This is a genomic window from Bradyrhizobium sp. HKCCYLRH2015, assembly GCF_051168215.1.
Taxonomy (GTDB): Bacteria; Pseudomonadota; Alphaproteobacteria; order Rhizobiales; family Xanthobacteraceae; genus Bradyrhizobium.
The window spans coordinates 224,417-337,341 of sequence record NZ_JBNPUO010000002.1; the positions used below are offsets into that span (position 1 = coordinate 224,417).

Below are 112,925 nucleotides of genomic sequence, written 5' to 3' on the forward strand. Positions count from 1 at the left end.
GCTGGCAGGTGCGCTCATGGCGATTGTCGCCAAAGCAGGCATCGAGCAGCGTCTCGCGCGCCGGGACGTCGGAGGCACGCTCGGCACGGATCACGAACGGAGCGGCAGTCCGAAGCGGCGTGGTCGAAGGGATGCGAAAAGCGGTCATGGCACGTCAGTCCCCGGCCTGCGCGGCGGACCTTGGGCTCGCGCGCAAACACGTGATGTCAGGTTGAAGATGACGGTGGATCGCTCCCTCCCCCGCTTGCGGGGGAGGGTCGGGGTGGGGGCAGCCCCACCCGAGGCTCTTGCCCATCTCACCCGCGCAGGGGCGAGGGCAGCCAGATCAGATGTGATAGGTCTTCAGCGGGGGGATGCCGTTGAAGGCCACCGACGCGTAGGTCGAGGTATACGCCCCGGTCCCCTCGATCAGCACCTTGTCGCCGATCGAGAGCGTCACCGGCAGCGGATACGGCAGCTTCTCGTACATCACGTCGGCCGAATCGCAGGTCGGGCCGGCGAGCACGCACGGGGTCATCTCCGCGCCCTCATGCGGCGTGCGGATGGCGTAGCGGATCGACTCGTCCATCGTCTCGGCGAGACCGCCGAACTTGCCGATGTCGAGATAGACCCAGCGCAGCTCGTCCTCGTCGCTCTTCTTCGAGATCAGCACCACTTCCGACTCGATGATCCCGGCATTGCCGACCATGCCGCGGCCCGGCTCGATGATCGTCTCCGGGATCTGGTTGCCGAAATGCTTGCGCAGCGCACGGAAGATCGAGCGGCCGTACTGCACGACCGGCGGCACGTCCTTCAGGTACTTGGTCGGGAAGCCCCCGCCCATGTTCACCATGGTCAGGTTGATGCCGCGCTCGGCGCAGTCGCGGAACACCGTCGAGGCCATCGCCAGTGCGCGGTCCCACGCCTTCACCTTGCGCTGCTGCGAGCCGACATGGAACGAGATGCCGCACGGCTCCAGGCCCAGGCGCTTCGCCAGGTCCAGCACGTCGACCGCCATCTCCGGATCGCAGCCGAACTTGCGCGATAGCGGCCACTCGGCGCCGGCGCAATCGTACAGGATGCGGCAGAACACCTTGGCGCCCGGCGCTGCGCGCGCGATCTTCTCGACCTCGGCGGCGCAGTCGACGGCAAAGAGGCGGATGCCGAGCGCATAGGCGCGCGCGATGTCCCGCTCCTTCTTGATGGTGTTGCCATAGGAGATGCGGTCCGGCGTCGCACCGGCGGCCAGCGCCATCTCGATCTCGGCGACGGTCGCCGTGTCGAAGGAGGAGCCGAGCGAGGCGAGCAGCGACAGCACTTCCGGCGCCGGGTTGGCCTTGACCGCGTAGAACACGCGGCTGTCCGGCAACGCCCGAGCGAAGCTCATGTAGTTGTCGCGCACGATCTCGAGGTCGACGACGAGACAGGGCTCGTGGTCCAGACCTTCCTCGCGGCGGTTGCGCAGGAATTCCCGGATACGTTCGGTCATAGCACCCTCCAAACGGCCCCAGCGACGAGACCCGTTCAAAATGATCCCGACACGGGTGCCTTGGCGTTGCCGCCCGATGGAAAGGCGACAAAACCTCGAACCCGTAGCCGAATTGTGCTGCCGTGGATTGGTTGGGAATTTCCCGCCCGCACACCTGGCAATGAAGGACAAGCCTTTTCAGTAGCCCGCGCCGGCTTTGGACTGCCGGTAGAGACCAAAAAAGCCCGATCCGTCGTTGCTTTAAGTCGCGTCCCCCGTTGAGAGCGGGGTGCGCCGGTTCGCCTCCGGCTGCCAGTCACGGTTGCAAAAGATGGGGTGACCTTCAGCGGCATCTCTTGAGAGAGATGCTGGGCTCTGGAGCATGACGATCTCGATCATGATGATCTTGACCGCAACGATCCGAGGGCCCCTCGGTTCCTCATCCCTTGGCGGCTGTCCGGCCTCTTGTCCGGATACCTACCGACTGACACACGACCACAGGCACGTGCGAAATTGGGCAGAAGCGGAAATAAGCGTTTTGAATTTCGTTCGCAAGGCATTTTTGGACGCGGGGAAAGATTTCCCTCATCTGTGCTTGCGCGACACACAGAGCGGCGTCGATGTCTGAACGAACGTTAAGCGAGCTTAAACTTTCGTAACGCGTTCACGCTTGCAGGACAGTGTTTTTGCGCTGTTCACGCGCGCTTGGTGAAAGGCTCGATGCGCTGCGCGCCGCGGATGAAGCCGATCATCACGAACACGCCGATCGCGAACAGCACGGCCTGAACGATGTGCGCGCCGCTATCGCCGAGCCCGAACAGAATCGCCAGCGCCCAGCCGCCGGCGAAGGCCGCACCGAACACTTCGGCACCGATCAGGATCGCTGCCGAGATGACGGTGATCACGGTCGGCCAAGCGATCTGGCGGCCGGCTTTGGAGGGGGTCTCTGCGTTCATGGTCCAGGGTCCTGTTGCGGGCCGCAATCTCTCCGAAAAGGCCCGGCCCTTCAAGGGGAAATGACCCAAAAAGGGCCGGCTCCGTGATATGAGGGGCGCATCGAACTTCCGGGAGAGGACGGACCCCAGCCGATGTCAGACACCACCGCTGTGATCGACGCCCAGACCAACCCGCTGCTCGTGGCCTGGGAGACCCCCCACCAGACACCGCCCTTCGACGCGATCAGGCCCGAGCACTTCCTGCCGGCCTTCGAGCGCGCCTTCGCCGACCATTCCGCCGAAATCACCGCGATCACTCACGATCCGGCCGAGCCCGACTTCGCCAACACCATCACGGCGCTGGAGCGCTCGGGCAAGCTGCTGTCGAAGGTCGCGGCGGTGTTCTACGACTTGGTGTCGGCGCATTCGAACCCGGCGATTCTGGAGATCGACAAGGACGTGTCGCTGCGGATGGCGCGGCACTGGAACCCGATCATGATGAATGCCGTGCTGTTTGGCCGCATCGCGCTGCTCTACGACAACCGCAAGGACCTCAAGCTCACCGGTGAGGAGCAGCGGCTCCTGGAGCGCACCTACACCCGCTTCCGCCGTGCCGGCGCCGGCCTGTCCGATGACGACAAGGTGCGGATGGCCGAGATCAACGAGAAGCTCGCCCAGCTCGGCACCACCTTCAGCCACCACGTGCTCGGCGACGAGCAGGACTGGGTCCTCGAGCTCGGCGAGGACGACCGTGCCGGCCTGTCCGAGAGCTTCGTGGCTGCCGCCAAGGCTGCGGCGGAAGAGCGCGGCATGCCCGGCAAGGCGATCGTGACCCTGTCGCGCTCCTCGGTCGAGCCGTTCCTGCAGAGCTCCGCCCGCCGCGACCTCCGCGAGAAGGTGTTCAAGGCGTTCACCGCGCGCGGCGACAATGGCAATTCCAACGACAACAACGCCGTCATCGGCGAGATCCTGGCGTTGCGCGAGCAGGCCGCCAGGATCATGGGCTTTCCCAACTTCGCCGCCTATCGCCTCGAGGATTCCATGGCGAAGACGCCGGAGGCGGTGCGCGGCCTCTTGGAGCGGGTCTGGAAGCCGGCCCGCGCCAAGGCGCTGGCCGACCGCGACCAGTTGCAGGCGATGATCACGGCGGAGGGCGGCAACTTCAAGCTCGAGGCCTGGGATTGGCGTTACTATGCCGAGAAGCTGCGCCAGGCGAAGGCCAACTTCGACGACGCGGCGATCAAGCCGTATCTTTCGCTCGATAACATGATCGCGGCCGCCTTCGATTGCGCCACGCGGCTGTTCGGGATCACCTTCGCCGAGCGCAAGGACATCCCGGTCTGGCATCCGGACGTCCGGGTGTGGGAGATCAAGGCGGCCGATGGCAGCCACAAGGCGCTGTTCTATGGCGATTACTTTGCGCGCTCGTCGAAGCGCTCCGGCGCCTGGATGACCTCGCTGCGCGACCAGCAGAAGCTCGACGGCGACACCGCGCCCTTGATCATCAACGTCTGCAACTTCGCCAAGGGCGCGAACGGCCAGCCCTCGCTGCTGTCGCCGGACGACGCGCGCACGCTGTTCCACGAGTTCGGCCACGGCCTGCACGGTATCCTGTCCAACGTGACCTATCCGTCGCTGTCGGGCACTGCCGTGTTCACCGACTTCGTCGAGCTGCCGTCGCAGCTCTACGAGCACTGGCAGGAGCGCCCCGAGGTGCTGCAAACCTTCGCGCGTCACTACCAGACCGGCGAGCCGCTGCCGCAGGACCTGCTCGACCGCTTCCTGGCGGCGCGCCGCTTCAACCAGGGCTTTGCCACGGTCGAGTTCGTCTCCTCGGCGCTGATCGACCTCGAGTTCCACACCCAGCCGGCATCGGCTTCGAAGGATGTGCGCGCGTTCGAAAAGGCCGAGATGGAGAAGATCGGCATGCCGCAGGAGATCGCGCTGCGCCACCGGCCGACTCAATTCGGCCATATCTTCTCGGGAGACCATTATGCGGCGGGCTATTACAGCTACATGTGGTCGGAGGTGATGGATGCGGATGCCTTCGGCGCCTTCGAGGAAGCCGGCAACATCTTCGATCCCACCGTCGCCAAGCGGCTTCACGACAACGTCTATTCCTCGGGCGGCTCGCTCGATCCGGAAGCGGCGTATGTCGCGTTCCGGGGCCGCGAGCCCGAGCCCGACGCGCTGCTCCGCCGGCGTGGCCTGCTCGATGTCCCCGCGGCGGCTTGAGGTGAAGGGGATGGCGGTGGTTCGTTTCGTTCTCGGTGCGCTGATGCTCGTGCTCGGCGCGAGCGCGGCGAGCGCCCATCCGCATGTCTGGGTCACCGCGACCAGCGAGCTGCTCTACGCGGCCGACGGCTCGCTGACCGGCGTGCGGCACGCCTGGACCTTCGACGACATGTTCGCGACCTACGCACTGCAGGGCCTCGAGACCAAGCAGAAGGGCGTCTACACCCGCGAGGAGCTGGCGCCGCTGGCGCAGACCAACGCGGAGTCGCTGAAGGAATATGCCTATTTCACGTTCATCAAGTCCGACGGCCGCAAGCAGAAGCTCGAGGATCCCGTCGACTACTACCTCGAATACAAGGACACCAAGCTGACCTTGCACTTCACTCTGCCGCTGAAGGCGCCGGTGAAGCCCAGGGAGCTTCAGGTCGAGGTGTACGATCCCAGCTATTTCATCGATTTCCAGATGGCGGAGAAGGATCCCGTCAAGCTGGTCAGTGCTCCCGCGGGCTGCAAGTTCGGCCTGGTGAGACCGAGCGACGGCGGCTCCGTCGCGCAGACCATGAACGAACAGACATTCCTGAGCGGCGGGGCGAACGCCAATTTCGGAATGAATTTCGCCAACAAGATCTCAGTGGAATGTCCATGACACCTCGCCCCAACGCCGCCCGACCACTCCTGACTTGCGCTGCGATCCTCGCTGCGCTGGCTGCCGCCGACGCCGCCTCGCACGTGCTGCTCGCCAAGTCGCCATTCGGCGCGCCTGCGGGCGAGCCGCAGGTCGGCGGCATCGTCGGCTGGCTGCTCGCCAAGCAGTCGGAGTTCTACCGGCAGATGTCGGGCGCGATCCGCTCCGCCAAAGAGGACGGCTCGGCGGTGTGGTGGCTGCTCGCGATCTCGTTCGCCTACGGCATTTTCCATGCGGCTGGCCCCGGCCATGGCAAGGCCGTGATCGCGTCCTATCTCGTCGCCAACCAGGAGACGGCGAAGCGCGGCATCGTGCTGTCATTTGCTTCGGGCCTGATGCAGGCGCTGGTGGCAGTGGCGATCGTCGGCATCGGCGCGGTGCTGCTGAACGCGACGGCGGCCAGCATGTGCAGCGCCGAGAAGGTGGTGGAGATCGCGAGCTATGGCCTGATCGCGCTGCTCGGCGCGCGGCTGGTGTGGGTCAAGGGCGCGGCGTTCCTGCGGACGTGGCAGCCGGCGACTCCAGCGCTGGCGCTGGCTGGTGGGCCGGCGGCTGCGGTGGTGCCGTCAGGGCATGATCACGGCCACGCGCATGATCATCAGCATCGCGCGCCTCAAGATCACCATGGGCATGACCACCATCACGGCCACGACCATCATGGACATGATCATCACCACGGTCATGCTCACACGCATGCGGCCGCGGCCCATGGTCACGCCGCTCACGATCACGCCCATCATGATCATGTCCATCACGATCACGTGCATCATGATCACGTCCATGGCGACGATTGCGGCTGCGGCCATTCGCACGGACCCGCGCCGAGCGAGCTCGCCGGCCCCGGCGGCTGGCAGCGCGGCTTCCAGGCGATCTTCGCCGCCGGAATCCGTCCCTGCTCGGGTGCGATCCTGGTGCTGGTGTTCGCCCTGGCGCAGGGCATGTTCTGGGCCGGCGTCGCCGCCACCCTCGTGATGGGCATGGGCACCGCGATCACCGTCGCCACCATCGCCGTCATCGCGGTCGCCGCCAAGGACATCGCCCGCCGCCTCAGCGCCGGCCGCGACGGCGGCGGCGCCCTGATCATGCGGGGACTGGAGTTCGGCGCGGCCGGGCTGGTGCTGCTGTTCGGTGTCGGCCTGCTGTTCGGCTACATGGCGGCGGAACGCACGACCTGCTTCTGAGCGGGGTGCGGTCAGCTACTCCGCTCCTGCGCAACACGTCCGCCGCGGCGTACTGGATGCGCCTGCGCGGGGCATGACAGCGGTGGGGTGGGCCGAGATCGCGCAAAACTATTGGTGTCGTCCCGGCCTTGAGCCGGGACCCATACTCCGCGGCGGCTGTGATTGAGCGAGCCTTTAACTACACGCCTGCCTCAAACCGCTCCCTGTGGTTATGGGTCCCGGCTCAAGGCCGGGACGACAGCGAGGGTGCGGATGCGGTGTTGCCATGCCCCTGCGGCCGCAGCGCGCGGCCGAGCGCCATCAGCGGGAAGTAGTGGCGATACATGCCGTAGCGGAGCATGAAGGCGCGGGACAGCTCGGGGCCCTGCATCAGCCGCTCCTGCAACGAGGGATCGTTCAGCTTGATGGTCTGGCCGACGCCGTAGCCGGGGAAGCCGGTGCCGGTGAACTCCGGCTCGTCCCAGGTGCCGGCGGACTGGCGTTCGACCAGCCACAGGCAGCCGCGCTCGATGGCTTCCTTGTCCTGCGGACGGTTGGCGGCGAGCAGTGCCATCAGCGCCCAGGCGGTCTGCGACGCGGTGGTGGTGCCGCGCCCGACCGCGCTGACATCCATGTAGGACGCGCAGCTCTCGCCCCAGCCGCCGTCCGGCTGCTGATGGGCGACGAGCCAGTCGCAGGCGCGGCCGATATAGGGTTGCGTCATGTCCTCGCCGATCGCGGCCAGCGCCGGCAGCACGGCGCCGGTGCCGTAGACGTAGTTGACGCCCCAGCGGCCGAACCATGGACCGCTCGGCTCCTGCTCCCGTCGGATGTAGTCGAGCGCGCGCACCATGGCGGGATGGTTGCGCGAGATGCCGAGCTTGCCGAACGCCTCGACGATGTGCGCGGTGACGTCGACCGACGGCGGATCGAGCGCCTCGCCGTAGTCGCAGAACGGAATTTTGGTCAGGATCTGCTGGTTGTTGTCCTTGTCGAACGCGCCCCAGCCGCCGCCGTGGCTCTGCATGCCGATCAGCCAGTCGACGCCGAGTTGGATCGCCTCGTCGATGCCCTTGGTCTTCCACTTGGGATCATGCCGCAGCGGCGCCAATGCGATCAGCGCCACCGCGGTGTCGTCCGTGTCGGGATAGTAGTTGTTGGCGTATTCGAACGCCCAGCCGCCGGGCTTGACGTGCGGCAGCTTCATCGACCAGTCGCCGGGCACCCGCACCTGGCGCTCCAGCACCCAGTTCACCGCCTTGTCCACGGCTTCCGGATAATCGCCGAGCACGCCGGCATCGTCGAAGGCGAGCAAAGTGAGGATCGTGTCCCACACCGGGCTGTTGGTCGCCTGGATGTAGGTGGCATCGCCAACATCGACCCGCCAGCCGGGATCGTTCAGGGCATCGAGGCCCTTGGCGAGAACGGGGTGATTGAGCGGATAGCCCTCGGCATAGAGCGCCATCAGGCCGTAGATCCAGGGCGGCTGGATGCCGCCCCAGGCGCCGTCGAAATCCTGATGGCGGATCATCCATTCCAGCACGCGGCTGGTCGCCGCCGGGCGAAACAGGCCGAGATTGAGCTTGTTGCCGAAGTTCTGCAGGGCATGCAGCACCTTGTCGGCGCCGCGGAAGAACTTGTCCCAGCCGCCGGCATTGGCCTTGACCGGCAGGTCGTAGCCGAACGCGTTGCGCCCATGCGGAAACAGCGCGTCGAGCCGGTTCTCGGGCGGCAGCGGCCGGCTCGGGCGCCGCGCCGACAGCACGGCGATCGGCATCAGGGTGGCGCGTGCCCATTGCGCGAAATTGTAGATCGAGAACGGAAACCAGAGCGGAAACCAGATCACTTCGGGCGGGATGTTCGGCGTCTTCTCCCACGGCCATTCGCCGATCAGCGCCAGCCAGTAGCGCGTGAACACGCGGATGTTGCGCAAGCCGCCCTTGGCCTCGATCCATTCGCGGGCGCGGCGCACCGGCGGCTCATCGTCGCGGAAGCCGAGCGAGCGCAGCGCGGCATAGGCCTCTACGGTCGCGTTGATGTCGCCATTGGGCGCGCCGAAATAGACCTGCCAGGCGCCGTCCGGGCGCTGGCTGTCGAGCAGCGACTGGCCCAGGCGCTTGCGCAGCGGATGGTCCTCGAGCCCCATGAACCACAGCGCCAGGCACCATTGCGCCTCCATGCAGGCGTTGGATTCGGCGCGGCCGACCCAGTGGCCGTCCGGCTTCTGGTTGGCGATCAGCCAGTCCGAAGCCGCCCGCACCGTCGATTGCAGGGCGGTCTGGTAATTTCCCGGGTCGCGCGGCGCGCGCGCGGAAGCCGAGCTGGTCAAAGTCATCATCATCCCTCTGGCGGCCCGATAGCGCCGCTGCAGCCGTCGAATTCACCCCGCCCTATAGGGAATTTCGCCGTCAAATCCAATCAACTGGCCGTAGCAGGCCGGATCAAAGCGGAAACGAAAAGCGTACGGACCGAGGTCTTCAGCGCTCGTGGTTAGCACCTCGGCGGGGACAGGGATGTGACACCGCTCACGCGCGGGGACCGCGGCTTCCGCTCAAACCGGCAGGTAATTGCGCAGCAAAGGCAGGAAGAAAATCGCGACCGTGATCAGGAAGCCGATCGCCCACAGGATCGAGCGCAGCGACGGCCGGTCACCGACGTAGGTCAGGACGTAGGCGATGCGCACGATCAGGAACAGCACCGACAGCTCGTTGATCAGGTTCTGCGGCGCGCCGCGGAACTCGGCCAGCAGTACCGCCGCCGCAAAGAACGGGAACGCCTCGATGCCGTTCTGGTGGGCGCCCAGCGCCCGCTCGCGGATGCCGCCGGCGTAGAAGGCGGGATCTCGCGGCCGGGCGTTGTCATAGCGCCCGGCGCCGTCGACCTTGATCCATTTCGCCGGCACGATCGTTAAAAGGTAGAGCATTACGCTGGCGAAAATGCACCATTCTGCAATCGTCATGGCTCCTCCAGCCCGATGACATCGGTGAAATGGCCCTTATCTTGACAATGTCGAAACAAGCCGCCAAGCCACGCCCTTCACCAGTCACAGGCATCATGACCGCCGCCATCTCCCTCGACAATGCCAGGCCTGTCGATGCCAAGGCTCTTGATGCCAAGGCTCTTGATGCCAAACCGTTGCCGGCCGCGAGCACGTCACGCGTCGGCGTGCTGCTGGTCAATCTCGGGACGCCCGATACGGCCGACGCCGCTGGCGTGCGGGTGTATCTGAAAGAGTTCCTGTCCGACCGTCGCGTCATCGAGGACCAGGGCCTGCTGTGGAAGATCATCCTCAACGGGATCATCCTCAACGTCCGGCCGCGCAAGAAGGCCAAGGACTACCAGTCGATCTGGAACACCGAGAAGAACGAATCGCCGCTGAAGACGATCACCCGCGCGCAGAGCGAGAAGCTGGCCGCTGCGATCGCCGACCGCAGCCACGTCCTCGTCGACTGGGCGATGCGCTACGGCAATCCGTCGATCAAGGCCGGTGTCGATGGCCTGATGGCCAAAGGCTGTGACCGCATCCTGGTCGTGCCGCTGTATCCGCAATATTCGGCCGCGACCTCGGCCACCGTGTGCGACGAGGCGTTCCGCGTCCTGACCGAGCTGCGGGCGCAGCCGACCATCCGGGTGACGCCGCCCTATTACAACGACGATTTCTACATCGAGGCGCTGGCGGTCTCGATCGAGGATCATCTGAAGACGCTGCCGTACACGCCCGAGCTGATCGTGGCGTCGTTCCACGGCATGCCGAAGGAATATGTCGACAAGGGCGACCCCTATCGCGAGCAGTGCGTCGCCACCACCGAGCTGCTGCGCAAGCGGCTCGGCATGGACGACACCAAGCTGCTGCTGACCTTCCAGTCGCGTTTCGGCTTCTCGGAGTGGCTGCAGCCCTACACCGACAAGACCATCGAGAAGCTCGCCAAGGACGGCGTCAAGCGCATCGCCGTGGTGATGCCCGGCTTCGCCGCCGACTGCCTGGAGACGCTGGAGGAGATCTCCGGCGAGAACTGCGAGATCTTCAAGCACAATGGCGGCGAGGAATTCTCCGCCGTGCCGTGCCTGAACGACAGTGCCCCGGGCATGGAGGTACTGCGGCAGCTCGTGCTGCGCGAGCTGCAGGGTTGGCTGTAACGGGCTGGCTCTGAGCCGGCCCGCCGGCGCTTCTCTGCCTTCGGCTAGGTGAGCCGTGCGGCGGCGCAAGGTTAATGCCGCTGCAACCTTCGAAAATACTTTCCTGAACCGCGCCTGACGAATCCCCGACAAAATCATGCAGCAATCCCTAGATTGTGATGGCTGCAGAGGCTGGTGAGGGGACGACCGTCTCCTCCCTTGGAGGATACATGAGCGGTTTCGACATTTTCGCCATAGCGCTGGTGCTGCTGGTCATCTTCACGCTGTATTCCGGCGTGAAGACCGTGCCACAGGGGTTCGACTGGACCGTCGAGCGGTTCGGCAAATACACCCGCACCTTGTCGCCGGGCCTCAACATCATCGTGCCCTTCTTCGATCGCATCGGGCGCAAGATCAACATGATGGAGCAGGTGATCGACATCCCCGAGCAGGAGGTCATCACCAAGGACAACGCCACCGTGACGGTCGACGGCGTCGCCTTCTACCAGGTGTTCGACGCCGCCAAGGCGAGCTACGAGGTGTCGAACCTCAACCAGGCGATCGTCACGCTGACCATGACCAACATCCGCTCGGTGATGGGCGCGATGGATCTCGACCAGGTGCTGTCGCATCGCGACGAGATCAACGAGCGGCTGCTGCGGGTCGTCGACGCCGCGGTGTCGCCGTGGGGCCTCAAGGTGAACCGGATCGAGATCAAGGACATCGTGCCGCCGGCCGATCTGGTCGAGGCGATGGGCCGTCAGATGAAGGCCGAGCGCGTCAAGCGCGCCGACATCCTGCAGGCCGAGGGCCAGCGCCAGTCGGAGATTCTGCGCGCGGAAGGTGCGAAGCAGAGCCAGATCCTGCAGGCGGAGGGCCGCCGCGAATCGGCCTTTCTCGATGCCCAGGCGCGCGAGCGCGCGGCCGAAGCCGAGGCCAAGGCGACGCAGATGGTGTCGGACGCGATCGGTAAGGGCGATGTCGCCGCGCTCAACTACTTCATCGCCGACAAATACATCAAGGCGTTCGGCCAGCTCGCCGACTCGCCGAACCAGAAGGTGATCATGCTGCCGCTGGAGGCGACGGGCATGCTGGCCTCGCTCGCCGGCATCGGCGAGATCGCCAAGGCGACGTTCGGCGAGAGCGCGGCTTCGGCCGTGGCCGCCGCGCGCCGCGGCGGTTCGGTGCCGTCGGCGGGGACGCCGCCGGCGCCGCCCGTGCCGCCGCGGACGTAGAGCGAAGGAGGCGATCATGAGCGACATGTTCGTCACGCTCGGCACCTGGAACTGGCTGATCTTCGGCGTCCTGCTGATGGCGCTGGAGCTGCTGGCGCCCGGCATCTTCCTGTTCTGGCTAGGCCTCGCGGCGCTGCTGGTCGGCCTGATCTCGTTCGTCGTCGCGCCGGGATGGCAGCTGCAGATACTGCTGTTCGCGCTGTTCGCGATCGCGGCCGTGCCGCTGTGGCGGCGGCTGGCGCGCGCCAACGCGGCGCCATCGCAGGACAATCCGTTCCTCAACCGCCGCTCGGCCGCGCTGGTCGGCCGCGAGTTCACCCTGGAGAAGCCGATCGTCGGCGGCAACGGCACCGTGCGCATCGACGACACGGTGTGGCGCGTCGCCGGCCCGGACACGCCCGCCGGCAGCCGCGTGCGCATCGTGCAGGCGGACGGCGCACATCTGACGGTGACGGCGGCGTAAGCTCCGGGTGATGTCGCCTGATTGAAGCAACGCTCTCACCACGTCATTGCGAGCGCAGCGAAGCAATCCAGAGTCGTTTACACAGCCCTGGATTGCTTCGTCGCTTCGCTCCTCGCAATGACGGGGGCAGAGCGGGGCTCAGTTCTGCAGCCGGACGCCCAGCATCACCACCGTGCCCGACGATCCCGCGCCGGCGATGTTGGAGTCCAGCTTGTCATAGCGCAGCGTGCCCTTGACCCAGACGTTGCGCGACATCTTGTAGACGAGGTTGCCTTCGGCCGAATAGGTGCGGTCGCTGCGGCCGTAGCCCTGATAGTCGAGCGTGCCGAAGCTGAACTTGCCGATGCCGGTCAGCCAGCGGCGGAAATCGTGATCGACCTGCACCGTGTAGGTGCGCACCAGCACGCCGGAGGCGCCGGCCACCGTGGTCTCCGCGAGCTGCGTGTCGGAGAGAAAGCGCGCGGTGGTGAGCGGCGTCGCCGACCACACCAGCGAGGCCGTGGTCAGGAAGCCCTGCAGCCGGTTCAGCCGCGGGTCGACATAGCTGCGCGTGGCATAGCCGAGCGAGACCTCGCCGGTCAGCAGCCGGGTGAACTCGAACGAGGTGCCGGCCTTGGCGTAGCCGCCGGAGGAATCGCGCTGATAGCCGGAACGGTCGATCTTCTCGTCGTGCACGCGGCTGTCGCCCTGGATTTCCGTGAAGGGCTTCAGGCCGGGCATGACCTCATAGGACACCCGGCCGATGCCGCCGAACTGGTTGTAGTTGCGGTCATCGTTCGACGTCATCGTGCCGTCGGTCAGCTTGCTCTGCTGATAGCTGGTGCGATCGGCGGTGGCGCCGGCCGAGACCTGCAGCCGGTTGAAGCGCTGGTCGATGCCTAAGGTGGTGCCGAGCGTGGTGTAGACCGGATAGCGCGACAATCCGGCCTGCACGCTGGGGCTGCCGGGATTGTCGGTCGCCGCGCGCAGGCGGAGCTGGGCGCCGATCGAGGTGTCGCGCGTGATATCGAGGCGGCCGTCGACATGGCCGGTGAAGTCGGGGCGGTCGAGCGTGGTCGGCGCCGAATTGATGCCGCCGTCCATGATGGCCGGCAGGGTGCTGCCATAGCCGGTGAAGGATCCCCTAAGGTCGGCGACGAGGGCGTGACGCTCCCAGTTCGACACCGCCAGGAATTCCGGCGCGATCACCCAGGCCGGCATGCCGCGCGGCCTGGCGAGGCGGGCCGGGTTGCTGTCATAGCCGGCAGAGAGCTCGACCGCGCCCTTGATCAGGAACGGCCCGGCGTAGTCGCCGACCGCGCCGAACGGGTCGTCGTCGATCCTGAGGCGCTTGCGCGGCGGCTGGCCGGGGACGGTGCCCGCCATCGCGGGCGGCAGCGGTTGCCGGTTGGCGGAGGCCGAGGGCGGCAAGGTCGGGCGCAACTGGCCGGTGAGCTCGCCGGACGGCGGTGTGCCGGGGCCCGGCGCCGGCTTGGGCCGCGCCTGGGCGGGATAGTATTTCGGCTTCTTGCGGGTGCGATTCAGCGAATCATAGCCGACATCGGATGCGCCGCTGGCCGCGGGCACACCGGGCAGGGGGACCAGAGTTCGTCGTGCGGCCGAGCTGGCCGGCGCAGGCGTCGCGGGCAGCCCTGGCGTCGGGACGGCATCGGTCAGGCCGCTGACCACGGTCCGCCGCAACGGGGAGTCCTGCGGTGCCAGGAAGCCGTCGCGCACCGGCCGGAACACGTCGATGGTCTGGGAGCGGGCGGCCTCGGGGCCGAGCGCGGCGAGCAGCAGGCATGCGGCGGACGCACCGCGCCACACCGCGCGCCTTCGCGCGCGCCTCGCGCGGCCGCTGTCAGGCCTCCACCCCACGATGAAAATACTCCAACAAAATCAATTGCGTCGTCGGGACGCCCGCGCCGCCGGCCAACCGCGTCGTTAAGGGAGTAAAAACAAATATGGTTAATGGGCTGTTGATGGCGCCTTGCTGCCTTACCCATGCTAAAGAGCGGCGCCTGACTGTTCAGCCCTGGAAGTCCGCATGCCGAGATCGAAGCCGTTGCCCGACACCGCTCCCGCCAACGCAGATATCCAGTCGGCGCTGCGCACGCTCGACGCCGGCAGCAACGGCATTGCCGCGATCTCCGCGGCGCTATCCGGGCCCTTGGGAGCAGCCTTCGCCGCTGCCGTCGAGCTGATCCGCCAAGCCAAGGGCCGGGCGATCCTCACCGGCCTCGGCAAGTCCGGCCACGTCGCCCGCAAGATGGCCGCAACCCTCGCCTCGACCGGCACGCCCGCCTTCTTCGTCCATTCCGCCGAGGCCGGCCATGGCGATCTCGGCATGATCACCTCGGACGACGTCGTCATCGCGCTGTCGTGGTCCGGCGAGCAGCCGGAGATGAAGACGCTGGTCAACTATACCAAGCGCTTCGCCATCCCGCTGATCGCGGTCACCTCCAATGCGCAATCGTCGCTGGGGGAGGCGGCGCGTATCGTGCTGGAGCTGCCGAAGGCGCGCGAGGCCTGTCCGCACAATCTGGCGCCGACCACCTCGACCCTGATGCAGGCCGCGATCGGCGATGCGCTCGCGATCGCGCTGCTCGAAGGCCGCGGCTTCACCGCGCTCGAATTCGCCAATTTCCATCCGGGCGGCAAGCTCGGCGCCATGCTCAAACATATCTCCGATCTGATGCGCTCGGGCGACGCGGTGCCGCTGAAGCCGCTCGGCACCGGCATGGCCGATGCGCTTGCCGAGATGTCGGCCAAGGGTCTGGGCTGCGTCATCATCGTCGATGGCCGTGGCCATGTCGCCGGCATCATCACCGACGGCGACCTCCGCCGGAAGATGCGTGCCGACCTGCTGTCCGTCTCGGTCGACGAGATCATGACCGCGAACCCGCGCACCGTGCGCCGCGAGGCGCTGGCCTCCGAGGCGCTGGAGATCCTGAACTCCGCCAAGATCACGACCCTGATCGTGACCGACGGCGCCAAGCCGGTCGGCATCCTGCACATGCACGATCTGTTGCGGGCAGGGGTGGCGTGACCTTCCCACCATGACCGACCGTTTCGATCTCGACAGATATCTCGCCCGCATCGGCTATCGCGGCCCGCTGACGCCGACGTTCCAAACGCTCGCCGGATTGCAGGCCGCCCATGTCGATGCCATCGCTTTCGAAGGCATCGATCCGCTGCTCGGCCGGCCCGTGAACATCGATCTCGTCTCGGTGCAGGCCAAGATCGTCGACGGCCGTCGGGGCGGCTATTGCTTCGAGCAGAATGCGCTGTTGAAAGCGGCGCTGGAGGCGATCGGCTTTGCGGTGACGCCGCTCTCGGCACGGGTGCGCTGGCGGCTCGATGCCGATGCGCCGCTGACGCCGCGCACGCACATGATGCTGAAGGTGGACCTGCCGGAGGGGCCTTATCTCGCCGATGTCGGTTTCGGCTCCTGCCTGCTCGATACGCCGCTGCAGATGGTTGCCGACATCGAGCAGCCGACCGCGATGGGGACGTTCCGTCTGACGCTCTCCGATGGGCTGTATTGGCTCGCGGCGAGGCAGCCGGCCGGCTGGCGCACGATGTATGTGTTTGATCTGTTGCCGCAGATCCACGCCGACTATGTGCTCGGCAACTGGTTCACCTCGACCAGCCCGTTGACGCCATTCACCTCGATGCTGATCCTGGAGCGGTTGACCCGCGAGGCGCGCTACAAGCTGGTCAATCGCCGTCTGGTCGTCGAGGCGCGCGATGGCGAGGTGAGGAGCGAGCAGATCATCGAAACGCCCGAGACGCTGCGCAGCGTCATCGAGGAGGTGTTCGGGCTGACACCTCCGGTGTCCGTCGATGTGATCTGGGCGCGCATCGAGGGTTGACGGGAAGGCGTTGCGATGGCGGATGAGTTTCAGCTGGAGTCCTATCTCGCCCGCATCGCCTATCGCGGGCCGCTCGCGCCCGACCTGGCGACGCTCGCAGCGCTGCAGGCCGCGCATGTCGACGCGCTGCCGTTCGAGGCGCTCGATCCGCTGATGGGCCGTTCCGTCCATGTCGACCTGCCGTCCGTGCAGCAGAAGCTCGTGCTCGGCCGCCGCGGCGGCTACTGCTTCGAGCAGAACGTGCTGTTCCAGGCCGCGCTGGAAGCGATCGGATTCAAGGTCAACGGCCTGACGGGGCGCGTGCGCTGGCGCTCGGCGCCATCAGATCCGCTCGGGCCGCGCCAGCACATGATGCTGCTCGTCGAGGTCGACGGCCATCCGCATCTCGTCGATGTCGGCTTCGGCATCTGCATGATGGATGCGCCCATCCGTCTCGAGATCGGGCCCGAGCAGCAGACGCCGATGGGGACGTTTCGCATCGGCACGTGGGACGGACTCTACACGGTCAGCGCAAAGCAGCCGGCGGGCTGGCGCATGATGTACGCCTTCGATCTCGCGCCGCAGATCCATGCCGACTACGTGCTCGGCAACTGGTACACCTCGACCAGCCCGAACGTGCCGGCCACGCATACGCTGATGATGGAGCGTGTCGAGCCTCGTGTGCGGCACAAGCTGGTCAGCCGCCGCTATCAGCGGCAGGCGCGCGATGGCGAGGTGATCGAGGAGCGGATCATCGAGACCGCCGGCGAGCTTGGCCGTCTTATCGACGACATCTTCCGTGTGACGCCCCCGGTGCCGGTCGAAGACATCTGGGTGCGGACGTCGAGCTGATCGCGTTGCAGGTTGCACGCGATGTTCTGTGATCGAACGTGCGTTGCGGCCGCGCATGCGAGCACGAGTCGCTGCGGAACTTTTTCGCGTGTCGTGCGGAATTTGACGGGAATGCCGGCCCTCTCATTGTGTTTATGTTAAGGGTCGCACCCTTAGGTTGCGGGAACCTGAGGGGCTCGCGGCTGCCAGCCGTCGAACAATGGGGATCGTCCAGCATGACTGACATCGTGATGCACGCGACGCGATCAATCCTGCCGAGTGTGTCCGAGCAGGGCTGCCCTCACCGAACACGGCCGCATCCTTCCTGACATCGGAGCCGCGCGCCGCGGCTCATCCGAGCTGGCCTCACGGCCAGGACGGGTGGGGGCTTCACGGTTGCAACGTCGACCCTGACGCTTCGACGCTCATCCGATCGATCATGAGACCACGGCCTGACCTGCCACTTCAGGCCGAGCGGAGACTCTCGTCGAGGAAGCCCCCATCCCTTTTTTTGTTGTCCGTGCAATGAATGCTGCAAATTGGATTGGAGCTGCAAGCGACGCAATCGGTGCGCTCCCCTCCCCCTTGCGGGGAGGGATCGGGGGTGGGGGTCCCCGAGTCACGTTCGATCTGATGAGAGCTGAATTCTCTATCCGTGAGTAGGGCGCCTGCTGAGCTCGATAGTCTCACCGCGTCATTGCGAGCGCAGCGAAGCAATCCAGAGTCGGTTGCGCGGCTCTGGATTGCTTCGTCGCTTTGCTCCTCGCAATGACGGAAGCTCATAGCTGACTTCAGAAGAAGAGGGCGACGAAAGCGGTGACTGCCTTGGGCATGTTCTTCGGCATGTTCTTGGGCATGTTGAAGCGCCGGCGGATCCAACGCTGTTCGGCGCCCGGTGACCCCCACCCCCGACCCCTCCCCGCAAGGGGGAGGGGAGCGCACCGGCGTCGGGGTGGGCAGTCGGGCTAAGGCTGATCTACAGCACGTCCACTACACTCCGCGCTCAGCGCGGCAGCTCGGTCTTGCCCATCAGGAACTTGTCGACGGCCTGGGCGCACAAGCGGCCCTCGCGGATCGCCCAGACCACCAGCGACTGGCCGCGCCGCATGTCGCCGGCGGAGAAGACCTTCGGCAGCGAGGTCTGGTAGTCGGTCAGGTTGGCCTTGACGTTGCCGCGCGGGTCGAGGTCGACGCCAAGGCTCTTGAGCAGACCCTCGTGCACCGGATGCACGAAGCCCATCGCCAGCAGCACGAGGTCGGCTGCGAGCTCGAACTCGGTGCCCGGGATCGGCTTGAACTGGGCGTCGACGCGGACGCAGTGCATCTTCTTGACCGCGCCGTTCTCACCCTCGAACTTCTGCGTCAGCACCGCGAACTCGCGCATCGCGCCCTCGGCCTGGCTCGACGATGTCCGCATCTTCAGCGGCCAGTTCGGCCAGGTCAGCGCCTTGTCCTCGCGCTCCGGCGGGGCCGGCATGATCTCGAGCTGGGTCACGGAGAGCGCGCCCTGGCGCAGCGAGGTGCCGATGCAGTCGCTGCCGGTGTCGCCGCCGCCGATCACGACGACATGCTTGCCGCCGGCGAGGATCTCGGTCGCATTCACCGGCTCGTTGCCGACGCGGCGGTTCTGCTGCGGCAGGAAGTCCATCGCGTAATGAATGCCGGCGAGATCGCGGCCGGGGATCGGCAGGTCGCGCGGGGCTTCCGCGCCGCCGGTCAGCGCCACGGCGTCGTAGTCCTTCAGAAGGGTCTTGGCATCGAGGCCGTCCTTGCCGCCGACATTGACGCCGTAGTGGAAGACGACGCCTTCGCCTTCCATCTGCGCGATGCGGCGGTCGATGATGCCCTTCTCCATCTTGAAGTCGGGAATGCCGTAGCGCAGCAGACCGCCGGCCTTGGCGTGCTTCTCATAGACATGCACCTCGTGTCCGGCGCGCGCCAGCTGCTGCGCGGCTGCGAGACCGGCCGGACCCGCGCCGACGACCGCGACCTTCTTGCCGGTCTTGACGGAGGCCGGCTCCGGCTTCAGCCAGCCATTCTCCCAGGCCTTGTCGACGATGGCGCATTCGATCGTCTTGATGGTCACCGGGTTGTCGTCGATGTTCAAGGTGCACGACGCCTCGCACGGGGCAGGGCAGATGCGGCCGGTGAACTCCGGGAAGTTGTTGGTCGAGTGCAGGTTGCGCGACGCCTCTTCCCAGTTGCCGTTGTAGACGAGGTCGTTCCAGTCCGGGATCTGGTTGTTGACCGGGCAGCCGGTGGTGCCCGGCGCGGCCGAGCCCGTGCCGTGGCAGTAGGGGATGCCGCAATTCATGCAGCGCGCCGCCTGGTCGCGCAGCTCCTTCTCGGAGAGCGGCACCACGAACTCGTTGAAGTTCTTCAGACGCTCGGCAACCGGCGCGTACTTGCGATCGTGCCGCTCGATTTCGAGAAAACCTGTGACCTTGCCCATGACCTACGACGTCCCTGACTGCTCGGGCCTCATGGTTCGAGACGGCGCTTTCGCGCCTCCTCACCATGAGGGTTTGCTCCTACTTCTCCTCACCCTGAGGAGCGGCGTCTTCGCCGCGTCTCGAAGGGTGAGGCCCCGCTCTCGGCCTCATGGTTCGAGACGGTGCTGCGCACCTCCTCACCATGAGGGTTTGCTCCTATTTTCTCCTCACCGCTGAGGAGCGGCGTCTTCGCCGCGTCTCGAAGGGTGAGGCCCCGCTCTCGGCCTCATGGTTCGAGACGGCGCTACGCGCCTCCTCACCATGAGGAGAGATATCAAGCCCCGATCGCGATCTTCGGCTCGGCGTCGGCGTTGGCCGCCATTTCCTTCAGGGCGCGGCGGTACTCGACCGGCATGACCTTGCGGAACTTCGGCGCATAGTCCTTCCAGTTCGCCAGGATTTCTGCGGCGCGCTTCGAGCCGGTGGCCTTGGCGTGACGCGAGATCAGGATGTGCAGGCGCTCGATGTCGGACGCCAGCAGGTTCTTGAACACGTCGACCCGGCCATGCGCCTCGAGATCGCCCATCTGGTGATAGGAGGCTTCCGCGATCATCTCCTCCGACAGCACCGGCTCGAGCTCGACCATCGCCATGTTGCAATGCTTGTCGAAGTCGCCGGCCTCGTCGAGCACATAGGCGACGCCGCCGGACATGCCGGCCGCGAAGTTGCGCCCGGTCTTGCCAAGCACGACGACGATGCCGCCGGTCATGTACTCGCAGCAATGATCACCCGCGCCCTCGACGACGGCGACCGCGCCCGAGTTGCGCACCGCGAAGCGCTCGCCGGCGATGCCGCGGAAGAAGCACTCGCCGGAGATGGCGCCGTACATCACGGTGTTGCCGACGATGATCGACTCCTCCGGCACGATGCCGGAGTTGCGCGGCGGCTTGACGATGATGCGGCCGCCCGACAGGCCCTTGCCGACATAGTCGTTGCCTTCGCCTTCGAGCTCGAAGGTGACGCCGTTGGCGAGCCAGGCGCCGAACGCCTGGCCGGCGGTGCCCTTCAGGCTGACATGGATCGTATCCTGCGGCAGGCCGGCATGGCCGTAGATCTTCGCCACCGCGCCGGAGAGCATCGCGCCCGCCGAACGGTCGGTGTTGTTGATCTCGGCCTCGATCTTGACCGGCGCGCCGCGGTCGAGCGCGGGCTTGGCCTGCTCGATCAGCTTGCGGTCGAGCACGGCGTCGAGGTGATGGTCCTGCTTCTCGGCGTGATAGACCTTCTGGCCCGGCTCCGCCTTCTGCTTGACGAACAGCTTGGAGAAGTCGAGGCCCTTGGCCTTCCAATGCGCCACCAGCCTGGACTGGTCGAGCATCTGGGTCTGTCCAACCATCTCGTTGAACGAGCGGTAGCCCAGAGCGGCCATGATCTCGCGGACTTCCTCGGCGACGAAGAAGAAGAAGTTGATGACGTGCTCGGGCTGGCCTGTGAAGCGCTTGCGCAGCACCGGGTCCTGGGTGGCGACGCCCACGGGACAGGTGTTGAGGTGGCACTTGCGCATCATGATGCAACCGGCCGCGATCAACGGCGCGGTGGCGAAGCCGAACTCGTCGGCGCCAAGGAGTGCGCCGATGACGACGTCACGGCCGGTGCGGAAACCGCCGTCGACCTGGACCACGATGCGGCTGCGCAGCCGCTCGCGCACCAGCGTCTGATGCGTCTCGGCAAGGCCGATCTCCCACGGCGATCCCGCATGCTTGATCGAGGTGAGCGGGGAGGCACCGGTGCCGCCCTCGAAGCCCGCGATCGTGACGTGGTCGGCGCGCGCCTTGGCGACGCCGGCCGCAACCGTGCCGACGCCGACCTCCGAGACGAGCTTGACCGAGACCTGACCGTCGGGATTGACGTTCTTCAGGTCGTAGATCAGCTGCGCGAGATCCTCGATCGAGTAGATGTCGTGGTGCGGCGGCGGCGAGATCAGGCCGACGCCGGGCGTCGAGTGGCGCACCTTGGCGATGGTGGCGTCGACCTTGTGGCCGGGCAGCTGACCGCCTTCGCCGGGCTTGGCACCCTGCGCCATCTTGATCTGCATCATGTCGGAGTTGACGAGGTACTCCGTCGTCACGCCGAACCGGCCCGAGGCGACCTGCTTGATCGCCGAGCGCATGGAATCGCCGTTCGGCAGCGGCTTGAAGCGGTCGGCCTCCTCGCCGCCTTCGCCGGTGTTCGACTTGCCGCCGATCCGGTTCATGGCGATCGCGAGCGTCGTATGCGCCTCGCGCGAGATCGAGCCGAAGCTCATCGCGCCCGTGGCGAAGCGCTTGACGATCTCCTTCGCCGGCTCGACCTCGTCGAGCGGAACCGGCTTGCGCTTGTCGTCCTCGGCCGACTTGATCCGGAACAGGCCGCGCAGGGTCAGCAGCCGCTCCGACTGCTCGTTGAGCAGCTTGGCGAACGCCTGGTAGCGCTCCCTGGAGTTGCCGCGCACGGCGTGCTGCAAGGTCGCAACCGACTCTGCCGTCCACGCATGGTCCTCGCCGCGGGTGCGGTAGGCATATTCGCCGCCGACATCGAGCGCGCTCTTGTAGACCAGCGCATCGCCGAACGCGTCGCGGTGACGGCGCGTGGTCTCCTCGGCGATCTCGGCGAGGCCGACGCCCTCGATGCGGGTGTGGGTGCCGGCGAAGAACTTCTGCACGAACTCGGCGCGAAGGCCGACCGCGTCGAAGATCTGCGCGCCGCAGTAGGACTGATAGGTCGAGATGCCCATCTTCGACATGACCTTGAGCAGGCCCTTGCCGATCGACTTGATGTAGCGCTTGACGACCTCGTAGTCGCTCAGCGCGCCCGGCAGCTTGTCCTTGAGCGCGATGATGGTCTCGAAGGCGAGATACGGATTGATCGCCTCTGCGCCGTAGCCGGCGAGACAGGCGAAGTGATGCACCTCGCGCGGCTCACCCGACTCCACCACGAGGCCGACCGACGTGCGCAGGCCGGTGCGGATCAGGTGATGATGCACGGCGGCGCAGGCGAGCAGCGACGGGATCGGAATCCGGTCGGCCGAGACCATGCGGTCGGACAGGATGATGATGTTGACGCCCTCGCGCACCGCGGCTTCGGCGCGGCCGCAGAGATCGTCGAGCACCTGCTCGAAGCCGGCCGCGCCCAGGCTCGCATCGAAGGTGGTGTCGAGCGTGCGTGAGACGAAGTGGCTGTCGGAGACCTCAGAGATCGAGCGGATCTTCTCCAGGTCCGCATCGGTCAGGATCGGCTGATGCACCTCGAGCCGCTTGGTCGAGGCGACACCCTCGAGGTCGAACAGGTTCGGTCGCGGGCCGATGATCGAGACCAGGCTCATCACCAGCTCCTCGCGGATCGGATCGATCGGCGGGTTGGTGACCTGTGCGAAGTTCTGCTTGAAGTAGGTGAAGAGCAGCTTCGGCTTGTCCGACAGCGCCGAGATCGGCGTGTCGTTGCCCATCGAGCCCGTGGCCTCCTCGCCGGTCGCCGCCATCGGCGTCATCAGGATCGCGATGTCTTCCTGGCTGTAGCCGAACGCCTGCTGCCGGTCCAAGAGCGGCAGGTTGGTGCGCGCACCCGTGGTCGGCGCATCCGGCAGCTTCTCGACCTGAATCTGCGTGCGGCCGAGCCACTCGGTGTAGGGATGGCTGGCGGCGAGCTGCGCCTTGATCTCGTCGTCCGGGATCAGGCGGCCCTGCTCGAGATCGACGAGCAGCATCTTGCCGGGCTGCAGCCGCCACTTGGTGACGATCTGGTCCTCCGGGATCTTGAGCACGCCCATCTCGGACGCCATTACGATGCGGTCGTCCTTGGTGACGAGATAGCGCGCCGGCCGCAGGCCGTTGCGGTCGAGCGTGGCGCCGATCTGGCGGCCGTCGGTGAAGGCGATCGCGGCCGGGCCGTCCCACGGCTCCATCAGGGCGGCGTGATATTCGTAGAACGAGCGGCGCTCCTCGCTCATCAGCGGATTGCCGGCCCACGCCTCCGGGATCATCATCATGACCGCGTGCGGCAGCGAGTAGCCGCCCTGCACCAGGAACTCGAGCGCGTTGTCGAAGCAGGCGGTGTCGGACTGGCCCTCATAGGAGATCGGCCAGAGCCGGCTGATGTCCTTGCCGAACAGCTCGGACGACACCGACGCCTGCCGCGCCGCCATCCAGTTGACGTTGCCGCGCAGGGTGTTGATCTCGCCGTTGTGCGCGATCATCCGGTAGGGATGCGCCAGCGACCAGGTCGGGAAGGTGTTGGTCGAGAAGCGCTGATGCACCAGCGCCAGCGCGCTCTCGAAGTCCGGCTCATGCAAATCGGCGTAGTACTTGCCGAGCTGGTCGGCCAGGAACATGCCCTTGTAGATCACGGTCCGGCACGACATCGAGCACGGATAATAGCCCGACATGCCACGGTCGCGGCGCTGATAGATCGCCTGCGAGATCGACTTGCGCAGGATGTAGAGCTTGCGCTCGAACTCGTCCTCGGTCTTGGCGGCGCCGTTGCGGCCGATGAACACCTGCATGCTGCGCGGCTCGGTCGGCTTGACCGTCACGCCCAGCGAGGAGTTGTCGGTCGGCACGTCGCGCCAGCCGAGCAGGACCAAGCCTTCCTCCTCGATCTGGTCGGCGATGATGCTCTTGATGACGTTCCGCCAGGAATCGTCGCGCGGCATGAACAGCGCGCCGATGGCGTATTCGCCGGGGGCGGGCAAGGTGAAGCCGAGCTCCTTCGCCTTGCGCGAGAAGAAGGCGTGCGGGATCTGGACCAGGATGCCGGCGCCGTCGCCGAAGCGCGGGTCGGCGCCGACGGCGCCACGATGCTCGAGGTTGCACAGGATGTTCAGCGCGTCGGCGACGATCTGATGCGACTTCTGGCCCTTGATGTTGGCGATGAAGCCGACGCCGCAGGAATCCTTCTCCTGGCTCGGGTCATACAGACCTTCGGCCTCCGGACGCCAGGTGTGCAGCTCGCGGGTGATCTCGGCCGGTTTCTCGTGCGAATCCACAGCCAGCACCGCGCCGCCCAAAATTCCGTGCTCGACCTTCGATCCGCTCATATCCGTCCCCATCAGTTATTGGTCAGGGCCTTCACCACAGTCCGGTACACAGTCCGGCGCACCCCGGGCGCTGCGCGGCCCCTCTCCGGAGCCAACGCTCGTCCTTTTTCAGCGAGCCGCATTTGCAGAATTCAGGCCAGCCGCCGGGGGACCATGTCCCCGCTGGACGACCGCGGCCTGTTCATGTCGCAGCGCCCTCAGGCGCCGTAACATCATTGCAAAGTCTCGGTCACCTTTGCAACGAAATTTTAGACAGCATTTCTGTCCTAAACCGCAAGATGCCAAACTTTAACCTATCACACAAGCACTGCGGAGTCCTCGAGTTCGGGCGCCGCAACACGCTCATTCCCCGGCAAATCTTCCGTTTCTGCCGCTGACCGAACGATCCGGCCGGGCCGGCGATCACGCGCCGCGCTCGATTTTGAAACCTAACGCCCCGATCCCGCCCCTTCGCCGACCCAGGACCGCCGGAATCGCGGCAGAACTTCCGCCGCACTTGAGAAGAAGCGAACAGCTTCACGTGCGGGGGCATGCAGGAGCTTTGAACCATGAAGTTGCTAGTTGGAGTCGTCTCAGCCGCGCTGGTCGCGACGTTCGCCGCCGCGCAGGCCGAGCCGCTGCCACCGTCCGGCCTCCACGGGCCGTATACGGCAGTCTCCGATTTCGATGCGCCTTATTCGGACTTGCCGCCGCCGGCCGTCGTGCCTGCGCCACCGCCGCGCTACGGCTACCGGCCGGGCCCTGACTACGGCTACCGCGACGAGCGCTATGTGCCGCCGGCGCCGGTCTACCGTCAGGACAATTACAGAGAGGGCTATCAGCAGGACTATGGCTATGCGCCCGCGTTCCTGCCGGTGCATGAGGTCTATGCCATTCTGCGCGACAACGGTTTCTCGCCGCTCGGCGCGCCGCGCCAGCGCGGCAATGTCTGGATCGTGGCGGTGCTCGATCGCCAGGGCGAGGACGGTAAGCTCGTCGTCGATGCCCGCTCCGGCCGCATCATCCGCTTCGTGCCGGCGTTCCAATGGGGCGAGGAGTACGAGCGGATGCGCTATGAGCCCGCCCCGCGCGGTGGCCTCGACCGCCTGCCGCCGCCGAGCGTGATCCGGGCCGATCCGCGCCTGGTGCCGCCGATGCCGGCTGCGCCGCGCGTTGCCACCGCGGCGCCGATCCAGCCGAAAGTGCCGACGCCTGCCGCGCGGCCGAGTGCACCGGCACCGCAGACCGCAGCGCTCAATCCGAAACCGGCGGACGCACCCAAGGCCCTTCCGCCCAAGCCCGCGGACATCAAGCCGGCCGAGGCCAAGGCTTCGGACGCCAACACCTCTGACGCGAAGCCTTCAGACGCCAAGGCTTCAGAGGCCAAGGCTTCAGAGGCCAAGGCTTCAGACGCAAAACCCTCTGAGCCGAAGCCCGTGCAATCGGCCGCGGCTACGGCCACGCCGCAGACGACTGGCTCCGTCGCGGCGCCCGCGGCGAAGCCGGTGCCCCAGATCCTGCCGACGGCAAAGATGCCGGCTGTACAGGGTTTGGAATAGAGGCAGTCAGACGGTCTGCCCGGCCGCTTGCCACCCCCAACGCCGTCATCGCCCGGCTCGACCGGGCGATCCAGTCAACACCGGCATCTCGGTCATTCACGACCGCCGCCGCGGACTGGATGCCCGCTTTCGCGGGCATGACAGGTCGTTTGGAGCAGCCGATGAGACCCCAGCACCATCGGTCGCACTACTCGTGCTGACCGGCGGCCTTCAGGATCAGATCAGCGATCTCCTTCGGATGCGACACCAGCGACAGGTGTCCGGCGTCGAGCTCGATCGTGGTTGCCTTCATGCGGTGGGCCAGGAAGCGCTCGAAATCCGGATCGATGGTCTTGTCCTGCTTCGACACTGCATAGAATGACGGCTTGTCGTGCCACGCCGCCTGGGTGGTGCGGTTGCCGAAGATCGTCGCCGCGGTCGGCCACTGCACCGCATAGAGCTCCTTTGCCGTCGTCGCATCGACGCCGTTGGCGAAGTCCGTCAGGAAGGCGTCCTCGTTGAGCTTGGTCTCGCCGTCATGGTCGACGATGCCGGCGCGCGCCGGCGGCGTCGGATATTGGCCGGCGAGCTTGACGAAATCCTCGCCCGCATCGGGGGCGCGGGCGGCGACATAGACCAGCGCGCTGACCTTCGGATCGGTGCCGACCTCGCTCACGACCGTGCCGCCCCAGGAATGGCCGACCAGCACGGCTGGCCCATCCTGCTCGGCCAGGGCGCGGCGGGTGGCGGCGGCGGAGTCCGCCAGCGAGGTCAGCGGGTTCTGCACGGCCGTGACCTTGAGGCCGGCCGCCTGCAGATAGGGGATGACCTTGGCCCAGCTCGAGCCGTCGGCCCAGGCGCCGTGCACCAGCACGACGTTGTGGACCTTGGGCGGCGGCGCGGGCTGCGCCAGAGCAGGGCCGGCCAATGCCGTCAGCGCGGCAACGAGGGAGAGGGTGCGAACGACGTTCATCGTTGAGGCTCCAGTGGCTCGGGTGAGTGAGGTCATCACTGGCGTCTTCGCTGGCCGGGTGCAGGCCGTTACCGCCCGTCACGATCGTTTGATTGCACTGCAGCAACGCACAAAAAAACGCCCCGGCTGCCCGGGGCGTTCGCATTCTCAAGTCTGAGTGCCGGTTAAGCGGCGGCCTTCTCGGCCGATCCCTCGATCACCGGCTGCTCGGAGCCTTGCGCGCCGGTTGAGATCGGAATCGAGCGGGGCTTCTTCGCTTCCGGAATCTCGCGTACGAGGTCGACGTGGAGCAGGCCGTTTTCGAGGCTGGCGTTCTTCACCACCACGTGGTCGGCGAGCTGGAACGAGCGCTCGAACGCCCGGGCGGCGATGCCGCGATACAGCACCTCAGCCTTCTTGCCGTTCTCATTGGCGGCCTTCTCGCCCTTGATCGTCAGCGTGTTTTCCTTCGCGACGAGGGAGAGCTCATCCTTGCCAAAGCCGGAGACGGCGACGGTGATGCGGTAGGCGTTCTCACCGGTGCGCTCGATATTGTAGGGCGGATAGCCGGGGGTGGGCTCGGCGGTGGCCTGATCGAGCATCGAGAACAGACGGTCGAAACCGACGGTGGAACGATAGAAGGGGGTGAGGTCGTAGGTACGCATGGTCAAAGTCCTCCATTGAGCGACTATTGGGCAAACCCGCCCGCCATCGGGCCGGGCCGTCGTGCAGCCATCAGAGGCCTGCACGATCTCGATGTAGGGCAGGCGTTTCGACGTTCAAGGGCGTTCGGGACCTGCTCTTTTTGCCGTTCCACCCCTTGATTCCCGCTGCCTTTCACCTATTCGATGGGCGCCTCATGACGCTCGTCTCGATTCCCGCCAATCCCGTTCCCGAAAACGTCACAGCCGGCACCATCAAGACCCCTGATGGCGCCGAGCTGCGCTTTGCGCGCTGGGCGCCGCCGGCCGGGCGCAAGGGCACGGTGTGCGTGTTCACCGGCCGCAGCGAGATGATCGAGAAGTATTTCGAGACGGTGCGCGATCTGCGCGATCGCGGCTTTGCGGTCGCCATCATCGACTGGCGCGGCCAGGGCCATTCGTCGCGGCGCCTGCGCGATTCCCGCAAGGGCTATGTGCGCGCGTTCTCCGACTACGAGACCGACGTGGAGACCTTCGTCACGCAAGTCGTGCTGCCGGACTGTCCGCCGCCTTATTTCGCGCTGGCGCATTCGATGGGCGGCACGGTGCTGCTGCGGCTCGCCCATGCCGGCAAGCGCTGGTTCGATCGCATCGTGCTGTCGGCGCCGATGATCGACCTTCCGGGCAGCCGCACAGCGCTGCCGGCGCGGCTGTTGCTGCGGGCAATGCGCATCGCCGGGCAGGGCGGCCGCTACGTGCCGGGCGGCAACGACGAGATCAGCGGACTGGCGCCATTCGTCAACAATCCGCTGACCTCCGATCCGGTCCGCTATGCCCGCAACGCCGCGATCCTCGAAGAAGATCCGACGCTCGGCATCGCCTCGCCCACCGTCGCCTGGGCCGACGCCGCGTTCTCCGCGATGATGACCTTCCGCGGCATGAGCTATCCGTCGCAGATCCGCCAGCCGATCCTGATGCTGGCCGCGTCCAGCGACACCGTGGTGTCGACCGCTGCGATCGAGGAGTTCGCCTATCATCTGCGTGCCGGCTCGCATCTCGTGATCGCCGGCGCCAAGCACGAGATCCTGCAGGAGCAGGACCGCTACCGCTCGCAGTTCTGGGCCGCGTTCGATGCCTTCGTGCCGGGCACCCCGCTGTTCGGCTGAGCCGTCGCGCTCGTTTGCTGGACACCCCTGGGCGGGCGGGCTAGCTAGACTCGACGTCCTCCTCGGAGCTTGGCGGCAGACGTGAGTGAACGGCGGAAAAATCAGCAGGCGCAGGCGCTGCAGGAGGCGATCCACGCGCTGCGTGCGCGGCAGTTCGCCCGCGCCGAGCAGATCGCCGCCTCGATCCTGCGCACGGCCAGGACCGATCGTGCCGCGCTGCTCGTTCATGCCCATGCGCTGCTGGGCCAGCACCGCGCAAACGAGGCGATCGTGCCGCTGGAGAAGGCTGCGCTCCGCGGCAGCGATCCGGAACTCGAGACGCTGCTCGGCGCCGCCTTGTGCGAGTCCAGACGCGCCGCCGACGGCATCGCGCAGCTGCGCAAGACCGCGGCGCGGCGGCCGCCTTTTCTGCCGGCGTTCCAGGAGCTGGCGGGGCGGCTTGCCAAGTCGGGGCAGCTTGGTGAATCCATCGCCGTGATCGAGGAGGCGCTGACGCTGTCACCCGACAGCGTCGACCTCCAGCTCGATCTCGGACGCCTCTCTCTTCAGGCCAATGACCGCGTTCGTGCCCGCACGCACCTGCTGGCGGCGCGCGAGGCCGCGCCGGGACGGCCCGACATCCTGATCGAGCTCGCCTGGGTGCAGTTCCTCGACGGCGACTATGCCGAGGCCGCAGGCACCTACCGCCATGCGCTCGGGCTGCGGCCGGAGGACACGCAGACCCGCGCCAATCTCGCGATGTGTCTCGCCGAGATGGGGGATCGCGATGGCGCCCAGGCTGCGCTGCGCACGGCGGTGCGCGGCCGGCCGCATCTGCTGACCCGCGCGGCCTATACGCTCGCCGTCACCTCGCACGGCCGTTTCTTCTTCCGTCCGAGCGACGCTGCCAGATTCCTGCAGATCGACGGCGCTGCGACAGCTAAACCCTGAACCGCTTGCGATAGACGCCCGTCTCGCGCTTCAGCGCATCGCGCACCTCGTGGATCTCGGCGATCTCCTCTTCGGTGAAGGCCGAGGTCTGCATCGCCCATGCCTGCCGCTTCACCGGAATGCATTGCGCGACCGGCGTTCCTCTCGGGATCAGGCCACGGAACGCCGTGTCATGCCAGTGCGCCGGGAAGTGCACGAACGAGTCGTGAAAGCGGTCGCTGTCGACCAGTCCGGTCAAGGTGGTGAAGGGCAGGTCGAAGCGGTTGACGGGATGCGTGAACAGCAATGCCCAGCCCTCCGGCGACTCGATCGTCCACAGATTGTGAAACTTGAGCAGGAAGCGGTCGGCCTCGAACAGCGGCGAGCCCGTGACCTGGGCGACGTCGTGAAAGCTGATCGGCGAGCGCGGAAAATCGATCGCACCGCCGGGCGGCAGCTCGTTGTCCCAACTGATGCCGCCGTCCTCGACCGTGAGATCGCAGATCAGCGGAATGAGGAAGCCCGTGGTCATGGCGTCGATGAAGGGCGGGCAGCGCTTGACGGTCTGCTCCTCGGCCTGGTTGAGCGCGCTGAACGCGGTGGCCGGCATCGTCTTGACCCAGTCGGGAACGCCCATCGGCGCCGGCACCGGCTGCGGAATGAGGCCTTCGAGCTCCTTCGGACAGCGGAATTTCAGCGTGAGCGGTTCAGTCTCGGACATCGGCGCCGCGGTTCTCCTGGGGATGACGGCAGATGTCTACGCCTTCGCCGCCGAAAGTCCAACCGGCCGCCGCCGCTACTTGGTCGACAGCACCTCGCCGAACCGCTCCCACTGCTTGCCGGTGAAGCGCATGAACTGCACCTGCTCGACCGGGAGGTGGTCGCTCTCGCTGGTGCTGACCTTGATGCCCGGCAGCAGCATCGGCAGCTCCAGATCCTTGATCGACAGCGCTTGCCGCAAAATGTTCTCGCGCGACAGATCGTTGCCGGCGGCCTTCAGCACGTGCTCCAGCACCATGCCGTTGTTGTAGCCGTTGACGTAGTTGGAATCACGGATGTCGCCGTCGGGCACGTATTTGGCCATGTAGTCGCGCCAGCCCTTGACGCCGGCATCGTCCGCCCAGGCCGGATCGAGCGGGTCCTTCACGTAAGCCGTCGAGATGATGCCGGTGCCGGCCTCGAGGCCGGCCGGCTCCATCACCGACGACATCCACACCGAGACGTTGCTCAGGAACGTCAGCGGGCGCCAGTTGATCTCATGGGTCTTGCGGATCGCCTGCGCGGCGAATTTCGGCGTCGCGGCAATGATCAGCGCATCGGCGCCGGTCGATTTCAGCTTCACGATCTGCGAGTCGATGGTCGGATCGGTCGACTCGTAGCTTGCGACGGTCACCGCGCTGTCGAAGCGCTCGCCCAGCACGTCCTTCAGCCCGGCGAGATAGTCGCGGCCAAAATCGTCATTCTGCGCGAGAATGGCAAAGGTCGCATCCGGCTTCTTCTGCAGAGCGTAGCGCGCATACATCCGAGCCTCGTTGCGGAACGGCGCCATCACCCCCATCAAGGCCAGCGGAAATTGCTGGGGATCACCGAACTTCGAGGCGCCCGAGGCCACGAACAGCTGCGGCACCTTCTTGCCCTGGAGATACTTGGCGATCGCAGTGTTGTGCGCGGTGCCCATGGTCGAGAAGATGAACGACACCTCGTCGCTCTCGACCAGCCGTCGCGTCTGCTCCACGGTCTTGGGCGGCACGTAGCCGTCGTCCAGCGAGATCAGGTTGACCTTGCGGCCGTTAATGCCGCCGCGGTCGTTGACCATCTTGAAATAGGCCACCTCGCCTTTGCCGAGGATGCCGAAGGCGGACACGGGCCCGCTGTAGGGCATGGTCTGTCCAATGCGGATCTCGCCGGCGGTGATGCCCGGCTGATCCTCCGCCCGCACGGGCGCGGCGAGGACGGACGCGACGACGAACAATCCTGCCGCTGCGATGGCGCTTCGCATGGACACCTCCCTGGTGGCCGCGCTGCCGGCGGCGTTTTAGCGGTCAGCATAGGCGGAGGTTGGGGGGCTGCGCAATTAAAATATATTTTTTAATAAAAATGTACTTTCTGGCTTTGCTAGTGTGAATTGTCCCGCGAAAGTGAGTCGATGTCCGGCAGCGCCACCCAGACCGTCTACGAGCAGTTGCGTGCCAGCCTGCTCGCCGGCCTCTATCGTCCGGAGGAGAAGCTGAAGATCAGCGAACTCGGATCAGCCTTCTCGGTCAGCACGGGGGCGATCCGCGAGGCGTTGGCGCGGCTCACGGCGGAAGGGCTGGTGACGGCGACGCCGCAGCGCGGCTTCCGCGTGGCGCCGGTCTCGGTGGCCGATCTGCGCGATCTGACCGACATGCGCGTCGAGATCGAGACCAAGTGCCTGCGCCGCGCCATCGCCAACGGTGATCTCGCCTGGGAGACCACGGTCGTTGCCGCGCATCACCGTCTGGCCGCGACGCCGATCGCGGCTCATGACGGAAGCTTCTCGCCGGCCTGGATGCTGGCGCATGCCGATTTCCATGCCGCGTTGGCCCAGGCCTGTGGCAGCGCCTGGATGATGCGGGTGCGTGATCTCCTGTTTGCACACAACGAGCGCTATCTCGATCTCGCCCGCAAGACCGATCGTGGCAACCGCGATGCCGCGCGTGAGCATCGCGAACTGATGGAGGCGGCGCTGGCGCGCGACACCGAGCGCGCTGTGATGCTCATGACGGCGCATCTCGACAAGACCCGGGACACGATCGAGGCGGCGCTGCTCGCAGCGACGGCGATGAACGAGGCGAAGTAGGACCCTATCAGGACGCAGACGGCGAACGTCTTCGACGCGATCCGTCCCTAACCGGATGTCACCAGCCGAATGAATGAGGGTAGCCTGACGGCTGCGGACACTTCATTCGGGGGGGCGATGTACTTCCGCTGAGAAGCGTCGAACTAAGCGCGCCGCGCGTAGATGCGATCGCTCGGCGCGACGCGAACCACCATGCCTCGAGCGCGGTCGTAGTCCACCGTTGTCGTCGACATCATCCGTTAAACGAGAATTGTTGCGAAGGTTCAACCTTTTCGAGCGTCGACGCTTCCCTCATCCCGCTGCATTTGTAAATCCGCCGTCAGTGTTAATCGGGCTTCATGCCGGGCTTGCTGTGCATTCAAGCATGCATTCACCACGCGGCGATCTCTCCAAGTTTGGAAACGTCCCGGTAACGCGCCGTCCCGCTAGTGGCGTCCACTAACGACATTCCTGGAGGAAACATTGATGATGATGAAGATTGCGCGGAAGCTGGTTGGTCCCCATGCGCTCAATTCCGGCTTCGGTCTGGTGACCATGTTCTCATTGACCGGCGTGGTCGCTTCACTCGTGCTGGTCCAGCACGGGGTGAATGTCAGCCCGCCCGCGATGTTCTGATCGGACCGCTGCCGACCCGGCCCCAGTCGGTAGTTGGTCCGCAGGACTCACCCGTCCCGAGGTGGGCTGCCTGCAACCTCTATCGAGACAAGCTGTCACCGACAGTCATTCGGGCCGTGAACCGGTCTTCCTGGCGCGCGATCCGATCAGCTCGGCGACGAGCGGATTGGCGTAGCGGCGCTGCTGGCTCACGGCAAAGAACTGCTCCTTCAGCGCACTCAGCCGCGCGCGCTCGACGAGCGTGCCGGAGCGCAGCTCGTCGATCACGACGATCGACGGCACCAATGTGACGGTGCCGCTCTCGCGGGCCATCAGGCGCAGCATCGCCATGTCGTCGACCTCGGCGGCGATGATCGGGCGGATCCCGCCCGATCCGACTAGCGCATCGAAGGCCGAGCGCAGCGCGCTGCCTCGGCCGGGCAGGATCACGGGCGTCGTCGCGAGATCCTGCGGAAAGCGGAATCGCGCGGGCCTGGTCGGCTTGCGGCCGACGAGGCTGACGCGCTGTTCGTCGATCAGTGTGTTCTCGAAACTGCTGCGCATGTCCGGCGCTGCCGGATGGTTGGCGAGCACGAGGTCGAGCTTGTGGGAATCGAGCTGCTCCAGGAGCTCGGCGAACTGGCCGGTGCGGATGATCAGCTCAACGTCGACCCGCGCGATCAGCGGCTTCAGGAAGGCGATCTGGAAGTTGCGCGACAGGTTCGCCGCGGCGCCGACCCGCAGCAACTGTCGTCCCGGCCGTAGGCCCGACAGCGTCTCGATCAGCTCATGGCCGGACTTGAACACGCTGCCGGCATAGTCGAGCGCGATGCGCCCGGCCTCGGTGAGCTGCAGAGTGCGGCCGGTGCGCTCGAACAGCTTCTGCCCGAGCTGCGCCTCCAGCGCCTTGATCTGTACCGAGAGAGAGGAGGGCGAGACGTTGAGCCGCTGCGCGGCGCGGCTCATGCTGCCTTCGCTGGCGATGACCCAGAAATAGCGCAGGTGATGGTAGTTCAGGTGCGGCATGGCATCGTTCTATATTTTATAACGATCATGTTCAATCATTGAAATTTTAAGAAGCATCGTGGGCCGGTAAAGCAGGGGGCAGCCGTCTCATTTGATCAACCTGTCGAGCCGTCATGAACCCGCTCATTCCCTGCCTCGCGGCGCTTGCGCCGCTCACGCTGTGTGTCGCCGCACTTGCGGGCATCCACGCCAGCGCCCGTGACGTTGCTCGCCGCGCGATCCTCGCCGCGGCGATCGCCTTCGGCATCGCGACGGTCGCGAGCCTCGCTGCGGCCGTCGTCGGGGCAGGGCGGACGCCGCTGCTTGGCGGATACGGCCTCGGGCTGTCGCTTCAGCTCGACGCGCTCGGCGCCATCCTCTCGGTTCTCGTCAGCTTCATCGGCATGGTCGTGGTGCGCTACAGCCGCAACTATCTCGACGGCGATCCAGGTCAGGTCCGGTTCACGCGCTGGCTGCTGCTGACCCTCGCGGCGGTGCTGACACTGCTGATCGCAGGCAATCTGGTGCTTCTGCTCGCCGCCTGGGTCGCGACGAGCCTTTCGCTCGGCAAGCTGCTGTTGTTCTACGAGACCCGGCCGGCCGCGATCCGCGCCTCGCGCAAAAAGTTCGTCGCGAGCCGGCTCGGCGACGCCTGCCTCGCACTCGCTGCGCTGCTGCTCTACATCCGGTTCGGCACGCTGGAGATTGCCGGCCTCGTCGCCCACGCCCGGGCGGGCGAGGGGGTTGGCTCGGCGATCGTCACGATTGCAGCGCTCCTGATCGTCGCGACCGCCATGCTGAAATCCGCCCAGCTGCCGCTACATGGCTGGCTGATCGAGGTGATGGAGACGCCGACGCCGGTGTCGGCGCTGCTGCATGCCGGCATCATCAATGCCGGCGGCTTCCTAGTGCTTAGGCTCAGCGACGTGCTGCTGCTGGCCACGCCCGCGCTCGACGTCCTCGCGATCGTCGGCGGGGCCACCGCGCTGTTCGGCTCGCTGGCGATGCTGACGCAGACCTCGGTGAAGGTGCAGCTGGCCTATTCGACGGTGGCGCAGATGGGCTTCATGCTGCTGCAATGCGGGCTCGGCGCCTTCTCCGCGGCGCTGCTGCACATCGTGGCGCACTCGCTCTACAAGGCGCACGCCTTCCTGTCCTCGGGCAGCATCATCGATCTTGCCCGGGCGTCCTGGACACCGAGCCCCGGCGGCCAGCCGCACGCGGCACGGCTGATCCTGGCGCTGGTCGCCGTGATCGGGCTCGCGCTGCTCACCGGGTTCGCCTTCGGCATGACCTTGCGCACCAACCCGGCGCAGATCGCACTCGGCTCGGTGCTGCTGATGGGGCTCGTTCACCTGATGGCCAACGCCATCGACGAGCGGCCGAACGCCTTCGTCGTCGCTCGCGCCGCGGTAACCGCGGCCGGTGTCGCGATCGTCTACTTCGCGCTGCAGGCCGCGATGGCCTGGCTGGTCGGGGGCAGCATCCCGGCCTCGCGGCCGGTCGACGGCATCGTGCCGATGCTGATCGCGGCCGCCGTCGTCGTGTCGTTCGCGGCCGTCACCGTGTTCCAGAACCAGATGATGCGCCGCGCCGACGCGCCGTTCTGGATCGCGGCCTACGTCCACCTGCGCAACGGCCTCTATCTCAACACGCTCTCCAACCGTCTCGTGCTGACCTTAGGGCCGAGGCATTCGACCGCACGTCTCCCGTCCAACCCGTGATCCGAGATATCCGATGACCCAGGCCGCCCTCGCCATGTCCATGGCCGATCCGCTCGACACCCCCGCCGATGCCGGGCTCATGGCCCGCATCGACAGCGCCTGTCAGCGGGTCGCGCCGCTGTGGCCGCTGAAGCACTTCGTCGCGGTCAATCCGTTCCTCGGCTTCACCGGCCAAAGCTTCGCGGCGACCGCCGCCACCTTCGACCGCGTGGTGCGCACGCGCATGCTGATGCCGCGCGCCTATTACCGGCAGGCGCTCGATGACGGCCGGATCGACGATCCCGCGCTGACGCAGGCTCTCATGTCGCATCCATCCATCGGCCTCGACGTCGAACAGCTCAAGAGCAAGGCTCTTGCCGAGGCCGCGCAGTTGTCGCCGCCCGCCGTGGTCGCGACCGTCGCCGAGGTGCTCGACCGGCTCGCCGAGGGCGACCGCTACGTCTCGCTTGTCGCCTTCATGATCGACGAGATCTCGGCCTTCTGCGCCACCTATTTCGACGAGGGGCAGGCGAGCTGGCCGAGCCCAGTGCGCAAGCTCAAGCCCTACGCGGCCTGGCGCAAATTCGCGGCCTACGATCGCAATCCCGAGGCGATGGGCCTTGCGGGATTCCGCAAAGCCGTCGCGGAGCTGCCCGCCGATCCGGTGCAGGCGATCGGCCTGATCGTCGACCGGCTGGGAATCCCGGATCGCGCCGTCGAGGACTATCTGGTGCGGGCGCTGTTCGATCTCGGCGGCTGGTCGGCCTATGCGCGCTATATCGGCTGGAACGCGCAGCTCGACGGCGGGCGAGACGATACTCTGCTGGAACTGCTGGCCATTCGGCTCGCCTGGGGCTTTGCGCTGTTCCAGGCACGGACCGACGAGGCGTTCAAGAAGGCCTGGGCGCAGGCGATGGCCGAGGCGGCCAAGCTGCCGGCCGACCACCGGCTCGAGGAGACGCCCGAGCTTGCGATCGATCTCATTCTGCATGAAGCCTACGAGATCGGGTTCCGCGAGAGGCTCGTCGCGAAGCTCGCCATCCATGGTGCGCAGCGATCGATCACGCAGCTGCCGGCCCGGCCGCTGGTCCAGGCCGCGTTCTGCATCGACGTGCGCTCGGAGATCTTCCGCCGCGCGCTGGAGACCGCCTATCCGGAAACCGAGACAATTGGCTTCGCCGGTTTCTTCGGCTTCCCGATCGAATACGTGCCGATTGGCCACACCAGAGGCGGCGCGCAGTGCCCGGTGCTGCTGAAGCCCGCCTTCATCGTCTGCGAGGCCGTCAAGGGCGCCGACGATGTCGAGGAGGCCGAGGTGCTTGGCCTGCGTCTGCTGCGGCGGCGCGCCGCCAAGGCATGGAAGTCGTTCAAGGTCTCGGCCGTGTCGTCGTTCTCCTTCGTGGAGGCTGCGGGCCTCGGCTTCGCCGCCAAGATCGCGACCGATAGCGCCGGCGTCACACGGCCGGTGCCGTCGCCGGTCGTAGATGGTCTCGATCCGGAGGTCGCCTCGCGGGTGATGCCGCAACTGACGCCCGGCGAACTCGGCGGGCGCGTGACCGGCTTCGACGACGTGCAGCGCGTCGCGATGGCGGAGGCGGTGCTGAAGGCGATGTCGCTGACCGGGCCGTTCGCGCGGCTCGTGCTACTGGCCGGCCACGGCAGCACGACGGTCAACAATCCGCACGCCTCCGGGCTCGATTGCGGCGCCTGCGGCGGTCACACGGGCGAAGCCAACGCGCGTGTCGCGGCAGCCGTGCTCAACGACCGGCGCGTCCGCGAGGGCCTCCGTGCCAAGGACATCGACATTCCCGCCGACTGCTGGTTCATCGGCGCGCTGCACGACACCACCACCGATGCGGTCACGCTGTTCGATGAGGACGACGTTCCGGCGGCGCTCGCGCAGGACCTCGCGCGGCTGAGGGCGCGGCTGACCGAGGCCGGACGGCTGGCGCGGCTCGAGCGCAGCGCGCTGCTCGGCATCCGCGACGCCTCGGATGTCGACGAGGCCGTCGTCGCGCGCACCCGCGACTGGTCGCAGGTGCGGCCGGAATGGGGGCTCGCCGGCAACGCCGCCTTCATCGCCGCGCCGCGCAGCTTCACCCGCGGGCTTGACCTCGGCGGCCGCGTCTTCCTGCACTCCTACGAGGCGGGGCGCGACGAGGGACATCGGACGCTCGAACTGATCATGACGGCGCCGATGGTGGTCGCGAGCTGGATCAATCTGCAGTACTACGGCTCGACCGTGAACAATGCCGCCTTCGGCAGCGGCAACAAGGTGCTGCACAACATCGTCGGGCAACTCGGCGTGCTCGAGGGCAATGCCGGCGATCTCCGGGTCGGACTGCCCTGGCAGTCGGTGCATGACGGCACCCGCTTCATCCACGAGCCGGTTCGCCTGAACGTGTTCATCGCCGCGCCGGAGAGTGCGATGGACGAGATCATGCAACGCCACCAGGGCGTCCGCGATCTCGTCGCCAATGGCTGGGTGATGCTGCATTCCCTGAGCGAGCAGGGCACGACCATCCGGCGGTGCCTACGCCCCGGTCTCTGGAGGGCGGCATGACGCGCTGGCGCGCCTCGCCGTCGGCAAGGCGCGCCGCTTCACATCCTCACAACGTCTTCAGATACTCGATGAGGTCCCAGCGCTCGTCCTCCGAGAAGGCGCCGCCGATGATGCCGTTTGGATAATCCTTGTTGGGCTTCGTCGGGCCTTCGAAGGAATGACCGAGCGTGCTGTTGCCCTTGATGGGCTTGCCGCTCGAATCGCTGGCCATGAACAGCGTCTGTCCGACCTTGCACGCGCTCTCGCCGCCCTTCGGCACGGCGAAGCCGACCGCCTTCGGGTCATAGTCGCGCGCGCCCTGGCAGAACGACGTCGGCCGCTCGGCAGCCGGCGTCAGCAGCCAGTACAGCGATGGCACTGAGCCGTTGTGCAGATAGGGCGCGGTCGCCCAGACGCCGTTGAGCGGGCGGGCGCGATAGCTCTTGCCGGCCGGGTTGGGGCAGTTCCTGCGATCGCCCCACAATGCGGTCCGCTCTGCCTCGGAGAGCTTGCGGTCCTCCATCCATTTGTCACTGGCCTTCTGCACGACGGCCATCAGCGCCAGCGCATAGGGCATGTCCGTGGTCGAGTCCTGCGGCAGGTTGCAACCCTTCAGGTCCTTGGCCGGATCGACCTCGAGAAAGCCTGCCACCTTGACCTTGCGGTTGGCGAGAATGCTCGCCTGTCCAGGGTCGGTCTGCATCGCGTCGACCGGCTTCTGCACGAGGTCGAGGATCGGGCCCTTGGCATTCCAGCCCTTGCTCTCCCAGTCATCGGCCGGCTTGATCTTCCAGAAGCTCTTGTCCGGATAGGTCTTGTCGAACACGGTGTCGGCGACCGGCCCGAGATGGCACTCGACGCAGATCGTTGCATAGAGCTTCCGGCCGCGTTCGACGCGGGCCGGATCGATCTTCCAGGCGTCGTCGCCGGCGAACAGTTTCTCCGGCCATTTCGGCGAGGTCAGCCCGCCGAACGCGGGCGTCGTCGTCGCGAACGGATCGGGACCGCGCAGCATGTTCTCGATGTAGAGCAGATTTTCGATCGCCATCGACGAGCGCCACAGCTTGTCCCGTGCGGTCTCCGGCGAGAGGTTGATCTGTGCAAACACGCCGAGCGCCTCGCCGGCATTGCGGATCAAGGGCTGCGCGATCGAGCCGTCATACTGCGCCCAGGAGAACCACGGCACCGTCCAGATGGGCGGATACGACACCGGCGCGTCGATGGCCTCCTGGTTGCCGAGCATGTTCGGCAGGCCGCTCACGGCCATGTCGAGATAGAACACCTGGTTGCCGATGCGGTTGAGTGCATCGAGCCTGCCGAAGCCTTCCTCGGTCTCGATCTGCTTCTTGGCCTTGATCGTGTCCTTGTAGTTCTTGGCCTGCATGTTGAGCGCGAAGGAGGTCGCGTCCTTCAGCCCCTTCTTCAGGGCGTCGCGATCGGCATCGGTTGCATTGGGCCCAAGCACGCGATCGGCAAAGCGCGAGAAGCGTCCGGGCACGTATTGCGTGAAGATCATCGCAAAACCCATGGCTTCTTCCAGCTTGCGCAGGTCGACCATGCCGGGGCCGCCGTCGAAGCGCACGCTCACGCCTTTGTAGTGAATGCTGCCGGCGTGGCAGGCCGCGCAGGTGAGGCCGATCTTGTCGGATTGCGGCGCACCGGTGGTGGGATCGGCAGCGCCAGTGAGCCGCGCGAAGCCGACCGGCAGGCCGCCTTCATTGCCGGCCGGGGTCGGCTTGAGGCCGGCGGGCAGCGGCGCGGCGGGTTCGGTCTTGGCAGCCGTGGCGGCGTAGCCGAACGGCCGGAGGACGCTTGGGTCGCCGTCGACGCTCTTCGGGCTCGGGATGAAGCCGAAACGTTCGAGATAGGCGCTGTCGGAGATCAGGCCGGGCGCGCCGAACGGCGTCAGATAAGGCTGCTCCATCGCCATGAACCAGGCGTAGGGAATCGGGAAGGTCGCGGTGCCCTGCGTCACGTGGTGAAACCAGTGCCGGTCCTGCGTGCTCCAGCCCTGGTCGAGCCAGTAGGCCGCCTTGGTCGGCTCGGTCTCGGGCAGCGCGGGCGGCACCAGGGCCGCGGCATCGGACGGCAGGATGGAGCGTAGCTTGTCGCTCACCGCGTCCGGCGCGGCCACCCAGAGCAGCAGCAGCGCCAGCGCCGCGGCGACCGCGCCGCCGACGAGCGCCTTGCCGATGCGCCAGACGATGTTCGCGGGCTTGGGTTTGGCCATCAGCCGCGCGGCGATACGCTGCGGCAGGCGACGCTCGACGAACAGCGTGCGGACCTCGGCGACCGAGAGATAGCGGCCATCGCCGTCGCCCTTGCCGAGGATGTTCAGCAGCACCGGCCATTCGCCCTGCATCAGGATCGGGAAGTACCAGCGTGCCTGGTCGCCGTCGCGCGTCAGATTGGCCTTCATGAAGGTCTGGATCTGGGCCGCGTTGAGGCCGCGCTCGGTGCCCCCGTTGGGATCGGGATAGTCGCTGCCAAAGCTTGCGAAGCGGTCGATCTCCTCGGGATGGACCTTGGCCTCGGCGTCGAGGATGCGCGAGCCGCCGCCATGCTTGTCGAGTGGACCGTTGCGCAACTGGTCGAGATCGGCGCCGGACCACAGGCTCTTCAGGAGCCGCAGCGGCGACAGGCCGTTCGCGATCAGCGCCACGCCGAAGGTCTCGATGCCGACGAGCCGCTTCTTGAAGCCGGTCTCGCCGCTTGCCGCCTCGACCCGGTCGCCGATGGTCTTCAGCGGGACGCTGTGGCCGTCGACGAAGCCGCCGGCGACGAGCGCGCGCAGGAAGGGGCACGGGTTGTCGGACGAGACCGGAAGCTGTCCGGGCAGGGCGTCACGGGCGCGGGCGCTGTCTTCTTGCATCGAAGAACATCCTTGGAAAGCACCTGAGTGATGAAAACGAAATCACGCAAACAAACGAAGGCGGCGCCGAATTGCGCCGAGGAACGGGCGGGTCGGCCGCCGTCTGAACGCTACAATGCAATCGTGAATGATTGGAGTAACCCGCCCAAGTGTCAACCTCAAGTGTCAACCTCAAGTCGCGATCGCGCTATTCGCCCGCGAATTTGGCCTTGGTGTCCACGAGGGTGAGCTTGGTCAACGGGATGCCGGCCTTGGTGAGGCCGTCGCGATAATGCGCGATGTCAGCAGGATTGCGCCAGCGGATGTTGCTCAGGAGGCGCTCGATCGTCATCCACGGATGCTGGCTCAAAAGCGCCGCGACGGCCTCGCCGGCTTCGACCGAGCGTCCGAGCTGCGCCAGCGCGGCGGCGCGGATCGCGAGGCACTGAAGATGGTTCGGATTCTGATAGTGCGACTCCCGCGCCCAGGACAGCGAGGCGTCGTACTGGCCGAGCATGTAGTGGCTGAACGCGCTCAGCACCGACCATTGATAGCGCGGATCGCTGTTGCCGCGCTGGGCAGCGACCGAGAACAGCTCGATCGCCTGACGGTGCTCGCCGCCGACGAGATGGCAGACGCCAAGCACGCCGCGCGCACCCATGTCATAGGGATTGAGCTGCAGCGCCTTGCGCGCCGCCTCCATCCCGGCCTCGACCCGGCCCTGCATGGCATGGACATAGGCCAGCAGCGAATAGGAGAACGACGAGCGGGAATCGAGCCGGACGCCGGCCTCGGCCAGCGCCATTGCCTCGTCCCACAGCTCCCGTGAATTCCTGATCCAGCCGAAATGGATGCCCTGCAGCAGGATGGTGCCGAGATAGGTGTGGGCGATCGCGAGACCTGGGTCGATCCTGATCGCCTCGCGGAACAGCGCGATCGAGCTCTCGTAGTCGGCCTTGGTCGGTTGGTAGTAGTGCGACAGCCCGCGCAGGAAGCGGTCCCACGCCGTGAGGTCGGTCGTCTTGGACCGCACCGGCACCGCGGCCTCGGCGCGGTAGATCTCGGGGATCAGCGCGGTGCACAGGTTGGCGGTGATGTCGTCCTGCACGGCAAACAGGTCGCCGATGTCGCGGTCGTAGCGGCCGGCCCACAGCTGCTCGCCGTTCTCCGGCGCGACCAGCTCGGCGGTGACCCTGATCTTGTCGCCGGAGCGCCGCACCGAGCCCTGGATGAGATAGGTCGCATCGATCTCGCGTGCGATCAGGCGGGCGCTCATGCCGGCATGCTTGAAGGCGAAGGTGGAGTTGCGGCTGAGCACCCGGAAGAACGACTGCAGCGACAGCGCATGGATGAGGTCCTCCGCCAGGCCGTCCGAGAAGTACTCGTCGGTCTCGCCGCTGAGATTGGCGAATGGCAGCACGCCGACGATGGCGGTCCGGTATTGCGCCGGCAGGGCCGTGGCGGACCGCTGCTCGCGTCTCTTCTCCGGCGAGGACGGATCCCAGGTCCAGACGTTGATCGTGTCTTCGATGTTCTTGAAGCGGAACGGCCCGCGGTCGACGAAGGTGACCGTGAGGTGCTTGCTGGCTTCCTGGTAGGCCTTGTGGGAGACGGCAATTCCGCCAGGCGGTGCTGCGGCTTCAAGTCGCACCGCAGTATTGACGCCGTCGCCGAATACCTCGTCCTCATCGAAGATGACGTCGCCCATGTTGAGGCCGAGGCGAAACTGCATCACGCGGTCGGCCGGCAAATGAGCATTGCGCTCGGCCATCAGCTTCTGCACCTCGACCGAGGCCGCGATGGCGCCGACGACGCTCGGAAATTCCAGGAGAAACCCGTCCCCTGTGTATTTCACGATGCGGCCGCCGTGATTGAGGATGATCGGGTGGATGGCGCCGCGATGCGCCTTGAACGCGGCATGGGTTCCCGCCTCGTCGGCGCCCATCATCCGCGAGTAACCGACCACATCGGCACAGACAATCGCGGCCAGCCGTCTCTCCATTCCGTCTTTGCTCCCACACACGGCGATACCACGGCAACAGCGGTCGAATCCAATCAATTTGCGGAAGCAATGTGTAGGCCATGTGGCGGGCCGGCACCATGCGGCCCGATTGGCTCAAACCAGCCCGGCCCTGATCAGTCCGTCGCGGTAGTGATCGATATCCTCCCGGCGTTTCCATCGGATGTTCTTGATGTGGCGGTCGAGCGTCAGCCAGGGATATTGCGCGCGCAGCACGTCGACGGCGTCGCCCGCCTGATCGGTCGCGCCAAGCTGCGCCAGGGTCGCCGCGCGGATCGTCAGCGCCTGCAGATGGTTCGGGTAGAGAAACAGCTCCTCGCGGGCCCAGGACAACGCGGCCTCATAGCGGCCGAGCAGGTAGTGGCTGTAGGCGTTCAGCGCCGGCCATTGGTAGCGCGGATCGCTGTTGCCGCGCTGGGCCGCGATCGAGAACAGATCGATCGCCTGCTGGTGCTCGCCGTTGACCATATGGCAAAGCCCGAGCACTCCGCGCGCGCCCATGTCGTAGGCATTGAGCTCGGTCGCCTTGCGCGCCGCCTTCATGCCGTCCTCATGGTCGCCCTGCATGGCCTGCACGAAGGCAAGGATCGCATAGGCGAACGACGAGCGCCCGTCGAGCCGCACGCTGTCCAGCGCCAGATTTTTCGCCTCGTCCCAGAGCTCGCGCGAGCCCTTGATCCAGCCGAAATTGATACCCTGCATCAGAATGGTCGCAAGATAAGCGTGGGCGAGCCCGAGAGTGGGATCGAGCGCAATCGCCTGCCGAAACAGCGAGATGGAGATCTCGTAGTCGGCCTTGGTCGGTCGGTAGTAGTGCGACAGACCGCGCAGGAAGCGGTCCCAGGCGGTCGGGTCGGTCGCCGGCGCACGGACCGGAATCGAGGCTTCAACACGATAGATCTCCGGCATCAGCGCCGCGCATAGGCTGGTGGTGATCTCGTCCTGCATCGCGAAGAGATCACCGACGTCGCCGTCGTAGCGACCGGTCCACAATTGAGCGCCGGTCTCGGGCGCGATCAGCTCCGCCGTCACGCGGAGCTTGTGACGAGAGCGCCGCACCGTTCCCTGAATCAGGTAGGTCGCATCGATCTCGCGTGCGATCAGGCGGGGATTGAGGCCGCGGTCCCTGAAGCGAAACGTCGAGGTGCGGCTCAGGACGCGAAAGAACGATTGCAGCGACAGCGCATGGATCAGGTCGTCCGCGAGCCCGTCGGCGAGATACGCGTCGGCGCCGTCGGAGAGGTTGACGAATGGCAGCACGCCGACGATCGCGGAGCGATATTGCGGCGGCAGGCCGTTGACGCTCGTCCCGGCCCGGATCGCCGTCTCGCTATCCGGCTCCCATGTCCACGCCTGCACCGGCTCCTGAAGGTTCTTGAACTGAAAGCTTCCGGCGCTGGTCAGCTTGATGGGCAGTTGCGGGCCGGCCTCCTCATAAGCCTTGGCCGAGACGGCAACACCGCCCGGGACGGCGATCGATTCCAGATTGACGGCGACATTGATGCCGTCGCCGAAGGCCTCGCCGTCATCGACCGTGAACTCACCCTGATGGATTCCCAGCCGGAAGCGCATGTTGCGGTCGGACGGCAGATCGGCGTTGCGCTCCGCCATCAGGGACTGCATCTCGATCCCGAACTGGATGGCGCTGGCGGCGGTGGCGAATTCCAGCAGAAAGCCGTCGCCGGTGTGTTTGACGATGCGGCCGGCGTGGTTGAGGATGATCGGATGGATGGCGCCGCGATGAGCCTTGAAGGCGGCATGCGTGCCGTCCTCGTCGATCCCCATCATGCGTGAATAGCCGGCGACGTCGGCGCAAAGGATGGCAGCGAGGCGTCTTTCCATCACATCGTGCTCCCGCCTCGCGCATACCACGGCCGAGGCGGCCGAATCCAACGCTTTTCCCGCCGCCATCGGGGCACCTCGCCATGCGGCCCGCTCCGGCCTCCGCGGGACGAGACGGCAATGCCGGGGGCAGTTATGGTTAGACCAGTATTGTTAGGAAATGTTCAATCATGCTCGGCATTCACGATCTGCCTTTGTTTCTCGTCTCGGGGCTGCTGCTCAACATCACGCCGGGTCCCGACACCGCCTACATCGTCGGCCGCAGCGCGCAGATGGGCTGGCGCGGCGGGGCCGCTGCCGCCTTCGGCATCAGCACGGGCTGCCTGGTCCACGTGTTCGGAAGCGCGATCGGGTTGTCGGCGCTGCTCACGGCCTCTGCCACGGCCTTCGCGACGGTGAAATGGGCCGGTGCGGCCTATCTGGTCTATCTCGGCATCACGCAGCTCCTGGCGCGGCGGCCGCACGCCGCCAGGGCGAGTGATGCGACGTCGATGCCGGTGGTGACGCTGCGCCAGGCGTTCTGGCAGGGCGCGCTCACCAACATCCTCAATCCGAAGGTCGCGATGTTCTTCCTCGCCTTCCTGCCGCAATTCGTTGCAGCCGAGGCGCCGCACAAGGCGATCGCCTTCCTGCTGCTCGGCACGATCTTCATCGTCAACAGCACGATCTGGTGCCTCGGCGTCGCCATCGCCGCGGCCCGTGCTGCGCGCCGCTCGTCCGCCGCGCTGCTCTGGCTCAACCGCGCGATCGGCGGGCTGCTGATCTATCTCGGGGTCCGGATCGCGATGCTCGAGGCGCGCTGACTTTACCAGAGCAGCTCGATGACCGCCGTGCCGGCGAGATACAGGCCGAGCAGGATCATGGCGATCAGGAACACACGGCGGAAAGCCTCGGCCGGCAGCCGGGATCGCGCCGCCTGGCCGGCATACATGCCGAGAAAGGCGCCGGCCATCGCGACCGCGCCGGGCAGGGCGGTGGCCGTGCTGAGCAGGCCGGAGCTCGTCAGGTTGAAGGCCAGCGTGACCGTGGCGACCGTGAAGAACACGCCGAGGGCCTGGACCAACTCGTCCTTCTCGAGCCCGATCGCCTGCATGTACGGTACCGAGGGTACGACCTGCACGCCGGTGGCGGCCGAGATCAGCCCGGTGACGAGCCCGACGATGCCGCCGACCCATTTCTCGTGCGGCGGAGCGACCTTGAAGGCGAGCTTGGTGAGGCCGAGCAGGGCATAGAGCATCAGCAAGACGCCGAGCGCGACGTTGCCCCAGCGGGTCGAGGCATGGCTGAGCGCGCCGGCGTTGAGGCAGATGCCGATCGCGGTCCCCAGCATCAGCGGCCACAGGCGCCTGGCGATATCGCGCAGGTAAGGTCCGGCGAAGGTCTGCCAGATGTTGGTGATCACGGCCGGCACGATGACGATGGCGAGCGCGCGGCCCGGCGGCATGGCGACCGCGAGCAGTCCGACGGAGATGGTCGGCAGGCCGAGGCCGAGCGCGCCCTTGACGAAGCCGGCCAAGGTGAGCGCGAAGGCGATGAAGATGAGGATGGGGTCGATCATGGTTGTCACATTGACCAGACTGCGCCGGCGGCACAATGTGGAGGTTACGGAGCAAGCCTTCGTCCAGGACTGAGGCAGGATGACCATGCGTTTCGATCTGGTCGATCTCAGGCTGTTCATTGCCGTGGCCGAGGCCCGCAGCATCACCGGGGGCGCCGACCGGGCGCATCTGGCGCTGGCCTCGGCGAGCGCGCGGATCAAGGGTCTGGAGGACGCGTTCGGCGTCGAGCTGTTCAAGCGCGGCCGGCGTGGCGTGGATCTCACCGCGGCGGGCGAGAGCCTGCTCGATCACGCCCGCATCATCATGGCCAATGTCGAGGCCATGCAGGGTGAGCTCTCGGGCTTCGCATCCGGCCGTCGCGCCAACGTGCAGCTGCTCGCCAATACGGTCGGCCTCGCCGAGCATCTGCCGAAGGCGCTGGCGGCCTTTCTGCGCGAGCATCCCGACATCAACGTCGATGTCGAGGAGCGCGAGAGCACCGAGATCGCCGAGGCGATCGCGTCCGGCCGGGCGGATCTCGGCTTTGCGGCGGAGCACGCGCTGCCCGAGACGATCGAGCGCTTCGCCTTCGGCGAGGACCGGCTGATCCTGGTGGCCGGACGGCGCAGCCCGTTCGCGGCCCGCCGACAGATCGACTTCAGCGAGACCGCGGGGGAGGATTTCATCGGCCTCACGCAGGGGACGGCGCTCAACGTCCATATCGGCCGGCACGCCGCGCGGCTCGGCATCCGGCAGCACGTGCGGGCCAGGCTGCGCGATTTCGACGCGATCTGCCAGATGGTGGCGGCCGGGATCGGCATTGCCGTGGTGCCCGAAGCCGCGGCGCGACGTTGCGCGCGGTCGATGCCGATCAGCCTCGTCGCGCTGCGCGACGCCTGGGCCGATCGGCGGCTGGTGATCTGCGCCCGCAGCTTCAAGGCGCTGCCGCGTCCCGCGAAACTGCTCGTCGAGCATTTGCGCCGGGCCGCCGCGTGAAGCGCCCGACGACAGGCCGGATGTCCGTTCTGCACGAGGCGGGGCCAGGCCGGTGGAGGCGGGATCAGTCCGCGGCCAGCCGTTTCAGCGCCGCTTCGTGGACGCGCTTGTCGCCGGCGGCGACGATCCGGCCGCCGTTCTGCGCCGGGCCGCCTTCCCAGTTGGTGACGATGCCGCCGGCGCCGTTGATGATCGGGATCAGCGCCGCGATGTCGTAGGGCTTGAGCTCGGTCTCGATGACGAGATCGAGATGGCCCGCGGCCAGCATGCAATAGGAGTAGCAGTCGCCGCCATAGCGCGACAGCCGCGTCTCGGCCTCGACCCGGCTGAAGGTGGCGCGATCGGCCTCGTTCATCAGCAGCGGGCTCGTCGTATAGCACACCGCATCCCCGAGACGCTCGCAGCGCCGCACCGAGAGCCGGCGCTCGCCGCCGCCGTTCTTGTAGTTGGCGGAGCCGTTGTCGCCGGCGAAGCGCTCGCCGATGAAGGGCTGGTGCATCATGCCGAACACCGGCGCGCCCTTGTGCAGCAGCGCGATCAGCGTGCCCCAGGTCGGAAAACCGGCAATGAAGGACTTGGTGCCGTCGATCGGATCGAGCACCCAGACGTAGTCGGCGTCCTCGCGCTCGTTGCCGAATTCCTCGCCGACGATGCCGTGCTGAGGAAAGTTCGCCTTGATCAGGCGGCGCATCACCGCCTCGGCGGCGCGGTCGGCCTCGGTCACCGGGTCGAAATCCTGCCGGCTGCTCTTGTTGTCGACCAGCAGCGAGGTCCGGAAGAACGGCAGGATGGTTTCGCCAGACGCGGTCGCCAGACGACCGATGAAGGCGGAGAAATCGATGACCGTCACAGCGCGTCCTTGGGTGAGGGAATCGGGTGGCAATGAGCCGCTATGCCTAGCTCAAAGCGGTTCGGGGTGCATCCGGATATGGAACACCAGCGTGGCATCATGGATACCGTTTGGTGTCCTGCCGCGCTGACCGGGCGCGATTGAGCCGTCGCGGGCCTCTGATGTGAAAGTGAAAGCGAAACCGGCGTCCCTCTCCGATCGTTTGGAATCTCCAATCAAGCCATTGACTTTTATGATGAAAAGCAAAGCTGTTTCGCGCTGAACGCAACCCGGCCTATGTTTTTTTGCATGGAGAAAGGCGGAAAAACCCTTGCGCTTTGTGCAGCGCGATTGCATATTGTTGCGGTGCGGTAGCGCTTCGCGTTATCGCTGCCCTCCTTGGGCGTTTCCTCCCTAGACTTGGGCCGCTTGTCATTCAAGCGGCCCTTTTTTTTGCGCCGGCGCCACCGGCCGGAATCCCTCGGACCGAGGGCGCTGCCCTCTATTCGGCCGCCGCCTGGAAAGGCCCGAGGTCGCCGAGCGGCACCGTCGCCAGCACCTCCGCGAGCACGGCGAGATCGGAAGCGACCTGGGCGAAGCGAGGTCCGCGCTCCCTGCGGCGCTCATCCATGTAGATCGCGCGGTTGAGCTCGATCTGGATCGCATGCAAGCCCGTGGCCGGATTGCCGTAATGCTCGGTGATGAAGCCGCCGGCATAGGGCTTGTTGCGGCCGACCGAATAACCGAGCCGGCCGAGCACGTCCTCGACCAGATCCGGCAGCAGCGACGCGCAGCTCGTGCCGTAGCGGTCGCCGATCACCATGTCGGGCCGGCGCGGCTCGTCGCGCGAGACGCCGACCGACGGCATCGAATGACAGTCGACCAGCACCACGGTGCCGAACTGCTGGTGCACGCGGTTGATCAGCCGGCGCAGCGCGCGGTGATACGGCTTGTACAGCGTCTCGATCCGGTGCAGCGCCTCGTCGACGCTCAGCCGGTCGCGATAGATCTCCTGGCCGTCGCCGACCACGCGCGGGATCGTGCCGAGGCCGCCGGCCACCCGCATCGAGCGGGTGTTGGCAAAGCTCGGCAGCCGCCCGGTGAACATTCGCGGATCGAGCTCATAGGGCTCGCGATTGACGTCGACATAGCAGCGCGGGAAATGCACGCGAACGACCGGAAAGCCGCGCGACAGGAGATCGGCGATCAATTCGTCCATGAACGAATCTTCGGAGCGCCGCAGCGCCGGCAGATCGATTCGCGAGGCCCTCAGGAAATCGTCGGGGTAGGCCGATCCGGAGTGAGGGGAATTGAAGATGATGGGCGCGCGCCATTCGGTCGGCTCCATGATCTCGAACGGCGGCAATTCGCCATCAAAGTCCGTCATCTCTGGGCGCCGTCCCCTTGGTCACGTGCGTCGATGTCACGTCCGTTGATGCGCCGGTATCCTCCGGCCGATTCGCTCTGGACAACGCAGGTACTGCTCTCGCCAACGCGCATCTTCGATAATCCCAGCCGGTCTGCCAAGCGAAAAGCAATGAAAAAGTTCATCCCGCGTTTGGAACAACTCTGAGCTGGCATGCTGCTTCGATCGAAGACCGCGGCTTCAGCCCTCAAAATGCCTTGCCGATGTCGGATCAAAAGGCGCAATCTTTCACCCGAAATTTACCGCCCGTCAGGCTTAGTGGCGGCAACGCTCCGCCTCTCACCCGGACCAGACAACCCCTCGCCATGCACAAAATCCTGCTCGCCGAAGACGACAACGACATGCGCCGCTTCTTGGTCAAGGCATTGGAAAATGCCGGGTTCCAGGTCTCGCCCCACGACAACGGCATGTCGGCCTACCAGCGGTTGCGCGAGGAGCCGTTCGAGATGCTCTTGACCGACATTGTGATGCCGGAGATGGACGGAATCGAGCTGGCGCGCCGCGCCTCCGAGCTCGACCCGGACATCAAGATCATGTTCATCACCGGCTTCGCCGCGGTCGCCTTGAACTCCGATTCGGAGGCGCCCAAGAATGCCAAGGTGCTGTCCAAGCCGGTGCACCTGCGCGAGCTCGTCAGCGAGGTCAACAAGATGCTGGCGGCCTGAGCCGCCGGGGCCGGCGTCGCGAAGTTCAGGATTATTCCCATTTTCGCCTGTTTGCGTCCTTGCCTGCCTGCGTGGGAGCCGATATAGGGACCCCCACCCGACGAGACCTTTTGGGTTTAGGGCACGTAGCTCAGCGGGAGAGCACTACCTTGACATGGTAGGGGTCACAGGTTCGATCCCTGTCGTGCCCACCATCGGCCGAAGCGGCCGGTGACCCAGCTTGGTCTGGTTTTCCGATCGTTGAATATCCTCCCTTGTGAACGCGAGGCGCGCGTGACGATCGCGGGGCGACGCAACCGCGGGCTCCGCCGCCGGCGCGTCGTCGTGACGGCGGCAAGCCGGCTTGAACCGGCCATCCATGACGAGTCTCTTCGGTCAAGTTCTCCGTCATTGCGAGGAGCGTAGCGACGAAGCAATCCAGAGTCGCGCGCGCGACTCTGGATTGCTTCGCTTCGCTCGCAATGACGGCGGTTAGATTGTGATGAGGGCGCTGCGACATGGCTTCGCTGCCTCGCGGCGCATTCTCGCGTCCGAGCTTTGCTGATCGATGTCCCTCTCTTGGAAGAGGGCACGGGGAATGCCGGGCGCTGGCCGCACCCATGGCCCGCCTGCAGAAAAAAAGCAGGCGGCAGTCACCACAGGTTCAGCCGAGATCACCCGGCATTCCCCGCACGATGGTTTTGACGGCTGCTTCGCGATCTCCCCGGTGCGCCGGGCTTTCTGGCCACCGTTGCCCGCGCCGCGCGTGAGCGCCAACGCAAGCGTGACACCAGCGTCGGGGTGTCAGGACCACGCGACTTGACCGTGCGCATCGCCGCCGTTCGTCGGCGTGGAGAACCACGCTGCGACATCGACACGCCCACCGCATCCCGCCTCGACGTTCGTGACGACCGCGAAGCGCCCCTCTTGTGAGACGGGATGGAGAGAGAAGATCATGATTTCTGGAAAAAAGAAACAAAAATCTTCAGGCCGGGAGGGCTGGATAGAGAGATGTGTTTGAACCCGCAGGCGAATGAATTTTTCTGACGGAGGCGTTTTCTTAGAGCGTGGGCTCCGGGTGATGGGCGGATGTGCTGGGCGTACGCGAGTCTCGCAGCAGTGATTTGCCCGTCGGGTCGCGTGCGCTCCTCGCTTTTGCCGATGCGTCGTTTGAAGTTCGTGCCCGGAGAATAGATAGAACCTGGTCCGCCAGCCGAAGCTCGTCACGTGTGCGAAGGTTTCTCAGATCGACGGCGCCTTCATCACCAAGACAGCGAAGAGTCCAGCGGCACGGTGACGAACATGCCGGCTTGGATCTGCCCTTCTGCTATCTCGCCAGCCAGAACAAACAACCGAAGATGCAGGCAGTCGGGGGCCCAGATCACACCCGGCGGCGCCCTTGTAGAAGCTGGGATCGCCGTCGGCAGTCTCGTCGTCGATGGGGTGGGCCGGCCAGAATGATCGGGATCGAATTGGGCGATCGCGTCGGCCGCGATGTCTAAGATCGCGACCAGGGCAGTCGCTTCGTCCAAGGGAGTCCGGATCAGCGGCCGATGTCGTCCCAGGGTGATCATCGTATGGACTCCCGGGTGCTGTTCGTCGGTCGCGTCAAGCGGCAGGCCGCATCATCGGCAACGAGCCTATCCAAAAGCCTGCCGCCGGTACACCATCGGTCCTATCGGATGACGGTTCGAGACGATGCGCAAGGTCAGCAGGGAATGAACATGGACGAGACCCTTTCGATACGGCGCTACATCGCCGCGCCTCGGTCGGCGGTCTATCGAGCGCTGCTCGATCCACGCGCAATTGCAAAATGGAAAGTGCCGGACGGAATGACCTGCGAGGTGCATGCGTTCGACGCCCGTGAAGGCGGCTCGTTGCGGATTTCGCTCACCTATGACGTGCCGACCGGGGCGGGCAAGACGACCGCGCAAACGGACACATATCGCGGTCGCTTTGTGAAGATCGTCCCGAATGAGCAGGTTGTCGAAGTGGACGAGTTCGAGACCACGGATCCCGCGCTGCGCGGCGAGATGACGATCACCATCACGCTTGCCGACGCGGATGGCGGGACCGAACTTCACGCCACCCACGCTGGACTGCCACGCGCGGTATCGCCGACCGACAACGAGACTGGCTGGCGGATGGCACTCGCGAAACTCGCGGCGCTGGTCGAGGCGCGATAAGCCCGGTTTTCCGCTCATGCCCGAGGCAGACATGCGCATGCCGATCATAAGGACATGCCGTCGACGGCAACCGCTGTTCGCCGAAGCAGAGGAAGAAAAAGCCGCTCAGAAAAAGCCGGGGCTCAGATCTGTTCCGTAGGTCAGCGCCATCGCCCCCACCAGCAATATGGCGGCACCGAGCAGCAAGACGTGTTTGAGCAACGCGTGTTTGCTACCCTCGGATGTTTCAGAAAATGCCTTATAAAATACCTTGGTCAGAGCCGTCATTTGCGACCTCAATCTCCTCCCGCCCTGAGGTAGGTCAAGGCAGCAGGCAGAAGGTTCATCGCGGGACAGGCGCTGACCGACAGCAGGCGCGAGAATCCGGCTCTCCGAACGCCGCGCGATCCTTCAGGGCGCGGCAGCGGCAAGCCCGAGCAGGACGACGAATCCGCCGATCGGCGGCAGGTGCCGGACATCGCGATGGCGCAGAACGGTCACCGCTGCCGCGGCGATGATCGCCGATCCAAGCGCCAGGCCGACGATGCGAGCCTGGGGAAGCGCAATCAGAATGGCGGCGACGATCTCCAGCCCGCCGGTCAGTCTGCCCCACCAGGCGGGGTAGCCCCAACGGGCGAAATCGCGCCGTGTGTCGGCCGTACCGACCGCGTTGAAGACGCCGGCGCCGAAGAAGGCGGCGACCAGCAGCCAGATCGAAACAGCGTGCGCCATCTCAAGACACTCCGGTGACCAGGGGCAGGGCCGCCAGGACCATGATCGCGGCCGTGACGCCGTGCATGCCGAAGGCGCTCGTCTTCGAGCCGTTCGCGGCAAGGATGACCAGCATGTCGCCAACTGGAATGACGGCTTCGACCAGCAGGACGAGGCCAACCGCGCCGGAACTACCCCACATCATCAATGCAAGGACCGCCAGGCCCGAGACGATGTCCCTCACGCCCTTGAGCCGCAGCCACCACGCGACGTTGGCGCCGGTCTCGGGCAGTGGCAGCCCGAAACTGCGCATCGCAGTGAACGGGCGAGCAACGTATTGCACCCCAATCGCGATGATCGCGACCGCCAGCAGCAAGGCAAGCCCAAGCGAAAACCAGTGCATGCGACCCTCCGTTCTAACGGCCGTCGATAACCTAGCAACGCTAGGACAATAATCTAGCGTTGCTAGATCATCAAGCGGTGGTATGGTGAGTGCTGTCCGGCGGAGGGCGAGAATCTGGGCATCGCAGAGCGAAAGGGCAGGGCGCGCGCCGAGCGCGAGCAGCACATCGTCGCGGCCGCGCGCGCGATCGCGGAGCGCGAGGGATGGGGCGCGGTGACGATCCGGCGCCTGGCCGACGAGATCGAATACAGCCAGCCCGTGCTCTATTCGCATTTCGAGAACAGGGACGCGATCGTGTCCGCGGTTGCCCTCGAGGGCTTCAAGGAGATCACGGCCGCCCTCGAAGACGCGGCGAGGCAAGCGAGCGCTCGCGGCTCTGCGCTCAAGAATGTCGCTGCGGCCTATCTCGGCTTCGCGCTCGGCCGTCCTGCGCTCTACGATGCCATGTTCGTCCTGCCGACCGATCTGCGGTTCGCGGTGGCGGAGACGAGGCCGGAGCTGCGGGCTGCTTTCGATGCGCTGGCCGCGGTCATCGCGCCCTTCTGCAAGGATGCCGCGGTCGTCACCGAGACGTTCTGGGCGGCCCTTCATGGCCTCGCCGCGCTCGAACGGTCAGGACGTATCAGGCCCGCCGCGCGCGACGAACGTATCGCACGTGTCGTGCGGGCGATCGCGGGGGCTGGAAGCCGCGCACCAGCTCGCGGCTGACGCAGTCAATGTGCGTGAGATACGGTCACGCGCTGAGACCAGATGAACATCGCAGGACGCGTGAGAAAGACGTCGGCTCACGAGGTGTCGACCGGAGCACGCGCAGGCCGACAAATGTGCTTCAACTTCAGCTCAGCTGAGGCGGACTAACGGGCGCGCCGCGCTCGCTTCAGCTCGGCGACCTGAAACTTGCCGCCGGCCAAGAGGCTGCTGCAATGCAGCCAGACCTTATTGCGATCCCAGCCCAGGAACGCCTTGGTCTCCGCACAGTCCGCATAGTGCTTGTATCTGAGCGTGTCGCTGCAGGTCGTATCGAAATGTGAGAATTCCTGGCCCGACAGGCTGCATCCGACCCAAGGCGCGTTGCCGGACTTGAAGCTTGTCTCGCAGCCGCCGTTGCAACCAGTGGCAGCTCTCTCCAGCCTGGCGAACCTGGCTTCCACAGAGCCTGGCGCAGCCGACGGCGATTGCGTGGCCTGGGATGCGGCCTGAGCGACTGGCCGTGCCCGGCGCGACGTCACCGCGCCGGCTGCGTGCTGCGGCCGATAGGGCCGTACAGCCTGCTTGGGTGCATCGACCGTGATATCGGGAAGCGTGGAGCTTTTGGTGGGCTGCGCGACCGCCGGGCTGCAGAACAGCATCGTCGCCAACACAGCAACAAATGACGGCGCGACGACACAAGACGACAATCGCATGACAGCGTCCTTCCAGGGCGGGCCAGCCGCCAGATGCATCTACTTGACTGCCATTAGATACCTATCACGCGTTCGGGAACTTGGCTACTGATAATGAGAAAGATTCTCGCTCGCGGTTGCCGCCAGCATCGTTGCTGATCGCATGCGGACGAGTTGCTCGAGCGTCGGCCCATCAGCGGACCGGCAAGTTTCGGATTGCAATCATCGTTCTGAAATTGTGCGTTATCGATTTTCAATTTTAAATTGATCATTCTTCGACCGCTGTGTTCGTCGGCCAGCGCCGCCCGGCGGCCCGTCAGACCACAGGGAATCGGGTTGGAAGTTCCTATGGAGCGGCTGCGACCGAAGCTGCTAGAACCGGCGCATTCATGAGGACAGAACGATGACAAGCAAACGCGTGGTGTTCACCGGCGGAACAGGCAAGGCGGGCCGGCATGTGCTGCCACATCTGCAGGGCAAGGGCTACGAGCTCCTCAACGTCGATCTCAAGCCGTTCGATCACCCCGGGATCAACACCCTGATCGCGGATCTGACGGACAGCGGCCAGGCCTTCAACGCGCTGACCACGCATTACGGCTTCGGCGGCTTCAACGCCGGCCGGCCGCCACGGGCGCCGGATGCGGTGGTGCATTTCGCCGCGATCCCGCGCGTGCTGATCGAGCCCGACAATGAGACCTTTCGCGTCAACACTGTCAGCACCTACAACGTCATCGAGGCTGCGGCGAAGCTCGGCGTACGCAAGATCATCATCGCCTCCAGCGAGACAACCTATGGAGTCTGCTTCGCCGAGGGCGACAAGGACTTCAGGAGCTTTCCGCTCGAGGAGGACTACGACACCGACCCGATGGACTCCTACGGCCTGTCCAAGGTCGTGAACGAAAAGACCGCGCGCGCCTTCGCCATGCGCTACGGCATCGACATCTACGCACTCCGCATCGGCAATGTCATCGAGCCGCATGAATACGACATGTTCCCGCGTTTCCTCGCCGACCCGCCGTCGCGCAAGCGCAACGCCTGGTCGTATATCGACGCGCGCGACCTCGGCGAGATCGTGCATCTGGCGATCCAGAAGGATGGTCTCGGCTTCCAGGTCTTCAACGCGGTGAACGACACGGTGACGGCCAATATGCCGACGCGCGAATTGCTGCAGCGCTATTGCCCGAAGACTCCGATCACCCGCGACCTCGGCGAGCGCGAGGCGCCGCTGTCGAACAGGAAAGCGCGCGAAGTGCTCGGGTTCAAGGAAGAACATGATTGGCGGAAATATGTGAAGGCGGGATAGCTCATCGAGTAGGGCGGATTAGCGCAGCGTAATCCGCCTTCTTCCGCTTCGGCTGCTGCAATATGGACGGCCATTCGTGCGCGAGGCGGCGGATTACGCTGCGCTAATCCGCCCTACGGAACGTCACGCCATCCGCCGACGGATTGCCAGCATCGCAAGAGACAGCACGATGGTGCCGACGATGAACACGGCCGCGGCGGACACGATCGCCGGGCTGATGTTCTCGCGGATGGTGGCGAACATTTGCCGCGCCAGGGTGCGCTGGTTGGGGCCGGCGACGAACAAGGTCAGCACGACCTCGTCGAGCGACGTCGCGAAAGCGAACAGGGCGCCGGAGATGATACCGGGCAGCGCAATCGGAAACGTCACCGTACGCAGCACCACGGCGGGCGAGGCGCCGAGGCTCGCGGCGGCGCGCTCGAGCTGGAGATCGACGCCCTGCAAGGCCGAGGAGACGTTGACGAGCACGAACGGCACGGCGACGACGGTGTGCGCGATGATGACGCCGAGATAGGTGTTGGTGAGCCCGTAGCGCGAAAACATCAGCTGCATGCCGACCCCGAGCACGACCGCCGGCACCACCATCGGCAGCAAGAACACCGTGCGCAGCGTCGAGACCAGCAGCGAGGCGCGTTTGCCGCGCAGGCCGAGCGCGGCCAGCGTGCCGAGCAGCGTTGCGAGGGCTGTGGTCCCCGAGCCGATCAGCAGGCTGTTGACGATCGACAGCCGCCAGGATTCGGCGGTGACCAGCTCGCGAAACCAGCGCGTCGAATAGCCGGGAATGGGATAGTTCAGGAACACGCTGTCGGTCAGCGACAGCGGCAGCACCGCGATCAGCGGCCCGAGCAGGAACACGACGACGGCGATCGCGAACAGCAGCTTGACGACCGGCAGGAGCTTCATGCGTGCTGCTCCTCGGCCGAGGTCAGCCGGATGTAGACGGCATAGAGCAGGATGGTCATCGCCAGCAGGACGAGGCCGAGCGCGCCGGCCATGCCCCAGTTCGCCGCGCCAGTGGCGTAATAGGCGATCACCGAGGAGATCATCTGGTCGTTGGCGCCGCCGATCAGCGCGGGGGTGATGTAGTAGCCCAGCGCGGCCATGAACACGAGCAGCGCGCCGGAGACGACGCCGCGCATCGACAGCGGCAGCAGCACGTGGAGGAAGGCGCGCAGCGGATGCGCGCCGAGCGATGCCGCCGCCGGCATCAGGTTGCGCGGGATCGCGATCAGCACGCTGAAGATCGGCAGCACCATGAACGGCAGCAGCACATGCGTCATGGCGATGACGACGCCGAGCCGGTTGAACATCAGCGGGACCGGACCGGAGGTCAGGCCGAGCCCCCTCAGGGTCGCGTTGATCAGGCCGTTGTCCTGCAGCACGACGTACCAGGCCGCGGTGCGCACCAGGAGCGACGTCCACAGCGGCAGCAGCACGGCGCCGAGCAGCGCCTGCCGGCGCCAGCCTTCCACGGATGCGGCGACCATCGCGTAGGGCAGGCCGATCAGGATGCAGGCCAGCGTCACCAGCGCCGAGGTCACGAAGGTCCGGATCATGATCAGGCGGTTGGCCGAGCTGCCCTCCGGCATCGCGGCGATATCGCCGGCGGCGTCGCGCTCGAGGTCGACCGCGGCGAGCAGGTTCTTGTCGGTCCAGGGCGAGGCGACAGCGTCGGCGATGGTCATCCAATAGGATGTCTCGCTCCAGCGCGAATCGATCGCGGCGAGGTCGGCCGCGCCGTCGCCGCCGAGCGCGCGGCGGGTCTTGCCGAGCAGGCTGCGGAAGCCGGACTGCGCGCTGTTGAGGCGGCGCACGAGATCGCCGAACTGCTCGTCATTGGTCAGCCTGCGGATGTCGTCGACGAACGCGGCCTGCGCCGCTGCAGGAGGCAAGCTGGTGCGGTCCCAGCGCGCCAGCGCCGTGTGGGTGCGGGGCAGGGACTCGGTCGCGACCGGATCGGATACCGCCGACTTCATCATCGTCACCAGCGGCACGACGAAGAACGACAGCATGAACGCCAGCAGCGGCGCGAGCAGCAGAGATGCCGTCAACCGTTGGCGGAGGTCTGGTCGCATGATCCCACCACCCAGACATCCGACGCCGCGAACGATAGCGCGACCTCGCTGCCGACCTCCGCGGCCTGGCCGGCACGGTCGCCCTTGATGATCAGCCGCTGCGCGCCGACCGTGGCGACCAGACGCATGTGATCGCCGAAATACACCGCGTCCATGATGCGCGCGGTCAGGCGGTTTGCGGTTGCGGCCGCATGATCGTTGATCCGGATCGCCTCGGGTCGGATCGAGACCTGCACCTTGCCGCCATCGACGCGATCAGCGCCGGCATGCGCCGAAAGCGTAAGGCCCGAGTCCGTCGTCAGCCGCATCGCCTCGCCGGCCTGCTCAGCCACCTTGCACGACAGCAGGTTGGTCTCGCCGATGAACTCGGCGACGAACGGCGTCCGCGGCAGCTCGTAGATCTCGCGCGGCGTGCCGATCTGCTCGATCCTGCCGTGGTTGAACACGGCGATGCGGTCGGACATCGTCAGCGCCTCGTCCTGGTCGTGGGTGACGAATACGATGGTGAGGCCGAGCCGGCGGTGCAGGTCGCGGATGTCGAGTTGCATCTGCTCGCGCAGCTTCTTGTCGAGCGCGCCGAGCGGCTCGTCCATCAGCACCACCTGCGGCTCGAACACCAGCGCGCGGGCCAGCGCCACGCGTTGCTGCTGGCCGCCGGAGAGCTGCGCCGGCTTGCGCTCGGCCATGGCCGACAGCTTCACCATGTCGAGCACGCGCGCGACCCGCGTGGCGATCTCGGGCTTGGGCGTGCCGCGCATCTTCAGGGGAAACGCGATGTTGTCGCGCACGCTCATGTGCGGGAACAGCGCGTAGTTCTGGAACACCACGCCCATGTTGCGCTTGTGCGGCGGGAGCCCGTCGACCCTGACGCCATTGACTGCGATCGTGCCGCTGGTCGGCTGCTCGAAGCCGGCCAGCATCATCAACAGCGTGGTCTTGCCGGAGCCGGAGGGGCCGAGCAGGGCGACGAACTCGCCGCGGGCGATATCGAGGTCGAGATCGTCGACCACGGTCAGCGCGGCGAAGCGCTTGACCACCTGCCGGAACGAGATGAAGGGGGTATCCATGACGAAGGCTTTCGGCGCGGACCTCGCCGGGACTCATACGAGGCGGGCAGGCGCGCGTCGCGACGATCGCGCGCCCGGTGTGCGGAAGCGGCGGGCCTCAGCGCGCCAGCCAGGCGTTGAAGCGCTTCGACAGCTCTTCCGAATTGTCCGTCCAGAAGCCGACGTCCAGCGCGATCGCCTGCTTCAGGTTTTCGGGGGTCGTCGGCAGCTCCGCGGCGTATTTCTCCGGCACCAGCTTGGCAGCGGCGATGTTCGGCAGGCCGTAGGCGATGTATTCCGGCAGCTTGGCCTGGTTCTCGGCCTGGCTCGCAAAGGCGATGAAGTTCATCGCGGCATCCTTGTTGGGCGAGCCCTTGAGCACGACCCAGCTGTCGACCGCATAGATGCTGCCCGGAAACACGAAGCCGAAATGCTTGCCCTCGGTGCGGTTGATGGCGGTGATGCGGCCGTTATAGACCGAGGTCATCGCGACCTGGCCGGACGACAACAGCTGCAGCGGCTGCGCGCCGGCCTCCCACCACACGATGTCGGCCTTGAGCGCGTCGAGCTTCTTGAAGGCGCGCTCGACGCCCTCTTTGGTCTTCAGCACCTTGTAGACGTCGGTCGCCGGCACGCCGTCGGCCATCAGCGCGAACTCGAGCGTGTATTTGGCGCCCTTGCGCAGGCCGCGCTTGCCCGGAAACTTTGCCGTGTCCCAGAAGTCCGCCCAGGTCTTCGGCCCGTCCTTGATCTTATCGCCGTCGAACGCCATTCCGGTGGACCACACGATGGCGCCGACGCCGCAATCGCTGACGCCGGCCGGGATGAAGCCGTTTTTGTCGCCGATCTTGCTCCAGTCGATCTTCTCGTAGATGCCGTCGCTGCAGCCGAGCTCGAGCTCCTCGGCCTCGACCTGCACCGCATCCCAGTTCGGCACCCCGGCCTTCACCTTGGCCTGCAGCACGCCATAGCCGCCGTCCCAGCTCTCGTCGAGCACGGTGGCGCCGAGCTTGGCGGCGAAGGGCTGGAAGTAGATCTTGCGCTGCGCGTCCTGGTAGTTGCCGCCCCAGGACACGACGGTGAGATCACGCGCCTGCGCGGAAACGAGGAGACCTAGCATCGCGGCTGCGGTCACCAGCACCGTCTTCGAGACGGTTGCGGCTGCGCGTCTGACAGGCCGATCCGTCGCGTTCGACACTGTTGCCGTCGTGGAGTTGGTCCGCAGAAAAAGCATGCTCGATGATCCGTCGCGCTTGAAAGGTTCAAAAAAGCTATCGGCTGGACCAAGCCCTGGCAAGCGCGAGTTTTGATCGTCACGTGATGCTATTTTGGCGTTCATGCGCTGCATCAGTGGCGTTGCGGCGAAGCGCTAATGGATCCGGCTCGCGCGGCAGGGGCGCCGTGCGGCCGCCCGTCCGCTTCACCGCAACGCATGATCTTGATCACGGTTGCGGTTTCACCCGATGTCCATCTCGGTCGACGGCGCTTCCTCATATCTCAGGAGGTCTCCGGGTTGGCAGCCGAGAAACCGGCAGATCCGCTCGAGGGTCTCGAAGCGCACACCCTTCACCTTGCCTTGTTTGAGCAGGGACAGGTTGGCCTCGGTGATCCCGACATATTCGGCCAGATCTTTGGACTTCACATTGCGTTCGGCGAGCATCACCCCCAACCGCACTCGGATCGGCATGTCCTGTCCTTCAGACGAATTGCTGGTTTTCGTCGGCGATCTCCAGCGCCTCCGTCATCACCCAGGCGATCACCGCAACCGTTCCTGAGAAGATCAGAGCGATGAGCGTATCCGATCCGACGCTCAGCGCGAGGGTCTTCGCTCCCGCGGGCTGACGGAAGCTCAGGACGACCGACAGCGCTGCACCGGCCAGCGGTTTCAGCAGGGCTGATGCCGCGACAGCGATCGCAAACGTCTTCAGCTGTCTGATCGAGTCGCGCGAGAAGATGCGGCCGGCGGCGAAGGCGTCGAAGCAACGACGTCCGCTCAGCAGGCCCCAGATCAGCGTCCCCAGCGGCACCATGGCGATGCTGAACGCGAGGGCCCGCGTGGACCAGTCGATCTCGGTCACCGGCGCATTCGGGATGCCGGCGTGGCTGAACAGCGTGGGCGCGGGCGTCAAGGCCCAATAGAGCGCCATTGCCGCGGCGAGCAGCCCGGATGTGACGAGACAGCTTGCCGCCATCAGTTGGCTGAGCCGGCGAATGCGATTGCTGCGTCCGGAGCGCGCGGCACTCGTGCCGGACATCTCTGCTGTTTGCGTCATGGTCGAATGGCCCCCACGGTTGATTGGTGTCTCGGCAGTGCGCCGACAGGATCACGATACGATCAAAAATTATCGTTTGACAATAATTTATTTTCGTTCGACAGATGGGGTATTAGCTCAGGAGCCACCTCATGTCTCATTGCCGGGCCAGACTGGCCGTCACTGTCGCCTTCGCGTCCGCTGTTATGACGACTTCTCCATCCAGCGCCGCGCCATCCACCTCTCGCGGCCTGATATCGGTCGCGCAGGTGGTTCAGATGCTGGAGAAGGCGCCGACCGACCGGACGGCCCAGCAGGTTCTCACCGCCTACCTTGCCGGAGTCGGCGAGGCCGCTGGCGCAGTCGCCAGCATGGGGCGCGCGACCTGCCGCACCTCGTTGAACTTGAGCGCGGCGACTGTCGGGCAGGCGCTGAGCTCCGCTGCCGCAGCGCAGGACGCGGCGGAAACGCCGGCAACGCCTTTGATCGTCAGGGACATGCTCGATCGCGCAGGATGCAAGCGCCCATGAGCTGTTCCGGCGCAGCAGCCATCACGCGCCAAAGCCGGTCTTCGCCATAGATGTCGTTACTTCGTGTTTTGCCGCGGCTTCGTTCAAAGGCGCGCGTGCTGGCCATTGATGCGGCGCCAAGGCGCGCCGCTACAGGCCGGCGCCGCAGCCATCGCGCTCCGGGCAGCTCTGCGATAGCGACGGATCACCTGCTGCCGCATTGTCGACGACCAGGCCCACAGCGGGGCGTGAGCTGGCTGTAGCGCTGACCGGGCCGGCGAGACGGCGAAATCCTCCATGTGCTCCGATGCGCTGAAAACCCTCGGCCGTCTTCATCAGCCGGGCTGCCACCATTTGATTCAAAAAATCCATGTTGCAACTCCTTGTGGTCAAATGACCCGGCGGCCTGGTGCGGGACAGGCCGCCGGGTCGGCGCAACGTGCTGGAGTTGGCGTCCTCCATCCCGCTGCGCTGGTCTGTGATCCGTTTCACAGTCCTGTAGAATTGATCGCGAAACGGATCATCGGGGGAGCGTGATGGGGGACGCCGGCGGCCATTTGTCTCTACGAATCAAGAGACGATCGCGCTTCTGGACCCTCGACATCACGCGCGTTCACATTCTTGTTTACTCCGCGGGTTGAGCCGCCACCGTGCCGTGGCCGCCATGCTGGGTGAGCGGCTTCATGCCGGTCAGCGTCCGCAGCAGCACATAGAACACCGGCGTCAGGAACAGGCCGAACACGGTGACGCCGATCATGCCGGAGAACACCGCGACGCCCATCGCGCGCCGCATCTCGGAGCCTGCTCCGGTCGACAGCACCAGCGGCAGCACGCCCATGATGAACGCCATCGACGTCATCAGGATCGGCCGCAACCGCAGACGGCTCGCCTCGATCGCGGCGCGCAGCGGCGTGCGCCCGGCGAATTCGAGCTCGCGCGCGAATTCGACGATCAGGATCGCGTTCTTGGCGGAGAGGCCGACGAGCACGATCAGGCCGATCTGGGTGAAGATGTTGTTGTCGCCCTTCGAGAGGTAGACGCCGGCCATCGCCGCCAGCAGCGCCATCGGAACGATCATCAGGATCGCGAGCGGCAAGGTCAGGCTCTCATACAGCGCGGCCAGCACCAGGAACACCAGGAGGATCGCCAGCGGAAACACCCACAGACCGGAGTTGCCGGCGATGAACTCCTGATAGGTCAGGTCGGTCCATTCGAAGGCAAAGCCGGGCGGCAGCACCTCGGCCGCGACCCGCTCGGCCGCCGCCTGCGCCTGGCCCGAGGAGAAGCCGGGCGCCGCTGCCGCGTTGATGTCCGATGACAAGAAGCCGTTGTAGCGGATGGCGCGCTCGGGCCCGGCGCTCTGCCGCACGTTCAGCAGCGCCGACAGCGGCACCATGTCGCCGGAGGCGGAGCGTACCTTGAGCTGGCGGATATCGTCGGCTCGGGCGCGGAACGGTGCGTCGGCCTGCACGCGCACCGAATAGGTGCGCCCGAACTTGTTGAAGTCGTTCACGTAGTAGGAGCCGAGGTAGATCTGCAGGGTGTTGAACACCTCCGTCACGGGCACGCCGAGCTGCAACGCCTTGGTGCGGTCGATGTCGGCGAAGAGTTGCGGCACGTTGACCTGGAAGCTGGAGAATACGCCGGCGATCTCGGGCGACTTCTGCAGGCCCGCCATGAACGCCTTGGTGACGTCGTTGAGCGCCTCGTAGCCGAGGCCGGCGCGGTCCTCGATCTGCAGCTTGAAGCCGCCGATGGTGCCGAGGCCGTTGACCGGCGGTGGCGGGAACATCGCGATGAAGGCGTCCTGGATGCCGGCGTACTTCTTGTTGAGCTCCATCGCCAGCGCGCCGCCCGACAAGGACGGATCCTTGCGCTCGTCGAACGGCTTCAGGGTCGAGAACACGATGCCGGCATTGGAGGAGTTGGTAAAGCCGGAGATCGACAGGCCGGGGAAGGCGACCGAGCTCTCGACGCCGGGCTGCGTCAGCGCGATGTCGCTCATCTTGCGGATCACCTCCTCGGAGCGGTCCAGCGTGGCGCCGTCCGGCAGCCGCGCGAAGCCGACCAGGTACTGCTTGTCCTGGCCCGGCACGAAGCCGCCCGGCACCTGCTTGAACAGCACGGCGGTGGCGCCGACCAGCAGGACGTAGAGCACCATGACGGCGGCCTTGCCGGTGATCACCTTCGACACGCTGCCGCTGTAGTTATTGGACGCACGGACGAAGGCGCGGTTGAAGCCGCGGAAGAACCAGCCGAGCGTACGATCGAGAATCCGGGTGAGGCGATCCTTGGGCTCGTGGTGGCCCTTGAGCAGCAGCGCCGACAGCGCCGGCGACAGGGTCAGCGAGTTGACCGCGGAGATCACGGTGGAGATCGCGATCGTCAGCGCGAACTGCTTGTAGAACTGCCCGGTGAGGCCGGAGATGAAGGCGAGCGGCACGAACACCGCGACCAGCACCAGAGCGATCGCGATGATCGGTCCCGACACCTCGCGCATCGCCTGATAGGTGGCGTCACGCGGCGACAGGCCGCTCTCGATGTTGCGCTCGACGTTCTCCACGACGACGATGGCGTCGTCGACGACGATGCCGATCGCGAGCACCAGGCCGAACAGGCTGAGCGCGTTGATCGAGAAGCCGAACAGATGCATCACCGCGAAGGTGCCGACGATCGAGACGGGGACAGCCAGCAGCGGGATGATCGAGGCACGCCAGGTCTGCAGGAACAGGATCACGACGATCACGACCAGCACGATGGCCTCGAAAAGTGTGTGCACGACGGCCTCGATCGAGGAGCGCACGAACTGCGTCGGGTCATAGACGATGTGATACTCGACGCCTTCCGGCATCGTCTTCTTGATCTCGGCCATGGTGGCGCGAACGTTGTCCGAGATCTGCAGCGCGTTGGAGCCGGGCGCCTGGAAGATCGGGATCGCCACGGCCTGCTTGTTGTCGAGCAGCGAGCGCAGGCCGTACTCGGAGGCGCCGAGCTCGATGCGGGCGACGTCGCGCAGCCGCGTGATCTCGCCATGCGCGCCGGTCTTCACGACGATGTCGGCGAACTGGTCCTCGTTCGACAGCCGGCCCTCGGCATTGACCGAGAGCTGCAGGTCGAGCCCCTTGACGCTCGGCGAGGCGCCGACCACGCCGGCCGCGGCCTCGACGTTTTGCGCCTGGATCGCCTTGACGATGTCAGAAGCGGAGAGGCCGTGCTCGGCCGCCTTCTGCGGATCGACCCAGACCCGCATCGAATAGTCGCCGGCGCCGAACAGCTGCACGTCGCCGACGCCGTCGATGCGCGCCAGCCGGTCCTTGACGTTGAGCACCGCGTAGTTGCGCAAATAGGTCGTGTCGTAGCGGCCGTTCGGCGAAATCAGATGCACGACCATGGTGAGGTCGGGCGAGCTCTTCTTGGTGATGACACCGAGCTGGCGCACCACGGCGGGCAGCCGCGGCTCGGCCTGCTGCACGCGGTTCTGCACCAGCTGCGTCGCCTTGTCCGGATCGGTGCCGAGCTTGAAGGTGACGGTGAGCGTCATCGCGCCGTCGGTGGTCGCCTGGCTACTCATATAGAGCATGTTCTCGACGCCGTTGATCTGCTCCTCGATCGGCGTCGCCACCGTCTCGGCGATCACCTTGGGATTGGCGCCGGGATAGGTCGCGCGCACCACCACCGAGGGTGGCACGACGTCGGGGTATTCGGAGATCGGCATGGAGAACAGCGCGATCAGGCCGCCGAGGAAGATCAGCGTCGACAGCACGCCTGCGAAGATCGGCCGGTCGATGAAGAATTTGGAGAGGTTCATGGGGGGCCCCGTGGTCGGGAGATGTCAGCGTGTGAAATGAAATTCGCTCGAGCTATTGCGCTCGCTGCCGCCTCAGATCAGGTGTCGTCCCGGCGAACGCCGGGACCCATACCGCGGACGGCCAGTTGGTGAAAAAGACTGGGGGTCATCTTTCTTGCCTACAAACAAAGCCGGTGGTTATGGGTCCCCGCTTTCGCGGGGACGACAGCTGTGGGTGGCGTTGGTGGCCGGGCTCCAATGATGCTCAGCGCTGCGCCAGCTGCTTGTTGTCAGACGCCGCCCCGTCCCGCGCGCCCATCGCCGCCACCTGCGTCTTCAGCAGCGCGCCCGGCCGCACCCGCTGAAGGCCGTTGACGACCACGCGCTCGCCGGGCTTGAGGCCGGCGGAGATGATGCGCAGGCCATCGACGCTGCCGCCGAGGCTGACCGTGCGATAGACAGCGCGCTCGTCGTCGCCGACCACCATCACGAATTTCTTGTCCTGGTCGGTGCCGATGGCGCGCTCGTCGAGCAGCACCAGCGATTGCTGCTGCGGCTGGCCCATGCGCACGCGCGCGAACTGGCCGGGGATCAGCCGGCCGTCCTCGTTCTTGAACACGGCGCGGACGCGGATCGTGCCGCTCTGCCCGTTGACCTGATTGTCGATCAACTGGATATGGCCGGATGCCGTGATGCCGCCCGAGGTCGTCATCTCGACCGGGATGCGGTCGAGATTGCCGCGTTTGCCGGAGCCGTCGGCAATCGCCGACAATGCGCGCAACACCAGCTCTTCGGTGGCGTCGAAGCTCGCATAGATCGGGTTGACGGACACCAGCGAGGTCAGCACCGGCGAGGCCGACCCGGCGGCGACGAGGTTGCCGACGGTGACCTCGATCCGGCCGACCCGGCCGTCGACCGGCGCGCGCACCTGCGTGTAGTCGAGATTGAGTTTTGCGGCCTGCAACGCCGCTTCCGCGGCCTTGACGTTGGCGATCGCCTCGCGATTGCCGTTGTCGCGCTGGTCGTAGTCGCGCTTGGTGACGATGGAGTTGCCGACCAGCTGCGCGCCGCGCTCCAGCTCATTGGCGGCGAAGGATGCGCGGGCCCGCGCAGCCTCGAGCTGCGCCTGCGCCCGGTCGACCTCGGCGGCGTAGGGCGCGGGGTCGATCTTGAACAGGACGTCGCCGGCCTTGACCAGCGAGCCCTCGGTGAAATTGGTGCCGAGAATGGCGCCGGCCACCCGCGGCCGGATCTCGACCCGCTCGACCGCCTCGAGCCGGCCGGAGAACTCGTCCCACAGGCTCGCCTGGCGCGGCTCGACGACGACAACCGTCACGGGGACGGCCTGTTCGGGGGCCGCCGCGCGGGCCGCATTCGGCGCGGGACTGAAGTGGAAATATTGGGAGCCGGCGTAGGATCCGGCGGCAATCACCAGGCCGGCGGCGGCGACGGTGCCCAGCCACCGCTTCAGGCGGCCGGAAGAACGAATTTCGGGCGAAGGCATTGGCGCGCTCCAGATTTGTAGTGCTCGCTACAAATGTGGCGCTGGCAACCCGTTCGCAAGAGACTTATGTAACGGATACTACGAAAATAGTAGCCCGACTTTCGGCGACTGCGCCAGATCAAAGAAATCGCGTTCAATAACAACTAGATAAGAATCAGACGGGGCGGAGACGGGAACAGGAGTTTTGCACATGGGCATCGGACGGCCCCGGACTTTCGATCGCGACACCGCGCTGGACCAGGCGATGGAGGTGTTCTGGCGCCATGGCTATGAGGGCGCGACCATCGCCCAGCTCACCGACGCCATGGGCATCAACCCGCCCAGCCTCTATGCCGCGTTCGGCAGCAAGGAAGCCCTGCTCAAGGCCGCGCTCGACCGCTACACGGCGCGACGGGAGGCCTGGATGGACGAGGTGCTGAGCGCGCCGACCGCCCGCGAGGTCACCGCGCGGATGCTGATGGGCGTCGCCGAGAAACAGACCGATCCCTCCAATCCGCCCGGCTGCCTGCTGGTGCAGGGCGGTCTCGCCTGCGGCTCCGGCTCCGCCAACGTGCCGTTCGAGCTCGCGGCCCGCCGTGCGCAGACCGAGGAGCAGCTCCGGCACCGTTTCGAGCGCGCCAAGCGCGAAGGCGATCTGGCCCCGGCCGCGGATCCGGCCGCGCTCGCGCGTTACGTCTCGGCCGTGATCACGGGCATGAGCGTGATGGCCTCCTCCGGCGGCGACCGTGAGGCTCTGGCCCAGGTTGCGGCCGTGGCGATCAGGTCGGTCGAGGAGCAGTCTGTGCGGGCGTAATGCCCGGTCGCGCGGAGCCAAGCCGCCATGCGACATTCTCAAGCTGTCTCCATCTGTGTGTTCGCGAAGCCCCGAGCAGGCGTAGGAGTGACGGCCTGTGAGATCGTAGCAGGATATCGGCGTTTTCCGGACCGTCAGCCCGCAGCCGTTAAAGCGCACCTTCGCGATGCCGGGCTTCGATCTGATTCCGGGCCGAATAGAGCGCTCGCAACCACCAGCCGCTTAGTCCCGGCGCGTCCGACGTCGCTCAATCTTGTCCGAAGGAGGCCTGCTCTGGAGCACCGTCCGCATGATGCCGGCGAACAGCAATGCTGCGGCCGGCCAATGAAACCAGACTCTGTGCAGACCGGTGAAAACATTGATCAGAAGCAGAAAGCCGGAGACCGTGAGGGCCATTGCGAGGGGACGAGGCAGGCTCGCGAAGTGATCCGCGATCGAGGTGATCGACGTGGATCGCGCATCGCCGTCGCGAAAAGGAGGTGGAGCGCTCGAGGCCGCAAACGCGCGCGCATGGAGGGCGCCGTCGTCAACCAGGTCGGGTCGCTGGCCGGAACGGCCGCCGATCGTGACACGATAGCTGGTCACGGGGGCAACATTCTTCAGCGGTGGCTGGCCAAGACAGTCGAAGCCGACAGTCAGTTTGTTGTGCACCTGGTCGTAGACGGGGGCCGAGACCACGATGCCGCCGGGCTCGGCCAGTTCTTGCAGGCGCGCCGCGATATTGACCCCATCGCCGAAGATATCGGAACCATCCACCATCACATCTCCCAGATTGATCCCGATGCGAAACTGCATCTGGTGTCCGTTGGATGGCGTGGGCTTCTGACTGATTTCCTGCTGAATTTCGACGGCACACCGCACGGCCTCGACGACACTGGCGAACTCGGCGATCACGGCATCGCCCCAAGTATTGACGATGCGCCCGTCATGGCGCTCCACCAATCCTGCAATGGCCGTGCGGTAGCGGCGCAGCGTCTCCAGCGTACCGGCTTCGTCGGCTCCCATGAGGCGGGAATAGCCGTGCACATCCGCGCACAGCACTGTCGTCAACCGCCGTTTCAATTTATCGTCCGCCATGTAGCCGATCGTAGCCTCATCGATTGCCAAATGCATCAGGCATCATCCGGCGCAGCGGGATCAGGCCGCGCTGTTTTCCGTCCCATGCGCTGTGCGGCGGTCGCCCTTCGCATGGGTCTCTTGCGCTTCCTGATGAGGTCCGTTTCTTTGTGGGCCTGCATCGCCGGCCGGGCCGGTGCGCGCCTGCCTTTCCTCGCAACCACCGGGTTCAGCCTTCATGCGTGTCTTCTCCGCCGCCCTTGCCACCGAGACCAATACCTTCGCGCCGATGCCCACGGGGCTCGCGACCTTCCATGAGCGCGCCTACTTCCCCGCCGGCCAGCACCCAGACAAGATGCAGATGCATGGCGGGCCACTATGGGCTGCGCGCCAGGTTGGGCCGTCCAAGGGCTGGACGCTGATCGAAGGGCTGGTGGCCGCGGCCGTGCCCAACGGGCTCGTCACTCGCGCCGCGTTCGAAACCCTGCGTGACCAGATCCTTGCCGACCTCAAAGCCGCGCTGCCGGTCGACATGGCGCTGATCGGCCTGCACGGCGCGATGATCGCCGACGGCTATGATGATTGCGAGGGCGAGCTGCTCGCGCTGATACGCGAGATCGTCGGACCCGATGTGGTCGTCGGCGCCACGCTCGACCCCCACGTCCATATGAGCGAGCTGATGGTCAGAAGCGCCGATCTTCTGATCTGCTGGAAGGAATATCCGCACACCGACATTCTCGAGCGCGCGCAGGATCTGGTGAAACACTGCACCGAGATCGCCGAGAAGCGGCTGAAGCTGCAGAAGGCGCTGGTCGACACCGACATGATCGTCACCCTGCACACCACGCGCGAGCCGGTGCGCAGCTTCGTCGACCGCATCACCGCGCTGGAAGGCAAGGACGGCATCGTCTCGGTCTCGATCGTTCACGGCTTCGGCTGGGGCGACACGCCGTCCATGGGCACCAAGGTGCTGGTCTATAGCGATGCCGCCGTCGATCCGGACGGTGTCAGGGCGAAGGCGCTGGCACGCCGCCTTGCGGACGAACTGATCGGCATGCGCGAGGCGGTGACCGAGCGCATGCCCGGCGTCGATGCCGCGCTTGACCAGGCATTGGCGACAGACGGCACCATCGTGCTCGGCGATGCCAGCGACAATCCCGGCGGCGGTGCGCCCGGCGATTCCACCTTCATCCTGCGCCGGCTGCTCGACCGCAACATCGGCAATGCCTGCCTCGGTCCACTCTGGGATCCGATCGCGGTGCGCATCGCCTTCGATGCCGGCGTCGGCGCCAAGCTGCCGCTGCGGATCGGCGGCAAGATCGGGCCGCTGTCGGGTGATCCCGTCGATGCGACCTGGGAGATCAAGGCGCTGAAGGAGAACATGGTGATGACGGGCCTCGCCGGCACGCCCGCCAAGCTCGGCGATTGCGCGCTGATCGCGAGCAATGGCGTCGAGGTCGTGATCACGACGTTCCGCTGCCAGGCGTTCGGCACCGACTTCTTCACCCAGCTCGGCTGCGATCCTGCCACGCGCAAGCTCGTCGTGGTGAAATCCGCCCAGCATTTCCGCGCGGCATTTGCGCCGATCGCGGCCGACATCATCATGGTCGATGCGCCCGGCGTGGTCGCGCGCGACGTGACGACGTTGCCCTACAAGAAGATCAAGCGTCCGAAATGGCCGCTCGACGAGTTGCCGCAACCATCGCGCGCATGATGTCCCAGAATGCGACGATCATCGCAGCGACGTTAACGTTCGGAACGCGGCTGGAACGAACCGCGTCCGAATCGCTTGCGAATCAGGGTTTGAAATCTGTTCACGGCTAGATGTCGTATCTCTCCGAGATGGCGCGCAACATGCAGCGCCGGCGATCCTGATCGCGCGGCTCGGCTTTCGCGAGAAGGTTAAAGGCGCAGAGGCGCGCCGGCGTCGTTGGAGAGAAAGCTACGACCCCGCATGCGGGGGCGGGCCCGCTCACGTCGTCGACGATCCGAACCGTCGCACCCACGCCGCCCTCAGACCGATCGGTGTCGGCGAGAACGGGCCCGGAGGCGCGCGCGTGATCAGGGCGACCAGCAGGAGCGCGGCGATCGCGAGCCAGAAGCACAGCCAGAACGCGTCGAGATAAGCGAGCACGTTGGCCTCGCGCTGGACCTGCGCGGCCAAGGTCCCGACGGCGCGCGCCTTGGCCTGGCCGCCGCCATGCGCGGCGAAATAGCCGGTCAGCCGTTGCAGCGCGCGTGCGACGTCGAGATCGCCGCTCTGGATGTTGAGGCCGAGATAGGCCGAGTGCACCTGCTCGCGCACCCGCAGCCACGTTCCCATCAGGGCGACGCCGATTTCGGCCCCGCCGAGCCGCATCACCTGGATGTAAGCCGCAAAGGACGTCGCGCGGGCCGGATCGGAATTCGACAGCGCGAGGATGATGATCGACAGCAAGGTCAGGGCCTGTCCGATCGACTGCAGCACGACGATGACGATGAAATCCTCGCGCGCCCAGGCATGGGTGATCTGGGTGCCGAGCAGATTGGCCGCCGCGAAGGCGCTGAGACCGAGGACGACGACGATGCGGGGATCGAGATGGCGAAGCAGCGTGATCGACAGCGGCACCAGCACGATCATCGGCAGCGCGCCGTAGAACAACAGCAGCGAGCCGCTCTGCTCCGGCCGCAACTGCGTGATCGTGGCGAGGAAGTTCGGCACCAGCGACGCATTCGAGAGGCTGGTCAGCGTGTAGAGCAGGATCACGACCAGCGACAGCCCGATGTTGCGCGAGAACAGCACGTTGAAATGCGCCCATGGCTGCGGGGCGAGCGCCTCGTTGACGAGGAACAGGACGAACAGCGCGGCGCCGCCTGATAGCAGCGCCATCACCGTGCCCGATTGCAGCCAGTCGAGCCGGTTGCCCTGGTCGAGCCCGGCATAGATCATCGCCACGGCGCTGCCGAGCAGCAGCATCCCGCCCCAGTCGGCGTTCTCGAGCAGCGTGCGGTTGACCGGCTCGGCCGGGGTGCCGAGATAGACCATCAGCGCCATCAGCGGAGCCAGCACGACGCCCTGCCAGTACAGCCACTGCCAGCCGAGATGCTCGACATAGAAGCCGACCAGCGAGGTCGAGGTATCCAGCGCGAAACCGACCCGGATCGCATAGATCGAGATCGCCGGCAGCCACCAGCGGATCGGCAGGTTGCGGAAGATGATCATGAGCGTGGCCGGCACGAAGGTGCCGAGCAGCATGCCGTGCAGGATCGCGAGCGCGATCAAGGTCGGATAGTCGCGCACGAACGGAATGATCAGCGACAGCACCGCGTAGACCAGGCTGGGAATGCCGAGCACACGGCGCAGGCCGAACACGGTCGCGAGCCACGCCACCGCCGGCGCGATCAAGATCTGCGAGCCGATCGCGGCGGTCGACAGCCAAGCGCCCTCGTCGAAGCCGAGCGAGAACGCGCCGCGCAGATCGGGCAGGCCGACCGAGGTCAGCCGGCTGTCGAAATTCGCCAGGAACGAGCCGAGCAGCACCGCCCCGACGGCAAACAGCGGATGCGCCGCCTGGCCGCCGCGCGACAGCGGTCCGCGATCGGTCTCACTTGGTGCCATCGGCCTGGCCGGCGGTGCGGATGTGGGTCTCGACCGACATGCCCGGCAGCAGCCGCGCGAGCAGCGGCTGGTCGCCGTCGAGGGCGATGCGGACCGGAATGCGCTGCACGACCTTGGTGAAGTTGCCGGTGGCATTGTCGGGCGGCAGCAGCGCGAATTGCGAGCCGGAGGCCGGCGCGATCCGCTCGACGCGGCCATGCAGCCTTTGGCCCGGGAACGAGTCCACGGTGACCTCGACCGGCTGGCCGGGCGCGACATGGGTGAGCTGCGTTTCCTTGTAGTTGGCGATGACGAAAACATGCGGCAGCGGCACCACCGCGATCAGGCTGCTGCCGATGTTGACGTAGTCGCCGACCTGCACCTGGCGCTGTCCGACGACGCCGTCGAATGGCGCAGTGATCCTGGTGTAGCCCAGCTTGAGCCGCGCCGCGGCGAGCGCGGCCTTGGCGCCGGCGAGATCGGCGCCGCGCTGCTTCTTGGTGCCGGTGAGCACCTCCAACTGGTGGCGCTGGGCGGCGATCACCGCGCGGCTCGCGCGCACGTCCGCCTGTGCCTTGGCATAGGCGGCCGTTGCCTGTTCCAGCCGCTGCTTGGTCCCTGCCTCGCTCTGCGACAGCGACTGCTGGCGCTCTTCCTCCTGCCTGGCCTGCACCTCGGCCGCGCCGGCAGAGACCTGCTGCGCTTCGGCCTGGGCGATGGTCGCGTATTGCAGCTCGACCTGGTTGCTGAGGTTGTCGAGCGCCGCCTGCGCCGCTTCGACATTGGCCTCGGCCTGCGATACCTGTGCCTCGTAGTCGGCCGGATCGATCTGGACCAGCAGGTCGCCGGCCTTGACCTGCTGGAAATCGCTGACCGCAACCTTCGTCACCTCGCCGGCCACGCGGCTCGAGAGCTGCGTCAGGTCGGCGCGCACATAGGCATCGTTGGTCGACTGGGTCGTTGCGTTGCCGGTCCAGGCGTTCCAGCGCGTGGTCGCGAGCGCCACGAAGGCGAGCGCTGCGATCACCGCAAGCAGCGGAATGCCGAGACGCGCCCAGAGCCCGGGCGCCGCGGCGGACGAGGGGGGCGGCGTCGATGCAGCGCGCGCCGCCGCGTCGACGTTACCAGGTGTTTCACTCAAGGGAGCCTCCTGCATCGGCCGACGCTGATCAGTCCGACGACTCGTACCCCATTCTGCGCCGCGTGCCACCTGGACTCTGGGTTGTGAGCCATGCGCCGCGGGGCATGGACATCTGCGCGCCGAACGGAACCGGCAGGCGATCGGACCGTGATGAAACAGCTAACAGGCCAGCAGGTTGAGCACAGGCACAGCCTGCGATCGCCGCGCCGGGATCGCGCCAACGACATCGGCGCTGCACTCGCTGCCGCGACCAGCCCGCGCATGATGTCCCAGAATGCGACGTCGCGCGCGCTCACGTTAACGTTCAGAACGCGACTTGAACGAACCGCGTCCGAATCAGCGGCGCAGCCCGGTACGAGGTCTGTTCACGGCTAGATGTCGTGCTGCCATCGCGTGACGTCAGCTATTCGGCGTCACCTGACCGCCACCGGACGACCGGCCGGGGTGCAAGACCGTTAAGAGCGCGCAGAGCGGCGCGCCGCCAAGCGGTTGTGGTGACGCCGGCCGGCGCGCTGCCCGGTTGCAGCGGTCGCCGCGCTGGGTCACATTTCGCACCCGCGACTGGGTCCAGCCGTTCGCTGATCAGAAGGCCTTCATGCATGGGTCACAACGGAGCGATCCTGGTTGCCGGCGGCGCCGGCTACATCGGCGCCCATTGCTGCAAGGCTGTCGCCGAGGCCGGCTACGTGCCGATCTGCTACGACAATCTGTCCACCGGACATCGCCGCTTCGTGCGGTGGGGACCGCTGGTGGTCGGCGACATCGCCGACAGCGCCAGAGTGGCTGACACCATCCGCGCCCACGCGGTCGGCGCGGTCATGCACCTGGCCGGGCCGAGCACGATTGGCGAATCCGTCACCGATCCGCAGACATACTATCTCAACAACGTCGCCGGCAGCCTGGGCCTGCTGCAGGGCATGCGCGAGGCCGGCTGTGCGAGGCTGGTGTTCTCCTCGACCGGCGCGGTCTATGGCGACGCCGGGCGGGATCCGATTCCCGAGAGCGCCGCGGGATCGGCCCTGAATCCCTACGGCCGCTCGAAATACATGATCGAGCAGATCCTGGTGGACTATCAGGCGGCCTACGGCCTGTCGGCCATCGTGCTGCGCTACTTCAACGCCGGCGGCGCCGACGCGTCAGGCCTGATCGGTGAGCTGCGCGATCCCGAGACGCACCTGATCCCGCGGGCGCTGATGGCGATCCTCGGCCATGTGCCGGACTTCGCGATCTTCGGCACCGACTATGACACACCCGACGGGACCGCCGTGCGCGACTATGTTCACGTCGATGATCTCGCGGCAGCCCACATCGCCGCGATGGGGCGTCTGCTGCAGAACGGTTCGGGGGGCACCTACAATCTCGGCACCGGCCGCGGCCATTCGGTGCGCGAGATCGTCGATGCAATCGGCAGGGAGACCGGCGAGCGGGTCCCGCTGGTGGTGCGCGCGCGCCGCGCCGGCGATCCACCGGTCCTGGTCGCCGATCCCCGTCTTGCCCGGCAGGAGCTCGGCTTCGCGGCGCATCGGTCCGATCTCGGCACGATCATCCGCTCGGCCTGGAGCTGGCACCAGACCGCGCACCCCAGGATCGCATGAGGCCGATGCCGCGTGTCGGGAGCTTGTCGGGGAAGTTGTTACGCCGCGGCCGGCGGCGTGTGCGCGAACTCGTCCACGAAGCTCATCTCCGCGCGCTCGTCGTCGACCGACCAGCAGCCGATCTCGGAAGCGCCCCGGAAGAAGTGGACGCTGTGGACCGGTGAGCGGAAATCGTCGCCGCGAATGATCTGGAGCAGCGTCTGCGCCACGCGGCGGTGATCGCCGGGGAGCCTGAGGTCGAAGAATGCGTCGCCATAGCCCGGCAGGATGGTGCCGGCCGAATCGCGAACTTCCATGCGCAACTGAGCCATGCTCGCATTCAACGACAGCAACGGTTTCCGCCCGGTAAATGCCGCCGCGCTTTGGTCTCGATCCGGCGGCACATGCGGCCTCATCATTCGAGAGCTATTGCAGCGTGAACAGACCGAGCGCGTCGCGGACATCGCGCAAGGTCGCAGTAGTGAGGGTGCGCGCCAGTTCGGTGCCGCGCCTGACGATGTCGAGAACATGGCTGGGATCGCGCGCCAACGCCGCCCGCCGGTCGCGGATGGGCGCGACCACGGCCTGCAGCACGTCATCGAGCCGCCGCTTCACGACGCTGTCGCCGAGGCCGCCTCGGACATAACGCGCCTTGAGGTCCGCAACAGCCGCAGGATCGTCGTCGAACGCGTCGAGATAGGTGAAGACGACATTGCCCTCGACGCGGCCGGGATCCGCGGCCCTGATGTGGCCGGGATCGGTGAACATGCGGCGGACGGCATCGCGGATCTCGTCCGCCGTGGCGGAGAGCGGAATCGTGTTGCCCTGTGATTTGCTCATCTTGGCCTTGCCGTCCACGCCGGGCAGGCGCCCGACGCTCGGGATCAGCGCGCGTGCCTCGGGCAGCACCTCGCTGCCCGCCTGGCGGTTGATGCGGCGGACGATCTCGTTGGTCTGCTCGATCAGCGGCGCCTGGTCGTCTCCGACCGGCACGATGGTCGCCTTGAAGGCGGTGATGTCGGCCGCCTGCGCGACGGGATAGCAAAGGAAGCCGGCCGGAATATCGCGGCCGAAGCCGCGCGCCTGGATCTCGTCCTTGATGGTGGGGTTGCGCTCGAGCCGCGCCACCGTGACGAAGTTCATGTAGAGCAGCGTGAGATCAGCCAGCGCCGGCAAATGCGATTGCAGGCAGATGGTCGTCATCTCCGGATCGATGCCGACGGCGAGATAGTCGGTCGCGATCTCCAGGACGTTCCGGCTCACCCTGGCCGGATCATGGGCGTGGTCCGTGAGCGCCTGGGCATCGGCCAGCAGCAGGAATTGCCGATGGGTGGATTGCAGCGCGACGCGGTTCCGCAGCGAGCCGACATAGTGGCCGAGGTGCAGGGGGCCGGTGGTTCTGTCGCCGGTCAGGATGACGGGACGGTCTGGCACTGAGGGACGCATTGTGGTTCTCCAGGAGTGAGAACCGCCGCTCGATCGAGCTCTTCGATGCTGTTGATGACAAGAACCGCGTCGCAGGCCGATGAACGGCGGCAACGGGCGATGAAAGACGAGGCCGTGCCGCTCCTAGATGGAGCGCCACCACATGTTCGCGCGCAGGGTCTCGGTCTTGATCATCGGACCGATATGGCCGAAATCGCGGATCGACGCAACCCGCTGACATGCGCCGAGCGCGGCGCGATCCGGCCATTCCGTCTATTCGAGATCGATCGCATGATACTGGCCGGTCTTGTCGAGCTGCGTGCCCCAGACCTTGTGCAGCGCCTGGTGGTCGGAGGGGCCGAAGCTCACCTTCGATCCAACGCCGAGCTCGTAGTTCTGCATCGATTCGAGGACGTCGACCAGCGACTCGGTGTCGACGGCGGGACCAGCGCGCCGCAGCCCTTCGATCAGGACGTTGGCGGTGAGATAGGCTTCCAGGGACGAGTAGTCCGCCGGCTCGCCGGGGAAATATTTGGCGAGCGCCTTCTTGTAGTTCAGGGTGACGGAGGCGTAGCCGTCGACGGCCGGCGTGACCTGGGTGCAGATGACGCCGTCGGCATAGCGCGGGCCGAGCACCATCAGCTCGCTGGCGAGGCCGGTGCTGCCGACGCCCGAGATCGTCGCGTAGGTCATGTCCGGATAGAGGTCGCGGGTCTTCTCGATGAACTTGGCCGCGGCGCGGAAGGTGGCGACCAGCACGACGGCCTTGATCGCATGCTTCTGCCGGCGGAGTTGCGCGATGGCCTCGTCGACATTGACGGTGTTGCGGCTGTAGCTCATGCGGAAGGCGTCGCCCGCGCCGCCGCGCAGCGCGTGCATCGCCTTGCTGACGCCCTCCCACCCCGCGTCGCCATAGGCGTCCTGCTGGGTGAGCACTCCGATCTCCTGCGGTCGCAGCTTGCGGCTCTTGACGAGATAGTTCACCAGCGCATGGGCTTCCTCGGCGTAGCCGGCGCGGTAGTTGAAGACGTAGCGGTCCGGCGGGTCGCGGCGGAGCGAAGGAGCCCCGGTGAAGGCGCCGAAATACAGCGCATGGTGCTCGAGCGCGTAGGGCACCGAGATCAGGGCCGTCGGGCTGCCGTAGTTCTCGACGAAGCCGAACACCTTTTGCTGCTCGTAGAGCTCCTTCATCGCGTTCAGCGTCCGCGTCGGCTCATAGGCATCATCGGCCGTGTAGAGCTTGAGCTGCCGGCCATGCACGCCGCCTTCCTCGTTGGCCTGCGCGAAGGCGAGGTCGATGCCGAGCTTGAGCTGATGGCCCATCTCGCGGGCCGGACCCGAGAACGGCGCCGCCATTCCGAAGCTGATTTCGGTGTCGGTCACGCCCTGGACCGGGGGGCGCGCGCTGGTCGGCGGCGCCGCCGCGGCATTGGCCATCCGCGTGTCGAACTTCGGCGTGCGGTCCTCCTCCCTGAGCGGCATGCTCTGGTCTGGCGTGACCACGGGGAGGGCGCTCGCGAACGCTCCGGTCGGGAAAGCATCCTGGACCGGCGCGACTGTCTGCGCGGCGCGGACCGGCGGCGGGGCGACTGTTGCCGGCGTCGTCACCTCCGCACTGCCGTTGGCGGAGAGCGCAGCGGTCCACCGCGTCGGAAGCCGCATCGCGGCAAAGCCGGCCACGCCAGCGGCGACAGCCACGAGCCCCAGCACGCTCAGCACGCCGAGCAACCGCCGCTCCCGTGGCGGCGGAGGAACCTCCTGCACGCCGTAGCGCGACGCGAATTCAGCGGGCGTGGGCCGGTCGTGCTCGTCGCGCCACGATTGTTCATACATCGGACGCCGGCCGTCGTCGTAGCCGGACGGGAATGGCGGATCGCGGTCGTCATTGGGCGCACGCAAATGTCTCACGATTTCCCCCTTGGCTCGCGCGTCATGGACTCGTTGGAGTTTTCTTCTTGATCGCGCGGCCGTCATACGCTGCAGGTTCTGCCGGCCGGATGAGTGTGGCCATGCGTCGAGATCTGCGCATGTCGCACGACCAGCACTCATCATCGCGTGCTGGTGGCTCGACTGTCCCAGACATGTTGTCTGGAACAAGTCCGAACGTCGACATGATACTGCGAAGCAATGCGGCGGTTGTTTGTTCGCGCCGTCAATTCCGGCTGAACAACGAGAGAGCTGCGCCGCCATGAGGGCAATTAGCTAAGACAACAAGTAGACGTGAAGCAGTCGAGCCTGATGGTTGGCATCAGGTGCCGATGATGCTGTTCGCCCGGCGCAAAGCCTCTCGTCAGTGGCCGGCTTTCTCCTCCGCCACCAGTCCCGTCACCATCGCCTTCACCATGGTCGCGATCTGCGCGCGCAAGGCGGCGAGCGGCACCGCGATCAGCTTCTGCTCCAAGCCGAGCGCGACCATGCCGTGGACGGCCGAGAACAGGCTGCGCGCGGTGACGCTGATGTCGTCGAACGAGCGCTGCGGAAACAACGCCGCCAGCGGCTGGTGGATGTGACGGAACAGGTGCATCTGGTCGGCGATGGCCCAGTCGGGCAGCGGCTTCTCGGGCGCCATGCGATGTTCGAACAGCGCGCGCCAGAGCTCGAGATTGTGGGCGGCGAAGTCGCAATAGGCGATCGCGATGCGCACCAGCGCAGCCTCGGGGCCGGGAGGGCCCGCGCCCTCGGCTGCGGACAGGTTGGCATCGAGCCGCGCCAGGGTGCGTGATCCGACCATCAGCACGAGCTCGTCGACATCGGCGACGAGATTGTAGACCGCGCCATTGGCGACGCCGATCTCCTGGGCGAGATCGCGCGTCTTCAGGCCGGCGAGACCCCGCGTGCGGATCATCCGCTCGGCAGCCTCGATCAGGGCTTCGCGCTGTTTTGCGCGTCTTTCCAGTGTCTTGGACATTGTCGACCAAAATATTGAGCGTCGCTCAAAATAATCCTTGAGCGCCGCTCATGATTGCGCTAGAAGAAATCCTATGAGCGATGCTCATAACAGGGAGTTCACAATGTTCAAGACCGTTCTGACGCTGTTTCGGGGCACCGTGGCCGTCGCGGAGGAGGAGCTGCAGGACCGTACCGCGCTGGTGATCCTGGATCAGCAGCTGCGTGACGCCGCCGCCGCTGTCGAACGCAGCAAGCGCGCGCTGGCTCTGGCCATCGCGCAGGACCAGCAGGAGGGCAAGCGGCTCGAGGCGACCTTGGCGCGGATCACCGATCTCGAGGTGCGCGCCACCGCAGCCCTCGACGGCGGCCGCGAGGATCTGGCCCGCGAGGCGGCGCACGCGATCGCCGGCCTCGAGGCCGAGCGCGACGCCGCCAGGACGGCGCGGGCGCTGTTCGCGACGGAGATCACGAGGCTGAAGAGGCATGTCGCCAACGCCGAGGCGCGCATTGCCGAGCTCGATCGCGGCCGTCGCATCGCGCGCGCCTCCGAGGCCGTACGCAATCTGCGCCGCGGCGGCATCGAGGCGGCGCGTCCTTACGAGTGCACGCTGCCCGAGGCCGAGGCGACGCTGAAACGGCTGCGCGAGCGGCAGATCGAGGCGCAAGCCGCGGACGAGGCGCTCATGGAGCTCGATGCCGCGACGGGGCCGATCACCACGGCCGAGAAGCTCGCCGAGCAGGGCTTTGGCCCGCGCATCAAGACCACTGCCGACGACGTGCTGGCGCGGCTGAAGGCCGGCCGCACCGCCCCGGCCAACTGAATTTCGTCACCCCCGATCGAACGCATCAACAACCACGCCATCATAGGAGCCGACCATGAACCAGAACACCCAGCCGCACAGCAGCGCCTTCATCACCTTCTCCTACGCCTCGTTCGGCGCCTCCGCCTTCCTCGTCGCTCTCGGCGTCTTCTTCATGCCGATCGATCTCTGGATGAAGGGCTATCTGACGATGGGCATCGTCATGCTGGTGCAGACCTGCGTCACCCTGACCAAGACCCTGCGCGACCGCCACGAGAGCGGCAAGCTCGTCAACCGCATCGAGGACGCCCGCGCCGAGCGCCTGCTGATGGAGGTGTCGAAGGCGGCGTAGGGCGGCAGTCGCAGCCCCCTTGCTTCCTCGGTCTATGGCATCGATCGTATCGGACGAGATGCATGCGACGCAGAAGCGTTCAATTGGTTACTCCGTCATGCCCGGGCTTGTCCCGGGCATCCACGTTTTTCCGAGGGCGCCGCACGGCGTGGATGGCCGGGACAAGCCCGGCCATGACGGCGTGGAGGCAGGACGTTCATGGAACAAGGCAGGGATGGAGCGGCCCAAGCATGGCTGCCATTCAGACTGCGTTTACCTTTGCCGCCGCTCCGCCTCTCATCATGATCGTGCATTAACGGCGTCAGGCTAGGTCAGTCGGATCTGGCCATGATGCTAGGATGCCGGTGACGGCAGGCATGGTCTGGCGGGTGGGTCTACAAGTGAACATCGTCGCAGCAGTGGGGCGTATCCGACGCGGCATCAGCTTCTGGCTGACCGCGCTCGGCCAGGAGGCGATGGACCTGTCGCTCCGAACCCACGCGGAGTTGCGCACGCGCATCGTCGAGAGCCCGGGGACGACCTTGGATGATGCGGCGCTGGCGGCGCTCGTAGCCGATCTCCGCACCATCGCCGGCAAGACGCTGCCGGCCGGCGAGCTCACCTATGGCATTTTTTCAGGCCAGCGCGAGCCGCTCGCGCGCGCCATCATCACCGTGGTGTCGGAGGAGGCGGGCGGCCGGCCGATCGCGTTCAACGCGCTCGCGGTGATGCAGGTCGAGCGCGACGGCGACGCCCAGCAGGTGCTGCATCTCGGACTGGTGATGGTCGACCCGGACGCGCGCGGCAAAGGCCTTTCCGGCGTGCTCTACGGCCTCACCACGCTGCTGCTGTTCATCCGTGACGGCCTGCGGCCGAAATGGATCTCCAACGTTACGCAGGTGCCGGCGGTGGCCGGCATGGTCTGCGAGACCTTCTCCGACGTCTATCCGTCGCCGCTGCCGCAGGCCCGGCCGAGCTTTGCGCATCTTCAGCTCGCGCGCGGCATCATGCGGGCGCATCGGGCGGTTTTCGGCGTCGGCGACGAGGCCGGGTTCGACGAACAGCGCTTCGTCATCACCGACGCCTATACCGGCGGCTCCGACGCGCTCAAGAAGACGTATGACGACGCGCCCAAGCATCGCGACCCCGTCTACAACGGCTTCTGTGCGCGCGAGCTGGACTACGCCAGGGGCGACGATCTGCTGCAGCTCGGCCGGATCGATCTCGCCGCCGCCCGGCGCTATCTGCTGCGCGAGATACCCTCGGACTCGCTGCCGGCGCTGCTGGCGACCTCGGCCGTGCTGGCGCTGCAGCGGATGATCCTGCCGCTGGTGCACTGGCTCGACGATACCAGGACGTTCGGCACCTTGCGTCCGCGCCGGCCGACCGGCGAGCCCACGCCATGACGGCCGGCATCGTTGCCGACTCCATCGTCAACCTCTGCGGCGCGATCGGCCTCGCGGTGGCCGCCGCCATGCTGCACCGGCGCGATCCCCGGGGACCGCTGACGGCGCGGCTCGTCGTTCTGCTCGGGACGGTCGCCTCGCTGTTCCTGCTGCGCGGCATCGCCTGGTGGATGGACAATGCTTTTCTCGACCGCCTCTCGCTGATTCCGGCGGCGCTGATCCCGCTCGGCGCGCTGGTGGTGACGGAGGGCCTGCTGCGCCGGCACGCGCATCGCATGCTCAAGGCAATTGCCCTTGCCGGCGGCGCGGCTCTCGCGATCGCCGGCGCGCTCGGTCCGGTCGCGTTCGAAAGCCACCACACAATCGTGCTGTCAGCCTTTCAGCTCGCGGGCTTTGCGACCTGCGCCTGGCTGCTGCTTCGCCGCGACCGCGCGAGCCTGCTGGCGTGGGAGAACCGCGCCATCGATCGCGTCGCCTTCGGCGCCATCATGGTCATCCCCTTCATCATCACAGATTTTCGCGTGCTGGCGCCGGGCATGCCGGTGCGGCTCGGCGCATTGGGCGCGCTGCTGGCGGTGACCGCGATCCTGATCGCCGGCGCCAGCGCGGAGACGCAGCGCCAAAGCGGGCTGCTGACGGTGTTGCGGATCCTCGGCGCCGCCTTGCTCGGCGCTGCCGCGGCCGCGCTCTCATCGGAGGTCGACGCGGCGCAACTGATGCGTTTCTGCGCGGTCGCCGTGGCCGGCGTGCTCACGATAGGACTGATCGGCGACGCCTTGCGCGCGGTGCTGCAAGCCCGCGAGCCTGGCGTGCTCGACTCGATCGGGGCGTCGAACGCGGCGACACGCGACGCCCTGATCGCCGAGCTCACGCGCCAGCCGGTCTTCGAGAGCGCGCGCCGTTGCCGCGAGGATGAGCTGATTGCCTATGATCCGCCGCTGCTGCGCGACTTTCTCGCGTCGAGCCGGGTGCTGCGCCGGGCCGATGCGCCGTGGCGGCGGGCGGCCAACGACCCGGCCGTCGAGCGCATGGTGGCGCTGATGGATGCGCGGCATGCGACGCATGTGATCGTGCTGTCGCACCGGCCGGTCGATCTCATCGTGCTCGCGGTCTCCGTGATCTCTGCCGATCCGGCCACGGAAACCGCGCTCGCGCTGGTCAGGCGCCTGCTGGTGCAGGCGCCCGAGCGAGACGTGATCACGCCCACATGTGATGATGCTGATGCTGTGACATGTCCATCATCGGCCCTTCCATCATCGGACCGTCCATGACGAGGGTCGCCGGAGCGGCGCTGGCGGCGGGCGCCGCGCTCGCCAGCATGATCACGTTCGAGGCGGGCGCCGCCGTGATGGCCGCCAGGACGGCGGCGGCGTCGGCACTGTTGCCGCCGCTGGTGGTCGCCAGCACCTGGCCGATCGTGGTGCCGTCGACATTGTAGGCGCCGCCATTGACCGGGATGTTGTTGCCGCCGACATCGGCTGCGTTCTGGTGCATCTGGTCGGCGGCCGCGGCGACCAGCGCCTTGTTGCCGGCCTGGAAGCCCTCGAGGATCTTGGCGATCTCGGCGCCGAGCGTGCTCTGGTCGCCGAGCAGCTCGTTGTCGAAGCGGGCCTGGAAGATGCCGCCCTGCGCCGCGTCGAAATCGGTGACGTCCTTCTTGAACGTCATCAGGTCGGCGGTGACCTTCGCCATCGCGGCGGCGTCGCCGGCATTGACCGCGGCGATGGCGGCTTTGCCGAGCGCGTTCGACTGGGCGATGAACATGGCCCAGAAATCGGTCTGCGCCTGGTTGTCCTGATAGGCCGGCGTCGGATTGAGGAAGTCGCCGAATCCGGTCCAGCCGTTGAGGCCGTTCTGCTGCGCCATGTTGGCGAGATTGGTGTCGCCGGCGACGATGTCGATGATGTCGAGGAAGTCGTCGTTGAGCGCGCGGCCGATGTCGACATTGCCGGCCGCGCCGTTGATGTGGGTGTTGACGAGCGCGAGCTGGTCGATGATGGCGAGCGCGTGCACGCCGGTCAGGCCGCCGAACTGCAGTGGGTTGGCGGCGACCAGCGCATTGAGGCCGGCGATCAGCGCGTCGACATCGTCCTGGATGATGTCGACATTGCTGTCGTTGACGCCGCCGATCAGCCGGTTGGCGGCGTCGTTGAAGATCAGGCCGAGCTCGGCCAGCGTGCCCTTGGCGGCGGTTGCGGCCGTCACGCCCTCGGGCAGCAGCGCCGGCGCCTGCAGGAAGCCGGTGACGCCATCGGCGTTGGTGGCCTTGCCGGCGAGGTTCGGATCGTTGTTGACGACGTTGAGGATGTCGAGATGCGCGTTGCGCAGCGCGGTCTCCGCCGCGGCGATGCTGCCGAACGCGCCGCCGCCGGTCACCGACGCCATTGCGGCATCCTGCGCCACCGTGATGTCGGCGAGAATCTTGTTGACGTTGGTCAACGTCTGCCCGGTGAACTGGTTGGCGGCGACCATCGCCTTCAGGCCGTCCTGAATCACGGTGAGATCGCCGGTGTAGTTGTAGACGCTGCCAAGCCCCTGGCCGCCTTCGTCGACCACGTTGCGCCACAGCCCGCCTTCCAGAAAGCGCGTCGCGTCGTTGAACACCACGCCGAGGTCGGCAAAACCGAGCGCGGGCGTCGGCGGCGTGGGTGTGGGAGGAGTCGGCGTGGGCGGCGTGGGCGCGGGAGGCATCGGCGCCGGCTGGCAGTGATGATTGTGATGATGATGGTGGTGGTTGTGATGATGGTGATCGTGGTGACTGTCGTGATGGTGACGATGATGGTGCGACATGTCCGACGTACTCCCCAAGGCTGCGCACCACTGCAAATGAGCCGAGGCAACGGGGCGCGGCTGACGCGGTGCGGATGATGCGGCTATCTGCTGCCCGCTTCGTGGCTGCTTCGCGCAAGGATTGTGGAATGCGTCTGCGTCAGATTGTCGTGCGGCGTACCCGGGGGCGCTGCCGCAGAGCTGCGACATCTCACCGCTTGACGGGTGAGGGGCCGCTTCAAGAGCGCGCGACCCGCGGCGGCGCCGCGCCATGGCAAATCAGCGAGTTGCAGGAGCGCTCGACCGCCGCGATTCGGTCGATGCTGGACGTTCCGAACGCACACGGAGCGCCTTGCGACGATCCGACGCGTCCGGCGAAATGATGCTGAGATCCAGAGCAACGACGGGCCGCCGCTGCGATGTGGCCGGATCATGGCGATTTCTTTGCGAAGGCCGCGAATGCGTCGGCGTAGTCGGCATGCCAGCGCGACAGCGGCGGCCGGTTCTCGACGATGTCGCCCGCGGCCCACAGGATGCGCCGCTCGTCCAGCGCGCGCGGCACGTCGTTGTCAGGGCACAGCACGTAGAAGTCGCCGGCCGCGACGCGCTCCAGCATGAAGTCGACGGTCTGCTCCGGTGTCCAGGCTGCGGCCGGCTTCTCGACGCGGCCATTGGCGGTCAGCGGCGTGAACACGAAGCCCGGAATGAACAGATGCGCTGTCACCTGGCAGCCGGGCGTGTTGCGCAGCTCATGCTGCAGCGCCTCGGTGAACGCCTTCACGCCGGCCTTGGAAACGTTGTAGGCGGGATCGCCAGGCGGCGTGGTGATGCCCTGCTTGGAGCCGGTGTTGATGATCAGCGCCGCCCGGCCTTGTGCGATCATGCCGGGGGCGAACACCTGCGCGCCATGGATGATGCCCCACAGGTTGACGCCGAGGATGCGCTGCCAATTGTCGTCGGCCAGCATCTTGCTGCCCGGCTGGATGCCGGCATTGTTCATCAGCACGTCGATCGCGCCGAACCGCTGCCGCACCGCCGTTTCGAGCGCGACCACGCTGTCCCGGCTGCTCACATCGACCGTGGCGGTCATGACCGCAGCCTCGCCACGCTTGGTCGCAGCCGCGAGCCTGGCGGCGGCGTCGCGCAGCCGGGCCTCGTCGATATCGGCGATGCAGACGTTCATGCCGCGTTCTGCAAAGCGCATGGCGGCGGCGAGCCCGATGCCGGAGGCGCCTCCGGTGATGACGGCGGTGTGGTCGGCGGACAGAGCAGGGTGAGACACGGCAGGTTCTCCGGCATGACGATGAGATGCTGGTGTATGATGTCCTGGCGCGGCTGCAAGATCATCCCGCTGACGGCAAGACGGGTTTTTTGCGGCTACAACGCGAGGCGCATCAGTCCGGTCACAGATGCATCGTGTCGGCTGGAACCGGCTTACGACGCGGTTCTGGCCGCGCGGGCCTTCCGTGGCTTCTCGATGTCGCTGCGCAGCGCGGCGAGATCCTTCTTCACGGCATTGGCCGCGTCGCGCTCGATGCGCCGGTAACGTTCGACCAGCTGCGCGCCGAACGCCGTCAGCGCCGCGCCACCGCCATTGCGGCCGCCGGTCTGCCGCGCGACCGCGGGCTGCCGGCATACCCGGTTGATCTCGTCGACGAGGTCCCAGGCCCGCTTGTAGGACATGTCCATCGCGCGCCCGGCCGCTGAGATCGAGCCGTGCCGCGCGATGTTCTCCAGAAGCGCGATCTTGCCCGGCCCGATCCGGCTGCCGTCATCGAGATCGATGCGCAGGCTGAGCGAGGGCAGGGCGTTCGCTTTCGGCATGGAGGGTCTGCTCATACTGACGTGGGGCGGACATTGCCACCATCATGTTTTGCGAACAAGATGATGCCAATCGACAATCGCAACGACATCTGGGGACGAAATGCTGCCTGCGCTGTTTTCACCGCTCACGATCGGTCCTTATCACCTCAAGCATCGCGTCGTGATGGCGCCGTTGACCCGCATGCGCGCCGCAAAGGAGACGCTCGCGCCGCGGCCGCTCAACGTCGACTATTATGCGCAGCGCGCCACGCCGGGCGGGCTGATCATCGCCGAGGCCTCGCCGGTCGCGCCGACCGGCACCGGTAGCCCGAACGTGCCGGGCATCTATAGCACGGCGCAGATCGCCGGCTGGAGGCAGGTCGTCGACGCCGTGCATGCCAAGGGCGGATTCATCTTCCTGCAGCTCTGGCATGTCGGCCGCGTCTCGCATTCCTCGTTCCAGCCGGGCGGTGCGCTGCCGGTGGCGCCGTCGGCGATCGCGATCGGCGACGATCTCAAGGCGATGACGGCGGACGGCAGGCCGGCGGCCTACGAGACGCCGCGGGCGCTGGAGTCCGACGAGATCCCCGCGCTCGTCGCGGCTTATGGCCAGGCGGCGCGCAACGCGATCGCGGCGGGCTTCGACGGCGTCGAGGTGCATGGTGCGAACGGCTATCTGATCGAGCAGTTCCTGCAGACCCGCAGCAACCAGCGCACCGACCGCTACGGCGGCTCCATCGAAAACCGCTGCCGCTTCCTGCTCGAGGTGACGGAAGCCGTGATCGCCGCTTGCGGCGCCGACAAGGTCGGCGTGCGGCTGTCGCCCTATGGCATCGCCAACGGCTCCGGCGAAGCCGACCCGATGCCGCTCTACACGCATGCGATCGAGGCGCTGAACAGGCTCGGCATCGCCTATCTGCATCTGATCGAGCCGCGCTCCTCCGGCGCCGGCCGCGCCGACGTCAACTGGCAGAACGTGCCGTCGGCCATCGCTCTGTTCCGGCCGGTGTGGAAGGGCGTGCTGATCGGTGCCGGCGGCTTTACCGGCGAGCCGGCGGAGGCGGCGATCAAGGCGGGCCATGCCGACGCCATCGCCTTCGGTCGCTACTTCATCAGCAATCCGGACCTGCCGGCACGCCTGCAGCACGGCTGGCCCTTGACGCCCTATCACCGACCGACCTTCTACGGCGGCGAGGAGAAGGGCTACACGGACTATCCGGTGTATCAGGAGACAGCCGAGGCGTAGCCTCCGCTCTCTCCACGTCATTGCGAGAAGCGAAGCGTATGATGATCGACGCTCTTCGCTCGTCTCTTTCCACATCGTCATGCCCGGGCTTGTCCCGGGCATCCACGTCCATCCAAGCGTGCCGACCGACGTGGATGGCCGGGACAAGCCCGGCCATGACGTGGTGAGGGCTTGCACCAACAAACAACACCGCGTCGCCGGAGGAACTGCAACATGAAGAACCGCACCACCGGACGTTCGGCCTTCCTCGCGCTGCTCAAGGACGAGGGCATCACGCATCTGTTCGGCAATCCCGGCACCACCGAGCTGCCGGTGATGCACGCGCTGAAGGATCATCCCGATCTCACCTACGTCATGGCGATGCAGGAGAGCCTGGTGGTGGCGATCGCCGATGGCTTCAGCCGCGCCTCGGGACGCCTCGTCGCCTGCAACGTTCACGTCGCGCCGGGTCTCGGCAATGCGATGGGCTCGCTCTACAACGCGCAGTTCACCGGCACGCCGATGATCCTCACCGCCGGCCAGCAGGAGCAGGGCCACGGCCTGATGGAGCCATTGCTCTATGGTCCGCTGGTGCGGATGGCCGAGCCGCTGGTGAAATGGGCGGTCGAGGTGACGAGGCTGGAGGACCTGCCGCGCATCGTCAGGCGCGCCGCCAAGGTGGCGACCACGCCTCCGACGGGCCCCGTCTTCATCTCGCTGCCCGGTGATATCCTCAATGCCGAAGCCGGCATCGAGCTCGGCCGGTCGACGCGGGTCGATGCGCGCGTGCGGCCGACCGCGGACGCGTTGCAGGGGCTGGCGCAGCGCATTCTCAAGGCGCAGCGGCCGATGATCATCGCCGGCGACGAGATCGTCAAGAGCGATGCGCTGCAGGCCGCGGCCGAGTTCGCGTCGGCGCTCGGCGCTCCCGTGCATCAGCAGTCCGCACCCTATGGCGCGCATTTCCTGTCCGAGCATCCCTGCTACATCGGTTCATTGTCGCGCGCGCAGAAGCAGGTCCGCGACCTGCTTGCACCCCACGATCTTCTCATCGTGCTCGGCGCCGACCCCTTGCGGATGTCCGTCCACAGCGAGATCGAGCCGCTGCCCGAGGGCTTGCCGATCGTGCAGATCGGCCTCGTCGATTGGGAACTGGGAAAGAATTTCGGCGCCGAGATCGCGCTCAAGGCCGACGTTCGCGAGACGCTGCTTCAGCTCACGCCGCTCTTGCGCGACCTCGGCGGCGCGGCCCTGCAGGCGCGTGCGCAGGAGCGCGTGGCCGAATTGTCCGCGAAGAACTGGAGCGCGCGGCGCCGCACGCTGGCCGCGCAGATCGAAGCGGCGCGCGAGCGGATGCCGATCGATTCGGACTATCTGGCGCTGCAGGTCGCCGAGGCGATGCCGGAGCACGGCATCCTGGTCGACGAGGGCCTGACCTCGGCGCGCTACATGACGGCGCTGTGGCCGTATCGCGACCGCTACAACTATCACGCGCTCGCCTCGGGGGGCATCGGCTGGGGCCTGCCGGCCTCGGTCGGCGTCAGCCTCGCCAATCCCGACCGCCCGGTCGTGTGCTACTCCGGCGACGGCAGTGCGATGTATTCGATCCAGGCGCTGTGGACCGCAGCGCATCACAAGCTGCCGCTGTCGGTGGTCATCGTCAACAATGGCGGCTATCGCATCATCAAGCAGCGGCTGCTGTCGTTCCACGGTGATGACAACTATATCGGCATGGATTTCGCCGATCCGCCGGTGGACTTCGCCGGGATGGCACGGTCGCTGGGCTGCGAGTCACTGCGCGTCAGCGATCCCAGTGAGTTGAAGTCGGTGCTGTCGGAGGCCTTCCGGCGGCCGGGCACGAAGCTGATCGAGGTGATGGTGAGCAATGCGGTGAATTGAACAGCTCGGCCTCATGGTTCGAGACGCGCCGCACCTCATCCGCGGCGACCTGCTCGCTCGGTCACGACCATCCGGGGGAAGCGGCGCTCCTCACCATGAGGGTGGGAGATCTCGCCAGCCATGAGGTTAGGATTTCGCCACAAGCTCGGTCCTCGTCCTGAGGAGCCCGCCGCAGCGGGCGTCTCGAAGGACGGCGGCGGGCGGAGAAGCCGCGAGAAAATTCTTTACGAATATCCGAAGATGTGCTTTATTCCCGAAATCCCGCCTCATACGGAGGGGCGCATCGCGATCGTCACGACACGCGAGGTGGGATGCGACGGCTGTCGGCATGCCGCAGCGTGGGGAGACCCGCGCCGACGAACGGCAGGTTGCGGACGTGAAGGCGTGTGGTCCTGGCGCCCCGATGCTGGCGCCAAGTCCGCGGGTGATGATCCCGCAGACGACGGTGGCTATCGAGCCGGACACCGGGGAGAGCGCGCTATAAGCGTGAAAACCGTCGCGCGGGGAATGCCGGATGTTCGGCTGAACCTGTGGTGACTGCCGCCTGCTTTTCTTTCTGCAGGCGGGCCATGGGTGAGGCCTTCACCCGGCATTCCCCGCGCCCTCCGTCTCGTGAGGGTGTTCATGCCAATAGCTCGGGTGCTCGACCGCACCGCGAGAACGAGAGCGCGTAAGTCGGGGACGGCGACAATGCTGCCCGACGCGTCAACTCCCAGGCATGGCAGTTCCATAATCCGAGACGCATGCGCTGACCCATTGAATTCAAACCCAGCCTCTTTCGCTCCGCCCACGATCCCGATATGACGCCGCCTTCGTTGTGACTGGAAAAGCGCCATGACCAGGATTGATGCAATCGCCCGTGCCCGTCAAAGCCTGACGAGCGGTGACTTCCTGGCCGAGCTCGGCCGCCGGGTCGCCTATCGCACCGAGAGCCTCAATCCCGAGCGCAAGGACGACCTCGCGGCGTATCTGGCCAACGAGCTGACGCCGTCCTTTGCCGCGCTCGGCTTTTCCTCCGAGATCGTGCCCTCGCCGAGCGGCAAGTCGCCGTTCCTGATCGCGACCTACCACGAGAGCGACAGCGCCCCGACGATGCTCAGCTATGGCCACGGCGACACCGTCGACGGCATGGCCGGCGAATGGCGCGACAGGCGCGATCCCTGGGCGGTGATGCCGGACGGCAACCGCCTCTACGGCCGCGGCACGGCCGACAACAAGGGCCAGCACAGCATCAACATGGCGGCGCTGCGCGCGGTGCGCGAGGCCCGCGGCGGCAAGCTCGGCTTCAATGCCAAATTCATCATCGAGATGGGCGAGGAGATCGGCTCGCCCGATCTCGCAGAGGTGGCCGACCGGCATCGCGACGCCTTGAAGGCCGACGTCTTCATCGGCTCGGACGGCCCGCGGCTGTCGACCGCGCGCCCCACCATCTTTCTCGGCTGCCGCGGCGGCATCCGGCTGCATCTCGACGTCAACCTGCGCGAGGGCGGCAATCATTCCGGCAATTGGGGCGGCGTGCTCGCCAATCCCGCGACCATTCTCGCCAACGCCATTTCCACGCTGGTCGACGGCCAGGGCCGCATCAAGCTGGAGTCGCTGAAGCCGCCGCGCCTCACCAACGCCATCCGCGCCATCCTCGCCGACGTGAAGGTCGAGCCGACCGCCGACGAGCCGGCGCTGTCCGACAATTGGGGCGAGGACGGGCTGACGCCGGCGGAGCGGCTCTATGCCTGGAATACGCTCGAGGTGCTGGCGATCTCCTCCGGCAATATCGACAAGCCGGCGAATGCGATCCCGGGCCGCGCCCGTGCCGTGCTGCAGCTGCGTTTCGTCGTCGGCACCAAGGTCGACAGCATCGTGGAGGACGTGAAGAACCACCTCGTTGCGCATGGCTTCCCGATGATCGAGGTCAGCATGACGCAGGGCTTCATGGCCTCGCGCGCCGACATCGACAGTCCCTGGATCAAATGGGCCGCGGATTCCATCAAGATGAGCACCGGCAAGGCGCCCGCCGTGCTGCCGAACTTCGGCGGCTCGCTGCCCAATGACGTGTTTGCCGACGTGTTGAAGATGCCGACCATGTGGGTGCCGCATTCCTATCCGGGCTGCTCGCAGCACGCGCCGGATGAGCACATTCTGCTGGATGTCACGGAGGAGGCGCTCGGCCTGATGGCCGGGCTGTTCTGGGATCTTGGCGAATTGCGGAAGCCGCTGTGAACCGAGAAGGAGGCATGAGCACACATCGCCTGGCATCATTGGTGCTCACCTCCCGCCGCCTGAGCCGGAGTGAGGGGCGTGCCGCGTGCGGGAACCGTCCGCCTGCAACTTTCGTCTGGTCGCGGGGCATGCGAGCTGATCGTAGTTTACCATCCCGACGTTCGGCGCTGCCGTTTCAGCCCGAACGTCTTGTCGAAGGGGACGCGGGACAGGCAATTTGTCGCAAGCGTCCGAGAACTTCCCGCCGCGGGGCGGTCTATGGTGCCCGCGCTCGTCCGGCCGGAGATCGTCCGGGGGCGGGGGCCATTTTGAGTTCGCTGTGGTTTATGCAAGCATCCGGCGATCAGCCGGATTGAGGAGATCAGTTATGAAGCAGCTTCGCCTATTCGGTCTTGCCGTCGCCGCCGCGCTCTGCGCCGGCCAGGTGCAGGCCGAGGACCTGACGGGGACCCTGAAGAACATCAAGGAGACCGGTGCGATCACGCTGGGCGTGCGCGACTCCTCGATCCCGTTCTCCTATCTCGACGACAATCAGAAGCCGATCGGCTTTGCCATCGACATCTGCATGGGCATCGTCGATGCCGTGAAAAAGGAGCTCAAGCTCGACAAGCTCGACGTGAAGCTCAATCCGGTGACGTCGTCGACCCGCATCCCGCTGCTCGCCAACGGCACCATCGATCTGGAATGCGGCTCCACCACCAACAATGCCGAGCGCCAGAAGCAGATCTCCTTCACCAACACCCACTTCCTGACGGCGAGCCGCTACGTCTCGAAGAAGTCGAGCAACATCAACAAGATTGATGATCTGAAGGGCAAGACGGTCGTGTCGACTGCCGGCACCACCAACATCAAGCAGCTCACCGAAGCCAATGCCGCACGCAATCTTGGGATCAACATCATCCCGGCCAAGGATCACGCCGAAGCCTTCCTGATGGTCGAGACCGATCGCGCCGTGGCTTTCGTGATGGACGACATCCTGCTGTCGAGCCTCGTCGCTAGCTCCAAGGATCCGGCCGCCTACGTCATCTCCAAGGATGCGTTCTCCAAGCCGGAGCCCTACGGCATCATGCTCCGCAAGGACGATCCGCAGTTCAAGAAGGTCGTCGATGCCGCGACCGCCAAGATCTACACCAGCGGCGAGGGCGCCAAGCTGTATGACAAGTGGTTCATGCAGAAGATCCCGCCGAAGGGCCTGAACCTGAACACCCCGATCTCGGCCGAGCTGAAGGCTGAGTTCGCCAAGCCGTCGGACTCGCCGGATCCGGATTCGTACAAGCCGTAAGGTGAAGTCGCATTAAGCTCGTGCCGCGACGCCGGTGCGCTCCCTCCCCCCTTGTGGGGGAGGGGGCCCGCAGAGGCAGTCTTTGCTGAGACCCCCACCCCTCCCCGCTTCGCGCGGGGGAAGGGGAGCGCAGTGTCGCTCGTGGCGACATTGCGTAAACCGACCGCGAGCTATCACTTCAGGACACCCCCGTGAACTACACCTGGAACTGGCACATCTTCCTGGAGCCGAACCCGACCGGAGCGGGCACCTATTTCGACATGCTGCTGTCGGGGCTGAAGGTCACCATCGTGACCTCGCTGTCGGCCTGGGTGATCGCGCTGATCTGCGGCACGATCGTTGGCATCCTGCGCAGTCTGCCCTCGAAATTGGCGACCTGGATCGGCTTCGTCTATGTCGAGTTCTTCCGCAACATGCCGCTGCTGGTGCAGCTGTTCCTGTGGTTCTTCGTGCTGCCCGAGTTGCTGCCGCGAACCGCCGGCCTGTGGCTGAAACAGATGCCGAATGCGCCGTTCTATACGGCCGCGGTCGGCATCGGGCTGTTCATGTCGGCGCGCGTCGCGGTGCAGCTCGCGGCCGGCATCGGCTCGCTGCCGCGCGGCCAGATGATGGCGGCGACCGCGCTCGGCCTCACCACCTTGCAGGCCTATCGCTACGTGCTGCTGCCGATGGCCTTCCGCATCATCCTGCCGCCGCTGACGTCCGAATTTCTCAACACGGTCAAGAACAGCGCCGTGGCGATCACGATCGGTCTGATCGAGCTGACGGGCGCCGCCCGCGAGATGCAGGAATTCTCCTTCCAGGTGTTCGAGGCGTTCAGCGCCGCAACGCTGATGTATCTCGTCATCAACGTCATCGTCGTGATCGGCATGCGCCTGCTGGAGCGCGCGGTGGCGATCCCTGGCTACATCACGGGCAAATGAGATGCTGGCCAATTTCGATTTCGACGTCATCCGCCGCTCGCTGAGCTACCTGTTCATCGACGGCATGACCTTCACCTTGACGCTGACCGCGCTGTCGGCTTTTGGCGGTCTCGTCTTCGGCACCATGATCGCGCTGATGCGGCTGTCCGGCTATCGCGTGATGGGCTGGATCGCCGGGCTCTATGTCGACTTCATGCGCTCGCTGCCGCTGGTGCTGGTGATCTTCTGGTTCTACTTCCTGGTCCCCTATATCGGGCAGTGGATCACCGGATCGTCGCGGCCGATCAAGGTCGGCGCCTTCGCCTCCTCGCTGATCACCTTCATCATGTTCGAGGCGGCGTATTTCTCCGAGATCATGCGCGCCGGCATCCAGTCGATCTCGCGCGGTCAGCCGGCCGCGGCCTCGGCGCTCGGACTGACCTATGCGCAGACCATGCGCTACGTCGTGCTGCCGCAGGCGTTCCGCAACATGCTGCCGGTGCTGCTGACCCAGACCATCGTGCTGTTCCAGGACACTTCGCTGGTCTACGTGCTCTCGATCCCGGACTTCCTCGGCGCCGCCTCCAAGGTCGCGCAGCGCGACGGCCGGCTGGTCGAGATGTATCTGTTCGCGGCCCTGATCTACTTCACCATCTCCTGCATCGCGTCCTACGGCGTCCGCCGCCTGCAGTCGCGCATCGCCATCATCAGGTAGTCGGCTCCCATGATCGAAATCAGCCACGTCAACAAATGGTACAGCCCGAGCTTCCAGGTGCTGAAGGACTGCACGACATCGGTCGCCAAGGGCGAGGTGGTGGTGGTCTGCGGTCCCTCCGGCTCCGGCAAGTCGACCCTCATCAAATGCGTCAACGCGCTGGAGCCGTTCCAGGACGGCACGATCACGATCGATGGTCTCAAGGTCAATGATCCCAAGACCAACCTGCCGAAGCTGCGCTCGCGCGTCGGCATGGTGTTCCAGCATTTCGAGCTGTTTCCGCATCTGAAGATCATCGAAAATCTCTGCCTCGCCCAGCAGAAGGTGCTGGGGCGCGGCCACGAGGAAGCGACCGCCAAGGGCATGAAGCTGCTGGAGCGCGTCGGGCTGAAGGAGCAGGCGCAGAAATTTCCGGCGCAGCTCTCGGGCGGCCAGCAGCAGCGTGTCGCGATCGCGCGTGCGCTCGCCATGGACCCGATCGCCATGCTGTTCGACGAGCCGACCTCGGCGCTCGATCCGGAGATGATCAGCGAGGTGCTCGACGTCATGGTCGATCTCGCCCGCGAGGGCATGACCATGATGGTCGTGACCCACGAGATGGGGTTTGCCAGGAAGGTCGCCCACCGCGTCATCTTCATGGACCGCGGCGAGATCGTCGAGGACGCCAAGAAGGATGAGTTCTTCGGCCAGCCCCGCAGCGAGCGCGCGCAGCAGTTCTTGTCGAAGATTTTGTCGCACTAGTTAGACCCGTCATTCCGGGTTCGATGCTGCGCATCGCCCCGGAATGACGGCGAGAGAAACGATCGGCGCATGCTAAGGACTATGCGTGCGCTGATGAGAAAGGAGATACCGCCTTGGACCCCATCGCTTACGTCAACGGCGCCTTCGTGCCCCTGTCCGAGGCCAAGGTCTCGGTGCTCGATCGCGGCTTCCTGTTCGCCGACGGCATCTATGAGGTGGCGGCGGTGCTCGACGGCAAGCTGGTCGACAGCGCCTCGCACCTCGCCCGGCTGGAGCGCTCGGTCGGCGAGATCGGGCTGGCGCTGCCGGAGAGCCTGGCGCGAATCGAGGCGCTGCAGAAGGAGCTGGTCGCGCGCAACCGGCTCGACCAGGGCATGGTCTATCTGCAGGTCACGCGGGGCGCTGACAAGGGCCGCGACTTCCCGTTTCCGAAAGGCGACGTCAAGCCGACGCTGGTGATGTTCGTGACCGCCAAGAACATCGTCGATGCACCCTCGGCGACGGCGGGCATCGGCGTCATCACCGTGCCCGACATCCGCTGGGCGCGGCGCGACATCAAGAGCGTCGCGCTGCTGGCGCAGGTGCTGGCGAAGCAGGCGGCTGCGGCCGCCGGCGCTGGAGAGGCCTGGATGGTCGAGGATGGTCACGTGACCGAGGGCGGCTCGTCCTCCGCCTTCATCCTGACCAAGGACGACGTCATCGTCACCAGGCCGAACTCCAACGCCATCCTGCCGGGCTGCACCCGCAAGGCGGTGGTGAAGCTCGCCGAGGAGCGTCAGCTCAAGGTCGAGGAGCGGCTGTTCACCGTGGAGGAGGCGCTCGCGGCGAAGGAGGCCTTCATCACCAGCGCGAGCTCGTTCGTGCAGCCGGTGGTCACGATCGACGGCAAGCCGGTCGGCGACGGCAAGCCTGGCCCGGTCGCGGCGCGGCTGCGCGAGATCTATGTCGATTTTGCGCGCGCGACGGCGGTGTAGTTCGACGAGAGAGCAGATGCAGCATCGAAACCCGTTTGCTTCGTCCGGCGCTTTGCTATCGTGGCGGCGAACCAAACAAAAACGGGGAGGCGTTTCGATGCGGTATCGCTTGTGCGGGCTTGCGGCCGGACTGTTGATTGCGGGCGCGAGCTGGGGGACGGCATTCGCCGATGACGGCTGGGTGACCCTGGTCGACGGTGACAAGAAGGTCGAATTCGCCGAGGTCGGCAAGGCCAATTGGGAGGCGAAGGACGGCGTGCTGATGGCCGACAAGCTCGACGGCAAGGATCCGTCCTATCTGGTCACCAAGGCCAGCTACAAGGATTTCCAGATCAAGGCCGAGTTCTGGGTCGACGACGCCGCCAACAGCGGCATCTTCATCCGTTGCGACCAGTCGACGAAGATCGACTCCAACATCTGCTACGAGGTCAACATCTTCGACAAGCGGCCCGATCCGAAATACGGCACCGGCGCCATCGTCGACGTGTCCAAGGTCGATCCGATGCCGAAGGCCGGCGGCAAGTGGAACACCTACGAGATCACCGCCAAGGGCACGCGGCTGACCGTGATGCTCAACGGCGAGAAGACCGTCGACGTCGACGACAGCAAGCATGCTGCGGGGCCGATCGCCCTGCAATACGGCTCGGGCGTCGTGAAGTTCAAGAAGGTGCAGATCAAGCCGCTATAGCGGTGCATTCCGGGCAGCGGCGCTGACCGCGGCTCGCGCGGTAAAGGCCCTTGCAGTACCAATGGCGCGCCATCATCTGCAGAGGATGGCGGGCCAGCCTGGCCAGCGTCACCAGTTCGAGCATGGCGGGCATTGCGGACTCCCTCACTTTCTTCCGACGAGATGGGGCGGCGCTTCGGTGACGGAAGTGCCGCCCCAGTCGCGTCAGCCATGCAGCTTCTTTGCGGTCTCGGCGATCACGCGCCCTTGATAGCGCGCCCCCGCCAGCTCGTTCTCGCTCGGCAGCCGGCTGCCGTCGCCGCCAGTGATGGTGGTCGCGCCATAGGGCGAGCCGCCGGTGATCTCGTCGAGCTTCATCTGGCCGGCGAAGCCGTAGTTGAGGCCGACGATGGTCATGCCGAAATGCAAGAGGTTGGTGATGATCGAGAACAGCGTGACCTCCTGGCCGCCATGCTGGGTCGCGGTCGAGGTGAAGGCGCCGCCGACCTTGCCGTTCAGCGCGCCCTTGGCCCAGAGGCCGCCGGCCTGGTCGAGGAAGTTGGCCATCTGCGAGGCCATGCGACCGAAGCGGGTGCCGGTGCCGACGATGATGGCGTCATAGTTGGCGAGCTCCTCGACCTTGGCGATCGGTGCGGCCTGGTCGAGCTTGTAGTGCGAGGCCTTGGCGACGTCGGCGGGCACGAGCTCCGGCACGCGCTTGATGTCGACGGCGGCGCCGGCTTCGCGGGCGCCTTCGGCGACGGCGTTGGCCATCGCTTCGATGTGGCCGTAGGCGGAATAGTAGAGAACGAGAACCTTGGTCATGGAAGTCTCCGTGGGAATGCGAGTGATCGGGGAGGGCGTCCCGGCCGGAGAGCCGACCGGGATCGCGAAACAGACTTAAGCGGCGTCGACCAGCACCAGTTCGGAATCTTCGAGCGCCGTGATCTTCAGCGTGGCCTCGTCGCGGATGGCGGCGCCGTCACGAGCGTTGACGCGGACGCCGTTCACTTCGACGCTTCCGGCGGCAGGCACGAGATAGATATGCCGGGCCTTGTCGGCATCGTACTCGGCGGTCTCGCCGGCCTTCAGCGTGGTGCCGAGTACGCGTGCCTTGGCGCGGATCGGCAACGCGTCGCCGTCGTCTGCGAAGCCGCTCGCGAGCGTCACCATCTTGCCGGAGCGATCGGACTTCGGGAACGGCTTGGCGCCCCAGGTCGGCTGGCCGCCGTCGGTGGTCGGCTCGATCCAGATCTGGAAGATACGGGTCGTGGTCGGCTCGAGATTGTACTCGGAGTGGCGGATGCCGCTGCCCGCGCTCATCACCTGGACGTCGCCGGCCTCGGTGCGGCCCTTGTTGCCGAGGCTGTCCTGATGGGTGATCGCGCCCTCGCGGACATAGGTGATGATCTCCATGTTGCGATGGGGATGCGCGGGGAAGCCGGTGTTCGGTGCGATCTCGTCATCGTTCCAGACGCGCAGGGCGCCGTGGCCCATGTTGCTGGGGTCGTAGTAGCTCGCGAACGAGAAATGGTGCTTGGCCTTGAGCCAGCCGTGGTCGGCGCCGCCCAGCGCCGCAAAGGGCTTCAGTTCGATCATGGGTCTGCTCCTGTGGTTGCAACGGTCGGCCGGTGCCGCCGTGCCGTTGGGCATTGGAATAAGGCGGCGATCGGAGTATAGAAATAGAAACTATTGAAACCTATTGTTTCCAAAAGAGAGATTTGAAGGAATGGCGCGACTTCCGGATTTCGAGGCGATGGCGATCTTCGCCAAGGTCGTCGAGCTGCGCTCCTTCGCCGGCGCCGCGCAGGAGCTGAGCCTCTCCAAGGCCTCCGTCTCCAAGGCGGTGAGCCGGCTGGAGGAGCGTCTAGGCACGCGGCTGTTCAACCGCACCTCGCGGCGCCTGGCGCTGACGGATGCCGGTCAGCGGCTGTCCGAGCGCGCCGCGCAGCTGCTCGCCGATGGCGAGGCGGCGGAGACCGAGGCGCTCGCGCAGTCGCTGACGCCGCGCGGCCTGGTGCGCTTCGCGGTGCCGATGACGTTCGGCGTCAAGAAGATCGCGCCGCTGCTGCCGGCGTTCCTGGAGCAATATCCGGAGGTCTCGATCGACCTCCACATGAGCGACGCCACCGTCGATTTGATCGGCGAAGGTTTCGATCTCGCACTGCGCATCGCGCGGCTGCCGGACTCCTCGCTGCTCGCGCGCCGGCTCTGCGCCATGCCGCGCTACACGGTGGCGGCGCCGTCCTATCTGAAACGCCACGGCCGGCCGACGCACCCGATGCATCTCGCCGAGCACAAATGCTTCGGCTACGCCTATCTCTCCACGGCCGGCGTTTGGCACTACACCAATGCGGCCGGCGAGCAGGCCAGCGTGCGGCCGGCGGGACAGCTGCGCGTCAACAATGGCGAGGCGCTGTTGCCGGCGGTGCGCGCCGGGCTCGGCATCGCAGACCTGCCGGATTTCATCGTGGGCGACGCGATCGCGTCGGGCGAGGTCGAGGTGGTGCTGAAGGGCTGGAGCCAGCCGGAAGGCGCGATGCACCTGGTGATGCCGCCCGGCGGCCCGCGCCCCGCGCGGGTCGAAGTGCTGACGGAGTTTCTGGTGAAGGAGCTCGCGAAGGCGAAGAAGCGATGAGCGCGCCCGCCGATCTCAGCCGATCAGGACTGCACCTCGCAGACGTCGACCCATGCCGCTTCTGTCAACTCGGCCATGCGATCCGGCGTGATCTTCACCGCGCTGTGGGTCGAGCCCGCCGCGGGCACGACGATGTCGAAGGCCTTCAGCGACAGATCGCAATACACCGGCAGCGGCGACTTCAGCCCGAACGGGCAGACGCCGCCGACCTCGTGCCCCGTGATGTCGGCGACCTCGTCGAGACCCAGCATCTTCGGCTTGCCGCCGAACTGAGCCTTGACCTTCTTGTTGTCCATGCGGGCGTTCCCGGCAGCGACGATCAGGATGACGCGTTCGCCGACGCGCAACGACAGCGTCTTGGCGATGCGGGCCGGCTCCACGCCATAGGCTTCCGCCGCGAGCGCCACGGTTGCGGAGCTCTGGCTGGAGACGAGGACGTCGATGTCGGGGGCTTTTTCAGCGAAGAAGGCGCGGACGGATTCAAGGCTCATGCGTATTGACGATCTCAGGCAATTCGGAGAGCGAAGCAATACGATAATCGGGCGCAAAACCCAACTCGTCCATCTGGGTGCGCAGCGCCTTGAACATCGTGAGCGGGGACACGAGATCGGTCTTGTCGCAGGCCGCCGCCATGGCCTCGGGAGTGACGCGCTCGATCCAGGCAACGTTGAGGCCGAACGCCTTGGCGCCGCAGACGTCCCAGGGATTGGAGGACACGAACAGCACTTCGGCAGGTGCAAGTCCAAGTGTCTCCGCGATCAGCGTATACGCTTCGGGACTCGGCTTGAAGATCTTGTGGGCATCGACGCTGATGACCGCATCGAGCATAGCATCGAAGCCGCTGGCCTTCACCAGGCCGTCGAGCATCGCGGGGCTCCCGTTGGAGAGGATCGCGAGCCGGCGGTCCTTCATCGCGGCGAGCGCGGCGCGTGCATCAGGGTAGGGATCGAGATCGAGATATTTGGCGATGATGCGATCGCGTGTGATCGCATCGGCCTGCAGGCCGAGAACGCGCAGCGCATAGAGCAGCGACTCGCGGGTGACGACCGAAAAATCCTCGTAGCGCTGCATCAGCGAGCGCAGCCAGGTGTATTCGAGCTGCTTGATGCGCCAGATCTGGGTGATGATGTCGCCGTGGCCGGGAAAGGCCTGCTCGGTGACCGCCGCCACTGACTGGATATCGTACAGCGTGCCATAGGCGTCGAAGACGACAGCTTTGAACGGCATGGCGCTCACCTGACCACCTCGAACAGGCGCGATGACCGATGGGTCACCGCGCCTGCGTAGACTAGCACGATCCTTGCGGACCGGACGATCTCAGATCCCGAGCAGCCTGCGCGCGTTGGCCTTCAACACCTTCGGCCGGATCTCGTCGCGGATGTCGAGCTTGGCGAAATCGGCGAGCCAGCGGTCAGGGGTGATCACCGGCCAGTCCGAGCCGAACAGCATCTTGTCCTGCAGGATCGAGTTGATGTAGCGGACGAGGATCGGCGGGAAGTATTTCGGCGACCAGCCCGAGAGATCGATGTAGACGTTGGGCTTGTGGGTCGCCACCGACAGCGCCTCCTCCTGCCAGGGGAAGGAGGGATGGGCGAGGATGATCTTGAGATCGGGGAAATCGGCCGCGACGTCGTCCATGTACATCGGGTTCGAGTACTTCAGCCGCATCCCCATGCCCCCCGGCATGCCCGAGCCGACGCCGGTCTGGCCGGTGTGGAACAGCGCAATCGCGCCGCCGTCGTTGATCGCCTCGTACAGCGGATAGGCGAGGCGGTCGTTGGCGTAGAAGCCCTGCATGGTCGGGTGGAACTTGAAGCCGCGGACGCCATACTCCTCGATCAGCTTGCGCGCCTCGCGGACGCCGAGCTTGCCCTTGTGCGGATCGATGCTGACGAAGGGGATCAGCACATCGAGATGGTCTGAGGCGACCTCGAGCATCTCGTAATTGTTGTAGCGGCGGAAGCCGGTCTCGCGCTCGGCGTCGACCGGGAAGATCACCGCGGCGATGTTCTTCGAACGATAATAGGCGGCCGTCTCCGGCACCGTCGGCGGGTGCTTGTGCGGCGACTTGAAGTAGTCGGCCATCTGGGCCTGGAAATCGTCGTAGCCGTCATCTGCATGCATGCCGCAGGGCTCCTCGGCATGGGTATGGATGTCGATGGCGACGACGTCGTCGATCTTGGGCAGAGCGAGCTTGGGCATGGGCGTTCCCGGGGTTGGTTCTTGGCTTTGAGAAATTGATTATAGGATATAACGAATTTGGCAATCGCCAAGTTGGATCGGCGGGCTGCTGGCCGGCAGCTTCTGTTGAAGTCCGGCGCCGCCATGATTGACATCCGGCGGGCCGGTGGTTAGAAACCGGCCAATCCGGGCGGCTTGGTCGCTTGCGGAACTCCTTTTCTATTTGCCACCTCACTGTTTGCCACTTCCGGCCTGTCCAACACGGCCTTTCAACGTATCAGGATGTCCCATGAAGGTCCGTAACTCGCTGAAGTCGCTGCGTGGCCGCCACCGTGCCAACCGTCTGGTCCGCCGCAAGGGCCGCGTCTACGTGATCAACAAGGTCCAGCGCCGCTTCAAGGCCCGCCAGGGTTGATCGAACGAGGCTGATCCGGCCGCGGTCGCCAGTCCGCTCACAGGCGTTTGACGCGTGTGCTGCTTTGCAGGACGCGCGGACTGCGTCTACACTCGGCGGATGGCAAAGCGAACTTTCCAGGCGGTCCTGCTCGCCGCCGTCGTCATTTCCATACCGCACCTTGCGCAAGCGCAGGGCGAGCCGCGTGCGGCTCCCAAGCCGAAGCCGCCCGAGGCGCCCGCCAAGCTGCCCAAGGTCGGGGCCGACAAGACCAAGGGCCTCGATTTCCTGTTCGGCGCCCTGAAGGCCGCGCCGGACGATATCAGCGCCAAGCACGTCGAGGCGCGGATCTGGGCGATCTGGCTGCAGACTCCCAGCGATACCGTTGCCCTGCTGATGGCGCGCTCCAAGGCCGCGATGGACGCGAAGCAGAACGACGTCGCGCTCAAGCTGCTCGATTCGGTCATCAAGCTCCGGCCCGATTACGTCGAGGCCTGGAACCGTCGCGCGACGATCTATTACCTCCAGAACGATTACGGCCGCTCGCTGGCCGACATCCAGCAGGTCCTGCTCCGTGAGCCGCGGCACTTCGGCGCGCTCGCAGGTCTCGGCATGATCATGCAGGATCTCGGCGAGGAGAAGCGGGCGCTGGATGCGTTCCGCAAGGCGCTCGAGGTCAATCCGCATCTGGACAAGGTGCCGGAGCTGGTCAAGACGCTGACCGAAAAGGTCGAAGGCCGCGACATCTGACGCCGGACCTGCCGTTAACCATGTGCTGAGCGCCGCTCTTGCTGGCGGGACCGCGTAACCCCACGTGCCTCTTGATCGAGATTTGTCGGCAGGAGAGGCGCAATGACGCGTGCGGTGCTGGCGGCAGCGCTGGTGATCACGGCGGCCACGGCCGCGTGGGCCGAAGACATGTTCTGGGTGGTCGGCAACCGCGCCACCAATCGCTGCGAGATCGTGACCAGCAATCCGGTCGTCACCCCCACCATGGGCGACATCTGGTTCGCGTCCGGCCCCTTTAAGTCGCTGGACGACGCCAAGCTCGCGCGCTCCACGATCAACGCCTGCCCGAACAAGGACATCACAGCCGAGGACTGATCGTCGCCCGGTCGGATCGCTCAGTGGAACGCGGTGCTGCGGCGGTCCGGCAGGCCGTACTGGGCAGCCGCGGCATAAAGCTGCGCGATCTCGGCCTCGAGGTGCTCGTTGACCAGCAGCAGCGCCTTCAGCGCGCCACGGAGATCGCCATTGCAGCTCGCGACGATCTCGTCGATAGCCGTCTCGCTCGAACGAACACTCATCGGTAACCCCCTCCCAAAACACCAAACTAAACTCAGGGCCGGTCATCGTGCTCAGACCACGCAATGACCCGACCGGAAGTAATTCACGGCCATCAGCCGATTGCGAGGAAAAGTCCCGACCATGGTTATAAAATGGCCGACGACGCGGTGATGACAGGATTCCCGGGCGAAACGACGAGACAACGCGGCCGGATCTGCAACTCCCGCGGATCTGCACCGTAACTGTCACTGTGACAGGCAGAAAACTATCAATGATTTCAATGTTCTTGGTGGGCACTTTGGCGCTCCTGGCGGTGCTCACGCGCGCCGGTGTGGCGGTGCTCGAGCGCCGTTACCCGGCGCAAGGGCAGGCCATCAATGTCGAGGGTGCGACGATCAATCTTGTGGATATCGGGCCCCGCGACAGCGAAAAGCCGCCACTGTTGCTGCTCCACGGCGCCAGCTCGAACCTCGAGGCGATGCGCAGGCCGCTCGGCGACCTGCTCGCGCAGCGCCACCGGGTGCTGCTGGTCGACCGTCCCGGCCACGGCTGGAGCCCGCGTATCAGGCCCGAGGATTCCACGCCCGCCGCTCAGGCCCGCATGCTGGATGAGGCGCTGGCGCGGCTCGGGGTCGGCCAGGTCGTCCTGGTGGTGCATTCCTGGAGTGGCGCGCTCGGCCTGCGCATGGCGCTCGATTTCCCCGACCGGGTCGCGGGCCTCGTGATGCTGGCGCCGGTCGCGTATCCCTGGCGGGGCGGGGTCGGGCGCTACAACGAGGCCGTCACCACGCCGGTGGTCGGGCCATTGCTGGCGCATACGATCACGCTGCCGTTCGGTCTGGCGCTGATGGCGCCCGGCGCCCGCGGCGTGTTCGCGCCGCAGGCCATGCCGGACGATTTCGTCGACCGGACCGCGACGCCGCTGCTGCTGCGCCCGCGCGAGTTCATCGCCAATGCGCGCGATCTCGTCACCCTGAAGCAGGCCGTGATCGAGCAGGCGCCGCGCTATGGCGAGATCAAGGTTCCGGTCACGATCGTGGCGGGCGAGGCCGACCGGACGGTCTATACCGACATCCATGCCCGCCCGCTCGCCCAGGTCGTGCCGCACAGCCGGCTGATCGTGCTGCCCGAGCTCGGGCACATGGTCCAGAACGCGGTGCCGGAACTGGTGGCCGGCGAGGTCGACCGCATCGTCGCGGCCGTCGCCACGGCCGATGCCGTGGCGCCGTGATGCAAAAAAGCCCCGGCGGTCGGCCGGGGCTTTGCAGGCGAGCTGATGGGTCGGCCGGCGGCCGCTTACTGCTTCTGCTTGCCGTCCTTGTCGAACGACGACACATAGGCCCAGAGATTGTTGATCTCGGTCTCGTTCTTGATGCCGGCGAAGGTCATCTTGGTGCCGGGAATCTTGGCCTTCGGATCCTTGATGTATTCTTTGAAGACCGCCTCGTTCCAGGTAATGCCCGAATTCTTGTTGGCTTCCGAATAGTTGTAGTCCGGCGCGCTGCCCGACTTGCGGCCGTCGAGGCCGTTCAGCTCCGGGCCGACCTTGTTCTTCGCGCCCTCGCCGATCGAATGGCAGGGCAGGCACTTGTTGAAGGACGTCTTGCCGGCGGCCGCATCCTGCGCCAGCGCGGCAGACGCCAGCGACGACGAGGCGAGGATGACGAGCGCGCTCAAAGTCATTTTCTTCATGGATCAGGCTCTGTGGGTTACGAGACGAGTTTGCGCGCAGGTTGTGGCATGGCCTCAGGCGAGGCACAAGCGGGGATGCGCTGAGGCAAATCAGCATAATGGCTGAGCTTGTTGCTCTGCCGCAAACTTCGATGCGGATCCGCTGCCTATCCAAACGGTTTCCGTTGTGATTGATAGGCCGGGGCAAAATCGAGGCCGGAGGAACGCGATGGCGATCATGATGCCGGAGGCAGATCAAGCGGTGCTGGCGCGCCGTGGCGAGATCGTTGCTGCACTGCGAGCAATCGTGCCGGGCGAAGGCGTCATCGACAGCGCCGCCGAGATGCTGCCCTACGAGTCCGATGGCTTGATGGCCTATCGACAGCCGCCGATGGTCGTGGTGCTGCCGGAGACCACCGCGCAGGTGTCGCGGGTGCTGAAATATTGCCATGACCAGGGCATCAAGGTGGTTCCGCGCGGCTCGGGAACGTCGCTGTCCGGCGGCGCGCTGCCGCTGGCCGACGGCGTGCTGCTCGGCCTCGGCAAGTTCAAGCGCATCCGCGAGATCGATTTCGATAATCGCGTCGTCGTCACCGAGCCCGGCGTCACCAACCTCGCCATCAGCCAGGCGGTGGCGCACGCCGGCTTCTACTACGCGCCCGATCCGTCGTCGCAGATCGCCTGCTCGATCGGCGGCAATGTCGCGGAGAATTCCGGCGGCGTGCATTGCCTGAAATACGGCATGACCACCAACAACGTGCTCGGCTGCGAGATCGTGCTGATGACCGGCGAGGTGCTGCGTATCGGCGGCAAATGCGCCGAGAATGCCGGCTACGACCTGATGGGGCTGATCACCGGCTCGGAAGGCCTGCTCGGCGTCGTCACCGAGGTCACCGTGCGCATCCTGCAGAAGCCGGAGACGGCGCGCGCGCTGATGGTCGGCTTCGCCGAGGTCGAGGCCGCCGGCGAATGCGTCGCCCGCATCATCGGCGCCGGCATCATCCCCGGCGGCATGGAGATGATGGACAGGCCGGCGATCCATGCCGCCGAGGCCTTCGTCCATGCCGGCTATCCGCTCGACGTCGAGGCGCTGCTGATCATCGAGCTCGACGGCCCCGGCGTCGAGGTCGACGAGCTGATCGGCCGCGTCGAGGCGATCGCGAACGGTTGCGGCTCGACCACCTGCCGCATCTCGACCTCCGAGGCCGAGCGCAACCTGTTCTGGGCCGGCCGCAAGGCGGCTTTCCCCGCCGTCGGCCGCATCTCGCCGGACTATCTCTGCATGGACGGCACCATCCCGCGCGGCGCGCTGCCGAAGGCGCTCGCGCGCATCCGCGAGCTGTCGGAGAAGTACCAGCTCGGCTGCGCCAACGTGTTCCACGCCGGTGACGGCAATCTGCATCCGCTGATCCTCTACGATGCCAACAAGCCGGGCGAGATGGAGCGCGCCGAGGCGTTCGGCGCCGACATCCTGCGCTGCTGCGTCGAGCTCGGCGGCGTCCTGACCGGCGAGCACGGCGTCGGCATCGAGAAGCGCGACCTGATGCCGGAGATGTTTTCCGAGATCGACCTCAACCAGCAGCAGCGCGTGAAGTGCGCCTTCGACAGCCAGGGGCTGCTCAACCCCGGCAAGGTGTTTCCCACCTTGCACCGCTGCGCCGAGCTCGGGCGGATGCACGTCCATGGCGGCAAGCTGGCGTTTCCGGATCTGCCGCGGTTCTGAAAAGGGCGCGGGCGGGCAGGAGATTCTCATCTTTCGCCCGCGATCTCGCGAGCCTCACGCGCGCCAATCGTCGATCGCCTTGCGCCGCAACGCCGGTGCAGCGAGCGTTGACGCTCTCTCCCCACGTCATTCCGGGGCGCCCGCAGGGCGAGCCCGGAATCCATAACCACAGGCCGATGTGTGGGGCAGGCCGGCAGCTCCATCCCGCTCCAACAACATCGGCCTGTGGCTATGGATTCCGGGCTCATCGCTGCGCGATGCCCCGGAATGACGTGGAGAGAGCTGACCTCATCGCATCCACCTCCGTCCGCAGACGCACGTTCACATTCCCGCTGCGTGCTCCGCCCGAGTGATGCCATCGGCATCGCCCTTCGAACCAATCGAGAGGGCGCAGGGAATGCCGGGTGAAGGCCTCACCCATGGCCCGCCTGCGAAAAAAATGCAGGCGGCAGGTACCACAGGTTAAGCCGAACATCCGGCATTCCCTGCGCGGCGGTCTTAACGCTTATACGTGCTCGCCCCGGGGATCGGCGTTCTTGTCCCCGTCGCTGGCCCGCCCCGCAAGGGGCACGACCCGCTTGGCCTCAGCACCGGGAGGCCAGGCCCACACGATTTCACGTCCGCGTCGACATCGTTCGTCGGCATGACGCGAGGTCACGCTGCGACCCGACACGGCCACCGCATCCCCACCCCACGTATCGTGACGACCGCGCGTACGCCCCTCTCGGTGAGGCAGGATGGGTGAAGTTATACATGATTTCTGTAAAAGCGAAAGAATAAAATCCGGTCGTTCGGAAGAGACCCGCCGTTCTGCTTTGAAATAGCTTGCGAAATTAGATTTTCCGCGCGACGAATTTTGCTGCTGTCGGTCGTTCCTATGCAGTAGTCCCGAGCGTGTTGATTTGCTCGACGCCTAGAAGAGGAAGCCTTCTACGCCAATGTCTACGCGCCTAGGCCGAGCTGCGGAACGCAGCCTCCGCCGCATAGCGCTTGAAAGGATCAGCGGAGCTTATAGCCGACGGCGTTAAGCGCTCGCTTTTGATTAGCGGAAGTTGGGCCACGAAAACCATCAGGCAATAGCTTGAAGCCATAGCCCCTCGGCGGAGCCGACCCGATGTGGATGAATTTGCCGCTTAACATCTCCAAGTACTCTGGCCGACCGTCCCCAAACCACGACTCGTCAAGCGCTCTGAAGATTGCACTACCTGCACAGTCCGCAATCTGTAATCCGGGCTCGTCGCGGTTCTTCCGACCTACTATCGATCTGAGATCGACAAGGGGCCAATCGATCTGACCTCGGTTATTGAAATAGTTGCGGTCGTGGCGCTCGGTCTTGATCTTAAATAGATAGGCTCGCGTTTGCGAGTACGAGAACTCTTTCCTCAGCGAGAACGTAATCTCCATGCATCGAACTTCGCGGTATGCGGGGATTGTCCACCGCCGGCATTCAGCGCTGGCGCGTTCAAGGAGATAGCGAGTGAGATTATTGTAGAACCAGTTATATCGGCTCGGTCGGTATCTGCCTCGAAGAAATTCCAGATTTTTTGCCTCGCAGCGCAGATTTCGATATCCTCGCATATTGCGCTTGTTGGAGACAATGGCTACCAGTCCAAACTTGGCTTGTGACAAGCTGCGAAGCAGTACGAGTTTCTGATTTTCGTCTAGGTCTCTGAAGTGGACTTCGTCGCTCGCGGTCAAGCCGATTGCCTGTTTAGCTTTGTTGAACGACTCGATCAGTTCTCGATATTTTTCGGTCCGAACGAGTACGCCGCATAAGACAAAATATTCCGAAGCGCCGTTACGATCGGTTGGCCGGATTCGGTCGAGGCCCTCATCGCCAGCCTCGTCAATGAACAAATAGAAGCCGCAGCTCATGAATTGTCCAACCGCCGTTTGAGACTAAATTGGCTGACCGTCGGCCCCTCATCGCTATTAATTATCACGAGTCGAAAGGGGCTTCGCCGGCGGATGCATTGAAAACCCGAGGCCGTTACCAGCGATCATCCGATACTCGGTCCTAGAAAGTTCCGGCGTAAACGTCTGTGCCGTGGTGTCGAAAATGGCGCCGTTGCGCATCTCGCTGTGCTTAGGCCCACGGTGACAGTGCACTAAACTTGGCGGTTTCATCGAGCGGTGCCTTGCCGGTCTACGCCGAGTCTCGCGGGTCGTCATCGGCAATGAGCCCTTGAATGGCGGCGGTGAGAGGTGCCTCATCGCTGTCGAAGCTCGCAATCATCGCATGCAGAAAGGCATCCGGATCGAGGGCATCGAGGTCGATGGTGTGCCCGGCCTGATCTGCCAGCAGAAGAAAGAACGAGAGCTGCGTGCGGCCGTTGCCTTCCCTAAAGGCATGGATCACGTTGAGAGTTGCGAGAAACTCTGCCGATTTCCTGGCAAACTCCGTCGGCGAAAGGTCCTGCAGGAAGTTCTCGTTCTTAAGTTTCGTGAAAAGCCGCTTCGCCTCTCTCTCGATATTCTCGGGGAAGCAGAACGTGCTCTCGCCTTTTGAAATGCGGACGGTGCGCGGCTCTCCCGCCCAGTCGTAGACGTCTTGAAAGAGATGGCGGTGGACCGCCTTCAAATGCTCGAAATCAAGATCGCCGGCCGGGAGTTCCTCGTCGGCCCTTGCGTCACTGACCTCGGCCTCGAAAGCCGCGAGTTCCGCGGAGGCCCGGATGTCGAGCTTGTTCTTCAGGACGGTCGTGCCGGGATAGCAGTAGTCGTCGGCGACCGCGTCGTACATAGCGGCCTAAGCCTTGCGGTAGGCTTCGATGATCGACTTCCGGCGTTCCTCGGGGGAAAGGGCTTTACCCTTCAAAGACGAGGCTCCCTTCATCTTGGGAGAGTACTGGATTCCCTCAACGGCGCTGATCTTGCGAAACCGAGCGCTGCCGATCACGAAGCCACCGGCTTTGGTCTTCTTCGAAGAGGGTTTCTTTGGGGCCATGACGAAACACTAGCACAAGTAGGGCGATGTCGCACGACGAGAAAATAGGAGATCGGGGAGCGTGGCTGGAAGCCGTAAAGGAATGCCTTTGGTAAGCGATCTTCTCTCACAAAACGGAGGCCTTGCGACCTCAGCGCCCCGCGGCGTCTCTGCTCGATCGCTTCCGCCGCGGAGTACTGGATGCTCCGCCTGCGCGGAGCATGGCGGCATTGGGGGGCGAGAGTTCAACCCATCCAAGAGCGCGGTTCAGGTAAATGCTCGTTCAGATCAATCCGTACTGCATCCGCTCGCGCCGTGCCAGCAGCGGCAGGGCCTGTCCCGCAATATAGGTCTTGAAGTGGTCGCTCTCCTGGTGGGCCTTGAACGCGGCTTCGTCGCGGAACAGCTCGTAGAACAGGAACTGCGCCGGGTTGTCCTTGGCGCGTGAGATCAGGAACAGTTTTGCGCCGGGCTCACGCTGCGCCTCGGGAAGGAAGCGCGACAGGATCTCGGCGACGCGGTCGGCCTCGCCGTTCCTGGCCTCCCATTGCGCCACCACCAGCAGGCCGCCGCCGCTGACGGCCTCGTTCACGGTTTTCGTCTCGATGGCGTATCCGGTCATTGCGATCGTCCTCTCATTGAAGTCCTGCAAGGACATCGATACCTCGGTTCCTGCGATCAATCCTTCGATGGCGGACGAAGGATGGATGCGCACATGAGGGCGTAGGGCGGATGAGCCGAAGGCGTCATCCGCCGCGTGTCTCGGAAGGTTGGCGGGTTACGCTTCGCTAACCCGCCCTACGGCCGCGCCGGACACAGGTCTTGAAGACATCGCCGCATGCGCCCGTCCGCCACGCCCATCTCCTTGTCCAAGCACGATCTTTTCGTCGGACCGGGCTGCCCTTTTCGAAGATCATGCTCTAGAAGGAGTCCAACGCCGGTGGCCGCGCGTCGCGGTTGCTGGCATCATATCAACGAGCAAGGCGAGCAGTGGTGGACGCCCTGAAGGTACGGAACGCAGCCGATGTGGAGGAGGTGGTCCGCTCGGCGATCGCCAATGAGCAGCCGATCGAGGTGATCGGGCATGGCTCTAAGCGTGGGATCGGGCAGGTGACGGCCACCAATGCCGTGCTCGACCTGTCGGCGCTGAGCGCGGTGGTCTCCTACGAGCCGAACGAGCTGATCATCACGGCGCAGGCCGGCGCGCCGCTCGCCGACCTGCTGTCGCTGATCGATTCGAAGAGCCAGCAATTCGCGTTCGAGCCGATGGATACCGGGCCGCTGTTGGGGACGACGGGCCGGGGAACGCTGGGCGGGATGATCGCGGCGGGGCTGGCCGGGCCGCGGCGGGTCCGGGCCGGCGGGGTGCGCGACCATCTGCTCGGGGCGCATGCCGTCTCCGGCTTCGGCGAGAGCTTCAAGACCGGCGGCAAGGTGGTGAAGAACGTCACCGGCTACGATCTCTGCAAGCTGCTGGCGGGCTCCTGGGGCACGCTCGCGGTCATGACCGAGGCGACCCTGAAGGTGATGCCGCGGCCGGAGGCCGAACGCACGCTGGTGCTGCGCGGGCTCGACGACCTCAAGGCCAACCAGGCGATGACGGCGGCGCTCGGCTCGCCGTTCGACGTCTCCGGAGCCGCGCATCTGCCGGCCTCGACGCTGCGGCCGGAGGTCACGGGCTTGAGCCCGCTCGGCTCGCCGCGCGAGGCGGTCACGGTGATCCGGCTGGAGGGCATCACGGCCTCCGCGGCGCATCGGGCGACGTCGCTCGCCCGCCAGCTCGCCACCTTCGGTCCGGCTGAGATCATTGCGGACGACGCCTCGGCCGATGTCTGGAGCGCCATCCGCGACGTGCTGCCGTTCGCCGCCCATGGGCCGCTCGGCGCCTGGACGGTGTGGCGGATCGTCTGTCCGCCGGTGTCGGGCGGCGCGATCGGGCAGGCCCTGACGCGCCAGACCGGCGGCGAGGTGATCTACGACTGGGGCGGGGGCCTGATCTGGGCCGCGCTGCCGCCGCAGCCCGATGCGTCGGCGGGGCTGGTGCGCAAGCATGTCGAGGCCGCCGGCGGCCACGCGACCCTGCTGCGCGCGTGGGACGAGATGCGGCTCGCGGTCGACGTGTTCCACCCGCAGCCCTCAGGCGTCGCCGCGCTGGAGGAGCGGGTGCGCGTCTCCTTCGATCCCAAGACCATTCTCAACCGCGGGCGGATGCGTCGGAGCGTTGCGTCATGAAGACCGAGTTCACCCTGGCGCAGCTCGCCGATCCCGACATCGCGGTCGCCGACAAGATCCTGCGCGCCTGCGTGCATTGCGGCTTCTGCACCGCGACCTGTCCGACCTACG

Annotated in this window: 102 protein-coding genes and 1 tRNA gene (2 of these 103 running past the window's edge); 48 read left to right on the top strand and 55 right to left on the bottom strand. The window is 65.9% G+C overall.

Annotated features, from left to right (window positions below; all coding sequences use genetic code 11):
- The 3 genes from ACQR1H_RS05115 to ACQR1H_RS05125 form a co-directional block, all read right to left on the bottom strand.
- Nucleotides 1-148 carry the 5' end (the start) of a GNAT family N-acetyltransferase gene (locus tag ACQR1H_RS05115; protein ID WP_434889562.1) on the bottom strand. 443 nt of this gene lie to the left of the window's left edge, so the window shows 148 of its 591 coding nt (coding positions 1-148); it begins with the start codon at nt 146-148; its stop codon lies beyond the left edge, outside the window.
- Between the two features lie 177 nt (nt 149-325).
- Nucleotides 326-1,468: a type III PLP-dependent enzyme gene (locus tag ACQR1H_RS05120; protein ID WP_315779184.1), complete on the bottom strand. Its 1,143-nt coding sequence runs from the start codon at nt 1,466-1,468 to the stop codon at nt 326-328.
- A 674-nt stretch (nt 1,469-2,142) separates the two neighbouring features.
- Entirely contained in the window at nt 2,143-2,403 is a 261-nt protein-coding gene (locus tag ACQR1H_RS05125) for a hypothetical protein (protein ID WP_434907242.1), read from the bottom strand.
- 132 nt (nt 2,404-2,535) lie between these two features.
- On the opposite strand from ACQR1H_RS05125, the gene ACQR1H_RS05130 reads away from it, so the two are divergent.
- The 3 genes from ACQR1H_RS05130 to ACQR1H_RS05140 are packed head-to-tail and all read left to right on the top strand — an operon-like array spanning nt 2,536 to nt 6,483.
- The gene (locus ACQR1H_RS05130; RefSeq protein WP_434907243.1) at nt 2,536-4,617 is read left to right on the top strand and encodes a M3 family metallopeptidase; all 2,082 of its coding nucleotides are present in this window, start codon (nt 2,536-2,538) and stop codon (nt 4,615-4,617) included.
- Between the two features lie 10 nt (nt 4,618-4,627).
- The gene (locus ACQR1H_RS05135) at nt 4,628-5,263 is read left to right on the top strand and encodes a DUF1007 family protein (RefSeq protein WP_316179634.1); all 636 of its coding nucleotides are present in this window, start codon (nt 4,628-4,630) and stop codon (nt 5,261-5,263) included.
- Entirely contained in the window at nt 5,260-6,483 is a 1,224-nt protein-coding gene (locus ACQR1H_RS05140; protein ID WP_434907378.1) for a nickel/cobalt transporter, read from the top strand. The genes ACQR1H_RS05135 and ACQR1H_RS05140 overlap by 4 nt, the downstream gene beginning before the upstream one ends.
- A gap of 223 nt (nt 6,484-6,706) precedes the next feature.
- Here ACQR1H_RS05140 and shc read toward each other — a convergent pair whose 3' ends face one another.
- On the bottom strand, nt 6,707-8,797 hold the full coding sequence (shc, locus tag ACQR1H_RS05145) for a squalene--hopene cyclase (RefSeq protein ID WP_434907379.1): 2,091 nt from the start codon (nt 8,795-8,797) through the stop codon (nt 6,707-6,709).
- Between the two features lie 216 nt (nt 8,798-9,013).
- A complete protein-coding gene (locus ACQR1H_RS05150; RefSeq protein WP_315801803.1) occupies nt 9,014-9,421 on the bottom strand; it encodes an MAPEG family protein in 408 nt (135 codons plus the stop codon).
- Between the two features lie 95 nt (nt 9,422-9,516).
- Between ACQR1H_RS05150 and hemH the strand changes: the two genes are divergently transcribed.
- The 3 genes from hemH to ACQR1H_RS05165 all read left to right on the top strand — a co-directional run bounded on the left by hemH (nt 9,517) and on the right by ACQR1H_RS05165 (nt 12,276).
- Complete coding sequence (gene hemH / locus ACQR1H_RS05155) at nt 9,517-10,599, top strand: ferrochelatase (protein WP_316217184.1); 1,083 nt, start codon at nt 9,517-9,519, stop codon at nt 10,597-10,599.
- Nucleotides 10,600-10,808: 209 nt separating this feature from the next.
- On the top strand, nt 10,809-11,813 hold the full coding sequence (locus ACQR1H_RS05160; protein WP_315801805.1) for an SPFH domain-containing protein: 1,005 nt from the start codon (nt 10,809-10,811) through the stop codon (nt 11,811-11,813).
- A gap of 16 nt (nt 11,814-11,829) precedes the next feature.
- A complete protein-coding gene (locus ACQR1H_RS05165) occupies nt 11,830-12,276 on the top strand; it encodes an NfeD family protein (RefSeq protein WP_316236783.1) in 447 nt (148 codons plus the stop codon).
- 138 nt (nt 12,277-12,414) lie between these two features.
- On the opposite strand, the gene ACQR1H_RS05170 is transcribed toward ACQR1H_RS05165, so the two are convergent.
- Nucleotides 12,415-14,133 (bottom strand): outer membrane beta-barrel protein, encoded by a 1,719-nt coding sequence (locus tag ACQR1H_RS05170; RefSeq protein ID WP_316236784.1) that lies wholly within the window; start codon nt 14,131-14,133, stop codon nt 12,415-12,417.
- 169 nt (nt 14,134-14,302) lie between these two features.
- On the opposite strand from ACQR1H_RS05170, the gene ACQR1H_RS05175 reads away from it, so the two are divergent.
- From ACQR1H_RS05175 to ACQR1H_RS05185, 3 genes are read left to right on the top strand one after another with little or no spacing between them, the layout of a single operon-like run.
- Complete coding sequence (locus ACQR1H_RS05175) at nt 14,303-15,304, top strand: KpsF/GutQ family sugar-phosphate isomerase (protein ID WP_315801808.1); 1,002 nt, start codon at nt 14,303-14,305, stop codon at nt 15,302-15,304.
- Nucleotides 15,305-15,314: 10 nt separating this feature from the next.
- Nucleotides 15,315-16,130 carry an arylamine N-acetyltransferase family protein gene (locus ACQR1H_RS05180; RefSeq protein WP_434887863.1) on the top strand — a complete coding sequence of 272 codons (816 nt, stop codon included), beginning with the start codon at nt 15,315-15,317 and terminating at the stop codon, nt 16,128-16,130.
- A gap of 15 nt (nt 16,131-16,145) precedes the next feature.
- A complete protein-coding gene (locus ACQR1H_RS05185) occupies nt 16,146-16,961 on the top strand; it encodes an arylamine N-acetyltransferase family protein (RefSeq protein WP_434884714.1) in 816 nt (271 codons plus the stop codon).
- Nucleotides 16,962-17,943: 982 nt separating this feature from the next.
- Here the strand turns inward: ACQR1H_RS05185 and ACQR1H_RS05190 are convergent.
- Both ACQR1H_RS05190 and gltB read right to left on the bottom strand, forming a co-directional pair.
- Nucleotides 17,944-19,392 carry a glutamate synthase subunit beta gene (locus ACQR1H_RS05190; RefSeq protein ID WP_316179620.1) on the bottom strand — a complete coding sequence of 483 codons (1,449 nt, stop codon included), beginning with the start codon at nt 19,390-19,392 and terminating at the stop codon, nt 17,944-17,946.
- Between the two features lie 314 nt (nt 19,393-19,706).
- Entirely contained in the window at nt 19,707-24,443 is a 4,737-nt protein-coding gene (gene gltB / locus ACQR1H_RS05195) for a glutamate synthase large subunit (protein WP_434873540.1), read from the bottom strand.
- A gap of 548 nt (nt 24,444-24,991) precedes the next feature.
- Here gltB and ACQR1H_RS05200 point away from each other — a divergent pair.
- Nucleotides 24,992-25,981, top strand: coding sequence for a hypothetical protein (locus ACQR1H_RS05200; RefSeq protein WP_434863857.1), 990 nt, complete (start codon nt 24,992-24,994; stop codon nt 25,979-25,981).
- Between the two features lie 187 nt (nt 25,982-26,168).
- On the opposite strand, the gene ACQR1H_RS05205 is transcribed toward ACQR1H_RS05200, so the two are convergent.
- Both ACQR1H_RS05205 and ACQR1H_RS05210 read right to left on the bottom strand, forming a co-directional pair.
- Nucleotides 26,169-26,933 carry an alpha/beta fold hydrolase gene (locus ACQR1H_RS05205; RefSeq protein WP_434863858.1) on the bottom strand — a complete coding sequence of 255 codons (765 nt, stop codon included), beginning with the start codon at nt 26,931-26,933 and terminating at the stop codon, nt 26,169-26,171.
- Nucleotides 26,934-27,097: 164 nt separating this feature from the next.
- Nucleotides 27,098-27,577 carry an Hsp20 family protein gene (locus ACQR1H_RS05210; protein WP_315801815.1) on the bottom strand — a complete coding sequence of 160 codons (480 nt, stop codon included), beginning with the start codon at nt 27,575-27,577 and terminating at the stop codon, nt 27,098-27,100.
- Nucleotides 27,578-27,771: 194 nt separating this feature from the next.
- Between ACQR1H_RS05210 and ACQR1H_RS05215 the strand changes: the two genes are divergently transcribed.
- Nucleotides 27,772-28,719: an alpha/beta fold hydrolase gene (locus tag ACQR1H_RS05215; RefSeq protein ID WP_434863859.1), complete on the top strand. Its 948-nt coding sequence runs from the start codon at nt 27,772-27,774 to the stop codon at nt 28,717-28,719.
- Nucleotides 28,720-28,800: 81 nt separating this feature from the next.
- Nucleotides 28,801-29,649, top strand: a complete 849-nt coding sequence (locus ACQR1H_RS05220; protein ID WP_434907244.1) for a tetratricopeptide repeat protein — start codon at nt 28,801-28,803, stop codon at nt 29,647-29,649.
- Here the strand turns inward: ACQR1H_RS05220 and ACQR1H_RS05225 are convergent.
- A complete protein-coding gene (locus ACQR1H_RS05225; RefSeq protein ID WP_434863861.1) occupies nt 29,639-30,349 on the bottom strand; it encodes a hypothetical protein in 711 nt (236 codons plus the stop codon). The two genes, ACQR1H_RS05220 and ACQR1H_RS05225, sit on opposite strands and share 11 nt — an antisense overlap.
- Nucleotides 30,350-30,424: 75 nt before the next feature.
- On the bottom strand, nt 30,425-31,627 hold the full coding sequence (locus tag ACQR1H_RS05230) for an ABC transporter substrate-binding protein (RefSeq protein ID WP_434863862.1): 1,203 nt from the start codon (nt 31,625-31,627) through the stop codon (nt 30,425-30,427).
- A 147-nt stretch (nt 31,628-31,774) separates the two neighbouring features.
- Here ACQR1H_RS05230 and ACQR1H_RS05235 point away from each other — a divergent pair, with 147 nt between their 5' ends.
- Entirely contained in the window at nt 31,775-32,449 is a 675-nt protein-coding gene (locus tag ACQR1H_RS05235; protein WP_316217176.1) for a GntR family transcriptional regulator, read from the top strand.
- 465 nt (nt 32,450-32,914) lie between these two features.
- The gene (locus ACQR1H_RS05240) at nt 32,915-33,064 is read left to right on the top strand and encodes a hypothetical protein (RefSeq protein WP_316236796.1); all 150 of its coding nucleotides are present in this window, start codon (nt 32,915-32,917) and stop codon (nt 33,062-33,064) included.
- A gap of 105 nt (nt 33,065-33,169) precedes the next feature.
- Here the strand turns inward: ACQR1H_RS05240 and ACQR1H_RS05245 are convergent, their stop codons facing one another.
- Nucleotides 33,170-34,069: a LysR family transcriptional regulator gene (locus ACQR1H_RS05245; protein ID WP_315801823.1), complete on the bottom strand. Its 900-nt coding sequence runs from the start codon at nt 34,067-34,069 to the stop codon at nt 33,170-33,172.
- Nucleotides 34,070-34,182: 113 nt separating this feature from the next.
- Between ACQR1H_RS05245 and ACQR1H_RS05250 the strand changes: the two genes are divergently transcribed.
- Together ACQR1H_RS05250 and ACQR1H_RS05255 are read left to right on the top strand one after the other, a co-directional pair.
- A complete protein-coding gene (locus ACQR1H_RS05250; protein WP_434907245.1) occupies nt 34,183-35,772 on the top strand; it encodes an NADH-quinone oxidoreductase subunit L in 1,590 nt (529 codons plus the stop codon).
- A gap of 13 nt (nt 35,773-35,785) precedes the next feature.
- Entirely contained in the window at nt 35,786-38,314 is a 2,529-nt protein-coding gene (locus ACQR1H_RS05255; protein ID WP_434907246.1) for a YbcC family protein, read from the top strand.
- 46 nt (nt 38,315-38,360) lie between these two features.
- On the opposite strand, the gene ACQR1H_RS05260 is transcribed toward ACQR1H_RS05255, so the two are convergent.
- From ACQR1H_RS05260 to ACQR1H_RS05270, 3 genes are all read right to left on the bottom strand, one after another.
- Complete coding sequence (locus tag ACQR1H_RS05260; RefSeq protein WP_316217173.1) at nt 38,361-41,165, bottom strand: di-heme-cytochrome C peroxidase; 2,805 nt, start codon at nt 41,163-41,165, stop codon at nt 38,361-38,363.
- A 187-nt stretch (nt 41,166-41,352) separates the two neighbouring features.
- Entirely contained in the window at nt 41,353-43,146 is a 1,794-nt protein-coding gene (locus tag ACQR1H_RS05265; protein WP_315801827.1) for an adenylate/guanylate cyclase domain-containing protein, read from the bottom strand.
- Nucleotides 43,147-43,260: 114 nt separating this feature from the next.
- On the bottom strand, nt 43,261-45,006 hold the full coding sequence (locus tag ACQR1H_RS05270; protein ID WP_315801828.1) for an adenylate/guanylate cyclase domain-containing protein: 1,746 nt from the start codon (nt 45,004-45,006) through the stop codon (nt 43,261-43,263).
- A gap of 170 nt (nt 45,007-45,176) precedes the next feature.
- Here ACQR1H_RS05270 and ACQR1H_RS05275 point away from each other — a divergent pair, with 170 nt between their 5' ends.
- A complete protein-coding gene (locus ACQR1H_RS05275) occupies nt 45,177-45,809 on the top strand; it encodes a LysE family translocator (protein WP_434907247.1) in 633 nt (210 codons plus the stop codon).
- Between the two features lie 2 nt (nt 45,810-45,811).
- Here ACQR1H_RS05275 and ACQR1H_RS05280 read toward each other — a convergent pair whose 3' ends face one another.
- Nucleotides 45,812-46,564 (bottom strand): sulfite exporter TauE/SafE family protein, encoded by a 753-nt coding sequence (locus ACQR1H_RS05280; protein WP_315801830.1) that lies wholly within the window; start codon nt 46,562-46,564, stop codon nt 45,812-45,814.
- Nucleotides 46,565-46,649: 85 nt separating this feature from the next.
- Between ACQR1H_RS05280 and ACQR1H_RS05285 the strand changes: the two genes are divergently transcribed.
- The gene (locus ACQR1H_RS05285; RefSeq protein WP_315737053.1) at nt 46,650-47,540 is read left to right on the top strand and encodes a LysR substrate-binding domain-containing protein; all 891 of its coding nucleotides are present in this window, start codon (nt 46,650-46,652) and stop codon (nt 47,538-47,540) included.
- A gap of 64 nt (nt 47,541-47,604) precedes the next feature.
- Here the strand turns inward: ACQR1H_RS05285 and hisN are convergent, their stop codons facing one another.
- Both hisN and ACQR1H_RS05295 read right to left on the bottom strand, forming a co-directional pair.
- The gene (gene hisN, locus ACQR1H_RS05290) at nt 47,605-48,390 is read right to left on the bottom strand and encodes a histidinol-phosphatase (protein ID WP_315801831.1); all 786 of its coding nucleotides are present in this window, start codon (nt 48,388-48,390) and stop codon (nt 47,605-47,607) included.
- A 481-nt stretch (nt 48,391-48,871) separates the two neighbouring features.
- The gene (locus ACQR1H_RS05295; RefSeq protein ID WP_315801832.1) at nt 48,872-49,756 is read right to left on the bottom strand and encodes an N-formylglutamate amidohydrolase; all 885 of its coding nucleotides are present in this window, start codon (nt 49,754-49,756) and stop codon (nt 48,872-48,874) included.
- Nucleotides 49,757-50,100: 344 nt separating this feature from the next.
- Here ACQR1H_RS05295 and cpdR point away from each other — a divergent pair, with 344 nt between their 5' ends.
- Nucleotides 50,101-50,460: a cell cycle two-component system response regulator CpdR gene (gene cpdR, locus ACQR1H_RS05300; RefSeq protein ID WP_006610087.1), complete on the top strand. Its 360-nt coding sequence runs from the start codon at nt 50,101-50,103 to the stop codon at nt 50,458-50,460.
- 119 nt (nt 50,461-50,579) lie between these two features.
- Nucleotides 50,580-50,654, top strand: a tRNA-Val gene (locus ACQR1H_RS05305).
- Between the two features lie 1,047 nt (nt 50,655-51,701).
- Here ACQR1H_RS05305 and ACQR1H_RS05310 read toward each other — a convergent pair.
- Entirely contained in the window at nt 51,702-52,013 is a 312-nt protein-coding gene (locus ACQR1H_RS05310) for a hypothetical protein (RefSeq protein ID WP_434907248.1), read from the bottom strand.
- A 3-nt stretch (nt 52,014-52,016) separates the two neighbouring features.
- Between ACQR1H_RS05310 and ACQR1H_RS05315 the strand changes: the two genes are divergently transcribed.
- On the top strand, nt 52,017-52,625 hold the full coding sequence (locus ACQR1H_RS05315; protein WP_434907249.1) for an SRPBCC family protein: 609 nt from the start codon (nt 52,017-52,019) through the stop codon (nt 52,623-52,625).
- A 105-nt stretch (nt 52,626-52,730) separates the two neighbouring features.
- On the opposite strand, the gene ACQR1H_RS05320 is transcribed toward ACQR1H_RS05315, so the two are convergent.
- The 3 genes from ACQR1H_RS05320 to ACQR1H_RS05330 all read right to left on the bottom strand — a co-directional run bounded on the left by ACQR1H_RS05320 (nt 52,731) and on the right by ACQR1H_RS05330 (nt 53,718).
- On the bottom strand, nt 52,731-52,892 hold the full coding sequence (locus tag ACQR1H_RS05320) for a hypothetical protein (RefSeq protein WP_434880454.1): 162 nt from the start codon (nt 52,890-52,892) through the stop codon (nt 52,731-52,733).
- Nucleotides 52,893-53,015: 123 nt separating this feature from the next.
- Nucleotides 53,016-53,336: a DoxX family protein gene (locus tag ACQR1H_RS05325; protein WP_315801845.1), complete on the bottom strand. Its 321-nt coding sequence runs from the start codon at nt 53,334-53,336 to the stop codon at nt 53,016-53,018.
- Between the two features lies 1 nt (nt 53,337).
- A complete protein-coding gene (locus tag ACQR1H_RS05330; RefSeq protein WP_315801846.1) occupies nt 53,338-53,718 on the bottom strand; it encodes a DUF4267 domain-containing protein in 381 nt (126 codons plus the stop codon).
- 114 nt (nt 53,719-53,832) lie between these two features.
- Here ACQR1H_RS05330 and ACQR1H_RS05335 point away from each other — a divergent pair, with 114 nt between their 5' ends.
- Entirely contained in the window at nt 53,833-54,426 is a 594-nt protein-coding gene (locus ACQR1H_RS05335) for a TetR-like C-terminal domain-containing protein (protein ID WP_315802160.1), read from the top strand.
- A gap of 146 nt (nt 54,427-54,572) precedes the next feature.
- Here the strand turns inward: ACQR1H_RS05335 and ACQR1H_RS05340 are convergent, their stop codons facing one another.
- Nucleotides 54,573-55,121, bottom strand: a complete 549-nt coding sequence (locus ACQR1H_RS05340; RefSeq protein WP_434846702.1) for a hypothetical protein — start codon at nt 55,119-55,121, stop codon at nt 54,573-54,575.
- Between the two features lie 382 nt (nt 55,122-55,503).
- Between ACQR1H_RS05340 and ACQR1H_RS05345 the strand changes: the two genes are divergently transcribed.
- Nucleotides 55,504-56,403 (top strand): NAD-dependent epimerase/dehydratase family protein, encoded by a 900-nt coding sequence (locus tag ACQR1H_RS05345; RefSeq protein WP_315801848.1) that lies wholly within the window; start codon nt 55,504-55,506, stop codon nt 56,401-56,403.
- A 123-nt stretch (nt 56,404-56,526) separates the two neighbouring features.
- Here ACQR1H_RS05345 and ACQR1H_RS05350 read toward each other — a convergent pair whose 3' ends face one another.
- From ACQR1H_RS05350 to ACQR1H_RS05375, 6 genes are all read right to left on the bottom strand, one after another.
- Nucleotides 56,527-57,306: an ABC transporter permease gene (locus ACQR1H_RS05350; RefSeq protein WP_434907250.1), complete on the bottom strand. Its 780-nt coding sequence runs from the start codon at nt 57,304-57,306 to the stop codon at nt 56,527-56,529.
- The gene (locus ACQR1H_RS05355) at nt 57,303-58,415 is read right to left on the bottom strand and encodes an ABC transporter permease (protein ID WP_315802161.1); all 1,113 of its coding nucleotides are present in this window, start codon (nt 58,413-58,415) and stop codon (nt 57,303-57,305) included. The genes ACQR1H_RS05350 and ACQR1H_RS05355 overlap by 4 nt, the downstream gene beginning before the upstream one ends.
- Before the next feature lie 35 nt (nt 58,416-58,450).
- The gene (locus tag ACQR1H_RS05360; protein ID WP_315801850.1) at nt 58,451-59,545 is read right to left on the bottom strand and encodes an ABC transporter ATP-binding protein; all 1,095 of its coding nucleotides are present in this window, start codon (nt 59,543-59,545) and stop codon (nt 58,451-58,453) included.
- 97 nt (nt 59,546-59,642) lie between these two features.
- Nucleotides 59,643-60,644 carry an ABC transporter substrate-binding protein gene (locus tag ACQR1H_RS05365; RefSeq protein WP_315802162.1) on the bottom strand — a complete coding sequence of 334 codons (1,002 nt, stop codon included), beginning with the start codon at nt 60,642-60,644 and terminating at the stop codon, nt 59,643-59,645.
- A 336-nt stretch (nt 60,645-60,980) separates the two neighbouring features.
- Nucleotides 60,981-61,211: a helix-turn-helix domain-containing protein gene (locus ACQR1H_RS05370; RefSeq protein ID WP_434839669.1), complete on the bottom strand. Its 231-nt coding sequence runs from the start codon at nt 61,209-61,211 to the stop codon at nt 60,981-60,983.
- A 10-nt stretch (nt 61,212-61,221) separates the two neighbouring features.
- A complete protein-coding gene (locus tag ACQR1H_RS05375; RefSeq protein WP_434907251.1) occupies nt 61,222-61,602 on the bottom strand; it encodes a DUF2975 domain-containing protein in 381 nt (126 codons plus the stop codon).
- 452 nt (nt 61,603-62,054) lie between these two features.
- Between ACQR1H_RS05375 and ACQR1H_RS05380 the strand changes: the two genes are divergently transcribed.
- Nucleotides 62,055-62,306 (top strand): hypothetical protein, encoded by a 252-nt coding sequence (locus tag ACQR1H_RS05380; RefSeq protein ID WP_316179560.1) that lies wholly within the window; start codon nt 62,055-62,057, stop codon nt 62,304-62,306.
- Between the two features lie 129 nt (nt 62,307-62,435).
- Here ACQR1H_RS05380 and ACQR1H_RS05385 read toward each other — a convergent pair whose 3' ends face one another.
- From ACQR1H_RS05385 to ACQR1H_RS05395, 3 genes are all read right to left on the bottom strand, one after another.
- Nucleotides 62,436-62,657, bottom strand: a complete 222-nt coding sequence (locus ACQR1H_RS05385; protein WP_434880451.1) for a hypothetical protein — start codon at nt 62,655-62,657, stop codon at nt 62,436-62,438.
- Nucleotides 62,658-62,910: 253 nt separating this feature from the next.
- On the bottom strand, nt 62,911-66,093 hold the full coding sequence (locus tag ACQR1H_RS05390; RefSeq protein ID WP_434907252.1) for an efflux RND transporter permease subunit: 3,183 nt from the start codon (nt 66,091-66,093) through the stop codon (nt 62,911-62,913).
- A gap of 244 nt (nt 66,094-66,337) precedes the next feature.
- Nucleotides 66,338-67,576: an efflux RND transporter periplasmic adaptor subunit gene (locus ACQR1H_RS05395; RefSeq protein ID WP_434907253.1), complete on the bottom strand. Its 1,239-nt coding sequence runs from the start codon at nt 67,574-67,576 to the stop codon at nt 66,338-66,340.
- Between the two features lie 190 nt (nt 67,577-67,766).
- Here ACQR1H_RS05395 and ACQR1H_RS05400 point away from each other — a divergent pair, with 190 nt between their 5' ends.
- Nucleotides 67,767-68,369 (top strand): TetR/AcrR family transcriptional regulator, encoded by a 603-nt coding sequence (locus tag ACQR1H_RS05400; RefSeq protein ID WP_315801856.1) that lies wholly within the window; start codon nt 67,767-67,769, stop codon nt 68,367-68,369.
- 222 nt (nt 68,370-68,591) lie between these two features.
- On the opposite strand, the gene ACQR1H_RS05405 is transcribed toward ACQR1H_RS05400, so the two are convergent.
- Entirely contained in the window at nt 68,592-69,446 is an 855-nt protein-coding gene (locus ACQR1H_RS05405; RefSeq protein ID WP_434907380.1) for an adenylate/guanylate cyclase domain-containing protein, read from the bottom strand.
- A gap of 217 nt (nt 69,447-69,663) precedes the next feature.
- Here ACQR1H_RS05405 and ACQR1H_RS05410 point away from each other — a divergent pair, with 217 nt between their 5' ends.
- A complete protein-coding gene (locus ACQR1H_RS05410; RefSeq protein WP_434887852.1) occupies nt 69,664-71,139 on the top strand; it encodes a M81 family metallopeptidase in 1,476 nt (491 codons plus the stop codon).
- A 258-nt stretch (nt 71,140-71,397) separates the two neighbouring features.
- On the opposite strand, the gene ACQR1H_RS05415 is transcribed toward ACQR1H_RS05410, so the two are convergent.
- A complete protein-coding gene (locus tag ACQR1H_RS05415) occupies nt 71,398-73,023 on the bottom strand; it encodes an MFS transporter (protein ID WP_434887851.1) in 1,626 nt (541 codons plus the stop codon).
- Nucleotides 73,010-74,143, bottom strand: coding sequence for an HlyD family secretion protein (locus ACQR1H_RS05420; protein WP_315801859.1), 1,134 nt, complete (start codon nt 74,141-74,143; stop codon nt 73,010-73,012). The genes ACQR1H_RS05415 and ACQR1H_RS05420 overlap by 14 nt, the downstream gene beginning before the upstream one ends.
- 599 nt (nt 74,144-74,742) lie before the next feature.
- Here ACQR1H_RS05420 and galE point away from each other — a divergent pair.
- A complete protein-coding gene (galE, locus tag ACQR1H_RS05425; protein ID WP_434887850.1) occupies nt 74,743-75,738 on the top strand; it encodes a UDP-glucose 4-epimerase GalE in 996 nt (331 codons plus the stop codon).
- Nucleotides 75,739-75,776: 38 nt separating this feature from the next.
- Here the strand turns inward: galE and ACQR1H_RS05430 are convergent, their stop codons facing one another.
- From ACQR1H_RS05430 to ACQR1H_RS05445, 4 genes are all read right to left on the bottom strand, one after another.
- A complete protein-coding gene (locus tag ACQR1H_RS05430) occupies nt 75,777-76,121 on the bottom strand; it encodes a hypothetical protein (protein ID WP_315801861.1) in 345 nt (114 codons plus the stop codon).
- A 22-nt stretch (nt 76,122-76,143) separates the two neighbouring features.
- Nucleotides 76,144-77,163 carry a tryptophan--tRNA ligase gene (trpS, locus tag ACQR1H_RS05435; RefSeq protein ID WP_434887849.1) on the bottom strand — a complete coding sequence of 340 codons (1,020 nt, stop codon included), beginning with the start codon at nt 77,161-77,163 and terminating at the stop codon, nt 76,144-76,146.
- A 252-nt stretch (nt 77,164-77,415) separates the two neighbouring features.
- Nucleotides 77,416-79,050: an ABC transporter substrate-binding protein gene (locus ACQR1H_RS05440; RefSeq protein WP_434887848.1), complete on the bottom strand. Its 1,635-nt coding sequence runs from the start codon at nt 79,048-79,050 to the stop codon at nt 77,416-77,418.
- A gap of 382 nt (nt 79,051-79,432) precedes the next feature.
- A complete protein-coding gene (locus ACQR1H_RS05445) occupies nt 79,433-80,050 on the bottom strand; it encodes a TetR/AcrR family transcriptional regulator (RefSeq protein ID WP_315801864.1) in 618 nt (205 codons plus the stop codon).
- A 103-nt stretch (nt 80,051-80,153) separates the two neighbouring features.
- Between ACQR1H_RS05445 and ACQR1H_RS05450 the strand changes: the two genes are divergently transcribed.
- The 4 genes from ACQR1H_RS05450 to ACQR1H_RS05465 all read left to right on the top strand — a co-directional run bounded on the left by ACQR1H_RS05450 (nt 80,154) and on the right by ACQR1H_RS05465 (nt 83,839).
- A complete protein-coding gene (locus tag ACQR1H_RS05450; RefSeq protein WP_315801865.1) occupies nt 80,154-80,852 on the top strand; it encodes a PspA/IM30 family protein in 699 nt (232 codons plus the stop codon).
- A gap of 55 nt (nt 80,853-80,907) precedes the next feature.
- Nucleotides 80,908-81,183: a YiaA/YiaB family inner membrane protein gene (locus tag ACQR1H_RS05455; RefSeq protein WP_315721840.1), complete on the top strand. Its 276-nt coding sequence runs from the start codon at nt 80,908-80,910 to the stop codon at nt 81,181-81,183.
- A 380-nt stretch (nt 81,184-81,563) separates the two neighbouring features.
- Nucleotides 81,564-82,568, top strand: a complete 1,005-nt coding sequence (locus ACQR1H_RS05460; protein WP_315802164.1) for a hypothetical protein — start codon at nt 81,564-81,566, stop codon at nt 82,566-82,568.
- Nucleotides 82,565-83,839, top strand: coding sequence for a hypothetical protein (locus ACQR1H_RS05465; RefSeq protein WP_434889542.1), 1,275 nt, complete (start codon nt 82,565-82,567; stop codon nt 83,837-83,839). The genes ACQR1H_RS05460 and ACQR1H_RS05465 overlap by 4 nt, the downstream gene beginning before the upstream one ends.
- Here the strand turns inward: ACQR1H_RS05465 and ACQR1H_RS05470 are convergent.
- From ACQR1H_RS05470 to ACQR1H_RS05480, 3 genes are all read right to left on the bottom strand, one after another.
- Complete coding sequence (locus tag ACQR1H_RS05470) at nt 83,766-85,358, bottom strand: hypothetical protein (RefSeq protein WP_434889541.1); 1,593 nt, start codon at nt 85,356-85,358, stop codon at nt 83,766-83,768. The genes ACQR1H_RS05465 and ACQR1H_RS05470 overlap by 74 nt on opposite strands.
- Before the next feature lie 409 nt (nt 85,359-85,767).
- Entirely contained in the window at nt 85,768-86,619 is an 852-nt protein-coding gene (locus ACQR1H_RS05475) for an SDR family NAD(P)-dependent oxidoreductase (protein ID WP_316217158.1), read from the bottom strand.
- 152 nt (nt 86,620-86,771) lie between these two features.
- A complete protein-coding gene (locus tag ACQR1H_RS05480) occupies nt 86,772-87,161 on the bottom strand; it encodes a winged helix-turn-helix domain-containing protein (RefSeq protein WP_316179535.1) in 390 nt (129 codons plus the stop codon).
- A gap of 100 nt (nt 87,162-87,261) precedes the next feature.
- Between ACQR1H_RS05480 and ACQR1H_RS05485 the strand changes: the two genes are divergently transcribed.
- The 9 genes from ACQR1H_RS05485 (at nt 87,262) to ACQR1H_RS05525 (ending at nt 97,783) form a co-directional block, all read left to right on the top strand.
- The gene (locus tag ACQR1H_RS05485; RefSeq protein WP_316217157.1) at nt 87,262-88,386 is read left to right on the top strand and encodes an alkene reductase; all 1,125 of its coding nucleotides are present in this window, start codon (nt 87,262-87,264) and stop codon (nt 88,384-88,386) included.
- 213 nt (nt 88,387-88,599) lie between these two features.
- On the top strand, nt 88,600-90,264 hold the full coding sequence (locus tag ACQR1H_RS05490) for a thiamine pyrophosphate-binding protein (RefSeq protein WP_434889540.1): 1,665 nt from the start codon (nt 88,600-88,602) through the stop codon (nt 90,262-90,264).
- A gap of 834 nt (nt 90,265-91,098) precedes the next feature.
- Nucleotides 91,099-92,481 (top strand): M20 family metallopeptidase, encoded by a 1,383-nt coding sequence (locus tag ACQR1H_RS05495; protein ID WP_434889539.1) that lies wholly within the window; start codon nt 91,099-91,101, stop codon nt 92,479-92,481.
- 367 nt (nt 92,482-92,848) lie between these two features.
- Complete coding sequence (locus tag ACQR1H_RS05500) at nt 92,849-93,763, top strand: amino acid ABC transporter substrate-binding protein (protein WP_315801873.1); 915 nt, start codon at nt 92,849-92,851, stop codon at nt 93,761-93,763.
- A gap of 191 nt (nt 93,764-93,954) precedes the next feature.
- Complete coding sequence (locus ACQR1H_RS05505; protein WP_315801874.1) at nt 93,955-94,686, top strand: amino acid ABC transporter permease; 732 nt, start codon at nt 93,955-93,957, stop codon at nt 94,684-94,686.
- A gap of 1 nt (nt 94,687) precedes the next feature.
- Nucleotides 94,688-95,380, top strand: coding sequence for an amino acid ABC transporter permease (locus ACQR1H_RS05510; RefSeq protein WP_315801875.1), 693 nt, complete (start codon nt 94,688-94,690; stop codon nt 95,378-95,380).
- A 9-nt stretch (nt 95,381-95,389) separates the two neighbouring features.
- A complete protein-coding gene (locus ACQR1H_RS05515; RefSeq protein ID WP_316179526.1) occupies nt 95,390-96,121 on the top strand; it encodes an amino acid ABC transporter ATP-binding protein in 732 nt (243 codons plus the stop codon).
- 113 nt (nt 96,122-96,234) lie between these two features.
- Nucleotides 96,235-97,095, top strand: coding sequence for a D-amino-acid transaminase (locus ACQR1H_RS05520; RefSeq protein ID WP_315801877.1), 861 nt, complete (start codon nt 96,235-96,237; stop codon nt 97,093-97,095).
- A gap of 97 nt (nt 97,096-97,192) precedes the next feature.
- Nucleotides 97,193-97,783, top strand: coding sequence for a 3-keto-disaccharide hydrolase (locus tag ACQR1H_RS05525; protein WP_315801878.1), 591 nt, complete (start codon nt 97,193-97,195; stop codon nt 97,781-97,783).
- Here ACQR1H_RS05525 and ACQR1H_RS05530 read toward each other — a convergent pair.
- The 3 genes from ACQR1H_RS05530 to ACQR1H_RS05540 form a co-directional block, all read right to left on the bottom strand.
- On the bottom strand, nt 97,770-97,916 hold the full coding sequence (locus tag ACQR1H_RS05530; protein WP_315801879.1) for a hypothetical protein: 147 nt from the start codon (nt 97,914-97,916) through the stop codon (nt 97,770-97,772). The two genes, ACQR1H_RS05525 and ACQR1H_RS05530, sit on opposite strands and share 14 nt — an antisense overlap.
- Before the next feature lie 71 nt (nt 97,917-97,987).
- Nucleotides 97,988-98,587: an NAD(P)H:quinone oxidoreductase gene (gene wrbA / locus ACQR1H_RS05535; protein WP_315801880.1), complete on the bottom strand. Its 600-nt coding sequence runs from the start codon at nt 98,585-98,587 to the stop codon at nt 97,988-97,990.
- Between the two features lie 75 nt (nt 98,588-98,662).
- On the bottom strand, nt 98,663-99,361 hold the full coding sequence (locus tag ACQR1H_RS05540; protein WP_434886205.1) for a pirin family protein: 699 nt from the start codon (nt 99,359-99,361) through the stop codon (nt 98,663-98,665).
- A 130-nt stretch (nt 99,362-99,491) separates the two neighbouring features.
- Between ACQR1H_RS05540 and ACQR1H_RS05545 the strand changes: the two genes are divergently transcribed.
- Entirely contained in the window at nt 99,492-100,400 is a 909-nt protein-coding gene (locus tag ACQR1H_RS05545; protein WP_315801882.1) for a LysR family transcriptional regulator, read from the top strand.
- Between the two features lie 23 nt (nt 100,401-100,423).
- Here ACQR1H_RS05545 and ACQR1H_RS05550 read toward each other — a convergent pair whose 3' ends face one another.
- The 3 genes from ACQR1H_RS05550 to ACQR1H_RS05560 all read right to left on the bottom strand — a co-directional run bounded on the left by ACQR1H_RS05550 (nt 100,424) and on the right by ACQR1H_RS05560 (nt 102,602).
- On the bottom strand, nt 100,424-100,891 hold the full coding sequence (locus tag ACQR1H_RS05550) for a YbaK/EbsC family protein (protein ID WP_316179519.1): 468 nt from the start codon (nt 100,889-100,891) through the stop codon (nt 100,424-100,426).
- Complete coding sequence (locus ACQR1H_RS05555) at nt 100,881-101,627, bottom strand: haloacid dehalogenase type II (protein WP_434907254.1); 747 nt, start codon at nt 101,625-101,627, stop codon at nt 100,881-100,883. The genes ACQR1H_RS05550 and ACQR1H_RS05555 overlap by 11 nt, the downstream gene beginning before the upstream one ends.
- A 90-nt stretch (nt 101,628-101,717) precedes the next feature.
- On the bottom strand, nt 101,718-102,602 hold the full coding sequence (locus tag ACQR1H_RS05560) for an amidohydrolase family protein (RefSeq protein WP_315801885.1): 885 nt from the start codon (nt 102,600-102,602) through the stop codon (nt 101,718-101,720).
- Nucleotides 102,603-102,870: 268 nt separating this feature from the next.
- On the opposite strand from ACQR1H_RS05560, the gene ykgO reads away from it, so the two are divergent.
- From ykgO to ACQR1H_RS05575, 3 genes are all read left to right on the top strand, one after another.
- The gene (ykgO, locus tag ACQR1H_RS05565) at nt 102,871-102,996 is read left to right on the top strand and encodes a type B 50S ribosomal protein L36 (RefSeq protein ID WP_006611362.1); all 126 of its coding nucleotides are present in this window, start codon (nt 102,871-102,873) and stop codon (nt 102,994-102,996) included.
- A gap of 99 nt (nt 102,997-103,095) precedes the next feature.
- Nucleotides 103,096-103,725, top strand: a complete 630-nt coding sequence (locus ACQR1H_RS05570; RefSeq protein WP_434907255.1) for a tetratricopeptide repeat protein — start codon at nt 103,096-103,098, stop codon at nt 103,723-103,725.
- Nucleotides 103,726-103,827: 102 nt separating this feature from the next.
- Complete coding sequence (locus ACQR1H_RS05575) at nt 103,828-104,079, top strand: hypothetical protein (RefSeq protein ID WP_315801887.1); 252 nt, start codon at nt 103,828-103,830, stop codon at nt 104,077-104,079.
- Nucleotides 104,080-104,099: 20 nt separating this feature from the next.
- Here the strand turns inward: ACQR1H_RS05575 and ACQR1H_RS05580 are convergent, their stop codons facing one another.
- Nucleotides 104,100-104,282: a hypothetical protein gene (locus tag ACQR1H_RS05580; RefSeq protein WP_015669379.1), complete on the bottom strand. Its 183-nt coding sequence runs from the start codon at nt 104,280-104,282 to the stop codon at nt 104,100-104,102.
- A gap of 251 nt (nt 104,283-104,533) precedes the next feature.
- Between ACQR1H_RS05580 and ACQR1H_RS05585 the strand changes: the two genes are divergently transcribed.
- On the top strand, nt 104,534-105,493 hold the full coding sequence (locus ACQR1H_RS05585) for an alpha/beta fold hydrolase (RefSeq protein ID WP_434907256.1): 960 nt from the start codon (nt 104,534-104,536) through the stop codon (nt 105,491-105,493).
- A 65-nt stretch (nt 105,494-105,558) separates the two neighbouring features.
- Here the strand turns inward: ACQR1H_RS05585 and cycA are convergent, their stop codons facing one another.
- A complete protein-coding gene (gene cycA / locus ACQR1H_RS05590; RefSeq protein WP_315801889.1) occupies nt 105,559-105,954 on the bottom strand; it encodes a cytochrome c-550 CycA in 396 nt (131 codons plus the stop codon).
- 208 nt (nt 105,955-106,162) lie between these two features.
- Here cycA and ACQR1H_RS05595 point away from each other — a divergent pair, with 208 nt between their 5' ends.
- Complete coding sequence (locus ACQR1H_RS05595; RefSeq protein WP_434907257.1) at nt 106,163-107,656, top strand: FAD-linked oxidase C-terminal domain-containing protein; 1,494 nt, start codon at nt 106,163-106,165, stop codon at nt 107,654-107,656.
- 999 nt (nt 107,657-108,655) lie between these two features.
- On the opposite strand, the gene ACQR1H_RS05600 is transcribed toward ACQR1H_RS05595, so the two are convergent.
- The 4 genes from ACQR1H_RS05600 to ACQR1H_RS05615 form a co-directional block, all read right to left on the bottom strand.
- Nucleotides 108,656-109,531, bottom strand: a complete 876-nt coding sequence (locus tag ACQR1H_RS05600) for a DUF3800 domain-containing protein (RefSeq protein WP_434907258.1) — start codon at nt 109,529-109,531, stop codon at nt 108,656-108,658.
- A gap of 271 nt (nt 109,532-109,802) precedes the next feature.
- Entirely contained in the window at nt 109,803-110,399 is a 597-nt protein-coding gene (locus ACQR1H_RS05605; RefSeq protein WP_434907259.1) for a Fic/DOC family protein, read from the bottom strand.
- 6 nt (nt 110,400-110,405) lie between these two features.
- Nucleotides 110,406-110,603 carry a hypothetical protein gene (locus tag ACQR1H_RS05610; RefSeq protein WP_434907260.1) on the bottom strand — a complete coding sequence of 66 codons (198 nt, stop codon included), beginning with the start codon at nt 110,601-110,603 and terminating at the stop codon, nt 110,406-110,408.
- A 262-nt stretch (nt 110,604-110,865) separates the two neighbouring features.
- Nucleotides 110,866-111,204, bottom strand: coding sequence for a putative quinol monooxygenase (locus tag ACQR1H_RS05615; RefSeq protein ID WP_434907261.1), 339 nt, complete (start codon nt 111,202-111,204; stop codon nt 110,866-110,868).
- 371 nt (nt 111,205-111,575) lie between these two features.
- Between ACQR1H_RS05615 and ACQR1H_RS05620 the strand changes: the two genes are divergently transcribed.
- Nucleotides 111,576-112,814, top strand: a complete 1,239-nt coding sequence (locus ACQR1H_RS05620) for an FAD-binding protein (RefSeq protein ID WP_434907262.1) — start codon at nt 111,576-111,578, stop codon at nt 112,812-112,814.
- Nucleotides 112,811-112,925, top strand: partial view of a glycolate oxidase subunit GlcF gene (gene glcF, locus ACQR1H_RS05625; RefSeq protein WP_316217139.1) — the beginning only. The gene runs 1,208 nt beyond the window's last position; 115 of the gene's 1,323 nt are visible here — the first part of the coding sequence; it begins with the start codon at nt 112,811-112,813; the stop codon falls past the right edge of the window. The genes ACQR1H_RS05620 and glcF overlap by 4 nt, the downstream gene beginning before the upstream one ends.

Bases quoted from the DNA above. Each gene is read 5' to 3' on its own strand.
- ACQR1H_RS05120 (WP_315779184.1), bottom strand. From the start codon at position 1,468: ATGACCGAACGTATCCGGGAATTCCTGCGCAACCGCCGCGAGGAAGGT.
- ACQR1H_RS05125 (WP_434907242.1), bottom strand. From the start codon at position 2,403: ATGAACGCAGAGACCCCCTCCAAAGCCGGCCGCCAGATCGCTTGGCCG.
- ACQR1H_RS05130 (WP_434907243.1), top strand. From the start codon at position 2,536: ATGTCAGACACCACCGCTGTGATCGACGCCCAGACCAACCCGCTGCTC.
- ACQR1H_RS05135 (WP_316179634.1), top strand. From the start codon at position 4,628: ATGGCGGTGGTTCGTTTCGTTCTCGGTGCGCTGATGCTCGTGCTCGGC.
- ACQR1H_RS05140 (WP_434907378.1), top strand. From the start codon at position 5,260: ATGACACCTCGCCCCAACGCCGCCCGACCACTCCTGACTTGCGCTGCG.
- shc (WP_434907379.1), bottom strand. From the start codon at position 8,797: ATGACTTTGACCAGCTCGGCTTCCGCGCGCGCGCCGCGCGACCCGGGA.
- ACQR1H_RS05150 (WP_315801803.1), bottom strand. From the start codon at position 9,421: ATGACGATTGCAGAATGGTGCATTTTCGCCAGCGTAATGCTCTACCTT.
- hemH (WP_316217184.1), top strand. From the start codon at position 9,517: ATGACCGCCGCCATCTCCCTCGACAATGCCAGGCCTGTCGATGCCAAG.
- ACQR1H_RS05160 (WP_315801805.1), top strand. From the start codon at position 10,809: ATGAGCGGTTTCGACATTTTCGCCATAGCGCTGGTGCTGCTGGTCATC.
- ACQR1H_RS05165 (WP_316236783.1), top strand. From the start codon at position 11,830: ATGAGCGACATGTTCGTCACGCTCGGCACCTGGAACTGGCTGATCTTC.
- ACQR1H_RS05175 (WP_315801808.1), top strand. From the start codon at position 14,303: ATGCCGAGATCGAAGCCGTTGCCCGACACCGCTCCCGCCAACGCAGAT.
- ACQR1H_RS05180 (WP_434887863.1), top strand. From the start codon at position 15,315: ATGACCGACCGTTTCGATCTCGACAGATATCTCGCCCGCATCGGCTAT.
- ACQR1H_RS05185 (WP_434884714.1), top strand. From the start codon at position 16,146: ATGGCGGATGAGTTTCAGCTGGAGTCCTATCTCGCCCGCATCGCCTAT.
- ACQR1H_RS05190 (WP_316179620.1), bottom strand. From the start codon at position 19,392: ATGGGCAAGGTCACAGGTTTTCTCGAAATCGAGCGGCACGATCGCAAG.
- gltB (WP_434873540.1), bottom strand. From the start codon at position 24,443: ATGAGCGGATCGAAGGTCGAGCACGGAATTTTGGGCGGCGCGGTGCTG.
- ACQR1H_RS05200 (WP_434863857.1), top strand. From the start codon at position 24,992: ATGAAGTTGCTAGTTGGAGTCGTCTCAGCCGCGCTGGTCGCGACGTTC.
- ACQR1H_RS05205 (WP_434863858.1), bottom strand. From the start codon at position 26,933: ATGAACGTCGTTCGCACCCTCTCCCTCGTTGCCGCGCTGACGGCATTG.
- ACQR1H_RS05210 (WP_315801815.1), bottom strand. From the start codon at position 27,577: ATGCGTACCTACGACCTCACCCCCTTCTATCGTTCCACCGTCGGTTTC.
- ACQR1H_RS05215 (WP_434863859.1), top strand. From the start codon at position 27,772: ATGACGCTCGTCTCGATTCCCGCCAATCCCGTTCCCGAAAACGTCACA.
- ACQR1H_RS05225 (WP_434863861.1), bottom strand. From the start codon at position 30,349: ATGTCCGAGACTGAACCGCTCACGCTGAAATTCCGCTGTCCGAAGGAG.
- ACQR1H_RS05230 (WP_434863862.1), bottom strand. From the start codon at position 31,627: ATGCGAAGCGCCATCGCAGCGGCAGGATTGTTCGTCGTCGCGTCCGTC.
- ACQR1H_RS05235 (WP_316217176.1), top strand. From the start codon at position 31,775: ATGTCCGGCAGCGCCACCCAGACCGTCTACGAGCAGTTGCGTGCCAGC.
- ACQR1H_RS05240 (WP_316236796.1), top strand. From the start codon at position 32,915: ATGATGATGAAGATTGCGCGGAAGCTGGTTGGTCCCCATGCGCTCAAT.
- ACQR1H_RS05245 (WP_315801823.1), bottom strand. From the start codon at position 34,069: ATGCCGCACCTGAACTACCATCACCTGCGCTATTTCTGGGTCATCGCC.
- ACQR1H_RS05250 (WP_434907245.1), top strand. From the start codon at position 34,183: ATGAACCCGCTCATTCCCTGCCTCGCGGCGCTTGCGCCGCTCACGCTG.
- ACQR1H_RS05255 (WP_434907246.1), top strand. From the start codon at position 35,786: ATGACCCAGGCCGCCCTCGCCATGTCCATGGCCGATCCGCTCGACACC.
- ACQR1H_RS05260 (WP_316217173.1), bottom strand. From the start codon at position 41,165: ATGCAAGAAGACAGCGCCCGCGCCCGTGACGCCCTGCCCGGACAGCTT.
- ACQR1H_RS05265 (WP_315801827.1), bottom strand. From the start codon at position 43,146: ATGGAGAGACGGCTGGCCGCGATTGTCTGTGCCGATGTGGTCGGTTAC.
- ACQR1H_RS05270 (WP_315801828.1), bottom strand. From the start codon at position 45,006: ATGGAAAGACGCCTCGCTGCCATCCTTTGCGCCGACGTCGCCGGCTAT.
- ACQR1H_RS05275 (WP_434907247.1), top strand. From the start codon at position 45,177: ATGCTCGGCATTCACGATCTGCCTTTGTTTCTCGTCTCGGGGCTGCTG.
- ACQR1H_RS05280 (WP_315801830.1), bottom strand. From the start codon at position 46,564: ATGATCGACCCCATCCTCATCTTCATCGCCTTCGCGCTCACCTTGGCC.
- ACQR1H_RS05285 (WP_315737053.1), top strand. From the start codon at position 46,650: ATGCGTTTCGATCTGGTCGATCTCAGGCTGTTCATTGCCGTGGCCGAG.
- ACQR1H_RS05295 (WP_315801832.1), bottom strand. From the start codon at position 49,756: ATGACGGACTTTGATGGCGAATTGCCGCCGTTCGAGATCATGGAGCCG.
- cpdR (WP_006610087.1), top strand. From the start codon at position 50,101: ATGCACAAAATCCTGCTCGCCGAAGACGACAACGACATGCGCCGCTTC.
- ACQR1H_RS05310 (WP_434907248.1), bottom strand. From the start codon at position 52,013: ATGATCACCCTGGGACGACATCGGCCGCTGATCCGGACTCCCTTGGAC.
- ACQR1H_RS05315 (WP_434907249.1), top strand. From the start codon at position 52,017: ATGGACTCCCGGGTGCTGTTCGTCGGTCGCGTCAAGCGGCAGGCCGCA.
- ACQR1H_RS05320 (WP_434880454.1), bottom strand. From the start codon at position 52,892: ATGACGGCTCTGACCAAGGTATTTTATAAGGCATTTTCTGAAACATCC.
- ACQR1H_RS05325 (WP_315801845.1), bottom strand. From the start codon at position 53,336: ATGGCGCACGCTGTTTCGATCTGGCTGCTGGTCGCCGCCTTCTTCGGC.
- ACQR1H_RS05330 (WP_315801846.1), bottom strand. From the start codon at position 53,718: ATGCACTGGTTTTCGCTTGGGCTTGCCTTGCTGCTGGCGGTCGCGATC.
- ACQR1H_RS05340 (WP_434846702.1), bottom strand. From the start codon at position 55,121: ATGCGATTGTCGTCTTGTGTCGTCGCGCCGTCATTTGTTGCTGTGTTG.
- ACQR1H_RS05345 (WP_315801848.1), top strand. From the start codon at position 55,504: ATGACAAGCAAACGCGTGGTGTTCACCGGCGGAACAGGCAAGGCGGGC.
- ACQR1H_RS05350 (WP_434907250.1), bottom strand. From the start codon at position 57,306: ATGAAGCTCCTGCCGGTCGTCAAGCTGCTGTTCGCGATCGCCGTCGTC.
- ACQR1H_RS05355 (WP_315802161.1), bottom strand. From the start codon at position 58,415: ATGCTGTCGTTCTTCGTCGTGCCGCTGGTGACGATGATGAAGTCGGCG.
- ACQR1H_RS05360 (WP_315801850.1), bottom strand. From the start codon at position 59,545: ATGGATACCCCCTTCATCTCGTTCCGGCAGGTGGTCAAGCGCTTCGCC.
- ACQR1H_RS05365 (WP_315802162.1), bottom strand. From the start codon at position 60,644: ATGCTAGGTCTCCTCGTTTCCGCGCAGGCGCGTGATCTCACCGTCGTG.
- ACQR1H_RS05370 (WP_434839669.1), bottom strand. From the start codon at position 61,211: ATGCCGATCCGAGTGCGGTTGGGGGTGATGCTCGCCGAACGCAATGTG.
- ACQR1H_RS05380 (WP_316179560.1), top strand. From the start codon at position 62,055: ATGCTGGAGAAGGCGCCGACCGACCGGACGGCCCAGCAGGTTCTCACC.
- ACQR1H_RS05385 (WP_434880451.1), bottom strand. From the start codon at position 62,657: ATGGATTTTTTGAATCAAATGGTGGCAGCCCGGCTGATGAAGACGGCC.
- ACQR1H_RS05390 (WP_434907252.1), bottom strand. From the start codon at position 66,093: ATGAACCTCTCCAAATTCTTCATCGACCGGCCGATCTTCGCAGGCGTG.
- ACQR1H_RS05395 (WP_434907253.1), bottom strand. From the start codon at position 67,576: ATGCCTTCGCCCGAAATTCGTTCTTCCGGCCGCCTGAAGCGGTGGCTG.
- ACQR1H_RS05400 (WP_315801856.1), top strand. From the start codon at position 67,767: ATGGGCATCGGACGGCCCCGGACTTTCGATCGCGACACCGCGCTGGAC.
- ACQR1H_RS05405 (WP_434907380.1), bottom strand. From the start codon at position 69,446: ATGGCGGACGATAAATTGAAACGGCGGTTGACGACAGTGCTGTGCGCG.
- ACQR1H_RS05410 (WP_434887852.1), top strand. From the start codon at position 69,664: ATGCGTGTCTTCTCCGCCGCCCTTGCCACCGAGACCAATACCTTCGCG.
- ACQR1H_RS05415 (WP_434887851.1), bottom strand. From the start codon at position 73,023: ATGGCACCAAGTGAGACCGATCGCGGACCGCTGTCGCGCGGCGGCCAG.
- galE (WP_434887850.1), top strand. From the start codon at position 74,743: ATGGGTCACAACGGAGCGATCCTGGTTGCCGGCGGCGCCGGCTACATC.
- trpS (WP_434887849.1), bottom strand. From the start codon at position 77,163: ATGCGTCCCTCAGTGCCAGACCGTCCCGTCATCCTGACCGGCGACAGA.
- ACQR1H_RS05445 (WP_315801864.1), bottom strand. From the start codon at position 80,050: ATGTCCAAGACACTGGAAAGACGCGCAAAACAGCGCGAAGCCCTGATC.
- ACQR1H_RS05450 (WP_315801865.1), top strand. From the start codon at position 80,154: ATGTTCAAGACCGTTCTGACGCTGTTTCGGGGCACCGTGGCCGTCGCG.
- ACQR1H_RS05455 (WP_315721840.1), top strand. From the start codon at position 80,908: ATGAACCAGAACACCCAGCCGCACAGCAGCGCCTTCATCACCTTCTCC.
- ACQR1H_RS05465 (WP_434889542.1), top strand. From the start codon at position 82,565: ATGACGGCCGGCATCGTTGCCGACTCCATCGTCAACCTCTGCGGCGCG.
- ACQR1H_RS05470 (WP_434889541.1), bottom strand. From the start codon at position 85,358: ATGTCGCACCATCATCGTCACCATCACGACAGTCACCACGATCACCAT.
- ACQR1H_RS05480 (WP_316179535.1), bottom strand. From the start codon at position 87,161: ATGCCGAAAGCGAACGCCCTGCCCTCGCTCAGCCTGCGCATCGATCTC.
- ACQR1H_RS05485 (WP_316217157.1), top strand. From the start codon at position 87,262: ATGCTGCCTGCGCTGTTTTCACCGCTCACGATCGGTCCTTATCACCTC.
- ACQR1H_RS05490 (WP_434889540.1), top strand. From the start codon at position 88,600: ATGAAGAACCGCACCACCGGACGTTCGGCCTTCCTCGCGCTGCTCAAG.
- ACQR1H_RS05495 (WP_434889539.1), top strand. From the start codon at position 91,099: ATGACCAGGATTGATGCAATCGCCCGTGCCCGTCAAAGCCTGACGAGC.
- ACQR1H_RS05500 (WP_315801873.1), top strand. From the start codon at position 92,849: ATGAAGCAGCTTCGCCTATTCGGTCTTGCCGTCGCCGCCGCGCTCTGC.
- ACQR1H_RS05510 (WP_315801875.1), top strand. From the start codon at position 94,688: ATGCTGGCCAATTTCGATTTCGACGTCATCCGCCGCTCGCTGAGCTAC.
- ACQR1H_RS05515 (WP_316179526.1), top strand. From the start codon at position 95,390: ATGATCGAAATCAGCCACGTCAACAAATGGTACAGCCCGAGCTTCCAG.
- ACQR1H_RS05525 (WP_315801878.1), top strand. From the start codon at position 97,193: ATGCGGTATCGCTTGTGCGGGCTTGCGGCCGGACTGTTGATTGCGGGC.
- ACQR1H_RS05530 (WP_315801879.1), bottom strand. From the start codon at position 97,916: ATGCCCGCCATGCTCGAACTGGTGACGCTGGCCAGGCTGGCCCGCCAT.
- wrbA (WP_315801880.1), bottom strand. From the start codon at position 98,587: ATGACCAAGGTTCTCGTTCTCTACTATTCCGCCTACGGCCACATCGAA.
- ACQR1H_RS05540 (WP_434886205.1), bottom strand. From the start codon at position 99,361: ATGATCGAACTGAAGCCCTTTGCGGCGCTGGGCGGCGCCGACCACGGC.
- ACQR1H_RS05545 (WP_315801882.1), top strand. From the start codon at position 99,492: ATGGCGCGACTTCCGGATTTCGAGGCGATGGCGATCTTCGCCAAGGTC.
- ACQR1H_RS05550 (WP_316179519.1), bottom strand. From the start codon at position 100,891: ATGAGCCTTGAATCCGTCCGCGCCTTCTTCGCTGAAAAAGCCCCCGAC.
- ACQR1H_RS05555 (WP_434907254.1), bottom strand. From the start codon at position 101,627: ATGCCGTTCAAAGCTGTCGTCTTCGACGCCTATGGCACGCTGTACGAT.
- ACQR1H_RS05560 (WP_315801885.1), bottom strand. From the start codon at position 102,602: ATGCCCAAGCTCGCTCTGCCCAAGATCGACGACGTCGTCGCCATCGAC.
- ykgO (WP_006611362.1), top strand. From the start codon at position 102,871: ATGAAGGTCCGTAACTCGCTGAAGTCGCTGCGTGGCCGCCACCGTGCC.
- ACQR1H_RS05570 (WP_434907255.1), top strand. From the start codon at position 103,096: ATGGCAAAGCGAACTTTCCAGGCGGTCCTGCTCGCCGCCGTCGTCATT.
- ACQR1H_RS05575 (WP_315801887.1), top strand. From the start codon at position 103,828: ATGACGCGTGCGGTGCTGGCGGCAGCGCTGGTGATCACGGCGGCCACG.
- ACQR1H_RS05580 (WP_015669379.1), bottom strand. From the start codon at position 104,282: ATGAGTGTTCGTTCGAGCGAGACGGCTATCGACGAGATCGTCGCGAGC.
- ACQR1H_RS05585 (WP_434907256.1), top strand. From the start codon at position 104,534: ATGATTTCAATGTTCTTGGTGGGCACTTTGGCGCTCCTGGCGGTGCTC.
- cycA (WP_315801889.1), bottom strand. From the start codon at position 105,954: ATGAAGAAAATGACTTTGAGCGCGCTCGTCATCCTCGCCTCGTCGTCG.
- ACQR1H_RS05595 (WP_434907257.1), top strand. From the start codon at position 106,163: ATGGCGATCATGATGCCGGAGGCAGATCAAGCGGTGCTGGCGCGCCGT.
- ACQR1H_RS05600 (WP_434907258.1), bottom strand. From the start codon at position 109,531: ATGAGCTGCGGCTTCTATTTGTTCATTGACGAGGCTGGCGATGAGGGC.
- ACQR1H_RS05605 (WP_434907259.1), bottom strand. From the start codon at position 110,399: ATGTACGACGCGGTCGCCGACGACTACTGCTATCCCGGCACGACCGTC.
- ACQR1H_RS05610 (WP_434907260.1), bottom strand. From the start codon at position 110,603: ATGGCCCCAAAGAAACCCTCTTCGAAGAAGACCAAAGCCGGTGGCTTC.
- ACQR1H_RS05615 (WP_434907261.1), bottom strand. From the start codon at position 111,204: ATGACCGGATACGCCATCGAGACGAAAACCGTGAACGAGGCCGTCAGC.